This is a genomic window from Pseudomonas sp. zbq_18 (genome assembly GCF_043102245.1).
Lineage (GTDB): Bacteria > Pseudomonadota > Gammaproteobacteria > Pseudomonadales > Pseudomonadaceae > Aquipseudomonas.
Genome location: NZ_JBICIT010000004.1, coordinates 1 through 105,918, shown reverse-complemented (window position 1 = coordinate 105,918; position 105,918 = coordinate 1). Strand labels below are relative to the sequence as shown.

General features: G+C 64.0%; 93 protein-coding genes. 53 read left to right on the top strand and 40 right to left on the bottom strand.

The genetic code is table 11. From position 1 onward, the window contains the following. Nucleotides 1-526, bottom strand: a 526-nt coding sequence (locus ACF8C6_RS03100) for a retention module-containing protein (RefSeq protein ID WP_392497961.1), incomplete at its 3' end; no start/stop codon positions are given. Nucleotides 527-856: 330 nt separating this feature from the next. Here ACF8C6_RS03100 and ACF8C6_RS03095 point away from each other — a divergent pair. From ACF8C6_RS03095 to ACF8C6_RS03085, 3 genes are all read left to right on the top strand, one after another. Next, nucleotides 857-2,206: a TolC family outer membrane protein gene (locus ACF8C6_RS03095; RefSeq protein ID WP_392497960.1), complete on the top strand. Its 1,350-nt coding sequence runs from the start codon at nt 857-859 to the stop codon at nt 2,204-2,206. 110 nt (nt 2,207-2,316) lie between these two features. Further along, a complete protein-coding gene (locus ACF8C6_RS03090; protein WP_392497959.1) occupies nt 2,317-4,473 on the top strand; it encodes a type I secretion system permease/ATPase in 2,157 nt (718 codons plus the stop codon). A gap of 61 nt (nt 4,474-4,534) precedes the next feature. Beyond that, nucleotides 4,535-5,824: an HlyD family type I secretion periplasmic adaptor subunit gene (locus ACF8C6_RS03085; protein ID WP_392497958.1), complete on the top strand. Its 1,290-nt coding sequence runs from the start codon at nt 4,535-4,537 to the stop codon at nt 5,822-5,824. Here the strand turns inward: ACF8C6_RS03085 and ACF8C6_RS03080 are convergent. Beyond that, complete coding sequence (locus tag ACF8C6_RS03080; protein ID WP_392497957.1) at nt 5,821-6,480, bottom strand: TetR/AcrR family transcriptional regulator; 660 nt, start codon at nt 6,478-6,480, stop codon at nt 5,821-5,823. The two genes, ACF8C6_RS03085 and ACF8C6_RS03080, sit on opposite strands and share 4 nt — an antisense overlap. A 53-nt stretch (nt 6,481-6,533) precedes the next feature. Between ACF8C6_RS03080 and ACF8C6_RS03075 the strand changes: the two genes are divergently transcribed. From ACF8C6_RS03075 to ACF8C6_RS03030, 10 genes are all read left to right on the top strand, one after another. Then, nucleotides 6,534-7,637: a DUF2855 family protein gene (locus tag ACF8C6_RS03075; RefSeq protein WP_392497956.1), complete on the top strand. Its 1,104-nt coding sequence runs from the start codon at nt 6,534-6,536 to the stop codon at nt 7,635-7,637. A 343-nt stretch (nt 7,638-7,980) separates the two neighbouring features. Further along, entirely contained in the window at nt 7,981-9,060 is a 1,080-nt protein-coding gene (locus ACF8C6_RS03070) for a zinc-binding dehydrogenase (protein WP_392497955.1), read from the top strand. A gap of 253 nt (nt 9,061-9,313) precedes the next feature. Beyond that, nucleotides 9,314-10,516: a PepSY-associated TM helix domain-containing protein gene (locus ACF8C6_RS03065; RefSeq protein ID WP_392497954.1), complete on the top strand. Its 1,203-nt coding sequence runs from the start codon at nt 9,314-9,316 to the stop codon at nt 10,514-10,516. After that, nucleotides 10,513-11,058, top strand: a complete 546-nt coding sequence (locus ACF8C6_RS03060; protein WP_277690810.1) for a thiamine pyrophosphate-binding protein — start codon at nt 10,513-10,515, stop codon at nt 11,056-11,058. The genes ACF8C6_RS03065 and ACF8C6_RS03060 overlap by 4 nt, the downstream gene beginning before the upstream one ends. Continuing rightward, nucleotides 11,055-11,375, top strand: coding sequence for a hypothetical protein (locus tag ACF8C6_RS03055; RefSeq protein WP_392497953.1), 321 nt, complete (start codon nt 11,055-11,057; stop codon nt 11,373-11,375). The genes ACF8C6_RS03060 and ACF8C6_RS03055 overlap by 4 nt, the downstream gene beginning before the upstream one ends. Continuing rightward, a complete protein-coding gene (locus tag ACF8C6_RS03050; protein WP_392497952.1) occupies nt 11,372-11,938 on the top strand; it encodes a DUF6162 family protein in 567 nt (188 codons plus the stop codon). Before ACF8C6_RS03055 ends, ACF8C6_RS03050 begins: the two co-directional genes overlap by 4 nt. A 17-nt stretch (nt 11,939-11,955) precedes the next feature. Next, on the top strand, nt 11,956-12,888 hold the full coding sequence (locus ACF8C6_RS03045) for a metal ABC transporter substrate-binding protein (protein ID WP_392497951.1): 933 nt from the start codon (nt 11,956-11,958) through the stop codon (nt 12,886-12,888). Continuing rightward, complete coding sequence (locus ACF8C6_RS03040) at nt 12,885-13,640, top strand: metal ABC transporter ATP-binding protein (RefSeq protein ID WP_392497950.1); 756 nt, start codon at nt 12,885-12,887, stop codon at nt 13,638-13,640. Before ACF8C6_RS03045 ends, ACF8C6_RS03040 begins: the two co-directional genes overlap by 4 nt. Beyond that, nucleotides 13,637-14,536, top strand: a complete 900-nt coding sequence (locus tag ACF8C6_RS03035; protein WP_392497949.1) for a metal ABC transporter permease — start codon at nt 13,637-13,639, stop codon at nt 14,534-14,536. The genes ACF8C6_RS03040 and ACF8C6_RS03035 overlap by 4 nt, the downstream gene beginning before the upstream one ends. Next, nucleotides 14,533-15,411: a metal ABC transporter solute-binding protein, Zn/Mn family gene (locus tag ACF8C6_RS03030; RefSeq protein WP_392497948.1), complete on the top strand. Its 879-nt coding sequence runs from the start codon at nt 14,533-14,535 to the stop codon at nt 15,409-15,411. The genes ACF8C6_RS03035 and ACF8C6_RS03030 overlap by 4 nt, the downstream gene beginning before the upstream one ends. A gap of 151 nt (nt 15,412-15,562) precedes the next feature. On the opposite strand, the gene ACF8C6_RS03025 is transcribed toward ACF8C6_RS03030, so the two are convergent. From ACF8C6_RS03025 to ACF8C6_RS03005, 5 genes are read right to left on the bottom strand one after another with little or no spacing between them, the layout of a single operon-like run. Then, nucleotides 15,563-17,659, bottom strand: a complete 2,097-nt coding sequence (locus tag ACF8C6_RS03025) for an HlyD family efflux transporter periplasmic adaptor subunit (protein ID WP_392497947.1) — start codon at nt 17,657-17,659, stop codon at nt 15,563-15,565. Next, a complete protein-coding gene (locus tag ACF8C6_RS03020; RefSeq protein ID WP_392497946.1) occupies nt 17,659-18,999 on the bottom strand; it encodes an efflux RND transporter periplasmic adaptor subunit in 1,341 nt (446 codons plus the stop codon). Before ACF8C6_RS03020 ends, ACF8C6_RS03025 begins: the two co-directional genes overlap by 1 nt. Beyond that, nucleotides 18,996-19,748 carry an efflux RND transporter periplasmic adaptor subunit gene (locus ACF8C6_RS03015; protein ID WP_392497945.1) on the bottom strand — a complete coding sequence of 251 codons (753 nt, stop codon included), beginning with the start codon at nt 19,746-19,748 and terminating at the stop codon, nt 18,996-18,998. Before ACF8C6_RS03015 ends, ACF8C6_RS03020 begins: the two co-directional genes overlap by 4 nt. Next, the gene (locus ACF8C6_RS03010; protein ID WP_392497944.1) at nt 19,735-21,264 is read right to left on the bottom strand and encodes a TolC family protein; all 1,530 of its coding nucleotides are present in this window, start codon (nt 21,262-21,264) and stop codon (nt 19,735-19,737) included. Before ACF8C6_RS03010 ends, ACF8C6_RS03015 begins: the two co-directional genes overlap by 14 nt. 18 nt (nt 21,265-21,282) lie before the next feature. Then, nucleotides 21,283-32,709: a VCBS domain-containing protein gene (locus ACF8C6_RS03005; protein WP_392497943.1), complete on the bottom strand. Its 11,427-nt coding sequence runs from the start codon at nt 32,707-32,709 to the stop codon at nt 21,283-21,285. 210 nt (nt 32,710-32,919) lie between these two features. On the opposite strand from ACF8C6_RS03005, the gene earP reads away from it, so the two are divergent. Next, the gene (gene earP / locus ACF8C6_RS03000) at nt 32,920-34,056 is read left to right on the top strand and encodes an elongation factor P maturation arginine rhamnosyltransferase EarP (RefSeq protein WP_392497942.1); all 1,137 of its coding nucleotides are present in this window, start codon (nt 32,920-32,922) and stop codon (nt 34,054-34,056) included. A 34-nt stretch (nt 34,057-34,090) separates the two neighbouring features. Beyond that, on the top strand, nt 34,091-34,663 hold the full coding sequence (gene efp / locus ACF8C6_RS02995; RefSeq protein ID WP_277690794.1) for an elongation factor P: 573 nt from the start codon (nt 34,091-34,093) through the stop codon (nt 34,661-34,663). Between the two features lie 144 nt (nt 34,664-34,807). Here the strand turns inward: efp and ACF8C6_RS02990 are convergent, their stop codons facing one another. Beyond that, on the bottom strand, nt 34,808-35,764 hold the full coding sequence (locus tag ACF8C6_RS02990) for a LysR family transcriptional regulator (protein ID WP_277690793.1): 957 nt from the start codon (nt 35,762-35,764) through the stop codon (nt 34,808-34,810). Between the two features lie 98 nt (nt 35,765-35,862). Here ACF8C6_RS02990 and ACF8C6_RS02985 point away from each other — a divergent pair, with 98 nt between their 5' ends. Beyond that, nucleotides 35,863-36,615, top strand: coding sequence for a sulfite exporter TauE/SafE family protein (locus tag ACF8C6_RS02985; protein ID WP_392497941.1), 753 nt, complete (start codon nt 35,863-35,865; stop codon nt 36,613-36,615). Between the two features lie 42 nt (nt 36,616-36,657). On the opposite strand, the gene ACF8C6_RS02980 is transcribed toward ACF8C6_RS02985, so the two are convergent. Then, nucleotides 36,658-37,512: a LysR family transcriptional regulator gene (locus tag ACF8C6_RS02980; protein ID WP_277690792.1), complete on the bottom strand. Its 855-nt coding sequence runs from the start codon at nt 37,510-37,512 to the stop codon at nt 36,658-36,660. A gap of 94 nt (nt 37,513-37,606) precedes the next feature. Here ACF8C6_RS02980 and ACF8C6_RS02975 point away from each other — a divergent pair, with 94 nt between their 5' ends. From ACF8C6_RS02975 to ACF8C6_RS02945, 7 genes are all read left to right on the top strand, one after another. After that, the gene (locus tag ACF8C6_RS02975) at nt 37,607-37,864 is read left to right on the top strand and encodes a DUF1127 domain-containing protein (protein WP_392497940.1); all 258 of its coding nucleotides are present in this window, start codon (nt 37,607-37,609) and stop codon (nt 37,862-37,864) included. 2 nt (nt 37,865-37,866) lie between these two features. Then, entirely contained in the window at nt 37,867-38,817 is a 951-nt protein-coding gene (locus ACF8C6_RS02970) for a DMT family transporter (RefSeq protein WP_392497939.1), read from the top strand. Next, on the top strand, nt 38,817-39,326 hold the full coding sequence (locus ACF8C6_RS02965) for a DUF3291 domain-containing protein (protein WP_392497938.1): 510 nt from the start codon (nt 38,817-38,819) through the stop codon (nt 39,324-39,326). Before ACF8C6_RS02970 ends, ACF8C6_RS02965 begins: the two co-directional genes overlap by 1 nt. Before the next feature lie 62 nt (nt 39,327-39,388). After that, nucleotides 39,389-40,012 carry a c-type cytochrome gene (locus ACF8C6_RS02960; RefSeq protein ID WP_392497937.1) on the top strand — a complete coding sequence of 208 codons (624 nt, stop codon included), beginning with the start codon at nt 39,389-39,391 and terminating at the stop codon, nt 40,010-40,012. A gap of 11 nt (nt 40,013-40,023) precedes the next feature. Further along, nucleotides 40,024-41,211: a cytochrome-c peroxidase gene (locus ACF8C6_RS02955; RefSeq protein WP_392497936.1), complete on the top strand. Its 1,188-nt coding sequence runs from the start codon at nt 40,024-40,026 to the stop codon at nt 41,209-41,211. Beyond that, complete coding sequence (locus ACF8C6_RS02950) at nt 41,211-42,752, top strand: parallel beta-helix domain-containing protein (RefSeq protein WP_392497935.1); 1,542 nt, start codon at nt 41,211-41,213, stop codon at nt 42,750-42,752. The genes ACF8C6_RS02955 and ACF8C6_RS02950 overlap by 1 nt, the downstream gene beginning before the upstream one ends. A gap of 59 nt (nt 42,753-42,811) precedes the next feature. Beyond that, a complete protein-coding gene (locus ACF8C6_RS02945) occupies nt 42,812-42,964 on the top strand; it encodes a hypothetical protein (RefSeq protein ID WP_392497934.1) in 153 nt (50 codons plus the stop codon). A 76-nt stretch (nt 42,965-43,040) separates the two neighbouring features. On the opposite strand, the gene ACF8C6_RS02940 is transcribed toward ACF8C6_RS02945, so the two are convergent. After that, entirely contained in the window at nt 43,041-43,790 is a 750-nt protein-coding gene (locus ACF8C6_RS02940; RefSeq protein ID WP_392497933.1) for a M48 family metallopeptidase, read from the bottom strand. Nucleotides 43,791-43,923: 133 nt separating this feature from the next. Further along, nucleotides 43,924-44,862 carry a DMT family transporter gene (locus ACF8C6_RS02935; protein WP_392497932.1) on the bottom strand — a complete coding sequence of 313 codons (939 nt, stop codon included), beginning with the start codon at nt 44,860-44,862 and terminating at the stop codon, nt 43,924-43,926. 102 nt (nt 44,863-44,964) lie between these two features. On the opposite strand from ACF8C6_RS02935, the gene ACF8C6_RS02930 reads away from it, so the two are divergent. After that, complete coding sequence (locus tag ACF8C6_RS02930) at nt 44,965-45,852, top strand: LysR family transcriptional regulator (protein WP_392497931.1); 888 nt, start codon at nt 44,965-44,967, stop codon at nt 45,850-45,852. Between the two features lie 109 nt (nt 45,853-45,961). On the opposite strand, the gene arsB is transcribed toward ACF8C6_RS02930, so the two are convergent. Continuing rightward, nucleotides 45,962-47,035 (bottom strand): ACR3 family arsenite efflux transporter, encoded by a 1,074-nt coding sequence (arsB, locus tag ACF8C6_RS02925; RefSeq protein ID WP_392497930.1) that lies wholly within the window; start codon nt 47,033-47,035, stop codon nt 45,962-45,964. Between the two features lie 102 nt (nt 47,036-47,137). Between arsB and ACF8C6_RS02920 the strand changes: the two genes are divergently transcribed. From ACF8C6_RS02920 to arsJ, 3 genes are all read left to right on the top strand, one after another. After that, nucleotides 47,138-47,920 carry a metalloregulator ArsR/SmtB family transcription factor gene (locus tag ACF8C6_RS02920; protein ID WP_392497929.1) on the top strand — a complete coding sequence of 261 codons (783 nt, stop codon included), beginning with the start codon at nt 47,138-47,140 and terminating at the stop codon, nt 47,918-47,920. A 63-nt stretch (nt 47,921-47,983) separates the two neighbouring features. Then, the gene (locus ACF8C6_RS02915) at nt 47,984-48,988 is read left to right on the top strand and encodes an ArsJ-associated glyceraldehyde-3-phosphate dehydrogenase (RefSeq protein WP_392497928.1); all 1,005 of its coding nucleotides are present in this window, start codon (nt 47,984-47,986) and stop codon (nt 48,986-48,988) included. A 226-nt stretch (nt 48,989-49,214) separates the two neighbouring features. After that, nucleotides 49,215-50,450 (top strand): organoarsenical effux MFS transporter ArsJ, encoded by a 1,236-nt coding sequence (gene arsJ / locus ACF8C6_RS02910; protein WP_392497927.1) that lies wholly within the window; start codon nt 49,215-49,217, stop codon nt 50,448-50,450. 73 nt (nt 50,451-50,523) lie between these two features. On the opposite strand, the gene ACF8C6_RS02905 is transcribed toward arsJ, so the two are convergent. Beyond that, nucleotides 50,524-52,233 carry an amidase gene (locus ACF8C6_RS02905; RefSeq protein WP_392497926.1) on the bottom strand — a complete coding sequence of 570 codons (1,710 nt, stop codon included), beginning with the start codon at nt 52,231-52,233 and terminating at the stop codon, nt 50,524-50,526. On the opposite strand from ACF8C6_RS02905, the gene ACF8C6_RS02900 reads away from it, so the two are divergent. Further along, on the top strand, nt 52,220-52,429 hold the full coding sequence (locus tag ACF8C6_RS02900) for a hypothetical protein (RefSeq protein ID WP_392497925.1): 210 nt from the start codon (nt 52,220-52,222) through the stop codon (nt 52,427-52,429). The genes ACF8C6_RS02905 and ACF8C6_RS02900 overlap by 14 nt on opposite strands. On the opposite strand, the gene ACF8C6_RS02895 is transcribed toward ACF8C6_RS02900, so the two are convergent. The 7 genes from ACF8C6_RS02895 to ACF8C6_RS02865 all read right to left on the bottom strand — a co-directional run bounded on the left by ACF8C6_RS02895 (nt 52,401) and on the right by ACF8C6_RS02865 (nt 58,541). Continuing rightward, the gene (locus tag ACF8C6_RS02895; RefSeq protein ID WP_392497924.1) at nt 52,401-53,210 is read right to left on the bottom strand and encodes a transporter; all 810 of its coding nucleotides are present in this window, start codon (nt 53,208-53,210) and stop codon (nt 52,401-52,403) included. The two genes, ACF8C6_RS02900 and ACF8C6_RS02895, sit on opposite strands and share 29 nt — an antisense overlap. Nucleotides 53,211-53,278: 68 nt before the next feature. Beyond that, nucleotides 53,279-53,584 carry an NIPSNAP family protein gene (locus ACF8C6_RS02890; RefSeq protein ID WP_392497923.1) on the bottom strand — a complete coding sequence of 102 codons (306 nt, stop codon included), beginning with the start codon at nt 53,582-53,584 and terminating at the stop codon, nt 53,279-53,281. A 55-nt stretch (nt 53,585-53,639) separates the two neighbouring features. Then, nucleotides 53,640-54,986, bottom strand: a complete 1,347-nt coding sequence (locus tag ACF8C6_RS02885) for a class II 3-deoxy-7-phosphoheptulonate synthase (protein WP_392497963.1) — start codon at nt 54,984-54,986, stop codon at nt 53,640-53,642. A 98-nt stretch (nt 54,987-55,084) separates the two neighbouring features. Beyond that, nucleotides 55,085-55,852 (bottom strand): phosphonate ABC transporter, permease protein PhnE, encoded by a 768-nt coding sequence (gene phnE, locus ACF8C6_RS02880; protein ID WP_392497922.1) that lies wholly within the window; start codon nt 55,850-55,852, stop codon nt 55,085-55,087. Continuing rightward, nucleotides 55,849-56,676: a PhnE/PtxC family ABC transporter permease gene (locus ACF8C6_RS02875; protein WP_392497921.1), complete on the bottom strand. Its 828-nt coding sequence runs from the start codon at nt 56,674-56,676 to the stop codon at nt 55,849-55,851. Before ACF8C6_RS02875 ends, phnE begins: the two co-directional genes overlap by 4 nt. Nucleotides 56,677-56,895: 219 nt before the next feature. Next, a complete protein-coding gene (locus tag ACF8C6_RS02870) occupies nt 56,896-57,693 on the bottom strand; it encodes a phosphonate ABC transporter ATP-binding protein (RefSeq protein WP_392497920.1) in 798 nt (265 codons plus the stop codon). Next, nucleotides 57,690-58,541: a putative selenate ABC transporter substrate-binding protein gene (locus tag ACF8C6_RS02865; protein WP_392497919.1), complete on the bottom strand. Its 852-nt coding sequence runs from the start codon at nt 58,539-58,541 to the stop codon at nt 57,690-57,692. Before ACF8C6_RS02865 ends, ACF8C6_RS02870 begins: the two co-directional genes overlap by 4 nt. A 160-nt stretch (nt 58,542-58,701) precedes the next feature. Between ACF8C6_RS02865 and selD the strand changes: the two genes are divergently transcribed. Genes selD through ACF8C6_RS02850 form a run of 3 tightly spaced genes read left to right on the top strand, consistent with a single transcriptional unit; the run spans nt 58,702 to nt 61,186 of the window. Next, nucleotides 58,702-59,736: a selenide, water dikinase SelD gene (gene selD / locus ACF8C6_RS02860; RefSeq protein WP_392497918.1), complete on the top strand. Its 1,035-nt coding sequence runs from the start codon at nt 58,702-58,704 to the stop codon at nt 59,734-59,736. Beyond that, nucleotides 59,736-60,833 (top strand): tRNA 2-selenouridine(34) synthase MnmH, encoded by a 1,098-nt coding sequence (gene mnmH / locus ACF8C6_RS02855; protein WP_392497917.1) that lies wholly within the window; start codon nt 59,736-59,738, stop codon nt 60,831-60,833. Before selD ends, mnmH begins: the two co-directional genes overlap by 1 nt. Then, nucleotides 60,830-61,186, top strand: a complete 357-nt coding sequence (locus tag ACF8C6_RS02850) for a hypothetical protein (RefSeq protein WP_392497916.1) — start codon at nt 60,830-60,832, stop codon at nt 61,184-61,186. The genes mnmH and ACF8C6_RS02850 overlap by 4 nt, the downstream gene beginning before the upstream one ends. Nucleotides 61,187-61,635: 449 nt before the next feature. On the opposite strand, the gene ACF8C6_RS02845 is transcribed toward ACF8C6_RS02850, so the two are convergent. The 3 genes from ACF8C6_RS02845 to phhA form a co-directional block, all read right to left on the bottom strand. Beyond that, nucleotides 61,636-62,835 (bottom strand): amino acid aminotransferase, encoded by a 1,200-nt coding sequence (locus tag ACF8C6_RS02845; RefSeq protein WP_392497915.1) that lies wholly within the window; start codon nt 62,833-62,835, stop codon nt 61,636-61,638. Beyond that, on the bottom strand, nt 62,832-63,188 hold the full coding sequence (locus ACF8C6_RS02840; RefSeq protein ID WP_392497914.1) for a 4a-hydroxytetrahydrobiopterin dehydratase: 357 nt from the start codon (nt 63,186-63,188) through the stop codon (nt 62,832-62,834). The genes ACF8C6_RS02845 and ACF8C6_RS02840 overlap by 4 nt, the downstream gene beginning before the upstream one ends. Nucleotides 63,189-63,335: 147 nt before the next feature. Continuing rightward, nucleotides 63,336-64,121 carry a phenylalanine 4-monooxygenase gene (gene phhA / locus ACF8C6_RS02835; protein ID WP_392497913.1) on the bottom strand — a complete coding sequence of 262 codons (786 nt, stop codon included), beginning with the start codon at nt 64,119-64,121 and terminating at the stop codon, nt 63,336-63,338. Nucleotides 64,122-64,527: 406 nt separating this feature from the next. On the opposite strand from phhA, the gene ACF8C6_RS02830 reads away from it, so the two are divergent. The 3 genes from ACF8C6_RS02830 (at nt 64,528) to ACF8C6_RS02820 (ending at nt 71,063) form a co-directional block, all read left to right on the top strand. Next, nucleotides 64,528-68,217 carry a PAS domain S-box protein gene (locus ACF8C6_RS02830; RefSeq protein ID WP_392497912.1) on the top strand — a complete coding sequence of 1,230 codons (3,690 nt, stop codon included), beginning with the start codon at nt 64,528-64,530 and terminating at the stop codon, nt 68,215-68,217. A gap of 95 nt (nt 68,218-68,312) precedes the next feature. Continuing rightward, nucleotides 68,313-69,476: a two-component system response regulator gene (locus ACF8C6_RS02825; RefSeq protein WP_392497911.1), complete on the top strand. Its 1,164-nt coding sequence runs from the start codon at nt 68,313-68,315 to the stop codon at nt 69,474-69,476. 15 nt (nt 69,477-69,491) lie between these two features. Continuing rightward, nucleotides 69,492-71,063, top strand: coding sequence for a response regulator (locus ACF8C6_RS02820; protein ID WP_392497910.1), 1,572 nt, complete (start codon nt 69,492-69,494; stop codon nt 71,061-71,063). A gap of 12 nt (nt 71,064-71,075) precedes the next feature. On the opposite strand, the gene ACF8C6_RS02815 is transcribed toward ACF8C6_RS02820, so the two are convergent. Further along, nucleotides 71,076-71,582, bottom strand: coding sequence for a hypothetical protein (locus ACF8C6_RS02815; RefSeq protein ID WP_392497909.1), 507 nt, complete (start codon nt 71,580-71,582; stop codon nt 71,076-71,078). Next, nucleotides 71,575-72,363 (bottom strand): transcriptional regulator, encoded by a 789-nt coding sequence (locus ACF8C6_RS02810; RefSeq protein ID WP_392497908.1) that lies wholly within the window; start codon nt 72,361-72,363, stop codon nt 71,575-71,577. The genes ACF8C6_RS02815 and ACF8C6_RS02810 overlap by 8 nt, the downstream gene beginning before the upstream one ends. Nucleotides 72,364-72,564: 201 nt before the next feature. Between ACF8C6_RS02810 and ACF8C6_RS02805 the strand changes: the two genes are divergently transcribed. The 8 genes from ACF8C6_RS02805 to acs all read left to right on the top strand — a co-directional run bounded on the left by ACF8C6_RS02805 (nt 72,565) and on the right by acs (nt 82,365). Beyond that, the gene (locus ACF8C6_RS02805; protein WP_392497907.1) at nt 72,565-74,118 is read left to right on the top strand and encodes a sigma-54-dependent transcriptional regulator; all 1,554 of its coding nucleotides are present in this window, start codon (nt 72,565-72,567) and stop codon (nt 74,116-74,118) included. Between the two features lie 370 nt (nt 74,119-74,488). Further along, nucleotides 74,489-75,277, top strand: a complete 789-nt coding sequence (locus ACF8C6_RS02800; protein ID WP_392497906.1) for an ABC transporter substrate-binding protein — start codon at nt 74,489-74,491, stop codon at nt 75,275-75,277. Between the two features lie 80 nt (nt 75,278-75,357). After that, entirely contained in the window at nt 75,358-76,083 is a 726-nt protein-coding gene (locus ACF8C6_RS02795) for an ABC transporter permease (protein WP_392497905.1), read from the top strand. After that, nucleotides 76,080-76,823: an ABC transporter permease gene (locus tag ACF8C6_RS02790; RefSeq protein ID WP_392497904.1), complete on the top strand. Its 744-nt coding sequence runs from the start codon at nt 76,080-76,082 to the stop codon at nt 76,821-76,823. The genes ACF8C6_RS02795 and ACF8C6_RS02790 overlap by 4 nt, the downstream gene beginning before the upstream one ends. Next, nucleotides 76,820-77,602 carry an ATP-binding cassette domain-containing protein gene (locus tag ACF8C6_RS02785; RefSeq protein ID WP_392497903.1) on the top strand — a complete coding sequence of 261 codons (783 nt, stop codon included), beginning with the start codon at nt 76,820-76,822 and terminating at the stop codon, nt 77,600-77,602. Before ACF8C6_RS02790 ends, ACF8C6_RS02785 begins: the two co-directional genes overlap by 4 nt. A 33-nt stretch (nt 77,603-77,635) precedes the next feature. After that, the gene (gene lysA, locus ACF8C6_RS02780) at nt 77,636-79,084 is read left to right on the top strand and encodes a diaminopimelate decarboxylase (protein WP_392497902.1); all 1,449 of its coding nucleotides are present in this window, start codon (nt 77,636-77,638) and stop codon (nt 79,082-79,084) included. Between the two features lie 84 nt (nt 79,085-79,168). Further along, nucleotides 79,169-80,152 carry a LysR family transcriptional regulator gene (locus tag ACF8C6_RS02775; protein WP_392497901.1) on the top strand — a complete coding sequence of 328 codons (984 nt, stop codon included), beginning with the start codon at nt 79,169-79,171 and terminating at the stop codon, nt 80,150-80,152. Nucleotides 80,153-80,409: 257 nt separating this feature from the next. Further along, nucleotides 80,410-82,365, top strand: a complete 1,956-nt coding sequence (acs, locus tag ACF8C6_RS02770; RefSeq protein ID WP_392497900.1) for an acetate--CoA ligase — start codon at nt 80,410-80,412, stop codon at nt 82,363-82,365. 97 nt (nt 82,366-82,462) lie between these two features. On the opposite strand, the gene codA is transcribed toward acs, so the two are convergent. From codA to minC, 7 genes are all read right to left on the bottom strand, one after another. After that, nucleotides 82,463-83,698 (bottom strand): cytosine deaminase, encoded by a 1,236-nt coding sequence (gene codA, locus ACF8C6_RS02765; protein ID WP_392497899.1) that lies wholly within the window; start codon nt 83,696-83,698, stop codon nt 82,463-82,465. Nucleotides 83,699-83,712: 14 nt separating this feature from the next. Further along, complete coding sequence (locus ACF8C6_RS02760) at nt 83,713-84,936, bottom strand: PucR family transcriptional regulator (protein WP_392497898.1); 1,224 nt, start codon at nt 84,934-84,936, stop codon at nt 83,713-83,715. Beyond that, complete coding sequence (codB, locus tag ACF8C6_RS02755) at nt 84,933-86,201, bottom strand: cytosine permease (protein ID WP_392497897.1); 1,269 nt, start codon at nt 86,199-86,201, stop codon at nt 84,933-84,935. The genes ACF8C6_RS02760 and codB overlap by 4 nt, the downstream gene beginning before the upstream one ends. Nucleotides 86,202-86,446: 245 nt before the next feature. After that, on the bottom strand, nt 86,447-87,082 hold the full coding sequence (locus ACF8C6_RS02750; protein WP_392497896.1) for an RluA family pseudouridine synthase: 636 nt from the start codon (nt 87,080-87,082) through the stop codon (nt 86,447-86,449). A 56-nt stretch (nt 87,083-87,138) separates the two neighbouring features. Beyond that, the gene (gene minE, locus ACF8C6_RS02745) at nt 87,139-87,393 is read right to left on the bottom strand and encodes a cell division topological specificity factor MinE (protein ID WP_021701941.1); all 255 of its coding nucleotides are present in this window, start codon (nt 87,391-87,393) and stop codon (nt 87,139-87,141) included. Further along, nucleotides 87,393-88,205 carry a septum site-determining protein MinD gene (gene minD / locus ACF8C6_RS02740; protein WP_277690734.1) on the bottom strand — a complete coding sequence of 271 codons (813 nt, stop codon included), beginning with the start codon at nt 88,203-88,205 and terminating at the stop codon, nt 87,393-87,395. Before minD ends, minE begins: the two co-directional genes overlap by 1 nt. Nucleotides 88,206-88,304: 99 nt before the next feature. Then, nucleotides 88,305-89,036, bottom strand: a complete 732-nt coding sequence (gene minC / locus ACF8C6_RS02735) for a septum site-determining protein MinC (RefSeq protein WP_392497895.1) — start codon at nt 89,034-89,036, stop codon at nt 88,305-88,307. A gap of 110 nt (nt 89,037-89,146) precedes the next feature. Between minC and ACF8C6_RS02730 the strand changes: the two genes are divergently transcribed. Next, the gene (locus ACF8C6_RS02730; RefSeq protein WP_392497894.1) at nt 89,147-90,073 is read left to right on the top strand and encodes a lipid A biosynthesis lauroyl acyltransferase; all 927 of its coding nucleotides are present in this window, start codon (nt 89,147-89,149) and stop codon (nt 90,071-90,073) included. Between the two features lie 39 nt (nt 90,074-90,112). Further along, nucleotides 90,113-91,324, top strand: coding sequence for a patatin-like phospholipase family protein (locus ACF8C6_RS02725; RefSeq protein ID WP_392497893.1), 1,212 nt, complete (start codon nt 90,113-90,115; stop codon nt 91,322-91,324). 4 nt (nt 91,325-91,328) lie between these two features. On the opposite strand, the gene ACF8C6_RS02720 is transcribed toward ACF8C6_RS02725, so the two are convergent. The 3 genes from ACF8C6_RS02720 to ACF8C6_RS02710 form a co-directional block, all read right to left on the bottom strand. Further along, nucleotides 91,329-92,177: a pirin family protein gene (locus tag ACF8C6_RS02720; RefSeq protein ID WP_392497892.1), complete on the bottom strand. Its 849-nt coding sequence runs from the start codon at nt 92,175-92,177 to the stop codon at nt 91,329-91,331. 91 nt (nt 92,178-92,268) lie between these two features. Continuing rightward, on the bottom strand, nt 92,269-93,042 hold the full coding sequence (locus tag ACF8C6_RS02715) for a VacJ family lipoprotein (RefSeq protein WP_392497891.1): 774 nt from the start codon (nt 93,040-93,042) through the stop codon (nt 92,269-92,271). Continuing rightward, nucleotides 93,035-94,336, bottom strand: a complete 1,302-nt coding sequence (locus ACF8C6_RS02710) for a serine/threonine protein kinase (protein ID WP_392497890.1) — start codon at nt 94,334-94,336, stop codon at nt 93,035-93,037. The genes ACF8C6_RS02715 and ACF8C6_RS02710 overlap by 8 nt, the downstream gene beginning before the upstream one ends. A gap of 174 nt (nt 94,337-94,510) precedes the next feature. Between ACF8C6_RS02710 and ACF8C6_RS02705 the strand changes: the two genes are divergently transcribed. Beyond that, a complete protein-coding gene (locus ACF8C6_RS02705; RefSeq protein ID WP_392497889.1) occupies nt 94,511-94,873 on the top strand; it encodes a hypothetical protein in 363 nt (120 codons plus the stop codon). Between the two features lie 10 nt (nt 94,874-94,883). On the opposite strand, the gene ACF8C6_RS02700 is transcribed toward ACF8C6_RS02705, so the two are convergent. Both ACF8C6_RS02700 and ACF8C6_RS02695 read right to left on the bottom strand, forming a co-directional pair. After that, nucleotides 94,884-96,437 (bottom strand): beta (1-6) glucans synthase, encoded by a 1,554-nt coding sequence (locus tag ACF8C6_RS02700; RefSeq protein ID WP_392497888.1) that lies wholly within the window; start codon nt 96,435-96,437, stop codon nt 94,884-94,886. Nucleotides 96,438-96,502: 65 nt separating this feature from the next. Continuing rightward, nucleotides 96,503-96,724, bottom strand: a complete 222-nt coding sequence (locus tag ACF8C6_RS02695) for a DUF2061 domain-containing protein (RefSeq protein WP_277690723.1) — start codon at nt 96,722-96,724, stop codon at nt 96,503-96,505. A 290-nt stretch (nt 96,725-97,014) separates the two neighbouring features. Between ACF8C6_RS02695 and ACF8C6_RS02690 the strand changes: the two genes are divergently transcribed. Further along, complete coding sequence (locus ACF8C6_RS02690) at nt 97,015-97,326, top strand: DUF485 domain-containing protein (RefSeq protein WP_392497887.1); 312 nt, start codon at nt 97,015-97,017, stop codon at nt 97,324-97,326. Next, a complete protein-coding gene (locus tag ACF8C6_RS02685; RefSeq protein ID WP_392497886.1) occupies nt 97,323-98,981 on the top strand; it encodes a cation acetate symporter in 1,659 nt (552 codons plus the stop codon). Before ACF8C6_RS02690 ends, ACF8C6_RS02685 begins: the two co-directional genes overlap by 4 nt. A 191-nt stretch (nt 98,982-99,172) precedes the next feature. Here ACF8C6_RS02685 and bfr read toward each other — a convergent pair whose 3' ends face one another. Continuing rightward, entirely contained in the window at nt 99,173-99,643 is a 471-nt protein-coding gene (bfr, locus tag ACF8C6_RS02680; RefSeq protein ID WP_277690718.1) for a bacterioferritin, read from the bottom strand. Nucleotides 99,644-99,858: 215 nt separating this feature from the next. On the opposite strand from bfr, the gene ACF8C6_RS02675 reads away from it, so the two are divergent. After that, nucleotides 99,859-100,224, top strand: coding sequence for a DUF2784 domain-containing protein (locus ACF8C6_RS02675; RefSeq protein ID WP_392497885.1), 366 nt, complete (start codon nt 99,859-99,861; stop codon nt 100,222-100,224). 115 nt (nt 100,225-100,339) lie between these two features. After that, on the top strand, nt 100,340-101,146 hold the full coding sequence (locus ACF8C6_RS02670) for an SDR family oxidoreductase (protein ID WP_392497884.1): 807 nt from the start codon (nt 100,340-100,342) through the stop codon (nt 101,144-101,146). A gap of 58 nt (nt 101,147-101,204) precedes the next feature. Here the strand turns inward: ACF8C6_RS02670 and rapA are convergent, their stop codons facing one another. Then, entirely contained in the window at nt 101,205-104,063 is a 2,859-nt protein-coding gene (gene rapA / locus ACF8C6_RS02665; protein ID WP_392497883.1) for an RNA polymerase-associated protein RapA, read from the bottom strand. Nucleotides 104,064-104,226: 163 nt separating this feature from the next. On the opposite strand from rapA, the gene ACF8C6_RS02660 reads away from it, so the two are divergent. From ACF8C6_RS02660 to ccoM, 4 genes are all read left to right on the top strand, one after another. Beyond that, entirely contained in the window at nt 104,227-104,526 is a 300-nt protein-coding gene (locus tag ACF8C6_RS02660) for an aspartate-semialdehyde dehydrogenase (protein WP_392497882.1), read from the top strand. A gap of 15 nt (nt 104,527-104,541) precedes the next feature. Next, entirely contained in the window at nt 104,542-105,138 is a 597-nt protein-coding gene (locus ACF8C6_RS02655; RefSeq protein WP_392497962.1) for an alpha-ketoglutarate-dependent dioxygenase AlkB family protein, read from the top strand. Between the two features lie 2 nt (nt 105,139-105,140). After that, nucleotides 105,141-105,296, top strand: a complete 156-nt coding sequence (locus ACF8C6_RS02650) for a hypothetical protein (protein WP_277690712.1) — start codon at nt 105,141-105,143, stop codon at nt 105,294-105,296. A 120-nt stretch (nt 105,297-105,416) separates the two neighbouring features. Beyond that, nucleotides 105,417-105,542, top strand: a complete 126-nt coding sequence (ccoM, locus tag ACF8C6_RS02645; protein WP_277690710.1) for a cytochrome c oxidase subunit CcoM — start codon at nt 105,417-105,419, stop codon at nt 105,540-105,542. Nucleotides 105,543-105,606: 64 nt separating this feature from the next. On the opposite strand, the gene ACF8C6_RS02640 is transcribed toward ccoM, so the two are convergent. Next, on the bottom strand, nt 105,607-105,918 hold a 312-nt coding region (locus ACF8C6_RS02640; RefSeq protein WP_392497881.1), incomplete at its 5' end, for a transposase.

The window sequence follows — 105,918 nt, the reverse complement described above, 5'->3', positions numbered from 1 at the left end:
TGACCGACAAAGTCGGCGGATTGTCAGATTGTTGCTGTGGTTCGCCGTCGGGGAGTTGTAGAGCAACTTCTTCATCGATTGATGCGGCAGCGAAAAACAATCCTTCTGTCGGGAAGCCAACGGTTGGATCCAAGCGCTGTGCTGTTTCATCCAACATCACGAAGCTATGACCACCACCAGCAGCGCCTCCAGCGCCGCCTCCGGCACTCGGGCCGGCGGCAGTCGCTTCGAGTTCGACGGTCGGGTCGAAGCCAGCGGCCAGGGCCTGTTCGAGGTCTGTGTTTTTGTTGGTGTCCGAATCCGCAGTTTCTTTATCTGCGCTGCCGCCCTGCCAAGTGCTGTTTGCGCCGACCTGGGTTATCTCGCCAGTGGCTAGCTGCAGCGTGGCGCTTCCGCCGGCCTCGGTGATGAGCTGTTCGCCCGCAAGTAGCTGTTCTCCTTCGAAGACTTGACGCTTGAATCCATCTGCCGAAACGGCAAAGACCTGGCCAACGATGTTCTTGATGATGGCGGCGATGAGGCTCATGCGTGAAGCTCCTGATGCTGTGCGCTAGGTACCGTGCGCGTGCATGAAAAAAGAAAGCTTGAGTAACAGCTGGACAGCTTATGATAATTATTTGGCGCCATTAATTTGGCTTTATTCCTGATTGGAATTGATCATATGCCAAACTATTGACCGTGTGGCACCGATCATAAACAATTGCTGCCACTGATGTCACTTTGATATCGATAAGTTTAATTTGTGAACTGCGTCTCCTTGATGCGGCGGCTTTATCAGCATTGCAATCGGGTGCTCATGGGCTGCACGCGCGCTGCCTATAAGCCTTGCCCAATACGAAGAAGGATCTGATTCGCCATGCGTTTTCCATTGGTCACCTTGCCGCTCATCTTTACTCTGTCGATCTCTGCTCATGCGCAAACGCTGGATGAGGCCATTCGTAGTGCGCTGGAATATCACCCGGAAATTCAGGCGGGTGTGAATGCTCGTCTGTCCGTTGATGAACAGATGAAGGCAGCTGAAGGAGGATACTTGCCGCAGGTCGACCTTCTTGCGGGTTATGGTCGTGAAGGCACTGATAGTCCGGGTGTGCGTGCCGGTTTCGACCATGGCTATGAAACGCTGACGCGTGGCGAGTCCAGCGTGCGCCTGCAGCAAATGCTATTTGATGGTTTTGCCACCAGCAGTGAAGTGGCCCGACAGCGCGCCACAGTCAATGCCCGTGCCTATGAGCTGCTCGGTACTTCTGAGCGTACCGCTCTGGATGTGGTGCAGGCCTACATCAATGTGCTCAGTCGCCAGGAACTCGTACGTTTGGCGCAGGAAAACCTGCTCAGCCACGAGCGAATCTACGATCAGATCAGTCTGCGCAGCGAGCATGGTGTAGGGCGTACCGCTGATCTTGATCAGGCCGAGGCCCGTCTGGCGCAGGCACGCAATAACCTGATCACTGAGCAGACCAATCTCGCAGATGCACGCGTCAACTATTTCAGCATTGTCGGGGTTGAACCGGTCGATCTGAGTATGCCCAGTGGCCTTGAAGGGCAGATGCCGGCAAATCTGCAAGCGGCACGTATGGAAATGCTGGCTAATAACCCTTTTCTACGTTCGGCTGAGGCTGACGTGAGGGCTACTGAAGAGCAGTATGAGGCAGCCAAATCTACTTTCTACCCGCGCTTCGATGCCGAGCTATCGCACGGTGCGGATAACAATATTGATGGCGTTCCTGGCCATGTGAAAGAGTGGCAGGCGATGGTGCGTATGCGCTACAACCTGTTTGCCGGTGGTAGTAACAAGGCTGATTTGCAATCCAAGGCGCACCTTACCAATCAGGCCATGGATGTTCGTAATAATGCATTGCGCGTTTTGAGCGAGGATCTTGGCCTGGCTTGGAATGCCCTTGACAATGCGCGACAGCAACTGCCGATAGCGCAACAGTACGTTGATTACACTACTCGGGTGCGCGAGTCCTATCAGAAACAGTTCACGCTGGGCGAGCGTACGCTGCTCGACCTGCTGGATAGCGAGAACGAGTTGTTCACTGCGTCTCGCCGTCTTGAAGAGGTTCGCTCGCTCGAACTGTTTACGCAGTATCGGATCAAGGCCACCATGGGCTCCTTGCTCAAAAGTCAGGGTGTAGTTGCGCCGATGGCGTCCGTACCTCTGGATGAGGTTCAGACGAGAGCGACACTGCCCAGTCTGAATTAAATGCCTGCCTTCTCGCTCTGGATGAGAACGGAGGTCGGCGCTGTTAAACGCTTCCTAGCCGCTATTGCGTGCTTTGAGTCCGCCTCCCTCCAGCGCAAGAGTGACCCCGCGTGGTAGTAGAGAACACTCCGCAACAGCCTCATAGCGATCCTCGAGATCGCTACGATGACCCTCTGTTGGACAGCTTGCTGTCGCTTTGTTTGCTCCACCAAAAATCTGTCAGTCGAGCCATGCTGACCGCCGGCCTGCCCCTGCCCGAGCAGCGATTGAGTGCGGACCTGCTGCCTCGGGCGGCAGCTCGCGCAGGGTTGCAGGGGCGCTGGTTACGACGAGAGTTAGAGCAGATTCCGGCGATTGCCTTACCGGCGCTGCTGCTGTTGCGCAGTGGCCGCAGTGCGTTGCTACTGGGCTGGGATGAGCAAAAACGTGCCCGGGTCATGCCTTGCGAGAGTGAGGGTGGCGAGGTGTTGGTTAGCCTCGAGGCCTTGAAGGAGGACTACAGCGGCCAGGTGTTCTTTGCCCAGCCACAGCACAAGTTCGACCTGAGCCACGGAGAGCTGATTCCGCGGACGAAATCATGGTTCCGTGACACCTTAAAGCGTTCGCGTTGGCTTTATATCGATGCTGTCGCTGCCAGTCTGCTGATCAACTTGATCGGCCTGGTTACGCCACTGTTCGTGATGAACGTCTACGACCGTGTTGTGCCTAACCAGGCCGCAGCGACACTCTGGGTGCTGGCGGTAGGTGTCACCGGTGCTTTTCTCTTCGATCTGCTACTGAAAACCTTGCGCAGCCTGTGCCTGGATCTGGCCGGTAAGAAGACCGATCTGATCATCTCGGCGACCCTGTTCGAGCGCATTGCCGGCATGGCCATGAAGCACCGTCCGGCACGAGTTGGCAGCTTTGCGCAGAACATCCACGAGTTTCAGTCGCTGCGCGACTTCCTCGCCTCGTTGACGATGACCACGGTCATCGACTTGCCGTTCACCGTGCTGATTCTGGCGGTGATTGCCATGCTTGGCGGTCATCTTGTCTGGGTGCCGCTGCTGGCGTTCCCTATTGCTGCGCTGATTACCTGGAGCCTGCAGCGGCCTATGGCTGAAACCATGGAGCGAACCATGGCGCTGGCTGCCGAGCGTCAATCGAGCCTGATCGAAACACTGGCTGGGCTGGATGCGGTCAAGGTCAATAATGCCGAAAGTGAGCGTCAGTACCTGTGGGAGCAGACCATCGGTACTCTGAGTCGCCTGGAGTTGCGTGTACGCATGCTTTCTAACCTGGCGATGAATTCGACGGTTTTGCTGCAGCAGATGGCTGGGGTGGTCATCATTGTGGTCGGCGTCTATCAGATCATTGACGGCAATCTGAGCATGGGCGGCCTGATTGCCTGTTACATGCTCAGTGGTCGGGCTCTTGGCCCGCTGACCCAGATGTCTGGTTTGCTGACGCGCTACCAGCAAGCTCGAGTCACCATGGGATCGGTCAACTATATGATGGATTTGCCCCAGGAGCGCCAGCCTGACGAGCGTCCGCTCAAGCGCCAGGCGCTACAGGGGGCAATCGAGTTTCGGCAACTGGACTTCCACTATCCGGATCAGCAGCAGGCAGCCCTGAAGAACATCAATCTGATAGTTCGCCCAGGCGAGAAAATCGGCATCATCGGTCGTAGTGGTTCGGGCAAGAGCTCCCTGGCAAAGTTGATCGTAGGCCTGCATCAAGCCGATGCCGGCAGCCTGTTGGTAGATGGCATTGACGTGCGCCAGCTGGATGTAGGCGATCTGCGCCACAACATTGGCTATGTGCCACAGGATATCCAGCTGTTTTCAGGGACTCTGCGCGACAACCTGGTGACGGGGGCGCGCTACGTCGAGGATGAGCTGGTTCTGCAAGCCTCGGAACTGGCTGGTGTGCATGAGTTCGCTCGGCTCCACCCCAAAGGCTATGAATTGCAGGTGGGTGAGCGTGGACAGAACCTGTCCGGCGGACAGCGGCAAAACGTGGCTCTGGCACGTGCGCTCCTGCTAGACCCTCCCATTTTGCTGCTGGACGAGCCGACCAGCGCTATGGATAACCCGGGCGAGGAGCGCCTCAAGCAGCGTTTGAGCGCTGTGATAGGCAACAAGACACTGCTGCTCGTTACCCATCGTTCTTCGATGCTTTCGCTGGTCGACCGGCTGATTATCGTCGACCGTGGGGAGATCGTCGCCGACGGCCCGAAAGGTGTCGTCATGGAAGCGCTGAAGAAGGGACAGATCAGTGTCGGTTAGTAGCCTGAGAAGCGCGCTAGGCGCTTATTTCGGAAAGCGTGCCGGGAAGGGCGATGAGCCTATGCCGGAAGTGAACAAGGCACTGATCGAGGATGCCCCGCGGGTCATTCGCTTGACGATTTGGGGGTTGATCGGTTTCGTTGCGTTCTGTCTTTTGTGGGCTCACTTTGCCGAAGTCGATGAAGTGACCCGCGGTGATGGCAAGGCAATCCCCTCATCAAAACTGCAGAAAATCCAGAACCTGGAAGGCGGTATCGTCGCCGAGTTGTTCGTTCGCGAGGGGCAGGTTGTCGAGGTAGGCGATCCCCTGGTGCGTCTCGATGACACTCGATTCGCCTCCAATGTCGGCGAAACCGAGGCTGACAGGCTTTCCCTGCTGATGCGTGTGGAACGGCTTGGCGCCGAAGTCGAGGAGCGCGAGTTGGTGGCTCCTGATGAAGTGCTTGAAAAGGCTCCCGGCCTGGCCGAGAGCGAGCGTGCCCTGTTTCTCAGTCGTCAGCAGCAGCTCGAGAATGAAATCGCCGGTCTCGAGGAGCAGTTGGTGCAGCGGCAGCAAGAGCTGCGCGAGTTCATCTCGAAGCAGGCACAGTTCCGCAACAGTCTCAATCTACTGCGCCAAGAGATTCAGATGTCCGAACCTCTGGTTGCCGAAGGCGCTATCTCTCGCGTGGAGGTGTTGCGCCTCAAGCGCACAGAGGTAGAAAGCCGGGGCCAGCTGGAGGCCACGACCTTGGCCATCCCGCGCGCCGAGTCGGCGATTAAGGAAGTGGAGCGCAAGATTGATGAAACGCGTGGCCGCTTCCGCAGTGAGGCTCTTACGGAGCTCAATGAGGCTCGCACCGAACTGAACAAGATTCGGTCGACCGGTAAAGCGCTGGAGGATCGCGTCAACCGCACGTTGGTCACTTCACCGGTGCGCGGTATCGTCAAGCAGTTGCTGGTGAACACGATCGGTGGCGTTATTCAGCCCGGCAGTGACTTGGTAGAGATCGTGCCGCTGGACGACACGCTGTTGGTAGAGGCGCGCATTCGTCCACAGGACATCGCCTTCCTGCATCCTGGGCAGAAAGCGGTTATCAAGTTCACGGCGTACGACTACACCGTATACGGCGGCTTGCAAGGTGAGCTGGAGCAAATCGGTGCCGATACCATCACCGACGAAGAAGGCAACAGCTTCTACCTGATCCAGCTGCGCACCGAGAAAAGCCATTTGGGGACCGATGAACATCCACTGTTGATCATTCCCGGGATGGTTGCCTCGGTAGATATCATCACCGGCAAGAAAAGCATCCTGAGCTACCTGCTCAAGCCCATTATTCGCGCCCGTGCCGAGGCGCTGCGCGAGCGCTAGTCTCCCTCGATGGCGGTCAGTAGCAGGTGCTCCATTTCTTCCACCCAGCGCTGCAGGCGCGGCTCGTCGAGTTGGGCCAGGGCAGCGTAGCGGCGGCCACCCCAGACCATCAAGAGCAGTGCCTCGATGCGGGCCGGGGAGGGGGGCTGAGGTAGGTCGTGGCAGCGCGCGAACACCTGCTGCCATTTACTCAATAGTTCCTGGTAGGCGCGCAAGTGCTGGCGTTGATCGGCCACTTGGATTTCCAGCTGGGCCACTTCGAAGGTGAACAGCTGGTAGATCGATTCCTGCGGCCCGCAACTCAGCCACAGCAGACGTGAAACCCGCGAACGCCAGTCCAGCTCAGGTGCGATCACCTGTTCGTCGATGTGCTGCAGCAGCTGCTCGATGCAGTGGCGCACATAACCGGAAAACAGCGCCTGCTTGCTGGGGAAATATTCATACAGCGTGCCCACGGCGAAGCCGGCCTCCAGCGCCACCGCACGGGTGGTAACGGCGGCCCAGCCGTCGCGTTGCCAAATCCGAACAAAGGCCTGGTAGATGGCCTCCACGGTGAATACCGCGCGGGCCTGGCGGGGGCGCTTTAGCGGCTTGCTTCTGGGCTTTGACGCCTCTTCGGGCGTTGCCTTGGTGTTTCCGAACCCCTTCTTATCCATTGCCCTCTACTCTGTCGTTTCTTATTTGTTCGCCACTGCCAGAGGACTCGCAAATGCCCCAATCCGTCAAGCTTACCCGCCTGCTTACACGCAAGGGTGCTCTCGACCAGAGCCGCATCGACAGTCTCGACTTCGACCTGACCTCGGCGCCTGGCGAAGTCATCCTCAAGCCTGACCATTTCTCCCTGACCACCAACAACATCACCTACGCCGCCTTCGGCGATTCGATGCGCTACTGGGATTTCTACCCGACCGGCGAGGCCGACTGGGGGCACATGCCGGTATGGGGCTTCGCCGATGTGGTGGCTTCGGCGGTGGAGGGCATCGAGGTGGGGGCGCGCTACTACGGCTACTACCCCATCGCCAGCTACGCCCGGATCAAGGCCGGCGTCACCCCGCGCGGCTTCCGCGCCCTCGATGAACACCGTGCCGAATTGCCGACACCCTACAATCAATACCCGCTGTGCTCGGCCGATCCCTACTACAGCCCGGAGCACGAAGACCTGCAGGCGCTGCTCAAGCCGCTGTACCTGACCTCGGCCATGCTTGCCGATTTCTTGATCGACAACCAGTTCTTCGGCGCCAAGCGCCTGGTGTTCTCCAGCGCATCGAGCAAAACCGCGTACTGCACGCTGTTCTGCCTGGAAGGACACGATATCGAGTGCGTCGGCCTGACCTCGCGCGGCAACATTCCCTTCGTCGAGCAGCTGGGTTGCTACAGCAGTGCCCTGGCCTACCAGGATCTGGAACAGCTCGATGCCAGCGTGCCGACCGTCTACGTCGACTTCTCCAGCGACCTGACGCTGCGCGACCGGGTGCACGCCCACTTCGCCGACCAGCTGACCTACAGCTGCGTGGCCGGCTCGGCGCAGAACACCGAAGAGGCCGAATACAAGGCTGCCAGCGGACCGGAGCCGAAGATGTTCTTCGCCCCGATCCAGATGCGCAAACGCAACGTCGACTGGGGCTCGGGCGGTGTCTCGCGTTACGTCGGCGAGGGCATGGTGAAGTTCTTCCAGCGCATCGAGGCCAGCGGCAATCAATTGGTTGAAGTGGTGCACAACGAAGGCTACGAAGCCGCCGCCGAAATCATCTCAGGCCTGGTGCACGGCCGCCTGTCGCCGCAGCAAGGGCAGATCGTACGTCTGCGCAGCTGATGGCCGGCCAACGGCGAGTTTCAGGGTCATGCCTGGGGTGAAATCTGATCTCGCCGGGCGCCAATGCCGCCGTCCACCTGGCCGAGGACGTGTGGATGAGTTTGGCGTGGAGTCGCCCTAGGAGCGGCTCAACGCCTGAAGGGCTGGCGGTGCAATGCCGCCAGCTTGTGTTTGCGGTCATCCTTTCAGCACTTAGGGCTTATCCGGCCGCTGCCGCGCTGGCTTGATATGTCAGATCGTTGGCGCCTTTAGTCAAGTATTGGGCTATCGGGCATTCCACCATCCAGGCACCCATCTAGCGCCCGGAGAGGGCGTTTGCCATCCATAGAACAAGAGGTGCCTCATGAAAGCCGTCGTCATGCGTGACAGTCAGCTGCTGGTCGATTCGATTGCCGGTCCGCTACCGGCGCAGGGGGAGGTGCTGGTCAAGACCCTGGCCTGCGGTATCTGCGGCTCGGACCTGCATATGTTCCATCACTGCGAGCTGGTGCTGAGCAACTTCAAGCGTGGCAACCTGCCGATCGAGTTCGATACCCAGCAGGATGTGGTGTTTGGCCACGAGTTCTGCGGCGAGGTCCTCGACCATGGGCCGGGTAGCGACAAGGCGCTCAAGGTAGGGACCAAGGTCTGCTCGCTGCCGTTCGTGATCCGTGATAACCAGTTCCACCACATCGGCTACTCCAACCAGTACCCAGGTGGCTATGGCGAGCAGATGGTGCTGGCCGAGCAGATGCTGATGCCGGTGCCGGGTGACCTGCCGGCTGATATCGCCGCTCTGACCGAGCCGCTGACCGTGGCTGCGCATGCTGTCAGTCGTGCTCAGCTGGTCGGCGGTGAGGTGCCTGTAGTCGTGGGGTGCGGTCCGATTGGTCTGGCGCTAATCGCCATCCTTAAATCGCAGGGCGTCGGCCCGATCGTGGCGTCGGATTTTTCGCCCAAGCGTCGTGCACTGGCCGAGAGGATGGGTGCCGACGTGGTGGTCAACCCGGCCGAGCAGTCGCCTTACCAGTCCTGGCTGCAAGTGGCCGCGCCGCAAGGCTACGACATCAATGGGCCGATGGCGCTGCTCGGTCTGGGGCCGCAGCCCAAGCCCTGCGTGGTGTTCGAGTGCGTCGGTGTCCCCGGCCTGATCCAGCAGATCATCCAGAGTGCACCACCGCGCTCGCGCCTGGTGGTGGTAGGCGTGTGCATGGAAAGCGACAGAATCGAGCCGGTGGTGGCGATCGGCAAGGAAGCCAACGTGCACTTCTCCTTCGGTTACACCGCCGAAGAGTTCCACCAGACCCTGCATGCGCTGGCGGACGGCAAGCTGGACGGCGCGCCACTGATCACCGGCAAGGTGGATATGGCGGGCGTGAAGGGTGCCTTCGACACCCTGGCCAAGCCGGACGAGCACGCGAAGATCATGATCACCTTCGATTGAGGGGGCGATGAAAGGCAGGGCACTGAATCCCTGCCTTTTCGCTTAAGCAATAAGGGGGGCGTCAGGGTTTTTGGGGCGCTGGTGGCCAGCGAAAATGCTGATTCAGAAGTTTTTCTATTAACTAATACGAGTCATTTGCAAGTAATTCGTTTTACAATAGCCGCCCAGCGGCGTTCAGGATTGGTGCCGCAGCCTCTGTTCCGGGCCGTTGAGGTGCTCCGGAGTTCAGTTTCCATTGCCCAGACCTGTCCTAATGTCCAAGAAGTCCCGCTCAAAACTCTGGTTCCTCGTCCACAGCTGGCTGGCGCTGCCGATCTGGTTCTTTCTGTTGATCATCTGCGTGACCGGCACCCTGGCCACCGTCAGCCAGGAGATCGTCTGGCTGGCCAATCCGGATGTGCGCGCCAGCAAGCCGTCGGATGAGGCCGAGCGGCTCAGCTATGGCCAGATCCTGGCGGCCATCAACAGCGCGGAACCGGAGCTGGTGGTACATAGTATCGATCGTCCGGACGAGGATCACTTCGCCCTCACGGTTCAGGTGAGCTATCCGGACGGCAGCTCGCCGACGCTCTACGTCAACCCCTACACCGGGGCGATTCAGGGCATCAGCCCGCAGTTCGATTTCCGCCAGTTCACCCGTGCGCTGCATGGCTGGTGGCTGGTACCGTTCACCAATGGCTTCAGCTGGGGCTGGTACCTGGTGTCGCTCACCGGCATTCCGATGCTGCTGTCGCTGATTACCGGGCTGGTGGTCTACAAGAAGTTCTGGAAGGGGTTCTTCCGCCCGCGCCTGCGTTTCAACCAGGGCGCACGCATCTTCTGGGGCGATTTTCACCGTCTGTCCGGCATCTGGTCGATCTGGTTCATCGCGGTCATCTCCATCACCGGCATCTGGTTCCTGATCCGCGCCTTGCTGTTCGACTTCCACATCTCCATCTCCACCGAGGGCGTGCCGCCGGTGGTGGCCCGTGAGGAAGTTCCGCTGGCGGCCACCGCCAAAGACGTGCCGCGTATCGATCTGGACCAGGCCGTGAGCATCGCCCAGGGCGCCGTGCCGAGCCTGGAGGCCAGCTCGATCGATCTGCCGATCTACGCCTACGGCCATATCACCGTCTCCGGCCGCGGCTGGTACCCGCTGATGTTCCAGTCGGTGACCGTCAACCCGTACAACGGTGATATCGACGCCAAGCGTCTGCTGGATGATCGCTCCACGCTGGAGTTCGTCACCGAGTCCATGCGCCCGCTGCATGTCGGCGACTTCGGCGGGCTGTGGGTCAAGCTGATCTGGTTCTTCTTCGGCCTGCTGCTGAGCATGATGGTGCTCAGCGGCCTGCTGATCTGGACCAAGCGTACCGCCCAGGCCACGGCAGTCCTGCTCAAGCGTTCGCAGCGAGCCGAGCGTCCGCGCACGGTGCAACCGATTGCCATTGCTGACGTTTCGGAGAGTCGTTCATGAGCAAGGCCGCAACCACCGCCCCGGCACCGTCTGTCCTCAGCCGCTGGTGGCACAAGTGGCGTTTTCACCTGAGCGCAGTGCTGATCCTGATTCCGCTGGGCTTCATGCCCAAGTACTTCCACGACGTGGCGCTGTTCCGCGGTGACAGCGGACTGGGTGAACGCGAGATCGGCGAGGTTCAGGTCGGCCCCTGGAGCCTGCGCCTGGCCGAATTCCGCAATATGGCGCCACAGCTGGAAGGCCCGGCCGGTTACATGAAGGCCTTTAACGCCGCGCTGTGTAAGGGCTGTGGCGAGCAGGTCAAGGCCACCTACCTGCGTATTGGCAAGCCGCGCAGCCTGCGCGCCGCTGGCGGGCTGTTCTTCGGCAGCCCTTACCGCATGGGCGCCAGCATTCCCGTACCGCCGCGCACCAAGCCCGATGCCGAACTGTGGATCACCGCAGAAGGCTGGGACGGCTCGGTGCACCAGGCATCCATTCCTCTGGCCGAGGCGTCGCCCGCGACCGTCGCCTGGCTGAAACAACAAGGAGGCAAACCATGACCCGTACTCTCCGCACCGGCCTGCTGGCGCTCTGCGCCGGGTTCTCGCCCCTGGCCCTTGCGCACAACCCGATCTGCCAATGTGAGCCGGCGGCGAGCGACGAGATCGTCTGCACCGGCGGCTTCTCCGACGGCAGCGGCGCGCCCGGCGTGACCCTGGACGTGATCAGCTACGAGGAAGAGGTACTGGTGCCCGGCAAGCTCGGCGAGGACTCCAGGCTCAGCTTCAAGCGTCCGGAGGGCGAGTTCTACGTGCTGTTCGACGCCGGCCCTGGCCACGTGGTGGAAATCGACCACACGGAAATCGAAGCGCCATGACCACCCAGGTGGTACGCCCGGCCGGTGCCGGCCATGAAAGCCTGCAGGTGCTGTTGCTCAGCCTGGTGATCCTGTTGGCCGCCGGCCTGGTGGTGATGTTGCGCAGCGAGACGGTCGACCAGCACGGTGTCGCCAGCCACCAGCTCGATGCTCGCCGCGATCTCAATGCGGCCGAACAGGGCATCCATACCGACCTCAGCGTGGCGCTCGACGAGATCCGCCTGCTGCAGGAAGAAGAGCAGGCCCTGCCCAGCCCCGAGTTGCTCGCCGAAGAAACTCTGCCGCCGTTCACCGACGATGCCAGCGCACGCAAGCGCGGCGCCCACCAGTGGCAGCTGCTGCAACTGGGCGACCAGGCCGTGTACCTGGGGCTGAGCGGTGACGCCAGCGTAGCCGGCTCCTTCCTGCTGTTCCCGGCCCAGGAGGGCTTCGATGTGTGGCTCAACCGCAGCCCGGACGCGGCCGCGCCGACCGATCTGCAGGCTGCAGCCCTGACCGCGGCCGGCTGGAAGCAGGTCGCCGTGCAATACGACGCCGGGGTGACCCGCGAGCATCGTCACTGATTCTGGAAGTTCCCTTCATGCCCATGCGTTCTCTGTTCTCCCGCCGTCTGCTCGGCGCGTTTTCCCTGCTGCTCAGTGCCTTGCTGCTGCCGGGGCTGGCCAGTGCCGATGAGGCCAAGCGCCTGCGTATCGGCATCACCCTGCATCCCTACTACAGCTATGTGAGCAACATCGTCGGTGACAAGGCCGAGGTGGTGCCGCTGATTCCCGCCGGCTTCAACCCGCATGCCTACGAGCCGCGCGCCGAGGACATCAAGCGTATCGGCACGCTCGATGTGGTGGTGCTCAACGGCATCGGTCACGACGATTTCGCCGACCGCATGATCGCCGCCAGCGAGAAACCGGGCATCCCGGTCATCGAGTCCAACGAGCGCGTGCCGCTGCTGGCCGCCACCGGACAGGCCGCCCGCGGTGCCGGCAAGGTGGTCAACCCGCACACCTTCCTGTCGATCAGCGCGTCGATCTCGCAGATCAACAACATCGCCCGCGCGCTGGGCAAGCTCGACCCGGCCAACGCCAAGTTCTACAGCAAGAACGCCCGCGCCTACGGCAAGCGCCTGCGCGGCCTGCGTGCCGACGCCCTGGCCAAGCTCAAGGATGCCCAGGGCAAGGATCTGCGTGTCGCCACCATCCACTCGGCCTACGACTATCTGTTGCGCGAGTTCGGCCTGGAAGTCACCGCAGTGGTCGAGCCGGCCCACGGCATCGAACCCAGCCCGAGCCAATTGAAGAAGACCATCGACGAACTGCGCACCCTGGACGTACAGGTGATTTTCTCGGAAATGGACTACCCCTCCAGCTACGTTGACACCATTCAGCGCGAGTCCGGCGTCAAGCTCTTCGCCCTGACGCACATTTCCTACGGCGAGTACACCCAGGAAAAGTACGAGAAGGAGATGCAGCACAACCTGGATACCGTGGTGCGGGCGATCAAGGAAGAAGGCGTATGACCGCACTGGAAACGGCGCCGGTAAGCGTGCAGGGCCCGGCCATCGACTTCGACCGGGTTGAGCTGGACCTCGGCCGTACGCGCATCCTCGACAACGTCAGCTTCCAGATCCGTGCCGGCAGCGTGCATGCCCTGGTCGGGCCCAACGGCGGCGGCAAGAGTTCGCTGATCAAGACCCTGCTCGGGCAGATGCCGCACCGCGGCGAGCTGCGCCTGCACTGGCCGGACGCACCGGGCACCATCGGCTACGTGCCGCAAGCCCTGGAGTTCGACCGTGGCCTGCCGATGACGGTGGACGACTTCATGGCCGCCATGTGCCAGCGTCGTCCAGCCTTTCTCGGCCTGTCGCGGCGCCAGGCGCCGGCTATCGAGCAGGCCCTGGAGCGCGTCGGCATGCTGGACAAGCGCAAGCGACGCATGGGCGCGTTGTCCGGCGGCGAACGTCAGCGCGTGCTGCTGGCCCAGGGCCTGGTGCCCGAGGCGCAGCTGCTGGTGCTCGACGAGCCGATGTCGGCGCTGGACGAGCCGGGCGTGCAGGTGTTCGAGCAGCTGCTGCGCGACTGGCGCCAGGTCGGCACCACGGTGCTATGGATCGAACATGACCTGCAGGCGGTCGGCCGCCTTGCCGACCGCGTCACCGGGCTCAACCGCAGCGTGCGCTTCGATGCCGACCCGGCGCAGGCCCTGACGCCCGAGCGTCTGCTCGATCTGTTCTCCAGCCACCCCCGCAGCCAGCGCGAGGTTTCCGCATGAGCTTCGAAGAATTGCGCCTGGCCATCCAGGCCTGGGCCAGCGCGGGCTATCTGCCGGAGGCGCTGGCCTATGGTTTCGTGGTCAATGCGCTGCTCGCCGGCCTGCTGATCGGCCCGGTGCTGGGTGGCCTGGGCACCCTGGTAGTGGTCAAGCGCTTCGCCTTCTTCTCCGAGGCGGTCGGCCATGCCGCGCTGACCGGCGTGGCCATCGGCATCCTGCTCGGCGAGCCCTATACCGGCCCCTACGGCAGCCTGTTCGGCTACTGCCTGCTGTTCGGCATCCTGCTCAACTACCTGCGCAACCGTACCGGCCTGGCGCCGGACACATTGATCGGTGTGTTTCTCTCGGTGTCGCTGGCGCTCGGCGGCAGCCTGCTGCTGATCCTCGCCGGCAAGATCAACATCCACATTCTGGAAAACGTACTGTTCGGCTCGGTACTGACGGTCAACGCCCAGGATCTCGCCGTGTTGGCGCTGGTTTCCCTGCTGGTACTGAGCCTGGCGCTGCCGCTGTACAACCGCATCATGCTGGCCAGCTTCAACCCGCAGCTGGCCAGTGTGCGCGGCGTGGCGGTCAAGGCGCTGGACTACCTGTTCGTGATGCTGGTGTCGTTGGTCACCGTGGCCGCGGTCAAGGTCATCGGCGCCATCCTGGTCGGTGCGCTGCTGGTGATTCCGGCGGCGGCGGCACGCCTGCTCAGCCAGTCGCTGAGAGGCTTCTTCTGGCTGTCGGTGCTGATCGCCACGCTCAGCACGCTGGCGGGCATCTTTGTGCCCATCGCCCTGGAACTGCCGGTGCCGTCCGGCGCCGCCATCATCATCATCGCCGGCATCGTCTTCGCCTGCGCGGCCATCGCCCGTGGCATAGTGCCGAGCCTGAAAGGAAACCTGGGATGAAACTGCCTCTTGTCCTGGCGGCCAGTCTGCTGCTCGCCGCGCCGCTGCACGCCGAGCAGCAGCCGGTACGGATTCTCGCCAGCCTGCCGATCACCTACGGCCTGGGTGCCAGTCTGCTCGACGGCACTGACGTGCAATTGCAGCGCGCCGCGCCGGCCAAACTGCCGGCCAGCCGGCAGACCTCCTACTTCAGTGGCCGTGGCGCCAAGGCGCTGGAGAAATTGGCCAGCCAGGCGGATGGCGTCATTGCCCTGCGCTCGCTGTGGCCGGACGACCCGCTGTACCCGATGGCGCGGCGCAGCAATATCCGTATCGTCGAGGTCGATGGAGCGCGTCCGGTGGACGGCGCGCTGCCGGGCATCGCTCTGGAGCCGGGCGCCGGCGATGCGCTGGCTGCGCAGCCCTGGCTGAGCATCACCAATCTCGGGCGCATGGCCGACGTGACGGCGGCCGACCTGGTGCGCCTGGCGCCGGCGGACAAGACCACGATCGAGGCCAACCTGGACGAGCTGAAACAGCGTCTGCTCAAACTCAGCGCCAACAGCGAAGGGCGTCTGGCCGAGCTGGACAACCTCACCGTAGCCAGTCTGTCGCCGCACTTCGACTACCTGATCAGCGGCCTCAACCTGGATGGCGTCGAGCTGGAACGGCCGGCCGATCAGAAGTGGACGCCCGAGGCGCTGGCCCAGCTGACCGGCAGCCTGCAGGACGATGAAGTAGCGGTGGTACTCGCTGACCGCCAGCCCTCGGCCGAGCTGGCCAAGGCCATCGCTGACGGTGGCAGTCGTCTGCTGCTGCTGGATGTTCACGGCGACGACCCGGTCGCCAACCTGGAGTCGACCATCGCCCAACTGCTGGATGCATTGGCTGAGTAGATTGGGTCGGGCCGCGTAGGTTGAGCGTAGCGAAGCCCAACAGCCGGGGCTCGGGTGTGTGTGGCCATGTTGGGCTTCGCCGCGAGCGGCTCAACCGCAACCTACTCTGTGCGTGACAGGTTGGGTCTATGCGCAGGTTAAGCGAAGCCCGCTAGAACCCACTCTCCCGCAATAGCACTGCCAGGCTGTAGGTCAGTCCCTCGCCCAGCAGGCTGCGCCGGCTGCCCTCGATCTGCACCTGACCCAGGGTCTCGCGCAGGCTGGTTGGCGGACTGTCGAGCTGGATCAGGACATGGAACAGCGCCTCGCTCGGCGCCAACCCCTCGTCTTCATTGCTGGTGGCAATAGGGCCGCCCTGCCGCGCACTGAGCATGGGGTGGCTCAGACGGTTGATCCGTGTACTGCCGATGGTCACGACCTTGCCTTCGATGGCTGTCAGCTGACCCTGCGGGTAGAAGCGCACCTGACCACCGATCTGCAGGCGATGCACCTGATCCTGGGCGATGTAGGCATCGATCTGCCAGCGCTCGGGGTCGATCAGTACGCCGAGCATCTCGCGCGGGCCAACCCACTGGCCTGCCTGCCACTGCGGGTTGACGTCCTGCCATTGCCCGGCGAAGGGCGCCTTGAGGGTCAGCCGGGCGATTTCCGAGCGGGCGGCATGCACTTCACCCAACTCCACATCCAGGCGCTGCAGAGTCGAGCTCTGCTGGGCCAGGCCCGTGGGGTCGGCCAGCAGGCCGCGCAGGCGGGCCTGGTAGCTGCGGATGCTGGCCTCGTTGCGGCGCAGGCGGGCGGCGATGTCCGGCTCGTCCAGCACGGCCAGGGTCGCACCAGGATCAACCGGACCAGCTTCGTGGACCTGTTGCAGCAGGGCCGGGTAAGGGGTGAACAGGCGCAGCTGCTGCTCGCTGCGGGCCACGCCGTAGCCGTGCACCTGGCTGCGCCAGGGAATGGCGAGCCACAAAAGCAGCAGACCCAGGGCCAGCCAGAACAGCAGTTTGCGTCGGCTGGGAATCTGCGCCCGCGCGCCCCACCAGTGCTTCACCTCGCGCCACACCGGCAGCACCACGAACCAGGCGATTTCCACGATGAACAGGAAGATGCCGAGCAGCTTGAAGAACAGTAGGTACACCGCCACGGCAATGCCGAGAAACAGCACCAGGCGATACAGCCAGGTGGCAATGGCGAACGTCGTCAGCAATCGCCGCTTGCCAGCTGGAAAGGGCTCCGGCCAGGGCTCATCGAGCCCCAGCAGGTTGCGGCGGATGGTGGTGCGGGCAATGGCCGAGGAACGCTCGTGCAGGTTGGGGAAGTCGAGCAGGTCGGAAAGGATGAAGTAGCCGTCGAAGCGCATGAAGGGGCTGGCATTCAACGCCAGCGACAGTATCCAGCTGGTGGTGGCCAGGTAGAGCAGGGCGTTGCGCAGCATGCCCGGCTCGCTCAGGGCCCAGCCGAGGGTGGCCAGGCCGGCCAGTGACAGTTCGGCAAGGATGCCGGCCGAGGCGATGGCCAGGCGCTGGCGCGAGCTGCGCAGTTTCCAGCTTTCGCCGGTGTCGGTGTAGAGCATGGGCCAGAGCACCACGAAGGCCACACCCATATGCGCCACCCGTAACCCCAGGCGCGTGGCCACCAGGGCGTGGCCCAGCTCGTGCAGCGTCTTGGCCAGACACAGGGCCAGGGCGAAGCTGACCAGGCCCTCGGCGGAAAAGGATTCGACCACGGCGTGGGTAAAGCTGTCCCACTGTTGCAGCACCATGATCACGCCGAGCAGGCCGAGGAGGAATACCAACCAGGCGGTAATAGGGCGGAACAGCCAGTCCAGGCTGCTGGCCAGTTGTTGCAGGCGGGTTTGCGGGCGCAGCAGGGGGATGCGGAAAAACAGGTAGTGGTGCAGCCACCATTTCCAGGTCAGCCACTGGTTGCCTTCACTCTGCTCGCGCAGGCGTTTCAAGGCTGCGGCGTCCGGGCGCAGCAGCTGGTGCTGTTCGAGGAAGCGGCGCAGCCCCAACACCTGTTCGACCTCGGGCTTGAGCGGGGTCTGCTCGCTGATCTGCTCGCAGATTTGCCGGGGTGTGCGCTCCCAGCGCAGCAGGCATTCGAATTCCAGCCAGCCGATGCGGTAGAAACGGTTGACCACGGTGTCGTGGATCATCCAGCAGGGCTCGCCATCGTTGCCCGGGAGGGCTTCGCTCAACCGCAGGTCTTCGCGCAGCGGCGGGGTTGGCAGGTCGGCGGGTTCCAGCATTACCAGCCACTCCAGGCACGCAGAGCTGCCAGGGGGCGGCGCAGCAGGTAATAACCGAGCAGTACCCGTTCGCCATAGAGTTTGGCGGTGCCATGCAGGCCCAGGCGGGCGTGCTCGGGTTGGCCCTCGATGCTCGCCAGCAGGCGGTAGGAGGCCACGCCGTCTTCGCCGGGGCGGGCCTGGTAGCTGGTTTCCAGCACTTCGCCCTGCAGCGGCGACAGTGGGTAGGCGGTGAGAAACAGAGTGACTTCGGCACCGGGCTCCAGGGCAATGGCGTCGGCTACCGGCAGTTGGATACGCATGGCCGGCTGGCTGGGGTCGGCCAGCTGCATGATGCGTTCGCCAGTCGATACCGGCTTGCCCAGCCAGTCGTTGGGGTCGCTGTACACCGCCACGCCGCTGCGTGGGGCATGCACCTGGGTGCGCTCCAATTGCGCCTCGACCGCCGCCAGCTCGGCCCGGCGTTGTTGTGCGCGACCGTTGAGCAGAGTCAATTCGGCCTTGCTCTGCGGGTTGTCGAAGGCGCGCTGGCTGGCCGCAATCAGTTCGGCGTCGGCCACCGCCACTTCCTTGCCCAGCACTTCGGCACGGTTGCGCAGGGTGGTTTCATCCAGCGACAGCAGCAGGGTGCCGGCCTGTACTTCCTGGTTGGGGCGCACATGGATCTCGGCGACCACGCCGTCGATGGGCGAGCTGACGATCTGCGCCTGGCGTGAGACCACTTCGGCCGGCGCCAGCACGCTCTGGCGTACCGGCACCAGTAACAGCAGGGCAGCCAGGCCGAGCACGATCAACAGTTGCCGGCGGGTTGGGCGCCAGCCGAGTAGCTGGCGCTTCTGCGTCAGGGTGGCCCAGCAGTGTTCCCAGGTGCGGAACAGGCCACCGAGCAGCTCCGGCAACGGTGCCTGGGGCTCGGCGTCGAGCAGGAAGATCAGCAGGCCGAGGCGCTTGCCCATGCGGTCATGTAGCGGTACGCACCAGACGCCGCTCGGCCACCATTCCTGCCAGCCTTCGGCGACATCGGCCGGTGGTTCGACTGAGTCGCGTGCCAGCCACAGCGGCTGTGTTGCGCTGATTTGCGTGCTCAGCCAGCGCCCGGCGCTGCGCAGCCAGATCAGGTAGGGCGAGTCCTCGGTGGGCCGGGCCAGGCCGGAGATGCACAGCAGTTCCAGGCTATCGCCATGCTGGGCCAGCACCATGGCCTGGTGAAAGTGCAGTAGCGGATGCAGGTCGTTGGCCATGCTGAAGGCCAGCGCGTTGAGCGTGTCGCAGCCCAGAGCACGGTCGCGCAGGCTGGCCAGGCTGAGCAGCAGCTGCGGGTGCGGCAGGCGCTCGCTCATGGGGTGTCCGCGAATTGCGCCACACCACTCATGCCGGCCACCAGCTCGGGGTGCGCGGCGTCGAGGGTCGCCTCCAGTTCGATGGTCTGGGCCACGGCGTCGACCCGCGAGTTGATTGCGCTGACTTTGGCGGCGTAGGTCTTGCCGGTCTCGGCGATGCTGATTTGCACCGGTGTGCCGCTTTTCAGGCCACTGAGCATGCGTGACGGCACATTCATGCGCACCTTGAGCGCACCGTCGCTGACCAGGTCGAATAGCGGGGTGCCGGCATTGACGGTCTGATGGGAGCGCACATGCACTTTGGCGATGCGTCCGGCGAAGGGGGCGTTGACCTTGCAGTAGCTGCTCTGAGTCTGGGCCAGGCTGCGGGCTGCATCGGCTTTTTCAACCTCGGTGGCAGCCATGGCCACTTCCAGGTCACCGACGGCCTCCAGGTTACGTAAGTGCTGCTTGGCCTGCAGGTTCTGCTTGGCCATGGCCAGTTCGGCATTGGCTGCCTTGGCCCTGGCCTGGCCTTCACGGCAATCAAACTGCGCCAGTACGGCGCCTTTGTTCACGCGCTGCCCGAGGCTGGTGTGCAATTCGCCCAGGGTGCCGGTCATCTGGCTGGACAGTGTGGTTTCGGTCTCGGCGGCGAGCAGTACGCGAATGGCCGAAGGGTCGGCGAAGACGGCGCCGGCCTCGACGGCAAGGGTGGGTTGGCTGAGAGTCAGGAGCAGGGGGAGCAGGTAACGCTTACTGCGCGGCATCGGCACTTCCTTGTGTCGCGGTGAAGAGGTTTTGCGCTTGTTGGGCCTCCAGCGTGCTCTGGATTTCCTGGGCCAGGGTCTGAATGTCGTGTTTCTCGATGGATTCCGGCAACACGTCCAGGCCTATCGAGTTGTACAGCCGGCCCCAGGCCGCCTGGGCGCTGGAGTAGGCGGCCTCACGCTGGTAGCGCGACAGCAGGTAGCGGCCTTCGGCGCGAATCACTTCCAGCTCCGAACCGACTGAGCTGCTGCGTGCCGCGCGTGCATAGTCGAGCAGGCCTTGGTCGACGTGCAGGCCTTTTTCGGTGAACTCCATCTCCTGCAGGGCCAGTTGGTAACGCAGAGCGCCGACCCGCACTTGGGTCAGGATGGCCATGGACAGCGCCACGCGGCGGGTATCGTCGGTACCGCCCTGAGTGCCCTCGGCATCGAGCAGGGCTGGCAGTTGCATCAGGCGCAGCAGGTTGAGGGATACCTGCACGCCGGTCTCGGACCAGTGATTGTTGTACAGGTACTTGTTGGAGTCGTACTGATAGCCCCAGTTGAGGCTGATGTTGGGCCACAGCTGGGCCTTGGCAATCTTCAGGTCGTTCTCGTTGACCCGCTTGCGATACCACTCCTCCATGATCTCGGGACGGTTCTCCAGGGCCAGCTGTTCGAGCCGGTTGCCATCAATGGTCAGCGGCTGCAGGGTTGGCTCTTTCTGCTCGGCCAGGACCAGTCGTGTGCCAGGCGGCAGCGACATGAGGGCGGCCAACTCGGCCTGGGCGTATTCCAGATCCTGGCGGCGCACTGTCAGCAGGGAGATGGAGTCGAGCAGGGCGCGCTGGTAGGCCAGAATCTCCTGACGCGGCAGCAGGCCTTTGCTTTCGGCCTCACGGGCCGACTCCAGCGCCTGTTCAGTGCGCGCCAGCAGGCGGTTGACCTCGGGCAGCAGGCGTTGGGCGCCGAGCGCTCGCCAGTAAGCGTTGCGCACATCCTGCAGGACGTTCTGCGCCACCTTGCGGCGGCGCTCCTCGGCCATGAGGATCTGGTCGGTCTTTTGTTGGGTGCGGTAGTAGGCCATGCCGAAGTCCAGCAGGCTCCAGCTGGCGCCGAGGCCAGCCAGATCGCGATAGCGTTCCTGGGAGGTCGAGGCGCGTAGGCTTTCCTGACCGTCCTCGATGCCGATGGAGGTGCCGCCGGAGTCGTTGTTGCGCCCGGAGTAGCCTGCGGAAGCCACCAGGCGCGGCAGCATCTCGTGGCTGGATACATCGCGCAGGTCCGCTGCCAGTGCGCTTTCCATCAGCTTGAGGCGGTAGTCGAGGTTGTATTTGAGGGCGCGGGCGGCGGCCTCGTAGAAGGTGATCGGCGCCTTGACCGGCTCCTGCTGGCCGTACATGTGAGCGCGATCATCGAGAATGCGCTCGCTCTTTTCCTCCTCGGTGTACGGCTTTGGGTTGATAGCCGAGCAGGCGCTTAGAAAAAGACTGCTGACAATGACGATGCTCAGGGCTTTCAGGGTGTGGCTGGGCATGAAGAGTCCTTGTTCATACTAGCTACGCGGAGTGCTCTGGCTGAAGGGGCTCAGCCGTTTGGCGGCGGTCTGCAATTGGTGCTGGAAGCTGCGCGCGGTCTGCGCCTGCGTCGGTTGTGCTTCCGGATGCTGATGATTATGGATCATATCTGCGGGATCGCTGGTAAACAGCGAGGGATCGCTGAGCAAGCCATCTGCGGTCAGGTCGATACGGCCCTGGCGGCCGAGAATCCAGGCCAGGTCAAGATCGCTGCCCAGGTTGCTGTTGAACACACTCTGGGCAACGAACTGGCCAGGTACTTGGGGTACTTGCAATGAGGGGCTCTCAATCATCGCAGGCAGGGCTAGGCGCAGGTTGCTGCCGTCCGAACGCCAGCTGTTGACTTCGTTGAGCAAGCTATTGGTGCGCACGACGGGCGTGACGAATATCGCCGGTTCGAAGTCGAGGTCGACGGATTGCTGCGACGGGGTAAAGGCATCGTAGGGCTGCCAGCCATTGCCCTCTACCTCGGGTGGAGGGACATAAGGAGCAGCGATGTCCAGGGTGATCACCAGCTCGGCCTGATCGCTGGCGCCGGCAATGTCTTGCATGGTGTAGGTGAATACATCTTGCAGCACCTGGCCCAGGCCAGCTGCAGCCAGTACTTCGGGGTTGTTCAGGTCGATGGTGTAGGTGTAGCTGCCATCGGCGTTGAGCGTCAGTGTGCCGTAGCGGCCGGTCAGGGGTTGGCCAACCGTGCCGCTGGTGCCGCTGGCGTTTTCTGCCCCGGTACGAATTTCCACCACCTGGAAGCTTTCGCCCTGATCCACGTCGCCATCGTTGGGCAGCACATTGCCGCTGGCTTGTGGGGCAGGGGTCTGGTCGCTGGCGACATTGCTGTCGTTCTGCGCCACGGGTGTGTCATTCGCACCCTGAATCAGCAGGTTGAGGCGTGCGGTCGACTCCGCACCGGCTGCATCGCGCATCCGGTAGGTGAAAATTTCCCGCAGGGTTTGACCGGCGGTACGCAGGGCCTGAACCACCGGGTCGTCGTTGTTCAGCACATATTGGTAACTGCCATCGGCATTGAGGGTCAGGGTGCCGTAGCGGCCCTGCAGGGTCTGGCCTGCTGTGCCCGTTGCGCCCAATTGGCTGGTAAAGCTCAGCACCTGCTTGGTTTCGCCATTGGCCACGCTGTCGACATCGGTGTCGTTGTCCAGCACGTTGCCGCTTGGGTTGACGCCGGGAATGCCGTTGGCGATGCCGCCGGCTTCGACGGCGATGGCGTCATCGTCGTTGGCGATCGGTGTGTCATTGCGGCCGTCGATGGTGATCCGTAGTTCGGCGGTATCGTCCGCTTCGTAGGGGTCGGCCAGCGTGTAGGTGAAAACCTCCTCCAGGGTTTGCCCGCTGACCCGCAGGGCCTGGACGACGGCCAGGCTGTTGTCCAGCACATAGCTCCAGCTGCCGTCGGCATTCATGGTCAGGTCACCATACAGGCCGCGCAGGGTGGTCCCTACAACGCCGGCGGTGCCGCTGCCCGACTCACTGCCGGTACGTATAGCGGTGACGGTCAGTGCGCCGCTCTCCAGGTCGATGTCGTTATCCAACACGTTGCCGCTGGGATTAACGCCGGCGGTAGCGTTGTTCAGCCCGCCGGCTTCGATGGCCGTGGCGCTGTCGTTGACGCCTGTCGGCGGATCGTTACGGCCGACAATGAGGATGGTCAGTTGGGCCAGGTCGCTTAGTCCGCCAAGATCGGTAGCCTGGTAGGTGAAGCGCTCGGTCAGGGTTTCCAGCAGGTTCAGGGCCTGAACAGCAGGATTGCTGCTGTCGACAAAGTACTGGTAAGTGCCGTCGGCATTGAGTACCAGACTGCCGTACTGGCCAATCAGCACGCTGCCGACAGTCCCAGCGGTTCCGCTGTCGGTTTCGGCTCCCGTGCGTACAGCCGTGACGGTCAGTGAGTCGCCGGCATCGACATCGGTGTCATTGCTCAGCACATTCCCGGTGGGGTTGATGACCTGGCCGTCGCCATTGTCGGCGACGGCGATATCGGAGTCATTCTGCGCCAGGGGGGTATCCCAAGCGCCCTGGATGACGATGTTGAGCTGAGCAATGTCGATTGCCCCGGCCGTGTCGCGCATGCGATAGCTGAAGGTTTCAATCAGCGTGTCGCTGGGTTTTAGCGCCTGAACAGCAGGCAGGTCGTTGTTGACTACATAGGTATAGGTGCCGTCAGCTGCCACCGTCAGGGTGCCGTAGCTGCCGACGATGGATTGGCTGCCAGCCACGTTGGTGAATGTGCCTCCTGCTGCCTCAGTGCCGGTGCGTATGCCGTTAACCACTTTGCTGTCACCCGCGTCGACATCGGTGTCGTTGGTGAGCAAATTGCCGCTAGGGTTGGTGCCTGGCGTGCCGTTGTTCAGCCCACCGGCTTCAACAGCTATGGTGTTGTCATTGGCGGCGACTGGATTGTCATTGGCGCCGCGGATGGTGATGGTGAGCGTGGCTGTAGCGGTAGCGCCCGCCAGGTCGCGGATGGTGTAGGTAAAGGTCTCGCTCAGGGTATTCAGCGCTGTGCGCAGCGCTTGTACCTGCGGATTGTTGTTGTCCAGCGCGTAACTGAAGCTGCCGTCGGCATTCAGTGTCAGGGTTCCGTATGTGCCTGCAAAGCCACTGCCGATAGCGCCGGTGCTGGCACCTTGACTTATGCCGGTGACGCTGAGCGTTTCACCGTACTGGTCGATGTCGCTGTCATTGCTCAGCACGTTACCGGTTGGATTGGTACCGGGAGTGCCGTTGTTGATACCACCTGCTTCCACCGCTATGGCTGTGTCGTTGACCGCCACTGGGTTGTCGTTGTTGCCCTGGATGGTGATGTTGAGGACGGCAATGTCCTGCGCGCCTGCAGCATCCATGACGCTGTAGTTGAAGCTGTCGGTAAGGGTATTGCCGCTGCTGCGCAAGGCCTGGACGGCCGCCATGGAGTTGTCCAGCCGGTAGCTGTAGCTGCCATCGGCGTTAAGGGTCAGCCAGCCATAGGCACCACGCAGCTCGCTTCCCAGGCTGCCAGCTGTGCCTGCACCCTCGGTAGCACCGGTACGTACGGAGTCGACGACCTGGGTTTCCCCGTAATCGAAGCCGTCGGTGATGTCCTGTGCTATCTCTCCACCGTCGACATCGATATCGTTGGTCAGCACATTGCCGGTTGGATTCACGCCGCCAGAGGCATTGTTTACGCCGCCGGCCTCCACGGCTGTGGCGCTATCATTGGCCGCGACCGGATTGTCGTTGGCACCACGGATCACCACGATGATTTCGGCGCTATCGCTGAGGGGCGTCGTGTCGTTGTCGGTCACCGTGTAGGTAAAGCGTTCGGTCAGCAGATCCGAGACCTCGCGCAGGGCCTGTACCTCTGCCATGTCATTGTCGATGCGGTAGCTATAGGTGCCGTCAGCGTTGATGGTGAGCCAGCCATAGAGGCCGCGCAGTTCGGTGCCAACCGTACCACTGGTGCCGGTGTCGCCCTCTGCGCCCGTGCGAATGGCGGTGATGGTCAGGTCATCACCGTCCGGGTCGACGACATCGACCACGCCGCTTGGATTCACACCGGCTGTGCCATTGGCAATTCCGCCGGCTTCGGTGGCCAAGGCGACTTCGTTCTGCGCCAGCGGTGTGTTGATGGCGCCGCGCACGGTGATGACCAACTGCGCGGTGTCGGTCAGGCCTGTGGTGTCGGTGATCTGGTAGGTGACGATGACCTTCAACTCCCCGCCGCTGGGTAACGCGACGATCTCGGGGTGGTCGCTGTTGACGTCGAAGGTGAAGCTGCCATCGGGATTGATGGTCAGCTCGCCATAGGACTGACCACCTGCATTGGGTAGCGGGTTGTTGCTGCTGTCTTGGGCATACAACGTGGAAATGGTCGTGGCGCCCGATACCAGGCTGAGTGCTCCACCGGCCGCTTCGGTGCCGTTGCGAATGCCGCTAACGACCAGGTTGGTGTTGGGCCGGTCGGCACGATCCACGTCGCTGTCAACGCCGTTACCTCCCGGTTGTGTGGTGGCGCCAGGGCGGCTGGGGAAGGTGATCACATTGCCGCTGGGATTGCCTTCATTGCCGTCGTCATCGACTTCGCTGGCCTGGGCGGTGGCCTGGTCATCGCTGGCCACCGGGTTGTCATTGTTGCCGACGATGGTGATACGCAGCTCGGCCAGGTCGTTGAGTCCCAGCGCATCGGTGACCTGATAGCTGAAGTATTCGATCAGCGTGTCGCTCGGGCCGAGTCGTTGCACGGCGGTGGCGTCGTTGTTGATGGTGTAGGTGTAGCTGCCATCGGAGTGCAAGGTCAGGCTGCCATAGAGGCCGGCAACGGTGGCACTGCCTCCGTTGCTGATGGTGGTTAGCGCGCCTGGAATGTTTTCGCGCAAAGGACGAACGCCGGATACTCGACTGGTCTCGCCGTAGTTGATGGCGTCGCCAGCTCCGCCATCGACATCGGTATCGTTGCTCAGCACATTGCCGATTGCGTCGCTGCCTGCATAGGGCAGTGGCATGTCGCCAGGGTTGATGGTACCGCTGTTATTGATGCCGCCTTGTTCGTAGGCGGTTCCCGTGTCGTTGACGCCGACCGGGGTATCGTTGGCGCCTCGGATCACGATAGCCAGGGTGGCGGAACTGGTCAGGGCTGTGCCGCCGATACCTGAGTCACGGATGGTGTAGGAAAAGCTCTCATTCAGGGTGTCGCCGTTCTGGCGCAGGGCCTGTACTCGCGGGTCGTCGTTGTTGAGCAGATATTGGTAGCTGCCATCGGCGGCGATGCGCAGGGTGCCGTAGGTGCCGATGACATCGACCGTGCCACTGGCGGGAATCGAGACGCTGCCGGTGGAGGACGTAACTTGGGTGACACTGAGCTGGTCGCCATTGGTGGCGATATCCACGTCAGTGTCGTTGTCCAGCAGGTTGCCGCGTGGGTCGATGCCGGGCAGGCTGTTGAAGGTGCCGCCGGCCTCGATGGCAGTGGCGTTGTCGTCGTTGGCCGCCGGTGCGTCATTGACTGGGCTGAGGGTGATCGTCACGGTGTCCAGGTCAGTAAGTGCGTCGCTCGCTTCGCCTGGGATACCGTTGCCGTCGAAGTCGCCATAGTTACCCAGGTCGCTGGTCAGCACCTGCAGGGTATCGTTACCGTTGAAATCGGGATTGCCCTGGTAGGAGAGCCAAGTCAGAGCTGCGTTGATATCGGCAATCCGGCCAACCAGTACCAGGGAGGCGGTTCCCTCGCCGGTGACGGTCACGCCAGTGGTGGCGCCGGTGAATGAGAGCGTACCTTGCTGCACGCTCAACGTGACCTGGATGGCACGGTCAGCTACGACGGGGTCTAGTTCGGCGTCGACGTCACTGACGCTGATGCCTCCAATGGCCAAGGGCGTGTCCTCATCGCCCGTCAGCGGCCCGCCGGGCAGGCTGTTGACTGGTGCATCGTTGAGTTGCACGTAGCCGCTGTCGGCTTGTGCGGTGCTGCCTTCGCCGAGGGTTACGCTGATTTGCCCGAGCGTGCCGCCATCGCTGTCGATGCGGATGTTCAGCTGACCAAAGCTGGAGAGGTTGGTGATGGTGGCCGGTGCATCGATGCGATAAAGCCCGGCGGGCAGAACGCCGAACAGGAACTGGCCGTTGCTGTCGGTTTCGCTGCTGTAGCTGCGATCATCGGCATTGCCGAAGATGCCATCCGCGCCAGCCCAGTTGAGGGTGACGGTCTGTCCTGCGAGCGGCGCACCATCGGGAGTGGTCGAGTTGTCGGCTGAGAGGGTGTCGTCCCACAGCGTGCCGCTGATCACACCCAGCCCTGCGCCTTCGACCAGCTGATAGTTGTTCAGGGTGCTGTTGTCCGCGCCCGGGCCGTCGCTGCCCGTACGCTCCCCGGTGGCACCGCCGGCGCTACCGACAACGCTGCCACCCCAGGTGGTGAAGTCATCTGGCAGGCTGCTCCAGCTTAGGCTGTCATTGCTGCTGGCTTGGGCTGCATTGTTTGGTACATCGACTGTGTAGACGACTTTGACGCTGGTGTCAGGATCCAGCTGATCGAACGAGATTACGAGGCGGCCGTCGGGCAGCACCGTCTCGGCAGCGCCAAAGGCCGGTGGTATAGCGGCAATGTCGTTGTACACAACACCATTGATTTCGACAGAGGCCAGGGCGTAGTTGCTGCCGTTGGGGAAGTTGGAGGTGAACTCGACGTTATAGGCCGGGGTGCCGCCATTAGAGGTGAAGCTGGCCTGAACCGTGGCCGTGCCGGTGCTGCCACCGATATTCGGGTCGAAGTCGATAACCTGCTTGTTGAGGCCATCAAAGCCGGGCTCGACGATCTGCTCGTACAAAATGTTGCTGCTCGAGCGCGGACCTTCGCTTGTGAACTCTTTAACCTGAACGGCAAGTGGGGCGGTACTGTTCTGGTTGGCCAGACTGTTGTCGACCCGCACGTTGAACTCGATGGTAATGCCCTCCAGGTCGCCATCGAGTTCGTTATTGGTGATGTCACCGAGGTTCAGCGTCAGCACCTGCCCGCCATTGCTGGGTACGATTCGCGCGGTATTGAGGACGCCTGTCGGTGCTGCACCCGACAGATCCGAGGAAATGAACTGGGCCTCGGCACTGTCCTCGTTGCCGATAATTTGCAGCGTACCGCCGGTAATCAGATCGCCGAGTGAGAGGGAACTGGTCAGATCTCCCTGGGAAATGAAGCCGATGCGGATGCCGGCGAGGTCGTCGTAGGTCAAGCCCTCGGCAAGGACGATCTGGAGCTGGTAACCGGTATTGACCCCTTCCGGGATCAGCGCCGTAGCGCGGTAACGGATGATCTCTCCAATCGCCACGGTTTCTGTGCTGGCGTTGGTCGGGTTCGGTGCGGCGGTGTCTTCCAGGCCGCCAACGCGGGAGATGCGAATGCCCTGTGCCACCGGGATGACCAGGGTATTTTCGCGGCGGTAGTCGTTCAGCACATTGCTGTTGAGGACTCCGTCGCTGCCGTTGCGCTCGTCGCTGTTGCTGCCATCGAGGCTGGTCCAGCGCACTTCGGCCAGGTTGTCGAACTCGGCGCCTGAGGCGCCAGTGGCGTTGACCGTGCCGGTCACCGTGAGTACCAGGGTGCCGCCTTTGAGGATGTCGAGGTTGCTGTTGTTGACCAGGGTGCGGCCGGTCGGGTCCAGGGTGAAGCTGCTGGTAATGTCGGTGGTGACGCCGTTGACGGTGTAGATCGCACTGACCAGTGTCAGGCCGTCCAACTCGGCGGGCAGTGCGCTGCTGAAGTCGATATCGAAGGCGTCGTAGTCGCTACCGGCGTTGCCGTTGCTGACGGTGATGGTGAAGTTGACCGTATCGCCTTCGTCGAAACCGAAACCGGGATCGGTGGTGAGTTGCTGTGCCAGATTCAGCGTGGGCTCGCGTACGGTCACCGATGGCTTGCTGCCAATGACGGCGACGTCGCGATCAACCGGCGTACTGCCGTTGGGGGTGTCGCCATCGCTGTCGCTGTAGGTCAGGCGGGCATCGTTCTGCAGCACGCTACCGGCCTGGTTGCCAGTCACGTTGCTGGCCACCAGCCGTACACGAATGACAAAGGTATTGTTGCCGGTGTTGTTGTCAGCGCTGGCGCTGGCGACATCGAACACGAAGCGGGCATCGACGCCGTCGTCGCCCAGCGTGCCTGATACACCGCTAAGGCTGTTGACCGTGATGGTGCCAGCGAAATCGGCGGTCAGGGCGCCGCCGGCGTTGGTAATGAGTTGGTATCCCTGGCCCTGATAGCTCATGTCCAGGCGCAGGCCGGGCGGAATCAGATCGTCGATGCGCAGGCTCTGGGTCGTGCCCTCGGGCAGCGTGACGATGATGTCGTAGAGCATGCTCTCACCCACCACCAGGTTGGCACCCGTGGTGTGGCTGGCACTGGAGTCGCTGTTGTCCAGGCTGTTGCCGGCGAAGTTCTTGCGGATTTCCGGGGCGGCGATCTGCTGATCGGCAAGGTCTTCCAGGGTGCCGCTGGCGAGGAAGTTCTGACCACCTTCGACGCTGGCGTAGTTGACCAGTTCGGCCTCGGTTTGCAGGGTGGCGCTGGCGTCGATATTGGCCGCGACCACCACGTCGTAGGTGATCACCACCAGGTTGGCGCCGGAGAGGTCGTTGGCCGTACCGGCTCGACCAGCCAGCAGTGCTCCGCTGCCGGCACCGTCGATGAAGGTGATGGTGTTGGTGGCGTTATCGACCGTGTAATCGACGCCGGACTGCAACAGGGTGCCGTCACCGCGATACACCAGCAGGTTGGCGCTGGCGAGGTTGCCGCCGACAAATGAAAGGCCGGTGGGAAGCGTGATGCGGGTGCTGACGTCGTAGGCCTGACCACCACCGCTGTTCTCGATGGCGGTCGCCAGGCGCAGGGTGTCGCCGCCGTCGATGGCGCTGACGCTGCCATCGACCGCACTGGTTTCGGTCAGGTTGGCGTCGGTAAAGGGTTTACCGCTGGTGCCGGGTGGGTTCCAGCCACCAGTGGTGCCGGTCACGCTGCCGTTGCTGGAGGACACTACACCATGGGTGATGCTGAGCACGGGCTCTGCCACGGAGGCGATCAGGGCCACATCGTCGGTCGTGACTTGCGTGCTCTTGTTGAGGGTGGTGGTCTGGTTTGATTCGGCGGTGACGTTGAACGAGCGTTGGTCAGCGAAGGGCTGGTCACTGACGGTCAGAGTGAAGTCGATCTCGATACGGCTACCGTCGGTACCGGAATTGACGTAGTCGGCAAAGGTGAATACCAGCGAGTTGCCAAGACCTCGGGTCACGGACGTCGGCGCTTCGGGGTTGGTGTTGCCGCTGCCCAGGCTCCAGATGGTACTGATGTCGGCAATGCTGCTGAGATCGAACAGGGGCAGGGGCAGGTAAGCGGTCAGGGTGAAGTTTTCGTAGTCGCCGGTAACCAGGTCATAGCTCAGCTGGAAGGTCACTTCATCGCCCGGGCGCAACTCGACGCCTGGTGCCGGCGCGCCATTACCGTTTAGGTCGGCGATGGTAATTTCTACCTGGCTGCTGGGAACGGTAATGCTTGCCTGCGAGCCGTCACTCTGCTCATCACCGGTGAGGTTGAGGCGGTCTTCGAGGATGGTTGCGGTCAGGGTGGCGTTGTTGCCGACGGTATCCCCTTCGTTGATTTCACTATGGGGTGCACCGCTGGGCGGGGTGTAGCTTTGTCCGAGGGTGACCTGGTAACTGACCACTACCTGGGTGGCACCCTGCAGGATGGCGTCAAAGGCCAGGTCGCCATTGACCCAGCCACGATCTCCCGTGGCGTTACGCAGCGACTGGGCCAGATCGAGGGTCAGGGTGCTGATGCCGGTTACGGGGTCGATTACGCTGGTAGTGACTAAGGCCACGTTGATGGTTGTGCCATCGACCGTGATGGCAACGGTGCCGCTACCTGGCACGAGTGTCTGGGCATCACCCAGCACATCCACTATGACGAAGCTGCCCTGCTCAAAGAAGTTTTCTCCGAAGGCGAAGTAGTCGGAGATATTCAGGCTCAGCGTGTAGTTCAGGGTGTCACCCGGTGTCAGCCCGGCGGCACCGATGTCGGTCTGGATCGACACTTCCTTGAGCAAGGTGATGGATTTGGCGGTGACGCTAACGGTGTTGCCGGTGCCGGAGAAGGTGATGGTGTCGCCGGGGTTATCCACGTCGCGGGAGTCCAGCGGTTGCCATTGGCCTGAGGCCGTTGGCTGGCCGAAGGTGATGGTCACCGGGTCACCTGAAACCGGGTCGATTACCGGGAGACCATCAGCGTCGTTATCAGGAATAAAGAATTCGACCTGGGTGGTCGTCGGCCCGGTCAGTGCGGCATAGCTGATGGTGAAGGACTGGATGTACAGGTCGTTGGTCAGGTCGGCATCGTTGTTCAGGGCCAGGGCAGACTGGATCAGGGTCGGATCGGTGGTAGACCTGCCGTCGTACAGGGTGATGGAAGTGATCGTGCCGCCGGCTGCCGGGGTAATTGAACGGATGATTACGTTGTCTGGCACGGGCTGGGTGATCACGATATCGCCCACCGGCTGGGATGTGGCCGGGGTGACCGTCAGGTCCATGGTGCGGCCATAGTTGGGGCCGGTGGCGGTTTCTCCTTCGGGCGCGTAGATCACTTGATCGAAGCTGATAATCGTTGGGTGCACGACATAGGCGACGGAGCCTGCTTCCAGAATGCTTGGGTCGGTTGCGGGGTTGTTCAGCGAGTCGTTGCCATATTGAAAGCCGCTGCGAGCGCGAATTGTCAGATCTGGACTGCCGCCCGCGGGGTCGAAGTTGGTATCGGCCAGACTGCTCAGGGTGGCGGTGACTTGGATGCCGATGGTGGGCTGGCCGGCACTGACACTGGCAAAGGGCAGTTCCACTACCACCAGCTGATCGCCGGCGCGCATGCCGAAGTCGGCGGCATTGATGATCAACGGCTGGCCGTCGCTACCTACCGCCAGTGGGTGACTGGCCTGACCGTTGGCGTCGAAGGTGAGCACATGGGTTGTCAGCGCCTGGCCCAGGTAGCTGGCAGAAACGAAGGTGATGCCGTCGTCGGTTTCCGCACCTTCGCCATCTCGCCCGGTGGCTGGGAAGAACAGGTCCATGAACGGCGCATAGCCGGGTTGCCCAATATCCTGATTCTTGAAGTTCACGGTAAAAGTGAAGGCGTCGCCTAGCAGCACGTTTGCCGTCGATGCAGGCAGACTGGTGTTGGGCGTAGCGAGCAGGGCGTCGTAGTCGCTCAGGGCCGCCTGGCTCAGGGCGATGCCCTTGTCGATATCGCCGCTGCGCACCTCCAGTTCCCAGTCGCCTCCGGCAGAGAGGCTGCCGGTGTTGTCGTCGGAGGCGGCCACATCCGCTCCGGTCCAGTAGGCAAGTTGCGCCACCAGGGTTTGTCCGGCATTACCGGCCCCCACGCGGCAGCCATACAACTGGATATCGGCGCCGGCATTGAGGTTGTTGCTCCACTGCTGCAGGCGTTCGCCGAGTTGGTCGACGTTGTCGGCAGAAATGGTGGTATTGCCCAGGGTGAACTGGCCGGCCGCGCCATGGGAGAGAATCTGGATCGAGTCGACTTGCCCGAGCGCCTCCAGCGCTTGCTCGATGGCGGCGATGCCGTCCTGATTCAGGTTGACGACCAGCGCCTGTACGCCTTCAGGTAGCTGGCTGATCAGCTTCTCGCGGCTCTCCACCCGGCTGTCTATCACCAGCAGGTGCTTGGCGCCGGCCTGGGTCGGCACGCTTGCCGCAGACTCGACCTGGGTGGCGGGGGTGTGTTCCGAATCGGTGCCGTGGTCGGCATCTTGTTGCTGGTCGGCAGCAACGGCGGCGGCGCCGTCGAACAGGATCCGGGGTTCGAGTGCGAGCGTATGGCTCTGCGGCCGAAACATCGAGCGTGGCGAAAAATCAGACATGGCCAATCTCCTTTGGCGCGAACAGCCCGCGACTAAATATAGTTACTATATAGGAAAACGTTGTAATCGCTCGATGCTTCTATCTACGGGGTTTCGGACAAATGGTGGCGTGGCTTTTGGCCAGTAAAGCTGACCTATCGATCATCTCTTCGGGGTGGGCAGCCGTGATGCTAACGACTAAGGTGCACGCCCAGTGATCCGGGGGTATCAATGAGCGAGCGTTGGGACATTTTCTGCTGCGTAGTGGATAACTACGGCGATATCGGGGTGACCTGGCGTCTGGCCCGGCAACTGGTTGCCGAGCAGGAGCTGCAGGTACGCCTTTGGGTCGATGAGCCCGCTGCGTTTGTGCGCCTCTGTCCACAGGCTGATGCTCGGCTGGCTGTACAGCTGATTGATGGCGTGGAGATTTGCCACTGGCCCAAGGACTTTCCGCTGGTGGAGGTGGCCGATGTGGTGATCGAAGCCTTTGCCTGCACGCTGCCGGCCAGTTACGTTGAGGCCATGACCGAGCGGGTGCGCAAACCGCTGTGGCTGAATCTGGAGTACCTCAGTGCCGAGGACTGGGTAGCCGGTTGCCACGGCCTGCCATCACCTCAGGCGGGGGGCTTGCAGAAATTCTTCTTCTTCCCCGGATTCAGCGAAGGCACCGGCGGTCTGTTGCGTGAGGGGGATCTACTCGCTCGGCGTCGAGCGTTCCAGGCCGATGTTCAGGCGCGACGAGCGTTTCTTGCCAGGATCGGTGTAACCCAGGCAGCCGGTACCCGGCTGATTTCCCTGTTCGCCTATGAGAACCCGGCGCTGGCCGGCTGGCTGGACGCCCTGGCGGCGGATACGCAGGCGACGCTGTTGCTGGTGCCCCAGGGGCGTATTGAGGGCGACCTGTGCCGCTGGTTTGGGGAGGAGCAGGCTGGTGTCTGGCAGCGTGGCAGTGTGCGGGCACAGCTGCTGCCGTTTCTCAGCCAGGCTGACTATGACCGGCTCTTGTGGAGTTGCGATTTCAACGCGGTGCGCGGCGAGGACTCCTTCGTTCGCGCCCAGTGGGCCGGCCGGCCGCTGCTGTGGCATATCTATCAGCAGGAAGAGGGGGCGCACTGGGATAAGCTGGAGGCCTTCCTTGATCGCTATTGCGCGGCTCAGACGCCTGAACAGGCGAGTGCTACGCGTGACCTGTATCGAGCCTGGAATGGTGCTGGTGACATGCAGCAGGCTTGGCTGGACTGGCTGGAGCAGTCCCCGGCCCTGACTGAGTGGGCTGAGAGCTGGTGCCAGCAACAAGCCTCTCGTCCTGATCTCGCCTCGGCACTGGTGCAGTTTTACCGAAATTGGCTATCATGCGCGGCCTAGAAATCTGTACCTCCATCCAAATCCGGATACTCGTATGAAAACCGCACAAGAAATGAAGCCCAACAGCGTGGCTCTGATCGACGGCCACCCGTGGCTGATTCAGAAAGCCGAATTCACCAAGTCCGGCCGTAACAGCGCCATCGTCAAGATGAAGCTGAAGAACCTGATCAACGGCTCCAAGACCGAGACCGTTTACAAGGCCGACGACAAGATGGAGCCGGTCATCCTTGAGCGCAAGGAAGTGACCCTGTCCTACATCAGCGGTGAGGACTACGTCTTCATGGACCCGGAGTACAACTCCTACGAGCTGCGCGCCGAAGATCTGGAAAGCGTTCTGCCGTTCATCGAAGAAGGCATGACCGACATCTGCGAAGCCGTGTTCTTCGAAGGCAAAGTGATCTCCGTTGACCTGCCGACCACCATCGTTCGCCAGATCACCTACACCGAGAACTCTGCCCGTGGCGACACTTCCGGCAAGGTGATGAAGCCGGCCAAGCTGCGCAACGGTACCGAAGTCAAGGTTGCAGACTTCTGCAACATCGACGACTGGATCGAAATCGACACCCGCGACGGTTCCTACAAGAGCCGTACCCAGGCGCCGGCCTAAGGCCCACGCCTCGCACGAAAAGCCCGGCCATGTGCCGGGCTTTTTCTTGCCTGCGTTTTGTTGTCGGTCTTGCTTTGAATGGGAGCGGCTTTAGCCGCGATGCTCGTGCCTTATGTTCGTTGGCAGAGCCGTTTTTGGAACAGATCAGTCCATCTTCAGGCCGCGCTGCAGGGCCAGATCCCAGGGGGGAACGGGCGCGAAGCGTTGCCTGAGGAATTCCAGCAACAGGCGGGTGCGTGAGCTGGCCTCGCTGGCCAGGCGCAGGGCATAGATGCCGCTGGGCTCGGCGGGCGGCAGACCGCCGTCGCAGAGCAGCGGTAGCAGTTCGCCGCGCAGCAGCTGCTCGCTGATCAGCCAGGTCGGCAGGTGGGCGATGCCTAGGCCGGCCACGGCACTGAACAGCAGGGCTTCGGCGTTGTTGGCGGTCATCCGCAGGCGGCCCGGGCGCAGCAGTTGCAGGCGGCCGTCGACCTCGAAGCGCCAGGCATGTGGCGGTGCCAGGGCGTCCCAGTCCAGGCCGTCATGTTCGGGAATCTCACGCGCATCGCGCAGCAGGCCACGGCGCTTGATGTAGTCGGGACTGGCGCAGAGGACGCGCACCATGGGCGCCAGAGGCGTGGCAACCAGGCGGGTGTCAGCCAGCGGGCCGATGCGCAGCACCAGATCCACCTCACCCAGGTGTTCGCCCTGCAGGTCGATGAAGCTGTCGATCAGACGTAGTTGCACGTCCAGGCCGGGATAACGGGTGAGGAATTCGGCAATGGCCGGCGCCAGATGGCGGCGGCCGAAGGGTGAGGGCGCGTCGATACGGATCAGGCCCTCCGGCGCGCTGCTCAGTGACACCGCTTCGGCGCGGGCCTGATGCAGTTCGGTCAGGATGCGCCGGGCGCGTTCGGCGAAAGCCAGGCCCGCTGGGGTGGCTTTGACCGCATGGGTGCTGCGCACGAACAACGCACAGCCAAGGGCGCGCTCCAGTGCGTCGATGCGCCGCGATACGGCTGAGGGCGTGAGCTGCTGGCGGCGCGCTGCCGCAGAGAAGCTGCCGCTTTCCAGCACATCCAGATAGAGCGCGAACTGGTCGGTGAGCTGATCGGGGTTCATGGTCTGCCTTTGCGTAATTGGCAAAGCCATTGTGCGTGGCTGTGCATTTCCTGGCTATCTTCTGTTGGCTAGCATGCCGTCCAGACTGTGGAGGTGGCATGAGCCTGATCGATCTGCTGTTGAATCTGCTGTTGGGCCTGGCGATGGGGACCGTGGGTGGCCTGTTCGGCATCGGCGGTGGCCTGGTGGCGATTCCCGCGCTGGGCGTACTGTTCGGCCTGGACCAGCAGCTGGCCCAGGGCACGGCGCTGGTGATGGTGGTGCCCAACGTGGTGCTGGCGCTGTGGCGCTACAACCAGCGCAACCGCATCGAACCCCGCTATGCGTTGCTGCTGGCGGGGTCAGGCATCGTCTGTGCCTGGCTGGCGTCGTTGTACGCCGTCGAGCTGCAGGCCGAGCGCATGCGCCTGGCCTTCGTCGGCTTTCTCGTGGTGCTGGCGCTGTACAACCTGACTCGCCTGTTTATGCGCACCCCAGTGGCTTCTCAGGCGTTGCGCTATCCCTGGCCCTGGCTGGGTGTCGTGGGCGGTGCGGCGGGAGCGCTGGGTGGGCTGTTCGGTGTCGGCGGCGCGGTGCTGGCGGTGCCGGTGTTGACCAATATCTTCGGTGCCGGGCAACTGATGGCTCAGGGGTTATCGCTGGCCCTGGCGCTGCCCAGTACCGGCGTGACGCTGCTGACCTATGCGCTGCACGATCATGTCGACTGGGCCATGGGCATTCCTCTGGCGGTGGGTGGCCTGCTCAGCATCAGCTGGGGGGTGAAGCTGGCCCATGCGCTGCCGGAGAAGGTGCTGCGTGGGTTGTTCTGCGGGTTTTTGCTGCTCTGCGCGGTGTCGCTGGCATTCAAGTAGCAGGGCGTTCATCGCGGCTGAAGCCGCTCCCACTGGGCCGGGCTACAGGCGAAAGCCTTCGACGATGTGTTCGGCCAGGGTGTCGATGACCTGTGAGCTGCGCTGCGAATTGCGCAACAGCACGATGCTGGTCGTGGGCAGGATGGGCAGGCCTTCGGCCTCGCCGAGGATGCGCAGGTCCGGGGTGATCAGGCTCTGCAACTGGGCGGTGACCGCCAGGCCCGCACCGACCACGGCGAAGATCGCCGACAGGCTGGGGCTGGTATAGGCGATGCGATAGGGGCGCTCCCTGGCGTCCAGCGCGTTGCAGGCCCAGGCGCGGCAGAAGCAGTCGGCGTTGAACATGGCCAGCGGCATCGGGTTCTGTTCGTGCGGGCTGAAGCCTTGGGCTTCGGCCCAGACGAAGCGCTCCTGGCGCAGCAGCTGGCCGATCTCCTTGCCCGGCTCGCGGGTGACGATGGTCAGGTCCAGATCCTGGCGTTGCAGCAGCTGGCCCGAGGGTTCGCAGTGCACTTCCACCTGCACCAGTGGGTAGGCCTGGGCGAAGCGCGAGAGGATGTCCGGCAGAAAACGCATCACGTAGTCGTCCGGCGTGCCGATGCGCACGGCGCCGACCATGTGCGGCTCGCGCAGGGTGTTGAGCACTTCGCCGTGCAGCTTGAGGATGCGCCGCGCGTAGCCCAGCAGTACCTGGCCTTCGGGCGTGAGGCGGACCTGGCGGCCGTCACGCTCGAACAGGGCGCGCTGCACCACGTCGTCCTCCAGGCGCTTCATCTGCATGCTCACCGCCGACTGGGTGCGGTTGACCGCCTCTGCGGCGCGGGTGAAGCCACCGTTGTCGGCGATAGCGACGAAGCTGCGCAGCAGTTCGGTATCGATGCTGGGATAGTTGGCCATTCATCAATCTCCAAGATGCGTGGCATAAGAAACATTCGTTGGATTGATCTTAAGCGTGAACCGAAACTGGCGCCAACCCCATAGGGAGGGCGTGATGATGAAAGGTCAAAAAGGTTTTGCCATCGCACATTCCATTTCGCTGGACAGTATTCACTGGCCGCGTCCGCGGCGGCTTTGGTGGCAGCTGCGGCGCTGGTGGCAGCTGGCGCGTGAACGCCGGCAACTGGCCATGCTCGATGAGGCCGCGCTCAAGGATCTCGGCCTGAGCCGTGGCGAGGTATTGCAGGAAAGCGAGCGGCCGTTCTGGGATGATCCGTTCACGCAAACAGGCCCTGGGCCCTTCGAGGAGTGATGATGTCGTCAACCGCTGTTCGCCAAGGTGCCGACCTGTTCTTGTTCCAGCTGATGCTGGTGTTGTGCGCCATCTGGGGTTTCCAGCAGGTGGCGATCAAGCTGGCGGCGGCCGATATCGCGCCGCTGCTGCAAGTGCTGCTGCGCTCGGCCATCGCCGCGCTGCTGGTGGGCCTGCTGTTGCTCTGGCAGGGTGGCTGGCACTCTTGGCTGTCCTGTACCTGGCGTGGCGGTCTGCTGGCCGGTGTGCTGTTCGCCCTGGAGTTCTTCTTCATTGCCGAGGGGCTGCGCCTGACCTCGGCTTCGCACATGGCGGTGTTTCTCTACACGGCGCCGATTTTCTCGGCACTGGGGTTGCACGTGCTGCTGCCGAGTGAACGACTCAAGCCCGCCCAGTGGCTGGGTATCGGTCTGTGCTTCACCGGCGTGGTGCTGGCCTTCGGCGCTGGCGCGCACTGGTCCAGCCTGGATCGGCGCATGCTGCTGGGGGATCTGCTGGGTCTGCTCGCCGGGCTGTCGTGGGGCCTGACCACTGTGGTGGTGCGGGGTTCTCGCCTGTCCGAGGCGCCGGCCGGGCTGACCCTGCTCTATCAGCTCGTGGCAGCGTCTGTCCTGCTTTTGGGGTATCTGCTGTTCACCGGGCAGCTCGGCCCCGTGCGCTGGACGCCCGTGGCGATCGGCTCGGTAGTGTTCCAGGGCGTGGTGGTGGCTTTTGGCAGCTACCTGATCTGGTTCTGGCTGCTGCGCCGTTACCTGGCCTCCAACCTGGCGGTGTTCTCGTTCATGACTCCGCTGTATGGCGTGACCTTCGGCGTGCTGGTGCTGGACGAACCGCTGACCCTGAACTTCGTCACAGGGGCCGCGCTGGTGCTAGTGGGCATCGTGCTGGTCAGCAGTCACGCCTGGCTCAGTCGGCGGGCGAAAAATCCAAGGATCGAAACGGAGTTACCTTGATGGCGAACTATCACCTGGCCCAGCTCAATATCGCCCAGCTCAAGGCCCCGCTGGAATCGCCGCAGCTGGCCGACTTCGTCGCCAACCTCGAGCGTATCAATGCCCTGGCTGAGGCCGCGCCCGGCTTCGTTTGGCGATTGCAGGACGAGGAGGGCGATGCCACCGCCATTCGCCCTTTCGGCGACGAGGTGCTGGTCAATATGTCCGTTTGGCAGGATGTGCAGTCGCTCAGCGACTACGTGTACAAGGGCGCACATACCGAAATGCTCAAGCGCCGTCGCGAATGGTTCGACAAGGTCGAGCAGGCGCACCAGGTGCTGTGGTGGGTGCCGGCTGGGCATTGCCCGGATGTGAGGGAGGCGGCCGAGCGCCTGGCCCATTTGCGCGAGCAGGGTCCGAGTGCATATGCCTTCAGCTTTCGACAGGCCTTTGCTGCGCCGGATTTGGCTGAATCGGATGGCAGAAATGGCGCTCATGGCACTTCTTTTCGCGCAGGCTTGGCACCATAGTTTCTGGGCTGCTGGGGATAGAGAGCAGCACCTGAATAACAACAAGAAATCGAGATGCCGCCGTGAAAGCCCGTTCCTTTTTTCTCTGCCTGGCCCTTGGCATGCCGGGCATTGCGCATTGTGCCAGCCCCGATGCCGGGCAGACCCTGTTCCAAAGCCAGTGCGTGGCGTGCCACGGCGCCAGCGCCGAAGGTAACGCCGCGCTCGGTGCACCGGCCCTGGCAGGGCAGCCGGCCGACTATCTGCTGCGCCAGTTGCAGCATTTTCGCGATGGTCAGCGCGGCGCTCAGCCTGGCGACACAGGCGGTGCGTTGATGGCGCCACTGGCCAAGTCCCTGACAGACACCGATGCGCAGGCCGTGGCCGACTATCTGAGCGGCCTGGCGCAACCGGTCGTTGCCGCCAGCCTGCAGGGCGATGCGGGTAACGGCGGCAAGCTGTATCAGGCCAAGTGTGCAGCCTGTCACGGCGGCAAGGGTGAGGGTAACCCGGCGTTCAGCGCGCCGCGTCTGACCCACATCGGCGACCAGTATCTGCTGCGCCAGGTCCAGCATTTCCGCCAGGGGCTGCGTGGTTACGACGCCCAGGACCGCTACGGTAAACAAATGAAGATGATGGCCGGCACGGTGAACGACGCCGAGCTGCAGGACATCCTCGTCCACCTTGAGCAGCTGGGGGCGCAATAATGGGGCGCGCGTTGTTTCTGGCCGCGAGCCTGCTGGCCTCGGCCGCCCAGGCGCAACCGGCGGTCATCGAGCTGTCCCAGGTCTGTCCGCCCGGTTTCGAGCAGGATGCCGACAATGCCTGCCACCTGCGTAGCCTCTATCAGCAGTACAGCTCGCTGGAGCAGCGCGGCGTTGGCGGCCTGAAGACCGCGCTGCCGCCCTATCGCGACGGTTTCACGGCGCAGCAGATCGACCTCGGCCGCCATCTGTTCTTCGATCCCGTGCTGTCCGGCGACCAGAGCCTGTCCTGCGGCAGCTGCCATCACCCCAAGCTGGGTTTCTCCGATGGCCGCGCACGCAGCCAGGGTATCCATGGCGAAGATGCCGGCCGCGCCGCGCCGAGCCTGTGGAACATGGCGTTCATGGGCAAGCTGTTCTGGGATGCTCGGGCCAGCACGCTGGAAGAGCAGGTGGCCGGCCCGCTGTATTCGCCCAAGGAGATGGGCAGCACGCCGCAGCAGGTGCTCGAACGCATCAACGCCAGCGGCGAGTACCGTCGCCTGTTTGCCCAGGCCTATCCGCAGCTGGGCGACAAGGACGTGGGGCTGGAGCAGATCTACGCCGCCATCGCCGCCTTCGAGAGTTCGCTGGTATCGCTCAACAGCCGCTACGACCAGTACGCCCACGGTTATGCCGAGGCGCTGAACGCCAAGGAGATCGAGGGTCTCAACGTGTTCCGTTCGTTCGTCGCGCGCTGCGCCGAATGCCACACGCCGCCGCTGTTCACCAACCAGCAGGTGGCGGTGATCGGCGTGCCGGAGCCCGAGGGCCGCGCCTTCGATCCGGGCGCCGGGGCGGTGTTCGACAACCCCACCTGGCGCGGCGGCTTCAAGGTGCCGTCGCTGCGTAACATCGCGCGCACCGCGCCCTATATGCATTCCGGCACGTTCGCCAGCCTGCGCGAAGCCAGCGAGTTCTACACCCTCGGCCGTGGCCACGCGCTGCCGGCCGAGGAGAAGGACAAGCTGACCCTGCACTGGCACATCTGGGAGCCGAAGCTGACCGATGAGGAGCTGGATCGCCTGGTCGACTTCATGCAGACCCTGACCGACGAGACCTTCACTCCGGCGATTCCCGCACAAGTACCGTCCGGCCTGGCGCCGCTCGGTCGTGAACCCGAGGCGCTGCGCGCCACACTTGCACAACAAGGAGAACAATAATGGGCAAGAAACTGCTGACCCTCGCCGCAGCCATCGGCCTGCTCGGCGGCGGCACCTGGCTGGGTACCCAGCTGGCCAGCGACAATAGTGCCACGGTGGTCGGCGGCGCCGATCGTTACGCCAGCCAGGTCGCCTTCAAGGGCGAGCTGGCGCAGTCGGTGGGTGCCAGTGGCAAGGGCCAGGTGCACGAGGTGCGTGACGGCCAGTCGATCCAGGAGGCGGTCAAGCGCGCCGCACCGGGTGACGTGATCCGCGTGTTTCCCGGCACCTACAAGGAAACCGTGTACATCGACAAGGACGACATCCTGCTCAGCGGGGTGATCGAGAACGGCAAATGGCCGACCATGGAAGGCGAGAGCAAGCTCAACGATGCGGTGCTCTACTCAGGCAACAACGTCACCGTGGAGAACCTGCGCATTACCCACTACAAGGGCAACGGGATCATGGGGCAGGCGGCCAACAACTTCCTGATCCGCAACAACCACGTGGTCGACACCGGGGTCTACGGCATCTTCCCGCAGCTGGGCAAGAACGGTCTGGTCAGCCACAACGTGCTCACCGGCATCGAGGACGCGGCGATCTACGTGGGCATGTGCGACAACATTCACGTGACCACCAACGAGGTGTTCGGCAACGTCGCCGGCATCGAGATCGAGAACAGCCGCCACGCCATCGTCGAGTACAACAAGGTGTACGACAACACTGGCGGTATTCTCGCGTTCATCACCCCCGGTCTGCCGATCAAGACCACGGTCGATGTGATCATTCGCAACAACTTCATCAACGACAACAACCATGCCAACTTCGCCGCGCCTGGCTCCATCGTTGCCGGTGTGCCGGCCGGTACCGGGATCATCGTGATGGCCGCCGACGAGGTGACCATCGAAAACAACATCATCACCGGCAACAAGAACGTCGGCATCGTCATCACCGATCACGACAGCTTCGCCAACATCTCCAAGGACCCGGAATCCGATCCCAAGTCGGACAAGGTGGCGATCCTCGACAACCTGATGTTCAACAACGGCAGCGAGCCGATCGACGAGATCAAGGCGCTCAAGCTTGCGACCTTCACCCAGGAGCCGGTGGACATCATCAACGTCGGCGAGAGCCGTGAAAGCTGCATCCTCGACCGCCAGCGCTACCCGACCATCGGCCTCAAGGACTATGGCACCTGCGGCTTCAGCAGCACTGTGGCGACCCGTACCTACCTGCTGCCGGAGCCGGCCGAACCGCATGCCTTCAGCGAGACGGACAAGGGCAAGATGGCCTATTACGGCGTCTGCACCGGCTGCCACGCCTACGGCATGCGCATGATCGGCCCGCCGGTGGAAGTGATCCAGGCGCTGTACATGGACAATCCCGAGGGGCTGGCCGAGTACATCGCCAACCCGCAGAAGAAGCGCGACGACTACCCAGCCATGCCCAAGCAGGACTACCTCAGCCCGGAAATGCGCCTGGCCGTGGCCAAGTTCATGCTCGGCGTGGACAACAAGGGCTTCTTCAACGACCCGGCGTCGAACGCGGCGCGCACGCAGTAATCCCACACTCTGGCAGCGTGCGCAGCGAGCGGGCACGCTGGTGTCTGGCGGCGCATGCCGTGCAGCTGGAGTTGGCACTGATGAGCGAGGAGGCGCTGCACGCCTGGGCTGATGAGCTGCGCGCCTGGGCGCAGTGGCTGGTGGAGGTGGCGTTGAACGGTCGTTCGCCGGTGACTGGGCTGTTACGGCCGCTGCTGAGGCAGCGACCGTAACCCTTGCGTGGGAGCGGCTTCAGCCGCGACAGATGAGTATCAAGCCCGATCGTGGCTCAAGCCACTCCCACAGGTGTTACTCGGCGGCGATGCGCTGACGAATATGCGCGGCGCGGTCGGCCGAGCCTGGGTGGGAGTCGAACATGCTGCTTTCGCCGCCGCCCTGTTCAGCCAGTTTGTCGAAGGCGCTCGCCAGCCCTTCCAGCGGCATGCCGCGCTGTTTCAGCAGGTCGAAGGAGAAGTCGTCGGCGGCGCTTTCCTGGGACTGGGAGAACTGTGCATTGATCAGTGCTTCGCCCAGGTCGCCCAGTTGCGAGCTGGACAGCGCCATGGCTGCGCTGTTGCCGGAGGCGGCGATGGCGCCACGGGCCACTGAAGTGGCGTAGGCGGTCTGCATGGCCTTTTTGGTGTGGCCGAGGGCGACGTGGCCCATCTCGTGGCCGAGCACGCCTTCCACTTCGTTGTCGTTCATCAGGTCCATCAGACCGCTGTAGACCCGTACGCAACCGTTGGCCATGGCCCAGGCATTGACCTCGTCGGTGAGGTAGACCTTGTAGTTGACCGGGGTGCCGCCGGCCTGGCTGCCGAGGTTGGCGGCGATCTTCTCCAGGCGCTTGCTGTACGTGCTGTCGGCCGGGGCGATGGGCGACTGGGCGTCCATCTGCGCGCAGGCTTTGTCGGCCATGGTTTTCACTTCGGCATCGCCGAGGGTAGCGGCCTGCATGGCTTGCAGCCCGGTGTTGAGCATGGCGTCGGGGCTCATGTTCTGGCAGCCGGCGAGCAGGGTGGCGAGGGCGAGGGCGGAAAGGGAGTGCTGCAGTTTCATGGAAATCGTCCTTGAAGGTGGATCGGCGGAAATGGCCAGGCCGCGTCGGCATCCTGGCCGGCGCGGCATTGTCGTTGATAAGGGCGGTGCAAAGTGTGAAGCGGGTCGCAGCTGGCAGCCCGCTGCGCATGGGTCAGCGCGTGCTCATGGCTGGGGTTGGCAAGGGGCGAATCGTGCGCCGCGACACCAGCATTACGCCCGCCAGCACCAGGCCGGCGCCCAGCATCTGCTCCAGCGACAGGGGCTCGGCCAATAGCAGCCAGCCGAAGAAGATGGTCAGGATCGGGCCCAGGGTGCCGATCAGCACAGTGCGTGCCGCGCCGATGCGCTGTACGGCGGCGGATTGCCAGAGCACCGGCAGCACTGTGGAGAACAGGGCCATCGCCGCGCTGTACCCGTAGACGGCCGCGGGCTGCTGCAGGGCCGAAAACGGCTGGCTGAGCACGAAGTGCAACTGCGTGGCGAAGGTGGACACGATGATGGCCAGGGCGGCGAAGCGCAGGGTGCCGAGGTTGCGAATGGAGACTTCCGCCCCGGCGCTGTAGAGCGCGTAGGACAGCGCTGAGGAGAAGACGAAGGCTGCGCCGATCAGCACGGTTTTGCTATCGCCAGCCACCTCCAGGTCATGGGCGAAGGCCAGACCGATGCCCGCGTAGGACAACAGCAACGCACCGATCTGGCGCCGCTCCAGGCGTTTGCCCATGAACATCACGCCGATCAGCACGGTGAGGGTCGGGTAGGTGAACAGGATCAAACGCTCCAGCGCGGCGGAAATGTATTGCAGGCCGATGAAGTCGAGGATGCTGGCGCCGTAGTAGCCGAGCAGGCCGAGGGCGAACAGAAGTCCCCAGTCCTTGCGGCTCAGCGGCGGCGCGCTACGGCACAGCCAGAGCGCGGCGAACAGGGCGAAGGGCAGGGCGAAGCTCATGCGCAGCGCCAGCAGGGTAACCGGGTCCACCGCTGCTTCGGCATAGGCCAGCTTGACGAAGATGGCCTTGAAGGAGAAACCGAAGGCGGCCAGGACGGCCAGCAGAATGCCCAGGCGTTCGGCGGACAGGGTTTTCCAGGGCATGCGGCGGACCTCAGAAGATTTCATCGAGACGAATGATCCTGTGGTTGATGTCCGTCTAGAATTGGTCTTTTCGCAAGCTACCGTTCGGATTAGACGAACTCTATGCACTACGACCTGACCGATCTGCGCCTCTTCGTGGCCATTGCCGAGGCGCGCAACCTGACCCGTGGCGCCGAGCGCGTGCACCTGGCGGCATCCTCGGCCAGCCATCGCATGCGCCTGCTGGAAGCGTCGATGGGCACGCCGCTACTGGTGCGCGAGCCGCGTGGCGTCAGCCTGACCCGTGCCGGCGAGGCCCTGCTGCGGCATGCCCGCCAGGTGTTCGCCCAGCTGGAACAGATGCATGCCGACCTGGCGCCGTTCGCCCACGGCGTGCGTGGCCATGTCAGCCTGTGGGCCAATACCCACGCCACCCATACCTTTCTGCCGGACAGCCTCGCGGCCTTCCTGCAGCGCCACCCGCAGGTCAGCATTTCGCTGGAAGAACACACCAGCCCGGAAGTGGTGATGGCCGTGGCCCGAGGTGAAGTCGAGGTCGGCGTGGTGGCGGATCTGGTCGAGGGCGCGGAGGTCGAACTGATTCCCTACCGGGCCGACCGCCTGGTGCTGATCGCTCCACCGGAGCACCCTGTGGCGGCGCTCGGCAACGCGCCCTTTGCCGCCGTGCTGGCGCACCCCTTCGTGATGCTGCACGCCGGCTCGGCCATCCACACCTTCACCATGAATGCTGCCGCGGCGCTCGGTCGGCACCTGGAGGTGCGTATCCAGGTACGCAGTTTCGAGGCCGTGTGCCGCATGGTCAGCGCCGGCGTGGGCATCGGCATGGTGCCGCACAGTGCCATTGCTACCAGCACCTCACGCACGCCGTTGGCTGTCATCGAGCTGGATGAACCTTGGGCTCAACGCGACCTCAAGGTGTGCGTGCGCAAGCGCGAGCTGTTGTCGGGCTTTGCCGCCGAGCTGGTCGATTGCCTGATCGCAGCGGCTTAGGTGAGGGCAGGTATAGCGCCAGGCATAAGAGCTTCGCTCCTCTGGCCCGCGGATGAGAGGTAACTGAGCCTTCGCTCTCGGGCCGGCAGTCATGACGCTTGCCTGGCGTCTAGTCGAGCGTTTTTTCGTACCAGTTGCGGCTCTTGTTGACCAGGCGCACCAGCCACAGCATCACCGGCACCTCGATCAGTACACCGACTACGGTGGCCAGCGCGGCACCGGAGTCGAAGCCATACAGCACGATGGCCACCGCCACGGCCAGCTCGAAGAAGTTCGATGCTCCGATCATGGTCGAGGGGCCGGCCACGTCATGGCGCACCTTCAGCGCGCGGTTCAGCCCGTAGCCGAGCGCGGCGATAAACAGGGTCTGCAGCAAAATTGGAATGGCCAGCATGCCGATCACCAGCGGCTGCTCGACGATAGCCTGGCCCTGGAAGGAGAACAGCAGCACCAGGGTGCCGAGCAGGGCGAGGATGGAGAAGGGGGCGATCTTCGCCAGCGCTGCGTCGAAGGCGGGTTTGCCGCGTTTTAGCAGGTGTGCGCGCAACACCTGGGCAATGGCCAGGGGAATGACGATGTACATCAGCACCGACAGCAGCAGGGTATCCCAGGGCACCGGGATCGACGACACGCCGAGCAGCAGGGCGACAATGGGGGCGAAGGCAAACACCATCACCAGGTCATTGAGTGCCACCTGGCTGATGGTGAAGTTGGCGTTGCCATTACACAGGTGGCTCCACACGAACACCATCGCCGTACAGGGCGCGGCGCCCAGCAGGATCAGCCCGGCCATGTAGCTGTCGAGCTGGTCGGCCGGCAGCCAGTCGGCGAACAGAATCTTGATGAACAGCCAGCCGATCAGGGCCATGGAGAAGGGCTTGATCACCCAGTTGACGAACAGGGTGACGCCGATGCCGGCTTTCTGCCCGCGCACTTCATGCAGCGAGGCGAAGTCGATCTTCATCAGCATGGGGATGATCATGACCCAGATCAGCACGCCGACCGGGATGTTTACCTGGGCAATCTCCATGGCCCCCACGGCCTGCGCGGCCTCTGGTACGAGCAGGCCGAGCAGCGTACCGGCACCGATGCAGAGGAACACCCACAGGGTCAGGTAGCGCTCGAAGAAACCCAGAGGGGCTCCCGCAGCCTGTTTAGCGGCTACCTCACAGGCATTGCTCATGGTGACGTCCTCTCGTTTCGGATCTGAAGATAGAGAATATTCGATTTACCGTATATTCGGAAAATACTATATTCGCTGCCGTGCCTCTTGTCCGAGATCAACATGAGTCAGAAAAAACGCGTCCTGTTCCTGTGCGTAGCCAACTCGTCGCGCTCGCAGATGGCCGAAGCGCTGCTGCGCCACCTCGATTCGGAACACTTCGAGGCCTTCAGTGCGGGCACCGCACCTACCGAGGTGGACCCGCGTACCCGGCAGGCGCTGGAGCAGCTGGGCATCAGCACCGCGGGGCTGTTCAGCAAGGCGGTCGAGCAGGTGGCGGGCGAACCGTTCGATTACGTGATCACCCTGTGCGACAAGTCTGCCCTGGAGTGCCTGGCGTTGCCCGGCGCGGGCGAATACATCACCTGGAGCTTCGAGGACCCCGCGACCAGCGCCAGGCCGGACGCCTACCGCAAGACCCTGCATGACATTCACGAGCGCCTGAAGATGTTCGTGCTGATCAAGAGCAAGCCAGTCCCGGAGCCTGTGAACGAAGGCCTGACGTCACCGACCGAGTTGTTCAAATGCCTGGCCGACGAGACGCGCGCGCGTATCGCCCTGCTGGTCACCCTGGAGCAGGAGCTCTGTGTCTGCGAGCTGACCGCCGCCCTGCAAGAGGCGCAGCCGAAGATTTCCCGGCACCTGGCCCTGCTGCGCGGCTGCGGCCTGCTGGAGGACCGGCGCAACGGCCAGTGGGTCTACTACCGTCTGCATCCGAACTTGCCGGAGTGGGTGGGCGATGTACTCAAACAGACCCTGGACAACAACGCCCAATGGCTGCGTCAGGACGTACAGCGCCTCTGGCAGATGCGCGATCGGCCGGGGCGCAAGCCCCTCTGTGCCTGAGCGCCAGTCGCCGAACACCCGAGCGCTTCCCATCATCCGCTTCGCTATTAACGAGGACTCACCATGACCATCAAAGTAGGCATCAACGGTTTCGGCCGCATCGGCCGCCTGGCCCTGCGCGCCGCCTGGAACTGGCCGGAACTGGAGTTCGTGCAGATCAACGACCCGGCCGGCGACGCCGCCACCCATGCCCACCTGCTGAATTTCGACTCGGTGCACGGCCGCTGGCAGCACGAGGCAGGCAGTGACGGCGACGCCGTGGTGATCGACGGCAAGCGCATCCGCGTGACGGCCAACAAGACCATCGCCGACACCGACTGGAGCGGCTGCGACCTGGTGCTCGAAGCCAGCGGCAAGATGAAGACGGTCGCCGTGCTGCAGGCCTACCTGGACCAGGGCGTGAAGCGCGTGGTGGTCTGTGCGCCGGTGAAGGAGCCGGGCGCACTGAACGTGGTGATGGGCGTCAACCAGCAGCTGTTCGATCCGGCGCAGCACCGCATCGTCACGGCCGCTTCCTGCACCACCAACTGCCTGGCACCGGTGGTCAAGGTGATCCACGAGGCGTTGGGCATTCGTCACGGCTCGATCACCACCATCCACGACCTGACCAACACCCAGAGCATCCTCGACACGCCGCACAAGGACCTGCGCCGCGCCCGTGCCTCCGGGATGAGCCTGATCCCCACCACCACCGGCTCGGCCACCGCGATTGCAGAGATTTTCCCCGAGCTGCGCGGCAAGCTGAATGGCCATGCCGTGCGCGTGCCGCTGGCCAACGCCTCGTTGACCGACTGCGTGTTCGAGGTCGAGCGCGCGACCAGCGCCGAGGAGGTCAATGCGCTGCTCAAGGCGGCCGCCGAGGGTCCGCTGGCCGGCATTCTCGGCTACGAGGAACGCCCGCTGGTGTCCATCGACTACCGCACCGATCCGCGCTCCTCGATCGTCGATGCGCTGTCGACCCTGGTGGTGAACGGCACCCAGGTTAAGGTCTATGCCTGGTACGACAACGAGTGGGGCTACGCCAACCGCGCGGTGGAGTTGGCGCGGCTGGTCGGCGCGGCGGGCTGAGTCCGGTGCTGCCCGGGTCCCGGACAGCATCCGGGCTACCGTAAGGCAGCCCTCTCCCCCAGCCCCTCTCCCGCATGCGGGAGAGGGGAGCACAGCCAGAGCAATTCTTAACCCCTCTCCCCTGCGGGGGATAGGGCTGGGGAGAGGGGCACAAGCACCACAGATGCGCCAGAAACACCTGCACAAGCCCTATAACCCGGATGCCATCCGGGAAAAGGAATCACCCATGTCTCGACTCTCGCAGCTGCCCAGCGAAGTGCGCCAGTACCTGCTGGTCACCGGCAACTACTGGGCCTTCACCCTCACCGATGGCGCCCTGCGCATGCTGGTGGTACTGCATTTCCACGGCCTGGGCTACACGCCGCTGCAGATCGCCGCACTGTTCCTGTTCTACGAGATCTTCGGCGTGGTCACCAACCTGGTCGGCGGTTACCTCGGCGCGCGCCTGGGCCTGAACCGCACCATGAACATTGGCCTGGGCCTGCAGGTGCTGGCCCTGCTGATGCTCACGGTGCCGGCCGCCTGGCTGACCGTGCCCTGGGTAATGGGCGCGCAGGCGCTGTCCGGCATCGCCAAGGACCTCAACAAGATGAGCGCCAAGAGCTCGATCAAGCTCCTGGTGCCGGACAGCCAGCAGGGCACGCTGTACAAGTGGGTGGCCATCCTCACCGGTTCGAAGAATGCGCTCAAGGGCGTCGGCTTCTTCCTGGGCGGCGCGCTGCTGGCGCTGCTCGGCTTCACCGGCGCGGTGCTGGCCATGGCCGCCGTGCTGGCGCTGATCTGGCTGGGCAGCCTGGTACTGCTGAAAAAGGACCTCGGCAAGGCCAAGGCCAAGCCGAAGTTCCGTGACCTGCTGTCGAAGAGCCGGGCGATCAATATCCTGTCGGCCGCCCGCCTGTTTTTGTTCGGCGCACGCGACGTGTGGTTCGTGGTGGCGCTGCCGGTGTACCTGAGCACGGTGTTCGGCTGGGACTTCTGGCAGGTGGGTGGTTTTCTCGCCACCTGGATCATCGGCTACGGCATGGTGCAGTCCTTCGCGCCGCGCATTACCGGCAAGCGTCGTGGCCAGGTGCCGGATGGCCGCGCGGCCTTCGCCTGGGCCCTGGCCCTGGCCGGGTTGCCGGCGCTGATTGCCCTGGGGCTGGGGGCCGGCTGGTCGGCACAGGGGGTGCTGCTCGGCGGGCTGATGCTGTTCGGCGTGTTGTTTGCGGTGAATTCGTCGCTGCACAGCTACCTGATCGTCAGCTACGCCAAGGAGGACGGCGTGTCGCTGGACGTGGGCTTCTACTACATGTCCAACGCCTTGGGCCGGCTGATCGGTACGCTGCTGTCGGGCTGGGTGTTCCAGGTCTACGGACTAGAGGCCTGCCTGTGGGTCTCCAGCGCCTTCGTCCTGGCCGCCGCGCTGATTTCCAGTGCCTTGCCCAGGCACCAGGCGCCTCGGCAGGTGAGCCGGGGCTGAATATCCCGCTTTGCCAGGTGTCTTAAATAGGACGGGGCTGACACATCAGTGCCAGCCCCGTCGGTGGCGAACCTCAGCCGCGTGACAGCGGCGGGGTGCGCGGCGGTACCAGGCGCTTGCTGCCGGTCGCTTCGTAGGCCGAGGCGAGGCGCAACAGGTTGTTGTCGTCGTAGGCGCGGCTGGCGAATGTCAGGCCGACCGGCATGCCGATATCGGCCATCACGCCCATGGGCACGGTGACGGTGGGCACGCCCAGGTGACGGATGGCCAGGTTGCCGTTGGCCACCCAGACGCCGTTGCTCCAGGCAATGTCGGCCGAAGCCGGATTGATATCGGCATCCGCCGGGCCCACGTCGGCGACGGTGGGGAACAGCACGGCGTCGAGCTTGAGCGCGTCCATCCAGTCTTCCAGGTCGAGTTTGCGGGTCTTCTCCAGGCCGCGCAGGCCGTCGGGCAGGGTGGCGATCTGGTCCCAGCTCTTCAGGCCGCGCTTGGCCATGTTGACGTACTCGTCCATGCCGGCGGCCAGGTCGCCCTCGCGGTTGGGCAGGGTGCCCGGGTCGTGCGGGAAGATCTGCGGGCCATCGACGTCAGCCAGTTGGTTCAGCTTGGGGTCGCCGTTGGCGCGCAGGAAGTCGTCGAAGGCCCAGCCGGACAGTTCCCACAGCTCGTCATGGAGGAACTCCGGAGTGACGATGCCCCGATTGAACACGGTGGGTGCGCCGGGGCGGTCACCCTCGCAGTTGGATACCAGCGGGAAGTCCACCTCGACCACTTCGGCGCCGGCCGCTTCCAGGGCCTGGCGTGCGGCTTCCCAGAGCTCGATCACCGAGGCGCGGGTGTGGATGCGCTGCCCGGTGGGACCGCCGATACCCGGGTTGTCGCTGGTGCCGGCCAGATCATCCTTGTTGATGAACATGCGGGGTACACCCAGGCGCTTGCCCTTGAGGGCGTCCGCCTGCGCAGCGAGCTCCAGATAGGACGCCGGGCGTACTTCCGAGGCCTTGGGAATCGGTACCCAGGGCTGCAGACGCCAGAGGTCACCACGGGTATCCGGGTCGTCGGCGACTACGGCGTCGAGCACTTCCAGCAGGTCGGCCATGGTACGGGCGTAGGGCACCACCACGTCCATGGTCGGCGTCAGCGGCCAGTTGCCGCGTACCGAGATCACGCCGCGCGACGGGGTGTAGGCGCACAGGCCATTGTTCGAGGCCGGGCCGCGCCCGCTGGACCAGGTCTCTTCGGCCAGGCCGAAGGCGGCGAAACTGGCGGCGGTAGCGGTGCCGGCGCCGTTGGACGAGCCAGAGGCGAAGGGGGCGGTGAGGTAGGCGGCGTTGTAGGGGCTTTCGGCACGGCCATAAACGCCGCGCTGCATGCCGCCGTTGGCCATGGGCGGCATGTTGGTCTTGCCCAGGCAAATGGCGCCGGCGGCGCGCAGGCGCTCGACGGTAAAGGCATCGCGTTGCGCCACCAGGTCCTTGAACGCAGGGCTACCGGAGGCGGCGGTCAGGCCTTTGACCAGGTAGCTGTCCTTGGCGGTGTAGGGGATGCCGTCCAGCGGGCCGAGCGTTTTGCCACTGGCGCGGCGGGCATCGGAGGCCCGGGCTTCGGCGAGCGCTTCGGGGTTGCGTACCACCACGGCATTGAGGCGGGTGGGCGTGTCTGGGCCATCGTAGGCATCGATACGGGCGAGGTAGGCCTGTACCAGTTCGACTGCCGTGGTGCGGCCGGATTCCAGCGCGGCGCGCAATTCGGCAATGGAGACTTCGGTGACTTCGATCATGTTGCCAACTCCTGATGCGGGTGGGGCGATTCTACCGCTCGCACAGGATTTTGCCGATATTTATCGAATAAATAAACATGTGAATTCTCTGTTCAGCCTGTTGAAGGTTGTTTTGCAGATTTATATCAGCCTTTTGCGGCTGAATATCCGCTTGGTGTTTGTAGCGCTCACTTCGGAAACAGCAAGACGAAGTTGAGCCGCGCGCCCCAGCCTTCCGGCCCGGCGTCGGTGCTTTCCGCCCAATAGCGCACGCCGCCACCGAACTGAATCATCTGCTTGCCGATCTTGCTGACCTTGTTCATCTGCAGGTTGATGGGCACGGCTGCTTCCTCACCTTCCCAGTCGTAGGTGCTTTCCGAATTGAGAGCAATGCTGACGCCGCCAGGCAGGCCATAGACCAAGAAGGGCTGCAGGAAGGTGGCGCTGACATCGGCATGGCCTTGGTCGGTGGTGACGTGCTCGATGTGGTTGACCAATGCGCCATAGGTCCAGGCGCCGGACTGCTTCAAGGCGACGGCGGTGGGCCCCATGCCCCATTGGTCACTGCCCAGCAGGTCATCGGAGGCCGTCGGCAGCAGGAACACCGGACCTACCCCCCAGATCCAGCCGGACTCACTCGGTTCCTTGGGCGAAAAGAACAGGCTCTGCACCACATCGCCGGTGCCGGTCTGGTTGCCGGTGCCGGGGGCGATGTCGGTCTGATCGATCAGCGGCAGGATGGTGCGCGAGATCAGGTTCCAGTCCTCATTGAGGCTGAAGGGGGCAACAGGCTGGAGGTTGGTGGTGTGGCGGCTGCCCTTGTCATCGGGGCCGATGTTCTCGTCGTAGTTGTATTGCAGCGGCACGCTGATCAGCGAGGCGACGGGGTTGGCCAGCTGCTTGGCCAGTTCGTCGGCCGAGTGTTCTTCTGCTGCGTGCAGGGTGCCGGCAGCCAGGCAGAGGCTCAGGCCCAGGCAGGATGAATGCAGGTAGTTCATGGTGAATCCCCCGAGTGGTTTCGAGGGAGTCTAGACAGCTTGGCGTACTGTGCCGGCCGGTGTAGCGGTCAGCCGAAGACCGGGCGGAAGAACGAGCGTTCGTAGCTGAGGATGCAACGGGTGTCTTCGGCGTAGCGGAAGGCGGCCTGGCATTCGGCATCCTCCATCGACTGCTGCCGGTAGCGCTCGTATTCGGTCAGGCTGGGGAAGCTGAACATGGCCAGGGCGATGTTATTGGCGCCCTCCGATGGCAGGAAGTAGCCGTGATGCTGGCCGCCGAACTTCTCCACCAGGGGAATCCACAGTTTGCCGTAGTGCTCGAATTCCTTGAGCTTGTAGGGATCGATGACGTACTTGAGGTAACAGGTAATCACGCGTTGCTCCTTGCCTGCAGATAAGACTACGGGGCCATTGGGCCCCGTGTGCGCCTCAGCCGCGCGCCTGTTTGAGTGTCTCGGCGATCATGAAGGCCAGCTCCAGCGACTGGTCCGCGTTCATTCGCGGGTCGCAGTGGGTGTGGTAGCGGTCCGACAGGCCGTCCTCGGTGATAGGCCGCGAGCCGCCGATGCACTCGGTGACGTTCTGCCCGGTCATCTCGATATGGATACCGCCGGCGTGAGTGCCCTCGGCGCGGTGCACTTGGAAGAACTGCTTCACCTCCGAGAGGATCTGCGCGAAGTCGCGGGTCTTGTAGCCACTGGAGGCCTTGATGGTGTTGCCGTGCATGGGGTCGGAGCTCCACAGCACCTGGCGACCTTCTTCCTTGACCTTGCGCAGCAGACGCGGGAAGTGCGCCTCGACCTTGTCGGCGCCCATGCGCACGATCAGGTTGAGGCGGCCCGGGTCGTTGTCCGGGTTGAGCACGTCGATCAGGCGGATCAGCTCGTCCGGGTCCATGCTCGGGCCGACCTTGACCCCGATGGGGTTCTCGATGCCGCGCATGAACTCGACGTGGGCGCCGTCCAGCTGGCGGGTGCGGTCGCCGATCCACAGCATGTGCGCGGAGCAGTCGTACCAGCGCCCGGTCAGGCTGTCCTGGCGCACGAAGGCCTGCTCGTAACCCAGCAGCAGCGCCTCGTGGGCGGTGAAGAAGCTGACTTCGCGCAGCTGCGGCGCGCTGTCCATGCCGACTGCGCGCATAAAGGCGAGGGTCTCGTCGATGCGGTTGGCCAGCTGATGGTACTTCTCGGAGAGCGCCGAGTTGGCGATGAAATCCAGGTTCCACTGATGCACCTGGTGCACGTCGGCGAAGCCGCCCTGGGCGAAGGCGCGCAACAGGTTGAGGCTGGCGGTGGCCTGGTGATAGGCCTGCAGCAGACGGTCCGGGTCCGGCACGCGGCTGGCGGCGTCGAAGCCGATGCCGTTGACGATGTCGCCGCGGTAGGCCGGCAGGGTCACGCCATTGATGGTTTCGTGGCCTGCCGAGCGCGGCTTGGCAAACTGCCCGGCCATGCGCCCGACTTTCACCACCGGGCAACCGGCGGCGAAGGTCATGACGATCGCCATCTGCAGCATCACTTTGAAGGTGTCGCGAATCTTCGCCGCGCTGAACTCGGCAAAGCTCTCGGCGCAGTCGCCGCCCTGCAGCAGGAAGGCGCGGCCCTGGGTGACCTCGGCGAACTGGCGGCGCAGCTCGCGCGCCTCGCCGGCGAACACCAGCGGTGGGTAGCCGGCCAGGGTTTGCTCCACGCGGGCGAGGTGGGCGGCGTCGGGGTATTCGGGTTGTTGCTGGATGGGCTTGCTTCTCCAGCTCTCGGGGCTCCAGGCGGACATCAGGCTTCTCGATTATTGGCTAGTTCATGCGGACGGGCATGGTAACCCCGCAGGCCCGACAGGTCAGCCGATAAGCGCGATAGAGCAGGCGAATGATGCCGTCAGGCACGCACCCAGCGCTGGCGCGTCCAACCGCTCAGGGCATCCACCGCGAACACCAGTGCCAGCATGGCCAGGATCACCGTGCTGGCCTGCGCCTCCTGGAACAGGCTGAGGCTGACGTAGAGCATCTGCCCCAGGCCGCCGGCGCCGACGAAGCCAAGCACGCTGGCCATGCGGATATTGTTCTCCCAGCGGTACAGGCTGTAGGCCAGCAATTGCGGGAGCAGGTTGGGCAGCACGCCATAGCAGAACGCCGCGACCTGGCTGCCGCCCTGCAGGCGGATGGCTTCGGCGGGCTCTTTCGGCGTGTTCTCCAGCGCCTCGGCGAATAGCCGTCCCAATACGCCCGCCGTATGCAGGGCCAGGGCCAGGGTGCCAGCGTTCGGGCCGAGGCCGGCGGCCAGCACCATCAGCGCCGCCCACACCAGTTCGGGAATCGCCCGCAAGCCGTTGAGCAGCAGGCGTGCCAGGCCCTGTAGCGGCCAACCAAAGCGTCCGGCGGCCGGCAGCGCCAGGAGCAGGCCGAAGATGGCCGCCAGCAGGGTGCCGAGGGCCGACATGGCCAGGGTTTCCAGGGCGCCGCGGCCGATGGCGGCCAGGTGTTCGCCGCTCAGGTCCGGCTGCAGAAAGCGCGCCGCGTAGGCGCCCATGTGGCCGAGACTGTCGCTGCCGAACAGTGCGCCCAGGTCCAGGCCCAGGTAGGCGAAAGAGGCGATGATCGCGACGAGAATGGCGGCGAGCAGCGCCAGGTTGATCAGCCGGTTCATGCCAGCCTCCCGCGCAGCAGGCGGCTCAGGCCGTCGGCCAGCAGCACCAGAAGTAGGAAGGTCAGCAGCATGCTGGCCACCTCGCCGCCGGCGAACATGCGCAGCGACAGGTCGATCTGCTGGCCCAGGCCGCCGGCGCCGACGAAGCCCATCACCACCGAGGCGCGAATGGCGCATTCCCAGCGGTACACGGTGTAGGAGGTCAGTTCGGCGGCGGCATTCGGCAGGATGCCGTAGACGAAGGCGCTCAGGCGCCCGCTGCCGGCCTGCAGCAGGGCGTGCATGGGGCGCTGGTCGACCGATTCGAAGATTTCCGCATAGACCTTGCCGAGCATGCCGGCGTAGGTGATGGCGATGGCCAGCACCCCGGCGGTGGGACCGAGGCCGACGGCACGCACGAACAGCAGTGCCCAGACGATCTCCGGCACGCTGCGCAGGAAAATCAGCAAGGCCCGCACCGGCCAGCGCAGGACCTGGCCGAGGGCGCTGGGACGACCACCGCGTGCCGCCGCGGTCAGCGACAGCGCGCGGCTGGCGAGCAGCGCCGCCGGCACTGCGATCAGTAGCGCCAGGGTCATGCCGGCGGTGGCAATGGCCAGTGTCTGCAGGGTGGCCTGCAGCAGCAGGTCGAGGAACTCGGCGTTGTGCGCCGGCGGCCAGAAACCGGCGACGAAGCGGCCCATCTCGCTCTGGCTGTCACTGGCCAGCAGCACGCCGAGGTCCAGTTCGCTGAGCTGGATGCCCGGCCACAGCAGGGCCACGGCCAGCAGGGTCAGCAGCAGGCGGGGCAGGGCGGCGGGGTCGCGGCGGTCACGTTGCAGCATGAGGCTGCCTTGGGGTGTGTCGTGGGAGCGGCTGGGCGGCACTCCGCTTTAGCCGCGAAGCTCTTGTGCTGCTCCAATCGCGGCTGAAGCCGCTCCCACCAGTCTCGGTTCTACCTGAGTAGGAGGGGCCTTGGCCGCGACCCAGGCAGCGCAAAAACGTCGCGGCTAAAGCGGAGTGCCGCTCAACCCCTCCTACAAGCAACATCTGCAGCATTGGGTTCAGCATCGCGGAATCTGCAGGCTCAGGGTCACTGCCGGCATCTGCGGCGACACCAACTGCTCGTTGGCGTAGAGGGCGTCGAGCAGTTCCGGGGTTACTTCGCTGGCCGGGCGGTCGAAGGCGATCTGCCCGTCGCGCACGCCGACGATGCGCGGGAAGTGCGCCAGGGCCAGGTCCACCGCATGCAGGCTGGCGACCAGGGTGACCCGGTTGGCTTCGGCATGCCGGCACAGTACGGCGAGGGTGTGGTCGGCCAGCACCGGGTCCATCGCCGAGACCGGCTCGTCAGCCAGCAGCAGCTCGGGGTTCTGGTACAGCGCACGGGCGATGCCGACCCGCTGCAGCTGGCCGCCGGAAAGCTGCTGGCACTGGGCGAACAGCTTGTCGGCCAGGTCCAGGCGGGCGAGCACGGCGCGAGCGCCGGGGATATCGACGGGGTGCAGCAGGTTGAGCAGGCTTCTGCCCAGGCCCCACTGACCGAGTTTGCCGGCCAGCACGGCGGTAACCACCCGTTGCCGTGGCGGCAGCGGCGGCGCCTGGTGGATCAGGCCGATGCGCGTGCGCAGGCGCTGGCGGGCGCGGGCGCCGAGTTGCCAGGGCTGCTCATCGAGCAGTTCGACGCTGCCGGCGCTGGGTGGCAGGGCGCTGGCCAGCAGATTCAGCAGGCTGGACTTGCCGGCGCCGGACGGGCCGATGATGGCGACTCGCTCGCCGGACTCGATGGCCAGGTCCACGCCGCGCAGGGCGTGGACTCCGTTGCCGTGCTGCAGGCTGGCGCCGGTAAGGCGCAGGCTCATTTCAGCAGGTCGGCGGCGCGGGCGGCGTCCTCGATGCCCTTGTAGTTCTCAGGTGCGGTTTCGATGAAGCGCGAAGCAGCCTGCAGGTCGAGGATCGCCTTGTGCTCCGGGTTGGCCGGGTCGAGGGCGAGGAAGGCAGTCTTGATCTTGGCAGTCAGGGCCGGATCGAGGGTGCCGCGCACGGTCCAGTTGTAGTCGTAGTAGGCCGGGGTGGTGGCGAAGACCTTGACCTTGTCGGTATCGACCTTGCCAGCGGCGACCAGCTTGTCCCACACGCTGGCGTTAAGCACGCCGCCGTCGACCTTGCCGGCCTGCACCCAGGCGGCGGTGGCGTCATGCGCGCCGGAGTAGCCGACGCGGCTGAAGAAGGCTTCCGGCTTGATGCCGTCCTGCAGCATGAAGTAGCGCGGCATCAGGCTGCCGGACGTGGAGGACACCGAGCCGAAGGCGAAGCTCTTACCTTTCAGGTCGGCCAGCGACTTGACGTTGGCGTCGGCGGTGATGAACTTGCTTGTGAACTGGGCGTCCTGCTCGCGCTGTACCAGCGGGATGGCGTTACCGGTCTTCAGGCGCACCTGAACGAAGGTGAAGCCGCCCAGCCAGGCCAGGTCGATGCGGTCGGTGGCCAGGGCCTCGACCACCGCCGGGTAGTCGGCGACCGGGACGAACTCGACTTTCATGCCCAGTTCCTGCTCCAGGTAGGCACCCAGCGGCTTGAACTTGCGCAGCAGTTCGGTGGGGGCTTCGTCGGGGATGGCGCTGACTTTCAGCACGTCGGCGGCTTGGGCGAGAAGGGTGGTGGTGGACAGGGCCAGGCCGGCAGCCAGGGCGAGAATAGGCTTGAGCATGAAGATTCTCCGGTTCAATAGCGGAAAAGGTTCGAAGTGGCAGGCCAGTGGCCACGCCTCGTCAGGGTAGTAGAACGGCGGCGATTATATGGGCGCAGGCTTGAAAGAACAGCTTTGCTAGAATCCGCCGCCTGTTTTCCGTAATTGCCGAGTGAGTTCGATGAGCGAACCGATCCGCCTTACCCAGTACAGCCATGGTGCCGGCTGTGGCTGCAAGATTTCCCCCAAGGTGCTGGAAGTGATCCTGGCCGGCAGCGGCGCGCAGAACCTCGACCCCAAGCTGTGGGTCGGCAATGCCTCCAAGGACGACGCGGCGGTCTATGCGCTGGATGAGGAGCGTGGCGTGGTCTCCACCACCGACTTCTTTATGCCCATCGTCGATGACCCCTACGATTTTGGCCGTATCGCCGCGACCAATGCGATCAGCGATATCTACGCCATGGGCGGCGATCCGCTGATGGCCATCGCCATCCTCGGCTGGCCGGTCAACGTCCTGCCGCCTGAAGTGGCCCGCGAGGTGATTCGCGGTGGTCGCGCGGTGTGCGACGAGGCAGGCATCCCGCTGGCCGGCGGCCATTCCATCGATGCGCCGGAACCGATCTTCGGTCTGGCGGTGACCGGCGTGGTGCAGAAGGCGCACATGAAGCGCAATGACACCGCCACGGCCGGCTGCAAGCTGTACCTGAGCAAGCCACTGGGCATCGGCATCCTCACCACCGCCGAGAAGAAGGCCAGGCTGCGCGAGCAGGACGTCGGTCTGGCCCGTGACTGGATGTGCACCCTGAACAAGCCGGGCGCGCGTTTCGGCAAGTTGGCCGGAGTGCGGGCGATGACCGATGTCACCGGTTTCGGCTTGCTCGGTCATCTGGTCGAAATGGCCGACGGTGCCAACCTCACCGCCCAGCTGGACTACGCCGCCGTGCCGCGCCTGCCGGGCGTCGACTATTACCTGGCCGAAGGCTGCGTGCCGGGCGGCACCCTGCGCAACTTCGACAGCTATGGCGACAAGATTGCGCCGATTTCCGAGGCGCAGCGCGACCTGCTGTGCGACCCGCAGACCAGCGGCGGTCTGCTGATCGCCGTCAGCCCCGAAGGTGAGGCCGAGTTCCTGGCGGTGGCCACCGAGCTGGGGCTGAACCTGGCCCCGATTGGCCAGTTGGTCGAGCGACAGACCTACGCGGTAGAGGTGCTGTGATGCGCGACAATACGGCCGACTACCGCGAGATTTTCCTGGGCGATGTGCCAATGATGGATATGCGCGCCCCGGTGGAATTCACCAAGGGCGCCTTCCCCAACGCCATCAGCCTGCCGCTGATGACCGACATCGAGCGGCAGAAGGTCGGCACCTGCTACAAGCAGAAGGGCCAGCAGGCGGCCATCGAACTGGGTCACCAGCTGGTCTCGGGCAAGGTCAAGGCCGAGCGGGTCGAGGCCTGGGCGGCCTTCGCCAGGGCCAACCCGAACGGCTACCTGTACTGCTTCCGTGGCGGGCTGCGTTCGCAGATCGTCCAGCAGTGGCTCAAGGACGCCGGCATCGACTACCCGCGGGTGATCGGTGGCTACAAGGCCATGCGCACCTTCCTGATCGAGACGCTCGACAGCGCGGTGGCCGAGTGCGACTTCGTCATCGTCGGCGGCATGACCGGCACCGGCAAGACCGAGGTGATCGCCGCCCTGGACAACAGCATCGACCTGGAAGGTCACGCCAACCACCGGGGCTCCAGCTTCGGCAAGCGCGCCACCGGCCAGCCGGCGCAGATCGACTTCGAGAACCGCCTGGCCATCGACCTGCTCAAGCGCCGCGCGCGTGGCCAGCAGCAGTTCGTACTGGAGGACGAGAGCCGTCTGATCGGCACCTGCTCGCTGCCGCTGCCGCTGCACCAGGGCATGCAGCAGTACCCCCTGGTATGGCTGGAGGACAGTGTCGAAGGCCGTGTCGAGCGCATCCTCAAGGACTACGTGATCGACCTGGCCGCCGAGTTCATCGGCGAGCATGGCGAGGAGAGCGGTTTCAGCCTGTTCGCCCAGCGCATGCTGCAGAGCATGGACAATATCCAGCGGCGCCTGGGCGGTGAACGCCACGCGCGCCTGCGCGCGATCCTTGTGCAGGCGCTGGAAGAGCAGGAACGCAGCGGCGTGGTGGACACCCACCGTGGCTGGATCGAGGGTCTGCTGCGCGAATACTACGATCCCATGTACGTCTTCCAGCGCGAGAGCAAGGCCTCGCGCATCGAATTCGCCGGTGAGCAGGAGGCCGTGCTGGCCTACCTGCGCGAGAGGAGCAAGGCATGAAACTGAAAGACCACCCCGACGCCCTGGACTGCACCCTGTACCGTCCGGACGAGAACGATCCGGACGCCGAGGAGCTGGAGCTGGGCGACGGCCATGTACTGTTCGAGGGCGTCTTCGAGGCGCCGGCCGAGTGGGATGCGGTCGAGCGCGACGACTATTTCGACGGCAGCGATCCGGCGCTGTTCTTCAACGCCCGTATCGAGAGCCCGGCCAAGGCCGACAGCAACGACTTCTTCATCGCCGAGCCGGGTGACTACCTGGCGGTGATGCGCGGCATGAAGGTGGAGATGTATTACGTCTACGACCGTGCCGACAGTAGCTATGTGCTGATCCGTGACGATCAGCTGGATTGAGCCGGCCAGGCTGTTTCCTCGCACCGGTGGGGAGGGGCTTAGGGAGGGGCTGACAGTCTGCTTTCACGAGTGGGTGAGTGGTGGTCGGCGCGTAGCCCGGATGCAATCCGGGCTTTGTGGGAGCAGTTGCCGCCATTGGGTCTGCTCCAATCTCGGCTGATACCACTCCTGCTTGCATACCACGCTGTAGGTTGGGTTGAGGCGCGAAGCACCGAAGCCCAACAGCTCACCACGTTGGGCTTCGCTGCGCTCAACCCAACCTACATGCTGGGCGCTCTTAACTGCGGCTGAAGCCGTTCCCACAGGAAATGCCGTGGCTTTGTGGGAGTGGCTTCAGCCGCGAAAGCCGGTAACCCGGATGCAATCCGGGGTTTATTCAGCTCGCGCTTTCCCGGATTGCATCCGGGCTAAGGTTTCAGAAAAACGCCGCCCTCGGGCGGCGTTTTCGTTCAGGCCTGGCACACCCTGGCAATCGCCCCGGCCAGGTAGTCCAGGCGCTGCTCGCTCATGCCCGCCACGCTGGCGCGCCCGCTACTGACCAGATACACGCTGAACTCCGTGCGTAGCCGCGCCACCTGCTCGGCGCTGAGGCCGGTGTAGGAGAACATGCCGCGCTGCTCGGCGATGTGCGCGAAGCGTTCGGCCAGGCCGTGCGGGTGCAGGGCCTCGACCAGGCCGCGGCGCAGGTCAGCCACGCGCTGGCGCATGCCTTCCACTTCTGCGCTCCACAGTGCCTTTAGCTCGGCATCGCCGAGTATCTCGGCCACCACCGCCGCGCCATGGGCCGGTGGCGTCGACCACAAGCCACGGGCCAGCAGGGCCAGCTGGCTGCGCACGGCAGCCAGTCTGCCGGCACTGTCGGCGCGCACGATCAGCGCGCCGGTGCGCTCGCGATAGAGGCCGAAGTTCTTCGAGCAGGAGCTGGTGACCAGCAGTTCCGGCAGCTCGGCGGCGAACAGGCGCACGGCCCAGGCGTCTTGTTCCAGGCTGTCGCCGAAGCCCTGGTAGGCGAAGTCGATCAGCGGCAGCAGCTCGCGGGCCTTGACCACCTCCAGTACGCGTTGCCAGTCGGCAGCGCTGAGGTCGAAGCCGGTCGGGTTGTGGCAGCAGGCGTGCAGCAGCACCACATCACCGGCCGGAATACGCTGCAAGGCTTCGAGCATGGCGTCCAGGTGCAGGCGGTTGTCGGCACCGACATAGGGATAGTGCTCGACACGCAGGCCGCAGGCGGCGAACAGCGTCTCGTGGATCGGCCAGGTCGGGTCACTGAGCCAGATGCTGCGTCCGGGCAGATTCCTGGCGATAAATTCGCCGGCCAGGCGCAGGGCGCCGGTGCCGCCGGGCGTCTGGGTGGCACCGGCCAGGCCGTCGCGCAGCAGCGCCGAATCCGTGCCCAGCACCAGCTGCAGCAGGCGCTCGCCGAATTCGGGCGCGCCGTGGCCGCCGATATAGGTCTTGCTCTGCTCGGTTTCCAGCAGGCGCTGCTCGGCCAGCTTCACCGCGCGGGGGATGGGCGTCAGGCCGCTGGCGTCCTTGTACACGCCGACGCCCAGGTCCAGCTTGGCCGGATTGGGATCGGCGCGGTAGGCGTCGAGCAGGCCGAGAATCGGGTCGCCGGGGACGCCGGCGATGGCGGCGAAGTGGCTCACTTGCGGCCCTCGGCGGCGCTGGCCAGCACATCGGTGCGCGCGGCCATGATGAAGTCGTTGCGGTGCAGGCCCTTCATCTCGTGGCTCCACCAGGTCACGGTGACCTTGCCCCATTCGGTGAGCAGGGCCGGATGGTGACCGACTTCCTCGGCAATGGCGCCGACCGCGTTGGTGAAGGCCAGGGCGTGGCGGAAGTTCTTGAACAGGTACTGGCGCTCCAGCTCCATATGGCCGTCACGCACCTCGATGTTCCAGTCCGGGATCTCGCGGATCAGGCTGGCCAGTTCTTCTTCCGAGACGTGGGGCGCATCGGCGCGGCAGGCTTCGCATTGGGCTTGGGCGAGGCTGGTCATATCGGGCTCCTGAGGTGGTCGTGGATAGCTATAGGTTTATGCGGACTGCTCCCTCTCCCGCTTGCGGGAGAGGGCTGGGGAGAGGGGCGGTGGCGTCGTCCCTCTCCCCCGGCCCCTCTCCCATGAATGGGAGAGGGGAGGATAGTTCTACGCCGCTTTCGGCGGGAATTTCGGTGCGTGCAGGCCCAGGTTCATGGCCTGTTGCACCATACCCATGATGTCCTCGTGGGCCAGGTCGAACAGGCGCTTGAGATTCGGCAGGACGAAGTACAGCGGCTGCAGGATGTCGATGCGGTAGGGCGTGCGCATCGCTTCGAGCGGGTCGAAAGCCTGGTGTTCCGGTTCGTTGGACAGCGAGTAGACCGTCTCCTTGGGCGAGGAGAGGATGCCGCCGCCGTAGATGCGTCGGCCGGCCGGGGTATCGACCAGGCCGAACTCGATGGTCATCCAGTACAGCCGCGCCAGGTACACGCGCTGCTCCTTGCTCGCCGCCAGGCCGAGCTTGCCGTAGGTGTGGGTGAATTCGGCGAACCAGGGATTGGTCAGTAGCGGGCAGTGGCCGAAGATCTCGTGGAAGATGTCTGGCTCCTGCAGGTAGTCCAGCTCCTGCGGGGTGCGGATAAAGGTGGCGACCGGGAAGCGCTTGCTGGCCAGTAGCTCGAAGAAGGTCTGGAACGGAATCAGCGCCGGCACCTGGGCCACGCTCCAGCCGGTGGTGGCGCCGAGCACCTGGTTGATCTCGCCGAGCTGGGGGATGCGCTCATGGGGCAGGGCAAGCTGCTCGATACCGTCGAAGTACTCCTGGCAGGCGCGGCCTTCCAGCACTTTCATCTGCCGGGTGATCAGAGTGTTCCACACCTGATGCTCGGTGTCCGAGTAGTGGATGAAGCCGTTTTCGTCCGGTTGCCGGGCCACGTACTGCGTGGTTTTCATCGACCTGCCTCCTCATCTGCGCCTGGTGCGCGGAGTGTTGTTGTAGGCCTCTAGCAGTACCGCAAATGGCGCTTGGGTACAGGCGGCTGGAGGTGTGTGTCGGTTCGGGGCGATCTGCTTTTGTGTAAATAAATGATTACGAGTCTGCGCGAGCGAAGCGCGGTCGGTCGTTTTAAAGCTCATGCTGTAACGTATTGCTTACGCTTGATTGTGCGTATTCGTGAATAAACCGGCGTCTCTGGGCAGGCCATCCGGTTGCCATAAAGCGCACTTCAGCGGCTATTTCATGGCCTTTCAGGGCTATTCAGGGTTTTTCACAGCGCCGCCAGCACCACCCATGCGTCAATTCCCTCAACCCGGATGACCGAGCCCGACACTCGGCCCACCCACCAGAGGGAAGAGCCCCATGAGCCTCGACACACTCAGTAAATGGCTGGCTGCTGGCATGCTGCTGATCGGTAGCCTGTGTCTGGGCAGCGTCTGGTATGCCGATCAGCATTACCAGCTGAGTCAGGCGGTGGCGCAGCAGCGCTTCGAAGTCACCAGCCTCAGTGCGCAGCTGTTCAGCGACAAACGTCGTCTGACCCAGTTCGCCCGCTTGTATGTGGGGTCGGGTGATAAGGCTTACCGAGAACAATATCGCCAGCTGCGCAAGGACGGTCTGTTTGCCAAGGCGCTGGAGCAGTTGCAGGCCAAACCGCTGCAGCCGAGGGAACACGAGTTGCTGCGCCGCGCCGCTGAGCTCAATGCGCAACAGATCGAGATAGAAGAGCAGGCCATGGCCGAGCGCCAGGCCCATGGCAACAGCCCGCGCCTGCAGTGGGGGCAATATGTTCACAGCGAACTGCAGATCACCGCGCTGCTGGAGGAGATCCGCAGCAGTATCTTTGCCCGGCAGAATCGGTTGGTCGCTGAGTCCGTTGCCCAGGCCGAGGCCGCCCAGGTGCTGGCGGCCGTCATGCTCGGGCTGACCGTCATCTATGTGCTGCTGGCGATGCTGCTGTTCGTGCGCCGTGGCCTGCTCATGCCGCTGCGGGTGCTGACCGCCCAGACCCAGCGCCTGCAGGCAGGCAAGGCGCTCGGGCGGATCAGCGGCTGCCAGGCGCGCAATGAGTTGGGTGCGCTGGCGCGGGCACTGGAGGCTTATCGGCGGGTCAATCAGCAGATGATCCATCAGCGTTGGGCCAAGGATCGCCTGGGCGAGCTGGCCCAGGCGCTGCAGTCCAGCGCCAGCCGCGAAGCCTTTGTCGGGTGCCTGAGCGAGCGCCTGGCCGACTGGCTGCCGGTCATCCGTATCAGCTTCAGTGAACAGGAACCTGACGTGGCGCGCGGCAGCGCCGACCGCCACTTTCATCTGCCGTTGCTGCATGACGGTCAACAGCAGGGCGTCATCGATATCCATCTGGAACAGGGTCCAAACGCGGCCCAGCTGGAGCTGCTGGACTGCCTGCCCGAGCCGGTCTGTGCCTGGTGGGGGCTGCTGCTGCAGCGCGAGTACACTCAGAACCTGCTGTCCCAGGCTCATCGGCAGACGCAGCAGCTGGAGCGCCAGCAGGACTCGCTGGCGGCCACCGAGAGTTGGTTCCGCGGCATCGTCGAGGCGGCACCCGACGGCATGCTGGTGTGCAACGAACATGGCCAGATCATCCTGGCCAATATCGAGTGTGAGCGCATCTTCGGCTACCCCAAGGGGCATCTGCTGCTGCAGCACTACAAGGAGATGGTGTCGGCCGAGCAGAGCCAGATGTTCGACGGACTGTTTCAGGGGCTGCACGACAATCCCGAGACGATTCAGGTCGGCGAGTGCATGGCCCGGCGCTTCGATGGCAGTGAGTTCCCCGTCGAGGTCCGCGTCTCGGCGCTGCCCTGGCGCACCGATGAAAGCCAGTCCCTGTGCGTGGTGATCCGCGACCTCAGCCAGAGTCGCGAGTACGAGCGCCATCTGCAGCTGGCCCATGAGCAGCAGCGGGCGATCCTGATGGCGGCGCCTTATGGCATTGCATTTATTCGCGGTGAACATATCGTGCAGGCCAACTCCAGCCTGCATGAGGTGTTCGGTTATGCCGAGGGCGAGTTGCTGCAGCAGTCGCCATTCATTTGGGCCAGCCAGGCGCTGGCCGAGGAGGAGGTGCTGGACATCCGCCGGCAGCTGCACGACGGCCAGACCTTCCGCCGTGACATGCAGGTGCGGCGCAAGGACGATAGCTTGTTCTGGGCCTCGGTCAGCGCCCGGGCAGTCAGCCCTGGCGACCTCACGCAAGGCACCATCTGGGTGATCAAGGACATCTCCCCGCGCCTGGCCGCCGCTGAAAAGATGCGCGAAGCGCGCGAGCTCGCCGAGAAGGCGGCGCGCGTCAAGAGCGAGTTTCTGGCCAACATGAGCCATGAGATCCGCACGCCGATGAATGCCATCATCGGCATGACCCACCTGGTGCTGGCCACCGAACTGGACGAGCGCCAGCGTGATTACCTGAGCAAGGTGCAGAGCTCCAGCCATCATCTGCTGGGCATCCTCGACGACATCCTCGATTTCTCCAAGATCGAGGCCGGCAAGCTCAGGCTGGATCTGCAGGACTTCAGCCTCGACCGGTTGCTGCGTGAAGTCACCGACCTGCTGCAGCCGAAGATCCTGGCCAAGGGCCTGGAGCTGAGTCTGCAGGTGGCGCCACAAGTGCCGGACCAGCTGCACGGCGACCCCCTGCGCCTGCGCCAGATATTGCTCAACTACCTGAGCAATGCGCTGAAGTTCACCGAGCATGGGCGTATCGAAGTTGCCGTCGGGTTGCAGGCGCGCCGGGCGGGTGAGCTGTGCCTGGAGTTCGCGGTCAGCGACACCGGCATCGGTCTGAGTGCCGAGCAGTGCGCCCAGTTGTTCACCAGCTTCCAGCAGGCCGACGCCTCGACGACCCGGCGCTATGGAGGCACCGGCCTTGGTCTGGCCATTGCCAAGCAGCTGGCCACTCTGATGGGCGGCGACGTGGCGGTGCGCAGCGTGCCGGGGCAGGGCAGCACCTTCAGCTTCAGTGCCTGGCTGCAGCCGGCACGGGCGGCTTTGGGTGACGAGCGCCTGGCCAGCACCGCCTTGGACGGCGAGTCTCTCCTGGGCACGCGCTTGCTGCTGGTGGAGGACAACGAGCTGAACCAGCAGGTGGCGGCCGAACTGCTGCGCGCCATGGGCTGCCAGGTGGATATCGCCGGCAACGGTCGCGAGGCCCTGGAGTGCCTGACGCGGCAGCGCTACGCGCTGGTGCTGATGGACATGCAGATGCCGGTGCTCGATGGCCTGGCCGCCACTCGCGAGCTGCGCCGGCGCCCGGAACTGGCCGGACTGCCGGTGGTGGCGATGACCGCCAATGCCCTGCGCGAGGACCGCGAGGCCTGCCTGGCCGCCGGGATGAACGATTTCATCAGCAAGCCTTTCGAACCGCAGGCCCTGCAGGCCGTGCTGCAGCGCTGGCTCGGCCAGCGCCGGGAGCTGCCGCAGGCAGTGCAGCCGGCCCAGGCCCTGCAGCTGGTGGGGGTGGATGTAGCAGCCGGGTTGCGTCGGGTGCTGGGCAACGAGGCGCTGTATCGCCAGCTGCTGAGGCAGTTTCTCGTCGGCCAGAGCGCGTTGCCGCAGCGCCTGGCGCAGGCACTGGAAACGGGTGATCTGGCCGCCGCCAGGCACCTTGCCCATGGCTGCAAGGGCGTGGCCGCCACCCTGGGGGCGGAGGCAGTGGCCCAGGCCGCTGCGGCGCTGGAGCAGCAGTTGCGCGGGTCTGCCACGGCAGCGCAATGCGAGCCACTGCTGGCGGCTCTGGCTGCGCACCTAGAACCGCTGCTGGAGCAACTGCAGCAATTGCCGGCCGAAGTGCAGGCCGTGGCCAGCGAGGTCGATGAGCGGCAGCTGCAGCAGGTGTGCACCCAGCTGGGCGAGCTGCTGGCCGATCACGATGCCGATGCGCAGCTCTGTTTCGCCACGCATGCGCCCCTGTTGCGGGCAGTCTTTCCGAGCCATGTCGCGCATCTGGCTCAGGCGCTCGATGGCTTCGACTTCGACCAGGCCAGGGCCTACCTGAATGCGGCGCTGGGCCAGCGGCTAAGCCCCGCCGCCTGAGGCTTTCAGAGAAATTCAGCGCGATTCAGCCCTATTCAGAGCAGCTCAATGACGGCTGTGGGCTAATGGTCGCAGTCGATTGCGAGGTAACCCGGATGAACCCCAACGAACACAAGGCCACCCTGCTGGTGGTCGACGATGTGGCAGCCAACCTGCACCTGATGAGCGAGCTGCTGCGCCCGCACTACCAGCTGCGGGTGGCCTCCAGCGGCGCCAAGGCGCTGGAGCTGGCCTGGCGCAATCCGCCGGATCTGGTGTTGCTGGACGTGATGATGCCGGACATGGACGGCTACGAGGTGTGTCGCCAGTTGCAGGCCAACCCGCTGACCTGCGATGTACCTGTGCTGTTTTTGACGGCCAAGGACCAGGCCGAGGATCAGCAGCAGGGCCTTGACCTGGGCGCCGTCGATTACCTGAGCAAACCCTTCGAGCCCAACGTGCTGCTGGCGCGGGTGCGTAGCCAGCTGCGCCTGAAGATCGCGGCCGATCAGCTGCGTCAGCGCAATGCTCATCTCGACGAGGAGGTGGCGCAGCGCACCCGCGAGCTGCAGGCGATGCACGATGTCACCATCCTGGCCCTGGCCTCGCTGGCCGAGACCCGCGACAACGAGACCGGCAACCACCTGCGCCGCACCCAGCACTATGTCCGTACGCTGGCGGAAAAGCTCAGTGAACAGCCGCGTTTCGCCGGGCAACTGGACGAGAAAAGCATCGAACTGCTGTACAAGTCGGCGCCGCTGCACGATATCGGCAAGGTCGGCATTCCCGACCATATCCTGCTCAAGCCGGGGCGCTTCGAGGCCCACGAGTTCGAGGTGATGAAGAACCACCCGCGCCTGGGCTACCAGGCCCTGGTGCACGCCGAGGAACTGCTGGGCATGCCGGTGCCCTTCCTGCGCATCGCCAAGGACATTGCCCTGTGCCACCACGAGAAGTGGGACGGCAGCGGTTATCCGCAGGGCCTGCGCGGTGAGGCTATTCCGCTCAGTGCGCGCCTGATGGCGGTGGCGGACGTGTACGACGCGATCATCAGCCGCCGCGTGTACAAGCCGGAAATGCCCCATGAGAAGGCCGTGGCGATCATCCGCGAGGGCAGCGGCTCGCACTTCGATCCTGACGTGGTGGCCGCTTTCCTGGCCCTGCAGGACGAATTCCAGGCCATCAGCCGGCGCTATGCCGACACTGATGAAACCCTGCAGGTCAAGGTCGAGCAGCTGGCTGTCGCACAGCGTCATGTGGCCGCGTCTGCCACTGCCTGACCTCGGAGCCGCAGCATGATTACCGAGCAGAGTGTGTTTCTCGTCGTCGATGACGCCGACTCCATGCGCAGGATCAACAGCAATCAACTGAGCCGCCTCGGTGCGCGGCAGATCCTGCTGGCCAACAACGGCCTGGAGGCGCGCAAGATCCTCGAAGCGCGCCGGGTCGACGTGATTGTCTCCGACTGGAACATGCCAGTGATGTCCGGGCTCGACCTGCTGCTGTGGGTGCGGGCGAACCAGAAGCTGGCGCATTTGCCGTTCATCATGATCACCGCCGAATGCGAGCGCGAGCAGGTCAAGCAACTGATCACCAGCGGGGTGAGCAGTATCCTGGTCAAACCCTACAACCCCCAGGATCTCGCTCAGCACCTGGCGCGGGCCATGCGTCATCGTCCGCAGCCGCACCTCGCCGTCCAGGCCAAGTACGAGGCGGCGAGGGTGATGCCCAAGGTGGCGCAGCGGCGCCCGACTTTGCTGGTGGTGGACGACATGCCGGACAACCTGAGCCTGATTGCCGGCCTGTTCCGTGAAGAGTACCGGGTGCGCGTGGCGCAGGACGGCAACGCGGCCCTGGCGATCTGCACCTCGGACGACCCGCCAGACCTGCTCCTGCTCGATGTGATGATGCCCAACATGGACGGCTTCGAGCTGGCCAGTCAGTTGCGCAGCCATCCGCAGGCCTGCCGGATTCCGCTGATCTTCATCACTGCGATGGACGAGCCCGAGGCGCGACGCAAGGCCATGGAACTGGGCGCGGTGGAGTTCGTCGGCAAGCCGGTCGAGCCCGCGCTGCTGCGCCTGCAGGTCAGCAACCTGCTGCGTCACGTCGAACGCCATTGCCAGGTGCAGGCCGAATACGATGGCCTACTCGACCTGGCGCGCCTGCGCGACGATGTCGAGCAGATCGTTCGACATGACCTCAAGGCACCGCTCAGCGGCATCCTCGGTCTGGCCCGCAGCCTGCTCGAAGGCGGCAACCTGCTGCCCGGGCAGGAGCACATGCTGCGTTTGCTGGAGGACAGCAGCCAGCAGGTGCTGAGCATGATCGATCTGTCGGCGGTGCTGCACCGCATCGAAACCGGCAGCTTCGAACTGCAGCCGAGCGCAGTGGCACTGCCCGCGATGCTCGCCGGTATGGTGGAGGCCGCGCGCATGACTTATCAGAGCAAGGCGCTGGTGATCGAGCTGGACCTGCCCGAGCCGACCTGCAGTGAGACTCTGAGCGCCCTGGGCGAGCGGCGGCTGTGCTACTCGCTGCTCAATAACCTGCTGAAGAACGCCTGCGAGGCGGCCCCCGAGGGTAGCCGCGTGCGCGTGCAGCTGCGGGCGGGCGAACAACTGAACGTGCTCATGGAAAACCAGCCGGCCGTGCCGGCGGACTTCCGTCCGCACTTCTTCGACAAGTACAGCAGCCTGGGCAAGAAGAATGGCAGTGGCCTGGGAACCTACTCGGCCCGGCAGTTGGCGCTGGCCCAGGGCGGTAGCCTGGAACTGCAGGTGGACGATGCGCGCAACACCACCCGCCTGCTGCTGACCTTGCCGCGCCTCGATCCGCAGGATGTCGAGTTCGAGGTGGCTGTCTGAGGCCGCTGTCGTTCAGTTGCGTGGCAGGTTCTGCTCACAGAGCAGGGCAACTCCCAGGCCGTTGCTGATCAGCATCCGCTCCGGCCCCAGGCGGCGTACGCTGAAGGTCAGCTCCGCGCCTTCGGTGAAGATGAACAGGCCGACGCTTTCCAGTTGCTGCTCCTGCAGACTGTCGGTCGCGCTCTTGCTGCTCTGCTGCACATGCAGCAGCAGGCGTGATCCTTCGCGACTGTGGTTGAAACTGGTAGTGCGGTGTAGATAGCCCAAAGTCTGGCCGCTGCCACTGTCCAGCAGGCGCGAGCTGGTTTTGTAATCGCCATGCCCGTCGCCGCGCAGGTCTAGCGCATGCTGGTGCAGCAGCCATTGGCGGCCACCCGTTGTTTCCAACTCCTGAGCCGTGCGAGCGCTGCACAGCTGGTCGAGCGGTGGGGCTTCGCGCTCCACCAGCATGCCGCCGGCCAGGCTCAGCGCAGCGATGGTAAGAAATCCCCAGAGTTGCAGGCGCTGCCGGCTAGTCATGGGCCTGTACCCCCAGGCATTGGCTGTCGGCGGCTGTCAGCGTGCCCTGGCACAGCAGGTCGAGGCTGCGGTACTGGTCGGCGAAGCGGTAGAGGTGCAGAACCTGCCCGTTCATACCCAGGGCCTGGGCGAGCTGCCGGGCGTGGCTGGCCAGCTGGCGGTTGTCCGGCTGCAGCGCGCTGGCGGGCATGTCTTCCAGATGGATGCGCACGCCATCGATGTCCTCCATTCGTTGCTCGGCGAAGGGGCGTTCGGGCAGTGCCGTGGGACGCAGCAGACCCGGCAGCAGGAACAGCAGCACCCAGCCGGCGAGGGCGGCCAGGCCCAGCAGCAGGTCGCGCGGTTGCCAGCGTGGCGATGAGTCTGCATGGCGGGTGCTTGCCGTTTCGGTGGGCGCGGGTGTGCTGGCGGGGTGTGCCGCGGCAAGGGGCGGAGGAGGGGGCTGGTCGAGCAGTTCGACCAGCGATTCGCCGAGCTTGTAGCCGATGCGCGGCACGGTAACGATCAACTCATGGTCCGGCTGCAGCTTGTCCAGGGCCACACGCAGTTGGCGAATGGTCTGGGCCAGGCTGTTGTCGGTAACCTCCAGGCCGAAGGCGCCCCAGGCCCCGTTCATCAGGTCGCGCTTGCTGACGATCTCGCCCTTGGCGTCCAGCAACTGGGTCAGGCAGCGGCTGGCGATGGCGCCGATGCGCAGGCTGTCTTCAGGGGCCGTGGCGGCGTACAGCACGAAGGCTTCGTTGTCGAAGTGGATCAGGCGGTTGATGACATAGGTGCTCATGCGGCGTCCCTGGAGTGAGCGGTTCTACTGCTCTAGCAGAGTAGCCTGCATGTCAGGTGCTGGCTTGTAATGAAAAAATTACGAAAAGCATCTTGAGTAGCGTTTGCTTGAAGGTCTGGCTGTTTTTGTCAGATATTCTTTACGGAAATGGCGGATGCAAATCCGCACCCTCACTACAACAACGAACCAGGGGCATCCCGCGTGCGCATCAAAGTCCATTGCCAGAACCGCGTCGGCATCCTGCGCGATATTCTCGAACTGCTGGTCGACTACGGCATCAACGTCGCCCGTGGCGAAGTGGGTGGCGAGCAGGGCAACGCCATCTATCTGCACTGCCCGAATCTGATCAACCTGCAGTTCCAGGCGCTACGTCCCAAGCTGGAAGCCATTGCCGGGGTGTTCGGGGTCAAGCGTGTGGGGCTGATGCCCAGCGAACGACGCCATCTGGAGCTCAACGCGTTGCTCGGTGCGCTGGAGTTTCCGGTCCTGTCCATCGACATGGCCGGCGCCATCGTCGCCGCCAACCGCAGCGCGGCGCAGCTGCTCGGTGTGCGCGTCGACGAGGTGCCGGGCATGGCCCTGTCGCGCTATATCGAGGACTTCGACCTGCCCGAGCTGGTGCGCGACAACAAGTCGCGGGTCAACGGCCTGCGGGTCAAGGTCAAGGGCGACGTGTTTCTCGCCGATATCGCCCCGCTGCAGGCCGAGCACGACGAGAGCGAGGCACTGGCCGGCGCCGTGCTCACCCTGCACCGCGCCGACCGGGTTGGCGAGCGCATCTACAACGTGCGCAAGCACGAGTTGCGCGGCTTCGATTCGATCTTCCAGAGCTCGAAAGTGATGGCCGCGGTGGTGCGCGAGGCCCGGCGCATGGCGCCGCTAGATGCACCGCTGCTGATCGAGGGCGAGACCGGCACCGGCAAGGAGTTGCTGGCGCGCGCCTGCCACCTGGCCAGCCCGCGCGGGCAATCACCCTTCATGGCGCTGAATTGCGCCGGTCTGCCGGAGTCCATGGCCGAGACCGAGCTATTCGGCTACGGCCCCGGCGCCTTCGAGGGCGCGCGCCCGGAGGGCAAGCTCGGCCTGCTGGAGCTGACCGCCGGCGGCACACTGTTCCTCGATGGTGTCGGCGAGATGAGTCCGCGCCTGCAGGCCAAGCTGTTGCGTTTCCTGCAGGACGGTTGCTTCCGCCGGGTCGGCAGCGACGAGGAGGTGTACCTGGACGTGCGGGTGATCTGCGCCACCCAGGTCGACCTGTCCGAGCTGTGCGGCAAAGGCGAGTTCCGCCAGGACCTGTATCACCGCCTCAACGTGCTCAGCCTGCACATTCCGCCGCTGCGCGAATGCCTGGATGGACTGGCGCCTCTGGTCGAGCACTTTCTCGACTCGGCCAGCCGGCAGATCGGTTGTTCACTACCCAAGCTGGCGCCCCAGGCCTTCGAGCGCATGGCCCACTACCACTGGCCGGGCAATGTGCGCCAGTTGGAGAACGTGCTGTTCCAGGCCGTGTCCCTGTGCGACGGCGGCACGGTGAAGGCCGAACATATCCGCCTGCCGGACTATGGCGCGCCGCAACCGCTGGGTGAGTTCTCCACCGAGGGCGACCTCGACGCCATCCTCGGCCGCTTCGAGAAGGTGGTTCTGGAGCGCCTGTACGCCGAGCACCCGAGCAGCCGCCAGTTGGGCAAGCGCCTGGGGGTTTCGCACACCACCATCGCCAACAAGCTGCGGCAGTACGGGCTGGGCCGGGACTGAGCGTCTGTCGGGGGATGAGCGGTTCACGGATCAGCCCCATTTGTCCTCCGCGCACCTTGTGCGGAGGGCGACATTCCCGATCATTTTTGCGTCCACTTCTGCCTGACTGACGCCCAGCCGGCTGCACCGGCATAGGGCGTCTGTGTCTGTTCGCCAGACCTGGCGGCGCCTTGCCACTGCTGCATTTCGGCGCACTCTGCGAGGGTCTGGGGCATATCTTTCACATAGCTCTCAGCTATGTATTGGATTTCAAAGATACATTTGAACAATGCGAAAGGCGGACGGATTCTAGCCCGCAGACAGGCCGCACACCCCGCCAACAGCAGGCCGGGCCTGTACCTCACCGTCCATTGCCCTAGAGGAAAACAACATGAACAAGACTCTACGCTCGCTTCTGCTGGCTGCTGCCGCCGTCCTGCCGACCACTGGTGCACTGGCCGCCGAGGGCCAGACTCTGCGCATCGCCACCGAGGGTGCTTACCCACCCTTCAACTTCTTCACCGCAGACGGCCAACTGGGCGGTTTCGATATCGATATCGGCAATGCCCTGTGCGCGCAGATGCAGGCCAAGTGTCAGTTCGTCGCCCAGGACTGGGACGGCATCATCCCGGCGCTGCTGGCCGACAAGTACGATCTGATCATCGCCTCCATGTTCATCACCGAGGAGCGCAAGCAGAAGGTCGCCTTCACCGCGCCCTACCAGAAGTCGGCGATGACCTTCGTGGTGCCCAAGGACTCTGACCTCAAGGACTTCTCGCCCCAGGGCCTGGCCGGCAAGACCATCGGCGCGCAGGGTTCGACCACCCAGGGTGACTACCTCTCGGCCATGTTCCCGGACTCCGACGTGCGCCTGTACCCGACTCAGGACGCGGTTAATCTCGACCTCGCCTCGGGCCGCCTCGACGCCCAGGTCGGCGACATGATTCCGATGCTGGAATGGACTTCCAAGACCGAGGACGGTGCCTGCTGCGTGCTCGCGGGTGCGCCGATCAGCGAGGCCAAGTACGTCGGCGAGGGTGTCGGCATCGCCCTGCGCAAGGAAGACGCGGCGCTACGTGACGAGTTGAACGAGGCCCTGGCGGCGATCATTGCCGACGGCACCTACAAGGCCATCAACGACAAGTACTTCTCGGTCAACCTGCTGACCCTGCAGAAGTAAGCCGTTGCGTAGTGGTCCCTGGTCTGCTGCAGGCCGGGGCTCGCTGATTTCCTCCCTGTGAGCGAGAAGAGGCCTGTTCTATGGAGTGGCTCTCCTACCTGAGCTTCACCGGTGGTGGCTGGGGCGATGAACTGCTGCACGGCCTGGGCGTGACCCTGGCCCTGGCGGCGACCACATTGCCGGTCGGGCTGGCGCTGGGCCTGGCCGTCGCGGCCATGGCACTGTTCGGCGGCCGGCTGTGCCGGGCCCTGGCGGTCGGCTTCAGCACCACCATCCGCGGTCTGCCCGAACTGCTGACCCTGTTCATCATCTATCACGGCGTCGGGCTGGCGATTAACAGCCTGCTCAAGTGGCACAACCCTGCGGCCGCGCCGGTCGAGCTGAGTCCCTTCCTGGCCGGTGTGGTGGCCCTGGGCATGGTCTTCGCCGGTTACTCCAGCGAAGTCTGGCGTGGCGCCTGGCAGGCGCTGGACCGCGGCCAGCTGGAGGCGGCGCAGGCCATCGGCGTGCGCCGGCTGACCATCTTCCGCCTGATCGAGCTGCCGCAGTTGCTGCGCCTGGCATTGCCGGGGCTGGGCAACCTGTGGGTCAGCCTGATCAAGGACACCGCGCTGGTGTCGGTGATCGCGCTCAACGACCTGATGCGCATGGCCAATGTTGCGGTCGGGGTGACCAAGAAACCCTTCTTGTTCTTCGGCGTGGTGTGCCTGGTCTACTGGGCCATCTGCCTGCTCTGCGAGTGGATCCTGGGCCGCCTGGAGCGCCGTGCCAACCGCGGCTTCGAACGTGAGGGGCGCACGGCATGATCGACATTCTCGAACGCTTTTCCGGGCAGCTGCTGTCCGGTGCCGGGCTGACCCTGCAGCTCACCCTGATCGCCGCGCTGCTGGCCAGCTGCCTGTCGCTGCCGCTGGCCCTGCTACGGCGCAGCCCGAGTATCGCCTGGCGTTGGCCGGTGCGCCTGTACGTGTCGTTCTTCCGCGGTACGCCACTGCTGGCGCAGCTGTTCCTGGTCTATTACGGCTCGGGCCAGTTCCGCGTGCCGCTGACCGAGGCCGGGCTGTGGTGGTTCTTCCGCGATCCCTACTACTGCGCGCTGCTGACCTTCGTGCTCAATTCCACTGCGTACCAAGTGGAGATCCTGCGCGGTGGGCTGCGCGCGGTGCCCACCGGGCAGATCGAGGCGGGGGTGGCCCTGGGCATGCGCCGCTTCGACCTGTACCGCAAGATCGTACTGCCCAACGCCTACCGCATCGCGTTCCCGGCCCTGGGCAACGAGATCATCCTGCTGCTCAAGGGCAGCGCGGTGGTCAGCGTGATCACCGTACTCGATGTGATGGGGCAGACCCGCCGGGCCTTCTCGCAGACCTTCGACCTGTCCGTGTACTTCTGGGCTGCCGTGCTCTACCTGCTGATGACCACGCTGTTCGTGCTGTTCTGGCGCCGCCTGGAAGCCTGCCTGACCCGTCATCTGCACAACCGCAGTGCGCAGCCCGGCAAGCGCCGCGGCCTGTTCAACCGCCTTTCCACGGGAGTGGCCCGATGAGCGATATCCAGATTCCCCAGGCTGCCCTCGAGGTGGAGCACCTGCACAAGTCCTACGCCGGCATCGAGGTGCTCAAGGGTATCTCGCTGACCGCGCACAAGCACGACGTGATCAGCATCATCGGCTCCAGTGGCTCGGGCAAGAGCACCTTCCTGCGCTGCCTGAACCTGCTGGAATTCCCCGACAGCGGCATCCTGCGCGTGCAGGGCGAGGAGCTGGAACTGCTCGCCGATAAGCGTGGCAAGCGCTCCAGGCGCTTCCAGCGGCAGATCGAACGGGTACGCACGCACCTGGGCATGGTGTTCCAGTCGTTCAACCTGTGGCCGCACATGAGCGTGCTGGAGAACGTGATGATGGGCCCGTGCATCGTCCTTGGCCGGCCACGCGAAGAGGTCGAGGACAAGGCACGCAGCCTGCTGGCGCGGGTCGGCATGCTGGAAAAGTGCCACGTCTATCCCGAGTGCCTGTCCGGCGGGCAGAAGCAGCGCGTGGCCATCGCTCGTGCCCTGGCCATGGACCCGGAAGTGATGCTGTTCGACGAGCCGACCTCGGCGCTCGACCCCGAGTTGGTCAGCGAGGTACTCAAGGTGATCCGCGAACTGGGCGAGGAGGGTCGCACCATGATCATGGTCACCCACGAGATGCGCTTTGCCCGCGAGGTGTCCTCGCGGGTGGTCTACCTGCACCAGGGCCGCATCGAGGAGCAGGGGCCGCCCGAGCAGCTGTTCGACAACCCGCAATCGCCCAACTTGCGCCGCCTGCTGGCGACCCAGCACTGATTGATCCCAGACTAACTGCCTAGAGATCCTGCCATGACCTCAGTCGTATCGCTGCACCCGTGGAAACGTGAAGCGCACCTGACCAGTGCCGACAACCAACTGCTGATCGACGGCGTCAACGCCGTCGAACTGGTCGAGCAGTACGGCTCGCCGCTGTACGTGTATTCCGAGGCGCGTCTGCGCCGCAACGCCGCCGATATCCTCGACAACTTCCGCCGCGAGCACGCCAACACCCGGGTGTGCTTCGCCAGCAAGGCCTGCGCCAACCTGGCGGTGCTCAAGGTGTTCAAGGACTGCGGCCTGGCCCTGGAGGTCAACTCCGGTGGCGAATTCCACAAGGCCCGAGTCGCCGGCTTCGCCGCCGAGGAGCTGGTGTTCAACGGCGTGGCCAAGCAGGTGCAGGAACTGCGCGAGGTGATCGGCGCGGGCATTGGTTCGATCAACGTCGATTCGCTGTCCGAGCTCGAACGCATCATCGCCGTGGCCGGTGAGCTGGGGCAGCAGGCGCGCGTGGCGCTGCGTATCATTCCGGAAATCCGCGGCGGCGCCGCCGCAGGCTGGCAGACCGGCACCTCGACCTCCAAGTTCGGCATGACCGCCGAAGAGCAGGCCGAGGCGGTGGGGCTGATCCTGCAGCATCCGCAGGCGGTGAAGATGGTTGGCGTGCATGCGCACATCGGCACCCAGATCACCGATATCGGCGTGTACCAGGCCGAGGCGGCCTTCCTCATCGACTACGTGCGTGAGGTCAGCGCGCGCCTGCCGTACCCGCTGGAGCACGTGAACCTCGGTGGCGGCTTCGCCAAGAACTACAGCAGCGCCGAGGAGAACTTCGCCCCGGTGGCGCCGCACTACCGCGACAGCTACCGCACCCATATCGACTTCGCCATGCTCGGCGAGCAACTGATCCGCCCGATCAGCCAGGCGCTGGGCAAGGACATCCAGATCATCGTCGAGCCGGGCCGCAGCATGGTCAGCGACACCGCCATCCTGTTGACCCGCATCGAGGCGCACAAGCAGCGCCAGACCCCGGTGTTCTACCTCGATGCCGGCTACAGCGTGCTGTTCGACCTGTACATCGGCTGGTATTTCCACATGCTCAACGCCTCGCGCGCCGATGACCGCGACACCGGCCTGTTCCGCATGGCCGGCCCGTTGTGCGACAGCAGCGACACCTACTACGACATCGAAGGTGAGGGCGCGGTGGCCGAGCTGATCGCCGAGCAGCCGGCGCTGGCCGAACACCGCGCGGTGCTGGAGCAGGTGCTGGTGCACCAGCCGAATCTGCGTGAGCTGCCGGCGGCGACCCAGCAGGGTGATCTGATCGCGCTGCTGGATGTCGGTGCCTACGCGCTGGAGATGATGAACCAGTACTGCGGGCGCCAGGCCGCCGCTGCAGTGATGGTCGATCTCAAGCAAGGCTGCCGGCTGATCCGTCGCCGCGCCGAGTATGCCGACCTGCTGGCGCATGATGTCGACTGAGCGCAACGGCGTGTCGCCTGCAGGGCAGGCCCGCGCTGCCCTTCGGGGCGGCGGCAATGCTAAGGTCTGCCCGGAGCCGTCGGCATGACGGCCTGCCTGGGAGAAATGCCGATCATGCTGTCGCCGCGCGAGCGCCTGCTGCGCAATCTGGACTGGAACCTGCTGTACACCTTCCTGGTCATCGTCGAGGAAAGCAGCATCACCGGCGCGGCCCGGCGCCTGTCGCTCAGCCAGCCGAGCGTGAGCAACGCGCTCAAGCGCCTGGAAGAGCACCTGGGCATGCGCCTGATCCAACGGCGCAAGGGTATGTTCGCCCTCACCGAGCAGGGCCTGCGGGTCTACGAATACATCTCCTCGGCCGGCAGCATCCTGGAGAAAATGGCCGAGCAGTACGCCGGCGAGGCCGGTGCGGTGCTTGGCGAGCTGCATATCCAGGTGGCCAGCCATGTCTGCTGCCGGCCGTTCGATGCGGCGCTGGTGCGCTTCCATCAGCAGTACCCCAATGTGCTGATCGGCCTGAGTTCCGAGCCGAGCGCGCATATCGTTGATGCCGTGGCGCAGGATCGCCTGCACATCGGCATCAGCAACAAGAAGACCGCCCAGACCGGGCTGCACTTCGACCTGCTCGGCTACGAGCAGATGGCCTTCTACTGCGGGCCGACGCATCCGCTGTTCGGCCGCAAGGACCTAACCAGCGCCGATCTGCGCGGGCTGGCCTACATCTCCTTTGAAAGCGACCAGCCCGGCGAGGGCCTCAGCGCGGTGAGCAACGTGCGAGCCGAGCAGCAGTTCTGGGGCCGCCTGGTGGCGGTGTCGCCCAACGAGGAGGAGGTGCGCCGGTTGATCCTCGCCGGCCTGGGCTTCGGCGCGCTGACGGTGGAGGGCGCCAAGCCCTATGTGGCGCAGAACCTGCTATTCCAGCTGCCGCCCTACGACGAGTTGCCGGTCAACGAGGTGTACCTGGTGACGCCGGAGAATCAGCTGCTGACCGACGTGGAGCAGCTGTTTATCGCCCTGCTGCGCGAGGCCGCAGTGGATGAGGTGCGTGAGCGCTACTTCAAGGACTAAGACCAAGGTTGAATGGCTGGCAAAGCGCTGCGGGCACAGACTATAGGCATCCGGCTCCTGCGATACCCGGACTGCGTTTCTGACATTCCTCCCCGGAATGAAGTTGGCGGCGACCTCCCGAGGGTCGCCTTTTTTTTGCCTGATTTTCCCAGGGTCGACCAAGGTCGTACGCCGGTAAGACCTTGGTCGAATGGCCCCACAAAGGGTCGGGGGATACAAAAGACACCATACAAAAACAACGCCCTTGAGGTATCCCGATGACCGCTGCATCCATCTACCCCGTACGCCCCGAGGCGGCCGCCCATACCCTGACCGACGAGGCCACCTACAAGGCCATGTATCAGCAGTCGGTGGTCAACCCGGATGGCTTCTGGCGTGAGCAGGGCAAGCGTCTGGACTGGATCAAGCCGTTCACCAAGGTCAAGCAGACCTCCTTCGACGACCACCATGTCGATATCAAGTGGTTCGCCGACGGTACGCTCAACGTGTCCGCCAACTGCCTGGATCGCCATCTGGAAACCCGTGGCGATCAGGTGGCGATCATCTGGGAAGGCGACGACCCTTCCGAGCACAAGGAAATCACCTACCGCGAGCTGCACGAGCAGGTGTGCAAGTTCGCCAACGCTCTGCGCGGCCAGGACGTGCATCGCGGCGATGTGGTGACCATCTACATGCCGATGATTCCGGAAGCGGTGGTAGCCATGCTGGCCTGCACCCGTATCGGCGCCATTCATTCGGTGGTGTTCGGCGGTTTCTCGCCGGAGGCCCTTGCCGGGCGCATCATCGACTGCCAGTCGAAGGTGGTGATCACCGCCGATGAAGGCGTGCGCGGCGGCAAGAAGATCCCGCTCAAGGCCAACGTCGATGACGCGCTGACCAACCCGGACACGCGCAGCATCCAGAAAGTCATCGTGGCCAAGCGCACCGGCTCCGACATCAAGTGGAACCAGCACCGCGACGTCTGGTTCGAGGACCTGATGAAGGTGGCCGGCAGCACCTGTGCGCCGAAGGAGATGGGCGCCGAAGAGCCGCTGTTCATCCTCTACACCTCCGGCTCCACCGGCAAGCCCAAGGGCGTGCTGCACACCACCGGCGGCTACCTGACCTACGCCTCGCTGACCCACGAGCGGGTATTCGACTACCGCCCCGGTGAAGTCTTCTGGTGCACCGCCGACATCGGCTGGGTCACCGGTCACACCTATCTGGTCTACGGGCCGCTGAGCAACGGCGCCACCACCGTCATGTTCGAAGGCGTGCCGAACTACCCGGACGTCACCCGCGTGGCCAAGATCATCGACAAGCACAAGGTCAACATCCTCTACACCGCGCCGACCGCCATTCGCGCCATGATGGCTGAGGGCAAGGCGGCGGTAGAGGGTGCCGATGGCTCCAGCCTGCGTTTGCTCGGTTCGGTCGGCGAGCCGATCAACCCGGAAGCCTGGCAGTGGTACTACGAGAACGTCGGCCAGAGCCGTTGCCCGATCGTCGATACCTGGTGGCAGACCGAAACCGGTGCCTGCCTGATGACCCCGCTGCCGGGCGCCCACCCGATGAAGCCGGGCTCCGCCGCGCGACCGTTCTTCGGCGTGCAGCCGGCGCTGGTCGACAACCTTGGCAACATCCTGGAAGGCGCCACCGAGGGCAACCTGGTGATCATCGATTCCTGGCCGGGCCAGGCGCGCACCCTGTACGGCGATCATGACCGTTTCGTCGACACCTACTTCAAGACCTTCAAGGGCATGTATTTCACCGGCGACGGTGCTCGTCGCGACGAAGACGGCTACTGGTGGATCACCGGGCGGGTGGACGACGTGCTCAACGTTTCCGGCCATCGCATGGGCACCGCCGAGGTGGAGAGCGCCATGGTGGCTCACCCGAAAGTCGCCGAGGCCGCGGTGGTCGGTGTGCCGCACGACCTCAAGGGGCAGGGCATCTATGTCTACGTGACCCTGAATGCCGGCGAAGAGGCTTCCGAGCAGCTGCGCCAGGAGCTGCGCAACTGGGTGCGCAAGGAAATCGGCCCGATTGCCACGCCGGATGTCATCCAGTGGGCGCCGGGCCTGCCGAAGACCCGTTCGGGCAAGATCATGCGCCGCATCCTGCGCAAGATCGCAACAGCCGAGTACGACTCCCTCGGCGACATCTCCACGCTGGCCGATCCTGGCGTGGTGCAGCACCTCATTGATACCCATCGCACCATGCAAGTCGCCTGATCAGGCAGCTCGTTCAGCGTGCACAACCCCGGCCACAAGCCGGGGTTTTTTATTGGGCCACCGGCCGGGCCGAGATGGCCGATCTTCGAGTGGGCGATCAGGCCCGCTCGATCTGCGCGGGAGTTCGCCGCATCAGCACCTCGCCAGCGCGGATCGAGACCAGCGCGTGGCCCTGGCTACGGACCATCTCGTAGTCGTCCGGCGCCGAGAGGATCAGCAGGTTGGCCGGGCGGCCGACTTCCAGCCCGTAACGCTCGCCCAGGTTGAGGGTGCGTGCGCTGTTGTCGGTGATCAGGTCCAGGCAGCGTTGCAGGTCCTCGTAACCGAGCATGTGGCAAATGTGCAGGCCAGCTTCGAGGATGCGCAGGATGTTGCCGTTGCCCAGTGGGTACCAGGGGTCGACGATCGAGTCCTGGGCGAAGCAGACGTTGAGGCCGGCGCGGTCCAATTCGGCGACGCGGGTCAGGCCGCGGCGCTTGGGGTAGGTGTCGAAGCGGCCCTGCAGGTGGATGCTCTCGGTCGGGCAGGAGATGAAGTTGATGCCGCTCATCTTCAGCAGGCGGAACAGCTTGGAGCAGTAGGCGTTGTCGTAGGAACCCATGGCCGTGGTGTGGCTGGCGGTGACGCGCGCGCCCATGCCGCGCACCCGGGCTTCTTCGGCCAGTACTTCGAGAAAGCGCGAATGCGGATCGTCGGTCTCGTCGCAGTGCACGTCGACCAGGCAGCCCGTGCGCTCGGCCAGGTCCATGAGGAACTTGATCGACGACACGCCCTGGTCGCGGGTGTTCTCGAAGTGCGGAATGCCACCGACCACGTCCGCACCCAGCTCAACCGCTTGCTCCATCAGGGCGCGGCCGTTGGTGAATGATTCGATGCCTTCCTGGGGGAAGGCGACGATCTGCAGGTCGATCAGGTGGCGGGTTTCCTCGCGTACTTCGACCATGGCCTTGAGCGCGGCCAGGGTCGGGTCCGTGACGTCGACATGGGTGCGCACATGCTGGATGCCGTGGTCGACCAGCATGTCGATGGTCTTTTTGGCGCGGGTCTTGGTGTCCTCGTGGGTCACCAGGGCCTTGCGCTCGCCCCAGCGCTCGATGCCTTCGAACAGGGTGCCGCTCATGTTCCAGGCCGGTTCGCCGGCAGTCAGGGTGGCGTCGAGGTGGATGTGCGGCTCGATAAAGGGTGGGATTACCAGATTGCCGGCGGCGTTGTGTTCGCCTGCGGCACTGGCTTGCAGCGTGGGCTGGGCGTCGATGGCGGCGATCAGCGCGCCCTCCAGGCGGATGCTGTGAAGGCCGTCGCGGCCACGCAGGCGGGCGTTGCGAATGATCATGGAAACTCTCCTTATCAGGCTGGGGCCGACAGGCGCCGGATCAGCAGGGCGATGCTGATGTTCAGGCGGTCATGCGGGGTGTCGAACGAGCAGCCGGTTAGCGCCTCGATGCGCTGCATCCGGTAGCTCAGGGTATTGCGGTGCACCTGCAGGCGCTGGGCAGCCAGCACCAGGTTGCCGTTTTCCTGGAACCAGGCTTCCAGCGTAGGCATCAGCACCGGTGTATGCCGTGAATCGTCGCCGATCAGCGGGCCGAGCACACGTTCGACGAAGCGGTCGAGCAAGCTGCGGTCACGAATCGCGCCGAGCAGTTCGAGCACGCCCAGCACGGCGAAGGCGCACAGCCCCAGGCGTTCGGGAAAACGCTGGGCCACGTCCAGGGCCTGGCGCGCTTCGCCGAGTCCCTGGGCAAACTGAGGTGGTAGATAGCCGCCATCGCCGAGGCCAAGGAAGGGGCGCAGCGGTTGCAGGGAGGGGCGCAGGGCATTGAGCTGGCGGGCCATGCGTTCGCGGTTGCGGGCCTCATCGGCGCTGCTGGTCGCCGGCAGCAGGGCGATCCAGTGGCGGCCTTGTCGGATCAGCGGCAGGGCATCGCCCAGCTCGGCCAGTTCGGCTTCAAGGCTTTCCTGTACGCGTTGCTGGTGCTGCTGGAGCAGTTGTTCGGCGGTGTGCGCGTCATGGCTGGCGAACAGCTGCTCGCTGCCTTCCAGGCTCAGTACGACGATCTGGCGCGGAACATTCAGAGCCAGGCCGAGGCGCTCACCGCGCTGGCGCAGGACTTCAACAGACTGGCTGTCGCCTTCCAGCAATTGCTCCAGCAACTGCTGGCGCGAGCGGCCGAACTGCTGGGCCTGAACCAGTGCGGTGCCGATGGCCTGGGTTACGACCACCATCTTCAGGGCGTAGGGCTGCTCGATCAGCGGCACGCCCAGGCGCTCGGCTTCGCTGATCACGCTGTCCGGGATGGCGCGGATGAACTCGGGGCCGGTGAGGATCACCAGGCCAGCACTGCCGCGCTCGTGGGCCTGGCGCAGCAACAGCAGCAGGTTGGCTTCAGGGCGCGGGTGGTTGATGCCGGTGACAAATACCAGCTCGCCGCCCATCACCCAGTCGGCGATGTCCTCGTTCTCGGCCACGTAGGGCCAGCGCACGTCGCTCTGCAGACCCCGCGCGCCGGCGCGCAGGGTCATGCTTTCCAGTCCCGGCAGGGCCAGGACATCGGCCACGCTGAGGCTCATGCGCGCGCCGGCGAACGCGCGCCAAGGACTTTGCGCAACTCGAACAGCACGACGTAGACCAGTGCGGCCACGGCGATGCCGACCAGCGGCGCGACCCAGGGCGATAAGTAGGCGCAGAGGGCGCCTGCGGCATAGGCGAGCAGTCCGCACCAGTTGAAGGCTGGCAGGGAGGTGTCCGCCAGACGCGGGTAGCGTGCGCGATGGCCGTAGAAGTAGTCGGCCATGATCACGCCGCCAATCGGCGGGATGATCGAGCCGAGCAGGATCAGGAAGGGGATCAGCAGCTCGTACATGCCGCCCAGGGCGAGCAGGGTGCCGATGGCAGCGCCGACCAGGGTCACGGTCTTGCGCCTGTCGGTGCGCAGCAGGTTGCAGCCGGCGGCGGCGAAGTTGTAGATGGTGTTGTCCTGGGTGGTCCACAGGTTGAGGAACAGCATCACCACCGCGGCCATCGACAGACCCTGCAGGACCAGCACTTCGACCACATCCGGTTGCTGGTAGACGATGGCGCCGTAGGCACCGGCAATGATCATCAGACCGTTGCCGATGAAGAAGCCGAACAGACTGGACAGCACGGCGACGCGACCGCTCCTGGCGAAGCGCGTCCAGTTGGTGGCCTGGGTGGCGCCGCTGACGAAGGTGCCGAACACCAGGGTGATGGCCACGCTCAGGCTCATGCTTTCCTTGGGCTGCACGGCCAGCAGGCCGGCCAGGCCACCGGCGTCGCGGGTGGCGAGCCACAGCGAGATGACCAGCAGCACCAGCATGGCCGGCACCGCCACGCGCGACAGCAGGTCGAGGCCCTTGTAGCCGATGAAGGCGGTGATGCAGAAGCCGAAACCGAACAGCACCATCAGCGGCAGGGTCAGACTTTCGGACAGGCCGAGCAGCTTGACCAGGACGATGGCGATGGTCGCCGTGCCCCAGGCGTACCAGCCGATCTGGGTGAAACCGAGAAGGATGTCGGACAGCTTGCTGCCCACTTCGCCGAAGCAGAAACGCCCCATCAGTACCGAGTTGAGGCCGCTGCGGCTGGCGATCAGACCGAGCACGGCGGCGTAAAGGCCGAGCAGCAGGTTGCCGATCACCGCAGCCCAGAGCAGGGTGGTGAAGTCGAAGGCCATGCCAATCTTGCCGCCGGCGAACATGGTGGCGGTGAAGAAGGTAAAACCGAACAGCAGGATGGAGGTGGACAGCAGGCCCTTACGCGCGCCGCTGGGTACCTCGCTCAAGGGGTAATCACTATCGGGAGTGGTCAGGCTCATGGCGGTGCTCCGGTTGGTCTGGGATGACCTTGCGATAGCAGGGGGCGTGCCAAGCACGGGGCGCTTGCTGATCTGACAGGGGGATCAGCGTGCGTTGTGCATGATGCACAAAAATAGTCCTGAAAGGGCTCGTTACAGGGTTTTGTTTTGTGGGGTGTGCATTGCTGTGGTGCGTGTATGGCATGTCCCGCACCAGACTGCGACCTGCCGTTTAGTGCAGGGAGTCGTTCAGCCCGGGACTGGCTTCAGAAGGGTGCCGGGCTTTCGAAGCGCAGGCGTTCGCCGGTCTGCGGGTGGGTCAGGCTGAGCATGCTGGCGTGCAGGCACAGGCGCGGCCAGGCGGCCAGCGCCTGTTCGTGGGCGTACAAACCGTCGCCGAGCAGCGGGTGGCCGATGGACAGCATGTGCACGCGCAACTGGTGCGAGCGCCCGGTGATCGGCGTGAGCTCGACGCGGCAGTAGTCGCCACAACGTTCCAGTACGCGCCAGAACGTCAGGGCGTGCTTGCCCAGTTCATGGTCGACCACATGGCGTGGTTTGGTCGGCGGGTCGTAGCGCAGGGGCAGGTCGATGCTGCCGCTGTCCAGTTCGGGCTGGCCCCAGCACAGGGCGGTGTAGGCTTTTTCGGTTTCGCGGTCGTGGAACTGACGCGACAGCTCGCGGTGGCTGTCGGCATCGCGAGCCAGCACGATGATGCCGCTGGTTTCCCAGTCCAGGCGGTGGACAATGCGCGCTTCCGGGTAGCCGTTTTCCTGCAGGCGGGTCACCAGGCAGTCGCGGTTGTCCTCGGCGCGGCCAGGCACGGAGAGCAGCAGGGTGGGCTTGTTGATCACCAGCAGGGCGGTGTCCTGATGGATGATTTGCACATTCGACAGCGGCATGTTTTTTCCACAAATGACAACGGCGGCCGTGGCCGCCGTCGCTCACCGCAGACGGATCAACGATCCGGCAGGGTGATGTTGAGTTCCAGAATCGAGCAGCTGCCCTGGTTTTCCAGCGCGACCTGCACCTGATCCTGCTCGATATTCACGTACTTGCGGATCACCTCGACCAGCTCCTTCTGCAGGGCCGGCAGGTAGTCCGGCTGGCTGCGCTGACCGCGCTCGTGAGCGACGATGATCGACAGACGCTCTTTCGCGATCGAAGCAGGGGTTTCCTTTTTACGTTCGCGAAAGAAGTCGAAAATATTCATTAGCGCGCTCCAAACAGGCGTTGCATGAGTCCTTTCTTCTGCACGTCGAGGAAGCGGTGGGGCACTTCCTTGCCCAGCAGGCGGTCGACGGCATCCCCGTAGGCCTGGCCGGCGTCGCTCTGGTCATCAAGGATGACCGGCACGCCCTGGTTGGACGCTTTCAGCACGGCCTGGGACTCCGGAATCACGCCGAGCAGGTTGATGGCGAGGATTTCCTCGACGTCTTCCACGCCGAGCATTTCGCCCTTGGTGACGCGCTCCGGGTTGTAGCGGGTCAGCAGCAGGCGCTCCTTGATCGGCTCCAGGCCCTGTTCGGCGCGACGCGACTTGCTGGCCAGCAGGCCGAGCATGCGGTCGGAGTCACGTACCGAGGACACTTCCGGGTTGGTCACGACGATGGCTTCGTCGGCGAAGTACATGGCCAGGTGAGCACCGGTCTCGATGCCGGCCGGCGAGTCGCAGATCACGTATTCGAAGTTCTGTGCCAGCTCGTCAATGACCTTGCCGACGCCTTCCTTGGTCAGGGCGTCTTTGTCGCGGGTCTGGCTGGCGGCCAGGACGTAGAGGTTTTCCAGGCGTTTGTCCTTGATCAGGGCCTGGGTCAGGGTCGCTTCGCCGTTGATGACGTTGACGAAGTCGTACACCACGCGGCGTTCGCAGCCCATGATCAGGTCGAGGTTACGCAGACCGACGTCGAAGTCGACGATCACGGTCTTGTGGCCGCGCAGGGCCAGGCCGGTGCCGATGGCGGCGCTCGTGGTGGTTTTGCCCACGCCGCCTTTGCCGGAAGTGACTACGAGGATCTTGGCCAAGGTGTTTTACCCCAAGTGTATGAAAAGAGGGCATTACCGAGCCGAAAAGACTGGCTTCCGGATGCCCTTTTGGTCCCTGAAAATTGGCCGCAGTATCCGTTAAAGGCGGGTGATGTTCAACACGTCACCCGACAGACTGACCAGCACCGGCTGGCCCCAGAGCGGATCGCGGCGCAGGTCTTCGGCGGTCTTGTACTGACCCGCTACCGACAGCATTTCGGCGCCCATTTGCTGGCAGAAAATCCGTGCCTTGGTGTCGCCCTTGACGCCGGCCAGGGCACGACCGCGCAGCGGGCCGTACACATGGATATTGCCGTCGGCGAGAAGTTCCGCGCCGGGGCTGACCGCCGCCATGACCACCAGATCGCCGCCCTGGGCATAAATTTGCTGGCCGCCGCGCACCGGGCTGGTGATCACCTTGGTCGGTTTGACCACGGGTTCGGCAGGCTTTTCCGGCTTCTTGCGGCTCTCCGCCGGCTCGATCAGTTTTTCGCGCGCACCGGAGGGCGGCAGCACGGGAATGTCCAGCGCTTCGGCGGCAGCGATGTCGTCCTCGCGGGTGGCGCGGATGGCCAGGGTGCGCAGGCCATGCGCGCGGCAGACTTCCATCAGCTTGCCCAGGTCGAGTTCGCCTTCGCCTTCCGGCAGCTTGTCCAGGGCCAGTACCAGAGGAATGTTCTGGAAGAAGTTGGGGGCCTGGGCGACTTTTTCCGCCAGCTGCCGATCCAGGCGCTCCAGGTCGTTGTGCGCCAGTTCCAGGATGGTGATGGCGAGCATGCTGCCTTTGAGCTGGAACACGGGGTCTTGGTCGAGGAGGTCGGCTTGGCTCATGGTCTGCCCACTGCAATGAATGGGCACGACTTATAGCGATATGGGGGCAGCGCCGCAAGCCGGGTCGAGTTCTGTAGAATGCCGGGCTTCCTCGACAGCCTGGAATCACCATGGATCGCCCGCAATTTCGCCGCTCTTTCCTCCACCCGCGCTTCTGGCCGCTCTGGCTGGGCCTCGGGCTGCTGTGGCTGGTGGTGCAGCTGCCGTATCGGGCGCTGCTGGTGCTGGGCCGTGGCCTGGGTGCGCTGATGTATCGGGTGGCCGGCTCGCGGCGGCGCATCGCCGCGCGCAATCTGGAGCTGTGTTTCCCGCAGTTGTCCGAGGCCGAGCGGGAGCGGCTGCTGAAGGAGAACTTCGCCTCCACCGGCATCGCCTTCTTCGAGATGGCCATGAGCTGGTGGTGGCCCAGGGAGCGGCTGGCCAAGCTGGCGCATATCGAGGGTTTGGAGCATCTGCAGCAGGCTCAGCAAGAGGGGCAGGGCGTGATCCTCATGGCGCTGCATTTCACCACCCTGGAGATCGGCGCGGCGCTGCTCGGCCAGCGGCAGACCATCGATGGCATGTACCGCGAGCACAAGAACCCGCTGTTCGACTTCGTCCAGCGCCGTGGCCGTGAGCGACACAACCGGGATGCCACGGCCATCGAGCGCGAGGACATTCGCGCCATGCTCAAGGTGCTGCGCGCCGGCCGCGCCATCTGGTACGCCCCGGACCAGGACTACGGTCCCAAGCAGAGCATCTTCGTGCCGCTGTTCGGCATCACCGCCGCCACTGTCACCGCCACCACCAAGTTCGCCCGCCTGGGCAAGGCACGGGTGGTGCCCTTCACCCAGGAGCGTCTGGCCGATGGTTGCGGTTATCGCCTGGTCATCCACCCGCCATTGCAGGACTTCCCGGGGGAAAGCGAGGAGGCCGATTGCCTGCGCATCAATCAGTGGATCGAGCAGGCCGTCAGCCAGTGTCCCGAGCAGTACCTCTGGGCACATCGCCGTTTCAAGACGCGGCCTGAGGGTGAGGCCAAGCTGTACCGCAAATAGCCGGTTCTATACTCGTCAGAAAGCCAAGGAACAGTGCCCATGACACCAGCCGAAGACCGTGCCAGGCCCATCACTGGGCTGATTCTTTCCGGTGGTGGCGCACGGGCGGCCTATCAGGTGGGGGTGCTCGCGGCTATTGCCGACCTGCTCGGCGAGACGGCGGACAATCCATTTCCGGTCATCGTCGGTACTTCGGCCGGCGCCATCAATGCCGTTGGCCTGGCCTGTGGCGCGCTGCATTTCAGCAGTGCGGTACAGCGGCTGACGCAGGTTTGGCAGGGCTTTCACTGTGGTGATGTGTATCGCAGCGACTGGCCCGGCGTATTGCGCCAGGCCAGTCGTTTCCTCGGTCACAGCCTGCTGGGCCTTGGCAAGCAGCAGCCGGTGGCCTTGCTCGACAGTGCCCCGCTGGGCGAGCTGCTGGCGCGTGAGCTGGATTTTTCGGGGATCGCCGCGGCTGTGCGGGCGCGTCAGTTGCGGGCGGTGGCGGTCACGGCCTTTGGTTACGAGAGCGGCCAGGCGGTGACGTTCTACCAGGGGCGCGCGACCATCGACCCCTGGTTTCGCCACCGTCGCGTGGGTGTGCCGACCCGCCTGGATCTCAATCACCTGCAGGCCAGCGCGGCCATTCCGCTGGTGTTCCCGCCGGTGAAGATCAATCGCGAATATTTCGGTGATGGTGCGGTACGCCAGCCGGCGCCGATCAGCCCAGCGCTGCATTTGGGGGCCAGCCGGGTGCTGGTGGTCGGGGTGAGTGGCAATCCGCTGGGCAAGGGTGTCCATCAGGAAGTGGTGCGCCCGCGTAGCGGTTTGCCGCCGACCCTGGCACAGATCAGCGGGCACATGCTCAACAGCACCTTTATCGATAGCCTGGAAAGCGATATCGAACTGCTCGAACGGCTCAATCACATGAGCCGCCTGGTGCCGTCCGGCCTGCACCCGCGTGGCCTGGGGCTGAAACCGGTGGAGGTGCTGGTAATCGCCCCCAGTCAGCCGCTGGATCAGATCGCCGCCCGCCATCGCCATGAGTTGCCCAAGGCCATGCGCTTTTTCCTGCGCGGGCCGGGGGCGACCCGTGCCAGCGGTGCCGGCGTGCTCAGCTACCTGCTGTTCGAGCCGGGCTATTGCAACGAGCTGATCGAGCTGGGGTTCCAGGACGCCATGGCGCAGAAAGAATCCCTGTTGCGCTTTCTCAGTGCGGAACCGGCGCCAGCCGAGTTGGCCGCGGCATTCGTTCCGTCCACGCGCTGAAGACTCACGTGGTCAGGCGGTCGTCGCGCAGGTCGCGTAGAGCCTGTTCGATCTCCTCGCGGCTGTTCATCACGAACGGGCCGTACTGCACGATGGGTTCGTTCAAGGGTGTGCCGGCGATCAGCAATACCCGCGCGCCCTCGGCGCTGCTCAGTTCGATGGCACCACTGTCGGAAAGGCGCGCCAGGCGACTGCGGCTCACGACATGGCCATTGACCGCCAGTTCGCCTTCATACACGTAGAGCAGAACCCGCTGCCCCTCGGCCAACCGTGGTGTCACGAGGCTGCCGGCCGGCAGGTGCAGGTCGAATAGCTGCGGCATGGTATGCGGACGCTGTACGGCACCGTCGTGCTGCATCTCGCCGTCGTCAAAGCGGCCGGCGATGACCTTCACCGCCACGCCATCGGCCGTGGTCAGTTGCGGAATCTCGCCGGGTGCATAGTCGCGGTAGCCGGCATCGCCGAGCTTGTCCTTGGCCGGCAGGTTGAGCCACAGCTGGAAGCCGCGCATCACACCTTGTTCCTGCTCGGGCATTTCGCTGTGGATGATCCCGCGGGCTGCCGTCATCCACTGCACGCCGCCACTTTCCAGCAGGCCGACGTTGCCCAGGTGATCCTCATGGCGCATACGCCCTTCGAGCATGTAGGTGATGGTTTCGAAGCCGCGATGGGGGTGGGGCGGGAAGCCGGCGATGTAGTCGTCCGGGTTCTCCGAGCCGAATTCGTCGAGCATCAGAAACGGATCGAAGCGTTCGATACCTGCGCCGCCGAAGACACGGGTCAGACGCACGCCTGCGCCGTCCGAAGTGGGCTGGCCGATATGCTGGGAGAGGACTTTGCGGAAAGGGGTCATGGGCACCTCCTCAGGTGGAATGTGCCCATGCTAGCCAGCTTTATTGAATGGATGTTTGCAAATTTTCCGCGAAATCAATCGACTTAATCGATCACTCGGCGACCTGGATCTTGCGCGCCTCGCGGTAGACGAAACGCACCTTCTCGTACTCGAACGGACTGTTGGTCTGGCCGTAGCGGAAGTTGGTGCTGTCGCGGATGTCCACAACGCGCAGGGCGGTGATCTCCGGGTGATCGCTGCTGACCTCGGCGACGTTCAGGTAATTGATCTGGCTTTCGGCGGCGAAGTCGAACACCTTGCCTCCGGTGTCACGCAGGTTGGAGGGGCCGAGAAATGGCAGTACCACGTAGGGGCCGTCCGGCACGCCATACACGCCCAGGGTCTGGCCGAAATCCTCGCTGTGCTTGGGCAGGCCCATGCGGGTGGCCGGGTCCCACAGGCCGGCGATGCCGATGGTGGTGTTGATCAGCAGGCGTCCGGTCGTTTCCAGCGAGCGTTGCCCCTTGAACTGCAGCAGGCTGTTGAGCAGGTTGGGGATGTCACCCAGGTTACTGAAAAAGTTGTTCACGCCGCTGCGCACGAAGCCAGGCGTGACGTAACGGTAGCCGCGCACCACCGGCATAAAGACCCATTCATCGAAGCGGTAGTTGAAGTGGTAGACCCGGCGGTTCCACGACTCCCAGGGATCGTAGACCTGCAGCGCGTCGAGGGTGGAACGTTCGAATTCGCGCTGGTCCAGGTACGGGTTGAACTGCAACTGATCCAGCGGGCGGGTGAAGCCGTCGTTCTCCGCTGCGGTGGTGTCGGCCTGAGCCAGGCCGGCGGCGAGGGACAGGGCGAGCGAAAGAATCCATTTTCTAGCCACGGAAGAACTCCAGCATGGCGTCGCTGTTGACGCGGTAGTTGAGGTTGCCGCAGTGCCCGCCATGCGGGTACAGGGTCAGGCGCTCGCCAAAGGTGCGGCGCAGGAAGCCGATATCGCCAGGGCCGAGGATCAGGTCGTCGGCGTTGTGCATCACGGCGATCTTCGGGCTGGTTTTCAGGTAATCCTCCAGCCCGTACAGGCTGACCTGGTCGATCAGTTGCAACAGGCTGCCGCCGCTGTATTTCTTGCGCCAGTGGGGCACCAGTTGCTCGACGATGTAGCAGTCGAAGTCGCATTGCAGGGCGCGCTTGAAAAACGGCGTGAGACTGGTGCCTTCGCTGATTGGATAGTTCGGCGGGGTGATCAGGCCGCGACGGTTGATCAGGTCGGCGGTGAAGGCCATGTCCGATACCGAAAAGCGGAAGGAGCTGCCGATCAGCATGGCCAGTTCTTCGTTGCTGAGCTTCTGCCCCGAGCGCTGGAAGTCGTAGAGCATCGCTTCGTTGAGATCGACCTGGCCCTGCTCTTCGAAGTAGCGGGCCAGTTTGGCCAGGACCAGCTCGAAGTAGTTGGTATGGTCATCGATGCCTTTCACTCGGGTTTGCACCAGTCGATCCAGGTTGTTGACCGATGTGTACAGGTTGACCGGCGGATTGAGCAGCAGGACGCGCTTGAAGTTGAAATGGCGCTGCTGCTCGTCCAGCTTGCTGACGAAAGCGGCATGCAGGCCACCGAGGCTGTAGCCGGTCAGGTTGTAGTCGCTGACTTCGATGTCCGGATGCTGGGCACTGATGGCCATCATCACCCGGTACAGGTCTTCGGCATCGTCGCTGGAAATGCCTGGCGTGGCGGTACGCGAGGCGGCACTCATGAAGTCGTAGCTGGTTGGCGACGACAGCTGGATCACGTGGTAGCCGGCGCCGTAAAACAGGCGCTTGAGCTCGTCGGTCTTGCCGCTGGCGAAGCTGGCGCCAGTGCCGGCGATGATGAAAATCAGCGGCGCCTTGCCGTCCTGGCGAGCCAGTCGATAGCGCAGCTTGGTCACTGGCCAGAAGTTTTCAGGCAGCTCGAATTCGCGCTCGGGGCGCAGCTTGATGTCGTAGTCGGCCTGGTCGATGTCCTCATCGCTGGGTACCTGCGGGCGCAGATCCGGTGGTGTAGTGGCGATGGTGGCTTCGAACGGGTTGCTCAGTGGGTAACCGTAGCTGGCGGCGTCGATGTCGACAGCCAGTGCGGGGGCTGCGCAGCAGAGCAGACTGCTGAACAGCAAGGGGCGCAGAAGCGAGCGGGGCATGGCCGTTTCCCTGTGGCGTGGGGGTAAGGGGAGTGAATACTGCTCGAGTGACAAGTGCAAGCGTGTAGGTAAAGCAGTCAGGGCTTTGACAGTTGAGCGCGAAATTTAGCGCACGATCTTGTGCCTGTCGCTGGGCCGATTAAGCTGGGCGGCTTTCCATGCTGGAGTCCGTGAATGTCCCGCAATGTGCCCGTTGTGCTGTTGTTCGTGCTGCTGTCGTCCTGGCTCGCAGCCAGCTACGGTGTGCGTTTCGCCTTGATGGAGGATGCGCGCTGGGTGGGGCTGTGCCTAGAGGATGCGGCGCGCTGGGAGTGCCAGGCGCGAGCGGGGTTGGGGTATCTCATCCACTTCCGGCTGATTGCCTTGGCGACGTTGGTTGCTGCCGTGATCGCCTTCTTCATTCCAGGCCGCTCGGGGCGAGCCCTGGCGGTGCTGAGCCTGTTGCTGGGCCTGCCGGCACTGGTGCTGTACAGCGCCAGCCTGGCGGTGTTCGCGCTGGTGCTGGCAGGCCTGCGCCTGGTGCGGGCGCAGGCCTGACCGGGCCGATTCAGCGAGGCGAGTGACGCAGGCCGCGCCACAGAGCAGCCACCAGCAGCGTGCTGGTCAGCGCCCAGCCGATGGCCTGCAGGTTGTGTAGGCCTTCCTGGTACAGCTGGGGCGCGATGCCGGCAGCGATGATCAGGGTGAGCAGGGCGAGCTCGCGGCGCGGACCCTGTACCGGACGACACAGGTAGACCAGTGCCGGTAGCAGCAGGGCCAGGCTGGGGAAGCTGCGGTAGCGAGAGTCGAACACCAGACCAAGCATCAGCACCGCGCCGGCGAAGCCGGCAGCAGCCAGCCACCAGCCGCCACGGGCTTCCAGCCAGACGAAGGCGCGCTCGCGCCAGCCGGCGCGTGCCGACAGGGTCAGTGCTGTGTGGGCCAGCACCAGCAGGTTGAGGCCGAGCAGGGCGGCGGCCCACAGCCATTCGCCCCAGTAGCGGCTGGTGATCAGCGCCAGTTCGCTCCAGCCTAAAATGCAGGCGCTAGCGAGCGCCGCCGTGAACGGCAGAAGCAAGGCTGCGCGAGCTGAGGCCGGGCGGCCGGCGAAAGCCAGCGCAGCGAGCATCAGCAGGGCGCTGGCGGCCAGCCACTGTGGCCAGTGTGGCAGGTTGGACACCGGACCGGTGAGGATACCTTTATCCTGGCGGTCGGCGTCGAACAGGCCCCAATAACCACCGACGGCACCCTCGCTGTCACGCTTCCAGGGCTGATCGAAGGCCTCGATCAGGTTGTACTTCCAGCCGTTGTCCTCGGCCAGCTTGATGAAGCCGCGGATAAACAGCGCCTGGTTGATTCGGCTTGGCAGGGCCGTTTCGCGCTGGCGGCCCTCGCTGGGCCAGCCGGTTTCGCCGATCAGAATGTCCTTGGGTGCGAAGGCATTGCCAAAGGTACGACGCACGTTGGCCACCTGATTCAGCGCGGCATCGATGCCGGTGGGATCGTCTTCCCAGTACGGCAGCAGGTGGATGGTGATGAAGTCCACCGCTGGCGCCACTTCCGGGTATTGCAGCCAGAACTCCCAGACATCGGCGTAGGTCACCGGTTGTGCGACCTCGGCCTTGACCCGCTCGATCAGCTTGACCAGTTGGCTGCCGGTGACCTCCTTGCGCAGCAGGGCCTCGTTGCCGACGATCACGGCATCGATCACGTCCGGGTTGGCCTTGGCGTTGGCAATCAGTGCTGCAATCTCCCGTTCGGTGTCCACCGGGTTGCTGCTGACCCAGGCGCCCGCCAGCAGCTTGAGACCATGTTTGCGTGCCAGTTCAGGCACCTCTTCCAGGCTGATCTGCGAATAGGTGCGCACGCACTCGAAGCGCTCGGCGAGCTGGACGAAATCGATTTCTATTTGTTCACGACGAATCTGCAGCGGTTGGTCGAAAGGCGACTGATCCTTGCCGAACGGGGTGTAGGAGGCGCACTGCAACTTGTGTGTCGCGCTGGCGACGTCGGCCAGTTCTACGGGTTTGCCGACGCTGTACCAGACGGCGCCGAGTGCCAGAAGAGCCAGCAGCAGGGCAAATGAATACGGCAGGACGGGCGAGCGCGGGCTGGTGGTCATGGTGGCTGCGGATACCTGGTGGCAAAGCCGCGCATCTTAACCAAGAGCGCCCGCCGGCGCACCGCTCAGGCGTGGTGGTGCAACCAGGCGTGTTTGGGGATCTTGTCGGCCTTGCCCGGTTTTTCGAAGCGCTGCCAGATCTTTTCGTGAAAGTAGAAACCGACCGAGTTGCACAGGGGTTCGACCGCCGCCACCAGACCGCCCACGGCGATGCTGCCGGTGAGGGCGTAGGCGACGCTGAAAGCGATGCAGAAGTGCATGAGGGTGAAGGTGAAGGTCTTGAGCATGATGCACCTCGACAATGCGAATGGTTATCTTTAGATGCTCAAGGTAGCCCCGCCTTAAGCGGAGAAGAAATTGGCCTTGCCGATGGTCCTAATAGTTATTTGGTATTAATTTAAAGTCATCGATTTATTTTTGCTCTCGATGGCGGTTCAACCGGCCCTGTGCTTCAGGGTGGCGCGCCTACTACTTTGGTCGTGAAATCCACCGTGATTCGACTAAGGTCGTCTGCCTCGGGCCTTCCAGCGCTTTCAGAGTGGCCTCACCGGCACCTTGCCGAGGAGAACCACGACAAATGAATGACAGCATCTACAAGCGGATTGAAGAGAATCCGCGCTTCCAGGAATTGGTTGCCAAGCGCGACCGCTTCGCCTGGATACTTTCCGCCATCATGCTTGGCCTGTACCTGGCCTTTATCCTGCTGATCGCGTTCGAGCCGCACCTGCTCGGCACGCCGCTGAGTGCCGGTTCTTCGATGACCTGGGGTATCCCGCTGGGCGTTGGTCTGATTCTTTCGGCCTTCGTGCTGACCGGCATCTACGTCAAGCGCGCCAATGGCGAGTTCGATCGCCTCAACCAGGCCGTGCTCGACGAGGTGCAGCCATGATTTCGCGTATTGTCGGCGCCTGTGGCCTGCTGGCCGTGACGCCCACGCTGTGGGCTGCCGGTGCCATCGAGGGCGAGGTACAGCGCCAACCGCTGAACCTCTCGGCCATCATCATGTTCGTGGCCTTCGTCGCCTTCACCATGGGCATCACCTACTGGGCTTCCAAACGCAGCAAGTCGACTTCCGACTTCTACACCGCAGGCGGCAGCATCACCGGTTTCCAGAACGGCCTGGCGATTGCCGGCGACTACATGTCGGCGGCGTCCTTCCTGGGGATTTCCGCCCTGGTGTTCGCCTCCGGCTACGACGGGCTGATCTACTCCATCGGCTTTCTGGTTGGCTGGCCGGTGATCCTGTTCCTGATCGCCGAGCGCCTGCGCAACCTGGGCAAGTACACCTTTGCCGACGTGGCCTCCTACCGTCTTGGGCAGAAGCAGATCCGTACCCTGTCGGCCAGCGGTTCGCTGGTGGTCGTGGCCTTCTACCTGATCGCGCAGATGGTCGGTGCCGGCAAGCTGATCGAGCTGCTGTTCGGCCTCAACTACCATGTCGCGGTGATTCTGGTGGGCATACTGATGGTCTGCTACGTTCTGTTCGGCGGCATGCTGGCGACTACCTGGGTACAGATCATTAAGGCCGTGCTGCTGCTGTCCGGTGCCTCCTTCATGGCGCTGATGGTGATGAAGCACGTCAACTTCGACTTCGGCCAACTGTTCTCCCAGGCCATTGCCGTGCACCCGAAGGGTGAGGCGATCATGAGCCCCGGCGGGCTGGTGAAAGACCCGATCTCGGCGATTTCCCTGGGCCTGGCGCTGATGTTCGGTACTGCCGGCCTGCCGCACATCCTGATGCGCTTCTTCACCGTGTCCGACGCCAAGGAAGCGCGCAAGAGCGTGTTCTACGCCACCGGTTTCATCGGCTACTTCTACATCCTGACCTTCATCATCGGTTTCGGCGCGATCCTGCTGGTGGGCACCAATCCGGACTTCCGTGATGCCGCTGGCGGCCTGATCGGTGGTAACAACATGGCGGCGGTACACCTGGCCAATACTGTGGGTGGCAGCCTGTTCCTCGGCTTCATTTCGGCGGTGGCCTTCGCCACTATCCTCGCGGTGGTTGCTGGCCTGACCCTGGCCGGTGCTTCGGCGGTGTCCCACGATCTCTATGCCAGCGTGATCAAGAAGGGCAAGGCCAACGAGAAGGATGAGCTGCGCGTCTCGAAGATCACCACTCTGGCCCTCGGCGTGCTGGCCATCGGTCTGGGCATCCTGTTCGAGAAGCAGAACATCGCCTTCATGGTTGGCCTGGCCTTCTCCATCGCCGCCAGCTGCAACTTCCCGGTGCTGTTCCTCAGCATGTACTGGAAGCAGCTGACCACCCGCGGCGCCATGATCGGCGGCTGGCTGGGTCTGGCCACTGCCGTGGCGCTGACCGTGCTCGGCCCGACCGTGTGGGTGCAGATCCTCGGCAACGCCACCCCGGTCTACCCCTACGAGTACCCGGCGCTGTTCTCCATGCTGGTAGCGTTCGTTGGCATCTGGTTCTTCTCGGTCACCGACAAGTCCCAGGAAGCTGGCGAAGAGCGCGCGCGCTTCTTCCCGCAGTTTGTCCGCTCGCAGACCGGCTTGGGTGCCAGTGGCGCCATCGCGCACTGACACAGTCCATTGCTCCGTGTGCTTTGGGCAGCCCTGGGCTGCCCTTTTTTATGCTGCTTGAGCGGGGTAGCGGCTAAGGTGATCAGGTGTGGGCACGCGTTTCGCCTGCTCGCCAAGTAGGGCGGCAGTCCCAGTCGCTCGTGAATGCAAGAGCCCCGCAGTAGCGGGGCTCTTTGGGTGCAGAGGCTGTTTTATTCGTCCATCTGCGACTGCAGGTAGTTTTCCAGGCTGACTTTCTCGATCAGGCCCAGTTGGGTTTCCAGCCAGTCGATATGCTCTTCTTCGGCTTCAAGGATATCTTCCAGCAGTTCGCGGCTGCCGTAGTCGCCAACGCTTTCGCAGTAGGCGATGGCGGCTTTCAGGTCGACGATGGCGGACTGTTCCAGCTTGAGGTCGCTGGCCAGCATTTCCTTGGTGTTCTCGCCGATCATCAGCTTGCCGAGGTCCTGCAGGTTGGGCAGACCTTCGAGGAAGAGGATGCGCTTGATCAGCTTATCGGCATGCTTCATCTCGTCGATGGATTCGTCGTATTCATGCTTGCCGAGCTTTTCCAGGCCCCAGTCCTCATACATACGGGCATGCAGGAAGTATTGGTTGATCGCCACCAATTCATTGCCGAGGATCTTGTTCAGGTGCTGGATGACTTTCTTGTCGCCTTTCATGATGAACCTCAAGTTGGTGGGGGCAGGTATCGCGGAAGTTTGCGCCCGATACTGATCTTCGTCAAATGTAAGCTATTGAATTATATATAAAATTAAATATAAATAAGAATGTTTAGCTTGCGCATCTTGGCGCTAACTTATTGAAAGTTGGCACAAAAGATTCTGTCTTCGCGGTAAGCCGGAAGTAACCATTGGATAAAAGGTAGGTGGAGCACATGCTCTGGCGTTTGGCTGCCGATGCAGTGGTGTGGCTGCATCTGGCTTTTATCCTCTTTGTCCTGTTCGGTGCCCTGGCCGTGTTGTGCTGGCCGCGCGTGGCCTGGCTGCATGTGCCGGCAGTCACCTGGGGCGCTGCGGTGGAGTTGCTGCACCTGTATTGCCCGCTGACGCCTCTGGAAAATCGTTTGCGTGAGGCGGCGGGGCAAGCCGGCTATACCGGCGGTTTTGTCGAGCACTACCTGATTCCAGTGATCTATCCGGCCGGACTCACGCCGCAGGTCCAGCTGTGGCTTGGTGCTGTAGTGCTGCTGATCAATGTACCGGTCTATCTGTGGCTGATCTGGCGCTGGATACGCAGATGACGGCGGCATGACAAGTGGCTTGGGCCACGACATTCATCGGCCTGATGCTGGGCTGCAGCCAGTCCTGCCTTGGATACACTCGTTGCAACTTCACCACCGAACAAGGCAGAACAGAATGCACAACCGCATGATGATCACTGGGGCAGGCTCCGGCCTGGGACGCGAAATCGCCCTGCGTTGGGCCCGCGATGGCTGGCGCCTGGCGCTGTGTGACGTCAATGAATCCGGTCTGGCGGAAACCTTAAAACTGGTACGCGAGGCGGGTGGTGACGGTTTCACCATGCGCTGCGATGTGCGTGACTACAGCCAGCTGACTGCGGTGGCCCAGGCTTGCGAGGAGCGCTTCGGCGGCCTCGATATCCTGGTCAATAACGCTGGTGTGGCGGCGGGCGGTTTCTTCGCCGATCTCAGCCTGGAAGACTGGGACTGGCAGCTGTCGATCAACCTGATGGGCGTGATCAAGGGCTGTAAGGCCTTCCTGCCGCTGCTGCGCGCCAGCCAGGGCAAGATCATCAACATCGCTTCCATGGCGGCCATCATGCAGGGGCCGGCAATGAGCAACTACAACGTGGCCAAGGCCGGCGTGCTGGCGCTGTCGGAGAGCCTGCTGATCGAGCTCAAGTCGGAAAAGGTCGGCGTGCACGTGGTTTGCCCGTCGTTCTTCCAGACCAATCTGCTGGACTCCTTCCGTGGCCCGAACCCGAACGTCAAGCAGCAGGTCGGCAAGCTGCTGGAGAACAGCCCGATCACTGCTGCTGACATCGCCGGCTATATCCACGATGAAGTGGCCAAGGGTGAATTCCTGATCCTGCCGCACGAGCAGGGGCGCATGGCCTGGGAGATCAAGCGCAAGCACCCGCAGGCGATCTACGACGAAATGGCGGTCATGAGCGACAAGATGCGCGCCAAAGCGGCGCAGTAACTCTCGGCAACACAGAAAAGGGCAGCCGAGGCTGCCCTTTTTCGTTCTGGCGGATGAATTAACCGGCCACCAGCACGCGAATCGCCTCCAGGCGCAGGGCCGCCTTGTCGAGGAAGGCCAGGCCGCTCTCGCGCTGCTTGCGCAGGGCCTCGATCTCGCTGTCGCGCACCGTTGGGTTGACCGCCTGCAGGGCGACCATGCGCGCCAGTTCCTCATCCAGGCTGGCAGTGAAGCGATGGCGCGCCTCCTCGACCCGCTGGATATGACGTGGAGCCATCTTCGCCTCGGCAGCGCCGATCTGCTTGGCCAGTACGTCGCGCTGGGCCTGTACGAACTTGTTGGCGCTAGCGCGCGGCACGCTTTCCAGCTGGTCGTTGAGGGTATCGAAGGCGACCTTGCTGGCCAGGTCGTTGCCGTTGCCGTCGAGCAGGCAGCGCAGCGCCACCGGCGGCAGGTAGCGGGCCAGTTGCAGGGCCTTGGGCGCCACCACTTCGCTGACGTAGAGCAGTTCCAGCAGCACGGTGCCGGGCTTGAGCGCCTTGTTCTTGATCAGCGCCACCGAGGTGTTGCCCATCGAACCGGCCAGTACCAGGTCCATGCCGCCCTGCACCATGGGGTGTTCCCAGGTGAGGAACTGCATGTCTTCGCGGGCCAGTGCCTGGTTGCGGTCGTAGGTGACGGTCACCGCCTCGTCGTCGCCCAGGGGGAAGCTGGCGTCCAGCATCTTCTCGCTGGGGCGCAGGATCAGGGCGTTTTCCGAGTGATCCTCGCTGTCGATACCGAAGGCGTTGAACAGCTCTTCCATATAGATCGGCAGGGCAAACTGGTCGTCCTGCTCGTGGATTGCCTCGACCAGGCGCTCACCCTCGCCAGCGCCGCCGGAGTTGAGCTCCAGCAGGCGGTCGCGACCGCTGTGCAGTTCGCCTTCCAGGCGCTCGCGTTCGGCCTTGGCTTCATCCAGCAGCTGCAGCCAGGCGTCGTCGCCGTTGCTTTCCAGCAGGGCCAGCAGGCGCGGGCCGAACTGGTGTTGCAGGGCGTTGCCGGTGGGGCAGGTGTTGAGGAAGGCGTTCAGCGCCTGGTGATACCACTGGAACAGGTGCTCCTGCGGGCTGTTTTCCAGGTAGGGCACGTGCAGCTGGATGGTGTGCTTCTGGCCAATGCGGTCGAGGCGGCCGATGCGCTGCTCCAGCAGGTCCGGGTGGGCCGGCAGGTCGAACAGCACCAAGTGATGGCTGAACTGGAAGTTGCGACCTTCGGAGCCGATCTCGGAGCAGATCAGCACCTGGGCGCCAAACTCCTCGTCGGCGAAGTAGGCGGCGGCGCGGTCGCGTTCGAGGATGCTCATGCCCTCGTGGAATACCGTGGCCGGGATGCCGGAGCGCACGCGCAGGGCGTCGGACAGGTCCAGCGCGGTCTCGGCATGGGCGCAGATCACCAGCACCTTGAATTTCTTGAGCATCTTCAGCGTGTCGATCAGCCACTCGACGCGCGGATCGAACTTCCACCAGCGGTCTTCCTCGTCGCCGTCCTGCTGCGACTGGTAGCTGACTTCCGGGTACAGCTCGGCGTGCTCGCCCAGCGGCAGCTCCATGTATTCCACCGGGTTGGGCAGCGGGTAGGGGTGCAGCTGGCGCTCGGGGAAGCCCTGCACCGCGGCGCGGGTGTTGCGCAGCAGTACGCGGCCGGTGCCATGGCGATCCAGCAGCTCGCGGATCAGCCGCGCCGAGGCCTCGCTGTCGCCGTCGGTCACGGCAGCCAGCAGCGCTTCGCCCTCGGCACCGAGGAAGCGCGAGATGGTGGCGTGGCCCTGCTGCGACAGGCGACCCTGATCCAGCAGCTCCTGCACGGCTTCGGCCACTGGCTTGTAGTTGGCACTCTCGGCGCGGAAGGCGTCGAGGTCATGGAAACGGTTCGGATCGAGCAGGCGCAGGCGGGCGAAGTGACTTTCCAGGCCCAGCTGCTCCGGGGTAGCGGTCAGCAGCAGCACACCGGGAATGACCTCGGCCAGTTGTTCGACCAGGCGGTATTCATCGCTGGCCTTTTCCGGATGCCAGACCAGATGGTGCGCTTCGTCGACCACCAGCAGGTCCCAGCCGGCGGCGAAGGCGGCGTCCTGGGCCTTCTCACTGTCCTTCAGCCACTCCAGGGCGACCAGCGCCAGCTGGGTGTCCTCGAAGGGGTTGTCGGCATCGCTCTCGGCGAAGCGTTCGGCGTCGAACAGTGCCACTTCCAGGTTGAAGCGACGACGCATCTCTACCAGCCACTGGTGCTGCAGGTTTTCCGGCACCAGGATCAGCACGCGGCTGGCGCGCCCGGAGAGCAGCTGGCGGTGGATCACCAGGCCGGCCTCGATGGTCTTGCCCAGGCCCACTTCGTCGGCCAGCAGTACGCGCGGCGCGATGCGGTCGGCCACTTCGCGGGCGATGTGCAGCTGGTGGGCGATCGGCTGGGCGCGGGCGCCGCCCAGGCCCCACAGGCTCGAGTGCAGCAGTCGGCTCTGGTGCTCCAGGGTGTGATAGCGCAGGGCGAACCAGCTCAGCGGGTCGATCTGCCCGGCGAACAGGCGGTCGCTGGCCAGGCGGAACTGGATGAAGTTGGACAGTTGGGTTTCCGGCAGGCTGACCGGGCGGTGTTCGGCATCGAAGCCGTGATACACCAGCAGGCCGTCGATGTCCTCGACTTCCTGAACGGTGAGCTTCCAGCCTTCGAAATGGGTGATCTCGTCGCCCGGGGCGAAGCGCACGCGGGTCAGCGGGGCGTTACGCAGGGAGTACTGGCGGGTTTCGCCGGTGGCCGGGTAGAGCACAGTGAGCAGACGGCCGTCAGAAGTGAGGATGGTGCCGAGCCCGAGTTCCGCCTCGCTGTCGCTGATCCAGCGTTGTCCCGGTTGATACTGCACAATGCCACTACTTGCCATGGAAAGCCCCAGCTGCGAAAAAAGCCGCGTATGTTAGCGGAACGCTGCGCCGAGAGCGACGTCTGCACTGAATCAATGCATGCGTCCCGAGTCGAAAGTGTAGCGAGTGCCGGCTTAAGTAGGAGGCCGTCCAGCCGACAGTTGGATATCAGGGAGAAAATCAATGCTACCGCCTATTCCTCACAGCTTGGCCCCGGTGACCGCCCAGCAGGACGTGGTCAAGCCGCGCCCGGACATTCCTCCGGTGACGCCGGCCAGCGAGAGTGCCAACGAGAGCGCGGTAGGACTGGATAAGCGCCATCCCCAGGAGGCCGAGGAATTGTTGCGCGAAGAGCAGCGTCGCCGGCAGCGCCGTGGCTATACCCCGCAGGAGCTGGCCGAGCTGGAGGCCGACGCTGCCGAGGCAGAAAAGCTGTTGGAAGAAATACCGCGCCAGGGCCTGTGGGTGGATGTGGAGGTCTGAGTGTCCCCGACTGCCATGAGCCTATTCGAGGATCAACCGTTGAACCTGGCGGATGCCGAGCTGAGCTACCGGGCGCAGTGGCTGTCGGCCGCCTGCGCCGACGCCTGGTTCAAACAGCTGCGTGACGAGATTGCCTGGGAGCAGCCGCTGCTGCATATCCACGGGCGTGATGTGCGGGTACCGCGTCTGCTGGCCTGGTATGGCGACCCCGAGGCCCGCTATCGCTATTCCGGCCTGACCCATCAACCCTTGCCCTGGACGCCGCTGCTGAGCGAGATCCGCCGGCAGGTGGAGCAGGCCGTCGGTCAGCGCCTCAATGGCGTGTTGCTCAATTATTACCGCGACGGCCAGGACTCGATGGGCTGGCACAGCGATGATGAGATCGAACTGGGGCGCAATCCGCTGGTGGCCTCGCTCAACCTCGGTGGCGCGCGGCGTTTCGATCTGCGCCGCAAGGGCGCGACCCGTATCGAGCACTCCATGACTCTGGAACATGGATCACTGCTGGTCATGGCCGGCGCTACGCAGCATCATTGGCAGCATCAGGTGGCCAAGACCCGCGCGCCGGTGGCGCCGCGCATCAATCTCACTTTTCGCCTGATCCGGAACTGAGCATGAGCGACGACAAACTGATCGATTTCGCCGCCGAGCGTGGCAAGCGCATCCACGACCTGCATGACAAGAAGCTGGACGAGATGCGTCAGGCCTTCGAGCAGGCCATGCCGCTGGGTAAAAGCAAGAAGAAGTCCAAGCCCAAGAAAAAGCGCTGACCTGCCTGCGGCGCCCTGTCGCGGCGCCGACCATACCGGATATTGATCCGGATCAATTCCCGCCTCGGCACCTCCGATAGTCTGTAGCCATGCAAGACAAGGCTCACACAGGAGGCCGCCATGTTTCTCGACACAGTAGTCATCGCCGGTATCGGCACCGTAGTACTGATGCTCGCTTTCTTCGGCGGCGTTGGACTGTTCATCTGGAAAGACTCGCACAAGAAGGCCGCCATCAAGGCCAAGTGAGTTTTTCCACACCCGTGCACGCAAGGCATTTTGGGCGACTTCGGTCGCCCATTTTTTTGGTTCTTCACGCATTACCGGGGAACGCCGCCTTAATCTTCATGAAGAAAAATTCGCTGTCCCGGTAGCCGTAGGCCATGCGCTTGATCACCTTGATGCGGTTATTGATGCCTTCCAGTTGACCGGTGTGCATGGGCCAGCGCACCCGGCTGAGGATGCCGCGCCAGTAACCGCTCAGGCGTTTGGCAAACTGCATCAGTGCTGGGATCTGGCTTTCCTGGGCATGCCTTAGCCATTGCCGCCAAGCCGTTCGCCACTGCCAGGCACTGCCGCAAGTCCACAGGGTCTTGAGCTGAGCCTTCATCAAATAGACGGTCAT

What these genes read in the sequence shown, in the direction of transcription:
- ACF8C6_RS03095 (WP_392497960.1), top strand. Translation starts at nt 857, where the DNA reads ATGCGTTTTCCATTGGTCACCTTGCCGCTCATCTTTACTCTGTCGATC.
- ACF8C6_RS03085 (WP_392497958.1), top strand. Translation starts at nt 4,535, where the DNA reads ATGCCGGAAGTGAACAAGGCACTGATCGAGGATGCCCCGCGGGTCATT.
- ACF8C6_RS03080 (WP_392497957.1), bottom strand. Translation starts at nt 6,480, where the DNA reads ATGGATAAGAAGGGGTTCGGAAACACCAAGGCAACGCCCGAAGAGGCG.
- ACF8C6_RS03075 (WP_392497956.1), top strand. Translation starts at nt 6,534, where the DNA reads ATGCCCCAATCCGTCAAGCTTACCCGCCTGCTTACACGCAAGGGTGCT.
- ACF8C6_RS03070 (WP_392497955.1), top strand. Translation starts at nt 7,981, where the DNA reads ATGAAAGCCGTCGTCATGCGTGACAGTCAGCTGCTGGTCGATTCGATT.
- ACF8C6_RS03065 (WP_392497954.1), top strand. Translation starts at nt 9,314, where the DNA reads ATGTCCAAGAAGTCCCGCTCAAAACTCTGGTTCCTCGTCCACAGCTGG.
- ACF8C6_RS03060 (WP_277690810.1), top strand. Translation starts at nt 10,513, where the DNA reads ATGAGCAAGGCCGCAACCACCGCCCCGGCACCGTCTGTCCTCAGCCGC.
- ACF8C6_RS03055 (WP_392497953.1), top strand. Translation starts at nt 11,055, where the DNA reads ATGACCCGTACTCTCCGCACCGGCCTGCTGGCGCTCTGCGCCGGGTTC.
- ACF8C6_RS03050 (WP_392497952.1), top strand. Translation starts at nt 11,372, where the DNA reads ATGACCACCCAGGTGGTACGCCCGGCCGGTGCCGGCCATGAAAGCCTG.
- ACF8C6_RS03045 (WP_392497951.1), top strand. Translation starts at nt 11,956, where the DNA reads ATGCCCATGCGTTCTCTGTTCTCCCGCCGTCTGCTCGGCGCGTTTTCC.
- ACF8C6_RS03040 (WP_392497950.1), top strand. Translation starts at nt 12,885, where the DNA reads ATGACCGCACTGGAAACGGCGCCGGTAAGCGTGCAGGGCCCGGCCATC.
- ACF8C6_RS03035 (WP_392497949.1), top strand. Translation starts at nt 13,637, where the DNA reads ATGAGCTTCGAAGAATTGCGCCTGGCCATCCAGGCCTGGGCCAGCGCG.
- ACF8C6_RS03030 (WP_392497948.1), top strand. Translation starts at nt 14,533, where the DNA reads ATGAAACTGCCTCTTGTCCTGGCGGCCAGTCTGCTGCTCGCCGCGCCG.
- ACF8C6_RS03025 (WP_392497947.1), bottom strand. Translation starts at nt 17,659, where the DNA reads ATGCTGGAACCCGCCGACCTGCCAACCCCGCCGCTGCGCGAAGACCTG.
- ACF8C6_RS03020 (WP_392497946.1), bottom strand. Translation starts at nt 18,999, where the DNA reads ATGAGCGAGCGCCTGCCGCACCCGCAGCTGCTGCTCAGCCTGGCCAGC.
- ACF8C6_RS03015 (WP_392497945.1), bottom strand. Translation starts at nt 19,748, where the DNA reads ATGCCGCGCAGTAAGCGTTACCTGCTCCCCCTGCTCCTGACTCTCAGC.
- ACF8C6_RS03010 (WP_392497944.1), bottom strand. Translation starts at nt 21,264, where the DNA reads ATGCCCAGCCACACCCTGAAAGCCCTGAGCATCGTCATTGTCAGCAGT.
- ACF8C6_RS03005 (WP_392497943.1), bottom strand. Translation starts at nt 32,709, where the DNA reads ATGTCTGATTTTTCGCCACGCTCGATGTTTCGGCCGCAGAGCCATACG.
- earP (WP_392497942.1), top strand. Translation starts at nt 32,920, where the DNA reads ATGAGCGAGCGTTGGGACATTTTCTGCTGCGTAGTGGATAACTACGGC.
- efp (WP_277690794.1), top strand. Translation starts at nt 34,091, where the DNA reads ATGAAAACCGCACAAGAAATGAAGCCCAACAGCGTGGCTCTGATCGAC.
- ACF8C6_RS02990 (WP_277690793.1), bottom strand. Translation starts at nt 35,764, where the DNA reads ATGAACCCCGATCAGCTCACCGACCAGTTCGCGCTCTATCTGGATGTG.
- ACF8C6_RS02985 (WP_392497941.1), top strand. Translation starts at nt 35,863, where the DNA reads ATGAGCCTGATCGATCTGCTGTTGAATCTGCTGTTGGGCCTGGCGATG.
- ACF8C6_RS02980 (WP_277690792.1), bottom strand. Translation starts at nt 37,512, where the DNA reads ATGGCCAACTATCCCAGCATCGATACCGAACTGCTGCGCAGCTTCGTC.
- ACF8C6_RS02975 (WP_392497940.1), top strand. Translation starts at nt 37,607, where the DNA reads ATGATGAAAGGTCAAAAAGGTTTTGCCATCGCACATTCCATTTCGCTG.
- ACF8C6_RS02970 (WP_392497939.1), top strand. Translation starts at nt 37,867, where the DNA reads ATGTCGTCAACCGCTGTTCGCCAAGGTGCCGACCTGTTCTTGTTCCAG.
- ACF8C6_RS02965 (WP_392497938.1), top strand. Translation starts at nt 38,817, where the DNA reads ATGGCGAACTATCACCTGGCCCAGCTCAATATCGCCCAGCTCAAGGCC.
- ACF8C6_RS02950 (WP_392497935.1), top strand. Translation starts at nt 41,211, where the DNA reads ATGGGCAAGAAACTGCTGACCCTCGCCGCAGCCATCGGCCTGCTCGGC.
- ACF8C6_RS02940 (WP_392497933.1), bottom strand. Translation starts at nt 43,790, where the DNA reads ATGAAACTGCAGCACTCCCTTTCCGCCCTCGCCCTCGCCACCCTGCTC.
- ACF8C6_RS02935 (WP_392497932.1), bottom strand. Translation starts at nt 44,862, where the DNA reads ATGCCCTGGAAAACCCTGTCCGCCGAACGCCTGGGCATTCTGCTGGCC.
- ACF8C6_RS02930 (WP_392497931.1), top strand. Translation starts at nt 44,965, where the DNA reads ATGCACTACGACCTGACCGATCTGCGCCTCTTCGTGGCCATTGCCGAG.
- arsB (WP_392497930.1), bottom strand. Translation starts at nt 47,035, where the DNA reads ATGAGCAATGCCTGTGAGGTAGCCGCTAAACAGGCTGCGGGAGCCCCT.
- ACF8C6_RS02920 (WP_392497929.1), top strand. Translation starts at nt 47,138, where the DNA reads ATGAGTCAGAAAAAACGCGTCCTGTTCCTGTGCGTAGCCAACTCGTCG.
- ACF8C6_RS02915 (WP_392497928.1), top strand. Translation starts at nt 47,984, where the DNA reads ATGACCATCAAAGTAGGCATCAACGGTTTCGGCCGCATCGGCCGCCTG.
- arsJ (WP_392497927.1), top strand. Translation starts at nt 49,215, where the DNA reads ATGTCTCGACTCTCGCAGCTGCCCAGCGAAGTGCGCCAGTACCTGCTG.
- ACF8C6_RS02905 (WP_392497926.1), bottom strand. Translation starts at nt 52,233, where the DNA reads ATGATCGAAGTCACCGAAGTCTCCATTGCCGAATTGCGCGCCGCGCTG.
- ACF8C6_RS02895 (WP_392497924.1), bottom strand. Translation starts at nt 53,210, where the DNA reads ATGAACTACCTGCATTCATCCTGCCTGGGCCTGAGCCTCTGCCTGGCT.
- phnE (WP_392497922.1), bottom strand. Translation starts at nt 55,852, where the DNA reads ATGAACCGGCTGATCAACCTGGCGCTGCTCGCCGCCATTCTCGTCGCG.
- ACF8C6_RS02875 (WP_392497921.1), bottom strand. Translation starts at nt 56,676, where the DNA reads ATGCTGCAACGTGACCGCCGCGACCCCGCCGCCCTGCCCCGCCTGCTG.
- ACF8C6_RS02870 (WP_392497920.1), bottom strand. Translation starts at nt 57,693, where the DNA reads ATGAGCCTGCGCCTTACCGGCGCCAGCCTGCAGCACGGCAACGGAGTC.
- ACF8C6_RS02865 (WP_392497919.1), bottom strand. Translation starts at nt 58,541, where the DNA reads ATGCTCAAGCCTATTCTCGCCCTGGCTGCCGGCCTGGCCCTGTCCACC.
- selD (WP_392497918.1), top strand. Translation starts at nt 58,702, where the DNA reads ATGAGCGAACCGATCCGCCTTACCCAGTACAGCCATGGTGCCGGCTGT.
- mnmH (WP_392497917.1), top strand. Translation starts at nt 59,736, where the DNA reads ATGCGCGACAATACGGCCGACTACCGCGAGATTTTCCTGGGCGATGTG.
- ACF8C6_RS02850 (WP_392497916.1), top strand. Translation starts at nt 60,830, where the DNA reads ATGAAACTGAAAGACCACCCCGACGCCCTGGACTGCACCCTGTACCGT.
- ACF8C6_RS02840 (WP_392497914.1), bottom strand. Translation starts at nt 63,188, where the DNA reads ATGACCAGCCTCGCCCAAGCCCAATGCGAAGCCTGCCGCGCCGATGCG.
- phhA (WP_392497913.1), bottom strand. Translation starts at nt 64,121, where the DNA reads ATGAAAACCACGCAGTACGTGGCCCGGCAACCGGACGAAAACGGCTTC.
- ACF8C6_RS02830 (WP_392497912.1), top strand. Translation starts at nt 64,528, where the DNA reads ATGAGCCTCGACACACTCAGTAAATGGCTGGCTGCTGGCATGCTGCTG.
- ACF8C6_RS02825 (WP_392497911.1), top strand. Translation starts at nt 68,313, where the DNA reads ATGAACCCCAACGAACACAAGGCCACCCTGCTGGTGGTCGACGATGTG.
- ACF8C6_RS02820 (WP_392497910.1), top strand. Translation starts at nt 69,492, where the DNA reads ATGATTACCGAGCAGAGTGTGTTTCTCGTCGTCGATGACGCCGACTCC.
- ACF8C6_RS02815 (WP_392497909.1), bottom strand. Translation starts at nt 71,582, where the DNA reads ATGACTAGCCGGCAGCGCCTGCAACTCTGGGGATTTCTTACCATCGCT.
- ACF8C6_RS02810 (WP_392497908.1), bottom strand. Translation starts at nt 72,363, where the DNA reads ATGAGCACCTATGTCATCAACCGCCTGATCCACTTCGACAACGAAGCC.
- ACF8C6_RS02800 (WP_392497906.1), top strand. Translation starts at nt 74,489, where the DNA reads ATGAACAAGACTCTACGCTCGCTTCTGCTGGCTGCTGCCGCCGTCCTG.
- ACF8C6_RS02795 (WP_392497905.1), top strand. Translation starts at nt 75,358, where the DNA reads ATGGAGTGGCTCTCCTACCTGAGCTTCACCGGTGGTGGCTGGGGCGAT.
- ACF8C6_RS02790 (WP_392497904.1), top strand. Translation starts at nt 76,080, where the DNA reads ATGATCGACATTCTCGAACGCTTTTCCGGGCAGCTGCTGTCCGGTGCC.
- ACF8C6_RS02785 (WP_392497903.1), top strand. Translation starts at nt 76,820, where the DNA reads ATGAGCGATATCCAGATTCCCCAGGCTGCCCTCGAGGTGGAGCACCTG.
- lysA (WP_392497902.1), top strand. Translation starts at nt 77,636, where the DNA reads ATGACCTCAGTCGTATCGCTGCACCCGTGGAAACGTGAAGCGCACCTG.
- ACF8C6_RS02775 (WP_392497901.1), top strand. Translation starts at nt 79,169, where the DNA reads ATGACGGCCTGCCTGGGAGAAATGCCGATCATGCTGTCGCCGCGCGAG.
- acs (WP_392497900.1), top strand. Translation starts at nt 80,410, where the DNA reads ATGACCGCTGCATCCATCTACCCCGTACGCCCCGAGGCGGCCGCCCAT.
- codA (WP_392497899.1), bottom strand. Translation starts at nt 83,698, where the DNA reads ATGATCATTCGCAACGCCCGCCTGCGTGGCCGCGACGGCCTTCACAGC.
- ACF8C6_RS02760 (WP_392497898.1), bottom strand. Translation starts at nt 84,936, where the DNA reads ATGAGCCTCAGCGTGGCCGATGTCCTGGCCCTGCCGGGACTGGAAAGC.
- codB (WP_392497897.1), bottom strand. Translation starts at nt 86,201, where the DNA reads ATGAGCCTGACCACTCCCGATAGTGATTACCCCTTGAGCGAGGTACCC.
- ACF8C6_RS02750 (WP_392497896.1), bottom strand. Translation starts at nt 87,082, where the DNA reads ATGCCGCTGTCGAATGTGCAAATCATCCATCAGGACACCGCCCTGCTG.
- minE (WP_021701941.1), bottom strand. Translation starts at nt 87,393, where the DNA reads ATGAATATTTTCGACTTCTTTCGCGAACGTAAAAAGGAAACCCCTGCT.
- minC (WP_392497895.1), bottom strand. Translation starts at nt 89,036, where the DNA reads ATGAGCCAAGCCGACCTCCTCGACCAAGACCCCGTGTTCCAGCTCAAA.
- ACF8C6_RS02730 (WP_392497894.1), top strand. Translation starts at nt 89,147, where the DNA reads ATGGATCGCCCGCAATTTCGCCGCTCTTTCCTCCACCCGCGCTTCTGG.
- ACF8C6_RS02725 (WP_392497893.1), top strand. Translation starts at nt 90,113, where the DNA reads ATGACACCAGCCGAAGACCGTGCCAGGCCCATCACTGGGCTGATTCTT.
- ACF8C6_RS02720 (WP_392497892.1), bottom strand. Translation starts at nt 92,177, where the DNA reads ATGACCCCTTTCCGCAAAGTCCTCTCCCAGCATATCGGCCAGCCCACT.
- ACF8C6_RS02710 (WP_392497890.1), bottom strand. Translation starts at nt 94,336, where the DNA reads ATGCCCCGCTCGCTTCTGCGCCCCTTGCTGTTCAGCAGTCTGCTCTGC.
- ACF8C6_RS02705 (WP_392497889.1), top strand. Translation starts at nt 94,511, where the DNA reads ATGTCCCGCAATGTGCCCGTTGTGCTGTTGTTCGTGCTGCTGTCGTCC.
- ACF8C6_RS02700 (WP_392497888.1), bottom strand. Translation starts at nt 96,437, where the DNA reads ATGACCACCAGCCCGCGCTCGCCCGTCCTGCCGTATTCATTTGCCCTG.
- ACF8C6_RS02695 (WP_277690723.1), bottom strand. Translation starts at nt 96,724, where the DNA reads ATGCTCAAGACCTTCACCTTCACCCTCATGCACTTCTGCATCGCTTTC.
- ACF8C6_RS02690 (WP_392497887.1), top strand. Translation starts at nt 97,015, where the DNA reads ATGAATGACAGCATCTACAAGCGGATTGAAGAGAATCCGCGCTTCCAG.
- ACF8C6_RS02685 (WP_392497886.1), top strand. Translation starts at nt 97,323, where the DNA reads ATGATTTCGCGTATTGTCGGCGCCTGTGGCCTGCTGGCCGTGACGCCC.
- bfr (WP_277690718.1), bottom strand. Translation starts at nt 99,643, where the DNA reads ATGAAAGGCGACAAGAAAGTCATCCAGCACCTGAACAAGATCCTCGGC.
- ACF8C6_RS02675 (WP_392497885.1), top strand. Translation starts at nt 99,859, where the DNA reads ATGCTCTGGCGTTTGGCTGCCGATGCAGTGGTGTGGCTGCATCTGGCT.
- ACF8C6_RS02670 (WP_392497884.1), top strand. Translation starts at nt 100,340, where the DNA reads ATGCACAACCGCATGATGATCACTGGGGCAGGCTCCGGCCTGGGACGC.
- rapA (WP_392497883.1), bottom strand. Translation starts at nt 104,063, where the DNA reads ATGGCAAGTAGTGGCATTGTGCAGTATCAACCGGGACAACGCTGGATC.
- ACF8C6_RS02660 (WP_392497882.1), top strand. Translation starts at nt 104,227, where the DNA reads ATGCTACCGCCTATTCCTCACAGCTTGGCCCCGGTGACCGCCCAGCAG.
- ACF8C6_RS02655 (WP_392497962.1), top strand. Translation starts at nt 104,542, where the DNA reads ATGAGCCTATTCGAGGATCAACCGTTGAACCTGGCGGATGCCGAGCTG.
- ACF8C6_RS02650 (WP_277690712.1), top strand. Translation starts at nt 105,141, where the DNA reads ATGAGCGACGACAAACTGATCGATTTCGCCGCCGAGCGTGGCAAGCGC.
- ccoM (WP_277690710.1), top strand. Translation starts at nt 105,417, where the DNA reads ATGTTTCTCGACACAGTAGTCATCGCCGGTATCGGCACCGTAGTACTG.